The organism is Nocardioides sp. CCNWLW216 (assembly GCF_037120545.1).
Lineage (GTDB): Bacteria > Actinomycetota > Actinomycetes > Propionibacteriales > Nocardioidaceae > Nocardioides > Nocardioides lianchengensis.
This window is the reverse complement of record NZ_JBBBBJ010000001.1, coordinates 661,583-771,253: the sequence shown is the minus strand read 5'-3', so window position 1 is coordinate 771,253 and position 109,671 is coordinate 661,583. Positions and strand designations below refer to the sequence as shown.

The 109,671-nt window shown below is 72.9% G+C and carries 114 protein-coding genes, 1 tRNA gene and 1 other RNA gene (1 of these 116 running past the window's edge); 45 read left to right on the top strand and 71 right to left on the bottom strand.

What is annotated here, in order from left to right; genetic code table 11:
* Window positions 1–2,863, bottom strand: partial view of an Ig-like domain-containing protein gene (locus V7S47_RS03655; RefSeq protein WP_336560304.1) — the 5' portion only. 1,301 nt of this gene lie to the left of the window's left edge; the window shows 2,863 of its 4,164 coding nt (coding positions 1–2,863); the start codon lies at window positions 2,861–2,863; the stop codon falls past the left edge of the window.
* A 142-nt stretch (window positions 2,864–3,005) separates the two neighbouring features.
* Window positions 3,006–3,794 carry an HAD-IIA family hydrolase gene (locus tag V7S47_RS03650; RefSeq protein WP_336560303.1) on the bottom strand — a complete coding sequence of 263 codons (789 nt, stop codon included), beginning with the start codon at window positions 3,792–3,794 and terminating at the stop codon, window positions 3,006–3,008.
* Window positions 3,795–3,813: 19 nt separating this feature from the next.
* Between V7S47_RS03650 and V7S47_RS03645 the strand changes: the two genes are divergently transcribed.
* Window positions 3,814–4,599 (top strand): spermidine synthase, encoded by a 786-nt coding sequence (locus V7S47_RS03645; RefSeq protein WP_336560302.1) that lies wholly within the window; start codon window positions 3,814–3,816, stop codon window positions 4,597–4,599.
* Here V7S47_RS03645 and V7S47_RS03640 read toward each other — a convergent pair.
* Both V7S47_RS03640 and V7S47_RS03635 read right to left on the bottom strand, forming a co-directional pair.
* Entirely contained in the window at window positions 4,582–6,471 is a 1,890-nt protein-coding gene (locus V7S47_RS03640) for a glycoside hydrolase family 18 protein (RefSeq protein WP_336560301.1), read from the bottom strand. The two genes, V7S47_RS03645 and V7S47_RS03640, sit on opposite strands and share 18 nt — an antisense overlap.
* Before the next feature lie 149 nt (window positions 6,472–6,620).
* Complete coding sequence (locus V7S47_RS03635; protein ID WP_336560300.1) at window positions 6,621–7,496, bottom strand: oxygenase MpaB family protein; 876 nt, start codon at window positions 7,494–7,496, stop codon at window positions 6,621–6,623.
* Between the two features lie 47 nt (window positions 7,497–7,543).
* Here V7S47_RS03635 and V7S47_RS03630 point away from each other — a divergent pair, with 47 nt between their 5' ends.
* Complete coding sequence (locus V7S47_RS03630) at window positions 7,544–8,137, top strand: TetR family transcriptional regulator (RefSeq protein ID WP_336560299.1); 594 nt, start codon at window positions 7,544–7,546, stop codon at window positions 8,135–8,137.
* A gap of 13 nt (window positions 8,138–8,150) precedes the next feature.
* Here the strand turns inward: V7S47_RS03630 and V7S47_RS03625 are convergent, their stop codons facing one another.
* The 7 genes from V7S47_RS03625 to ligD (V7S47_RS03595) form a co-directional block, all read right to left on the bottom strand.
* Window positions 8,151–9,338: a HAMP domain-containing protein gene (locus V7S47_RS03625; RefSeq protein WP_336560298.1), complete on the bottom strand. Its 1,188-nt coding sequence runs from the start codon at window positions 9,336–9,338 to the stop codon at window positions 8,151–8,153.
* On the bottom strand, window positions 9,331–10,026 hold the full coding sequence (locus V7S47_RS03620; RefSeq protein ID WP_090850474.1) for a response regulator transcription factor: 696 nt from the start codon (window positions 10,024–10,026) through the stop codon (window positions 9,331–9,333). Before V7S47_RS03620 ends, V7S47_RS03625 begins: the two co-directional genes overlap by 8 nt.
* Window positions 10,027–10,055: 29 nt before the next feature.
* Window positions 10,056–10,628 (bottom strand): hypothetical protein, encoded by a 573-nt coding sequence (locus V7S47_RS03615; RefSeq protein WP_336560297.1) that lies wholly within the window; start codon window positions 10,626–10,628, stop codon window positions 10,056–10,058.
* A 135-nt stretch (window positions 10,629–10,763) separates the two neighbouring features.
* Window positions 10,764–11,255, bottom strand: a complete 492-nt coding sequence (locus tag V7S47_RS03610; RefSeq protein ID WP_336560296.1) for a hypothetical protein — start codon at window positions 11,253–11,255, stop codon at window positions 10,764–10,766.
* 103 nt (window positions 11,256–11,358) lie between these two features.
* A complete protein-coding gene (gene ligD, locus V7S47_RS03605) occupies window positions 11,359–12,255 on the bottom strand; it encodes a non-homologous end-joining DNA ligase (RefSeq protein WP_336560295.1) in 897 nt (298 codons plus the stop codon).
* A 5-nt stretch (window positions 12,256–12,260) separates the two neighbouring features.
* Entirely contained in the window at window positions 12,261–12,983 is a 723-nt protein-coding gene (locus tag V7S47_RS03600; RefSeq protein ID WP_336560294.1) for a L,D-transpeptidase family protein, read from the bottom strand.
* Window positions 12,980–13,900: a non-homologous end-joining DNA ligase gene (gene ligD, locus V7S47_RS03595; protein WP_336560293.1), complete on the bottom strand. Its 921-nt coding sequence runs from the start codon at window positions 13,898–13,900 to the stop codon at window positions 12,980–12,982. The genes V7S47_RS03600 and ligD (V7S47_RS03595) overlap by 4 nt, the downstream gene beginning before the upstream one ends.
* Before the next feature lie 292 nt (window positions 13,901–14,192).
* On the opposite strand from ligD (V7S47_RS03595), the gene V7S47_RS03590 reads away from it, so the two are divergent.
* Genes V7S47_RS03590 through ku form a run of 4 tightly spaced genes read left to right on the top strand, consistent with a single transcriptional unit; the run spans window position 14,193 to window position 18,284 of the window.
* Window positions 14,193–15,518 carry a flavin-containing monooxygenase gene (locus V7S47_RS03590; RefSeq protein WP_336560292.1) on the top strand — a complete coding sequence of 442 codons (1,326 nt, stop codon included), beginning with the start codon at window positions 14,193–14,195 and terminating at the stop codon, window positions 15,516–15,518.
* A complete protein-coding gene (locus tag V7S47_RS03585; RefSeq protein WP_336560291.1) occupies window positions 15,518–16,441 on the top strand; it encodes a bile acid:sodium symporter family protein in 924 nt (307 codons plus the stop codon). Before V7S47_RS03590 ends, V7S47_RS03585 begins: the two co-directional genes overlap by 1 nt.
* Window positions 16,438–17,355, top strand: a complete 918-nt coding sequence (locus V7S47_RS03580; RefSeq protein WP_336560290.1) for an SDR family oxidoreductase — start codon at window positions 16,438–16,440, stop codon at window positions 17,353–17,355. The genes V7S47_RS03585 and V7S47_RS03580 overlap by 4 nt, the downstream gene beginning before the upstream one ends.
* A 5-nt stretch (window positions 17,356–17,360) precedes the next feature.
* On the top strand, window positions 17,361–18,284 hold the full coding sequence (ku, locus tag V7S47_RS03575) for a non-homologous end joining protein Ku (RefSeq protein WP_336560289.1): 924 nt from the start codon (window positions 17,361–17,363) through the stop codon (window positions 18,282–18,284).
* Window positions 18,285–18,335: 51 nt separating this feature from the next.
* On the opposite strand, the gene V7S47_RS03570 is transcribed toward ku, so the two are convergent.
* Window positions 18,336–19,325 carry an epimerase gene (locus V7S47_RS03570; protein ID WP_336560288.1) on the bottom strand — a complete coding sequence of 330 codons (990 nt, stop codon included), beginning with the start codon at window positions 19,323–19,325 and terminating at the stop codon, window positions 18,336–18,338.
* A gap of 103 nt (window positions 19,326–19,428) precedes the next feature.
* Between V7S47_RS03570 and V7S47_RS03565 the strand changes: the two genes are divergently transcribed.
* A complete protein-coding gene (locus tag V7S47_RS03565) occupies window positions 19,429–19,590 on the top strand; it encodes a hypothetical protein (protein WP_336560287.1) in 162 nt (53 codons plus the stop codon).
* On the opposite strand, the gene V7S47_RS03560 is transcribed toward V7S47_RS03565, so the two are convergent.
* A complete protein-coding gene (locus tag V7S47_RS03560) occupies window positions 19,587–20,318 on the bottom strand; it encodes a MerR family transcriptional regulator (protein ID WP_336560286.1) in 732 nt (243 codons plus the stop codon). The genes V7S47_RS03565 and V7S47_RS03560 overlap by 4 nt on opposite strands.
* A gap of 52 nt (window positions 20,319–20,370) precedes the next feature.
* Here V7S47_RS03560 and V7S47_RS03555 point away from each other — a divergent pair, with 52 nt between their 5' ends.
* Together V7S47_RS03555 and V7S47_RS03550 are read left to right on the top strand one after the other, a co-directional pair.
* On the top strand, window positions 20,371–22,209 hold the full coding sequence (locus V7S47_RS03555) for a hypothetical protein (RefSeq protein ID WP_336560285.1): 1,839 nt from the start codon (window positions 20,371–20,373) through the stop codon (window positions 22,207–22,209).
* A gap of 1 nt (window position 22,210) precedes the next feature.
* On the top strand, window positions 22,211–22,348 hold the full coding sequence (locus V7S47_RS03550; RefSeq protein WP_336560284.1) for a hypothetical protein: 138 nt from the start codon (window positions 22,211–22,213) through the stop codon (window positions 22,346–22,348).
* A 36-nt stretch (window positions 22,349–22,384) separates the two neighbouring features.
* On the opposite strand, the gene V7S47_RS03545 is transcribed toward V7S47_RS03550, so the two are convergent.
* On the bottom strand, window positions 22,385–23,812 hold the full coding sequence (locus V7S47_RS03545) for a carboxyl transferase domain-containing protein (protein ID WP_336560283.1): 1,428 nt from the start codon (window positions 23,810–23,812) through the stop codon (window positions 22,385–22,387).
* Window positions 23,809–24,981, bottom strand: a complete 1,173-nt coding sequence (locus V7S47_RS03540) for a CaiB/BaiF CoA transferase family protein (RefSeq protein WP_336560282.1) — start codon at window positions 24,979–24,981, stop codon at window positions 23,809–23,811. The genes V7S47_RS03545 and V7S47_RS03540 overlap by 4 nt, the downstream gene beginning before the upstream one ends.
* Before the next feature lie 82 nt (window positions 24,982–25,063).
* Here V7S47_RS03540 and V7S47_RS03535 point away from each other — a divergent pair, with 82 nt between their 5' ends.
* Both V7S47_RS03535 and V7S47_RS03530 read left to right on the top strand, forming a co-directional pair.
* Window positions 25,064–25,759, top strand: coding sequence for a FadR/GntR family transcriptional regulator (locus tag V7S47_RS03535; protein WP_336560281.1), 696 nt, complete (start codon window positions 25,064–25,066; stop codon window positions 25,757–25,759).
* The gene (locus V7S47_RS03530) at window positions 25,756–26,514 is read left to right on the top strand and encodes a sulfite exporter TauE/SafE family protein (RefSeq protein ID WP_336560280.1); all 759 of its coding nucleotides are present in this window, start codon (window positions 25,756–25,758) and stop codon (window positions 26,512–26,514) included. Before V7S47_RS03535 ends, V7S47_RS03530 begins: the two co-directional genes overlap by 4 nt.
* A gap of 110 nt (window positions 26,515–26,624) precedes the next feature.
* On the opposite strand, the gene V7S47_RS03525 is transcribed toward V7S47_RS03530, so the two are convergent.
* From V7S47_RS03525 to V7S47_RS03510, 4 genes are read right to left on the bottom strand one after another with little or no spacing between them, the layout of a single operon-like run.
* The gene (locus V7S47_RS03525) at window positions 26,625–27,506 is read right to left on the bottom strand and encodes an SDR family NAD(P)-dependent oxidoreductase (protein WP_336560279.1); all 882 of its coding nucleotides are present in this window, start codon (window positions 27,504–27,506) and stop codon (window positions 26,625–26,627) included.
* Between the two features lie 2 nt (window positions 27,507–27,508).
* Window positions 27,509–28,573: an ABC transporter permease gene (locus V7S47_RS03520; protein ID WP_336560278.1), complete on the bottom strand. Its 1,065-nt coding sequence runs from the start codon at window positions 28,571–28,573 to the stop codon at window positions 27,509–27,511.
* 52 nt (window positions 28,574–28,625) lie between these two features.
* Window positions 28,626–29,459: an ABC transporter ATP-binding protein gene (locus tag V7S47_RS03515; RefSeq protein WP_336560277.1), complete on the bottom strand. Its 834-nt coding sequence runs from the start codon at window positions 29,457–29,459 to the stop codon at window positions 28,626–28,628.
* A gap of 10 nt (window positions 29,460–29,469) precedes the next feature.
* A complete protein-coding gene (locus V7S47_RS03510; RefSeq protein WP_336560276.1) occupies window positions 29,470–30,873 on the bottom strand; it encodes an amidase in 1,404 nt (467 codons plus the stop codon).
* Between the two features lie 221 nt (window positions 30,874–31,094).
* Here V7S47_RS03510 and V7S47_RS03505 point away from each other — a divergent pair, with 221 nt between their 5' ends.
* A complete protein-coding gene (locus tag V7S47_RS03505) occupies window positions 31,095–31,742 on the top strand; it encodes a hypothetical protein (RefSeq protein ID WP_336560275.1) in 648 nt (215 codons plus the stop codon).
* Between the two features lie 61 nt (window positions 31,743–31,803).
* Here the strand turns inward: V7S47_RS03505 and V7S47_RS03500 are convergent, their stop codons facing one another.
* Window positions 31,804–36,672: an NAD-glutamate dehydrogenase gene (locus V7S47_RS03500; protein WP_336560274.1), complete on the bottom strand. Its 4,869-nt coding sequence runs from the start codon at window positions 36,670–36,672 to the stop codon at window positions 31,804–31,806.
* Between the two features lie 72 nt (window positions 36,673–36,744).
* Here V7S47_RS03500 and V7S47_RS03495 point away from each other — a divergent pair.
* A tRNA-Leu gene (locus V7S47_RS03495) sits at window positions 36,745–36,818 on the top strand.
* Between the two features lies 1 nt (window position 36,819).
* On the opposite strand, the gene V7S47_RS03490 is transcribed toward V7S47_RS03495, so the two are convergent.
* Window positions 36,820–37,407 (bottom strand): lysophospholipid acyltransferase family protein, encoded by a 588-nt coding sequence (locus V7S47_RS03490; RefSeq protein ID WP_336560273.1) that lies wholly within the window; start codon window positions 37,405–37,407, stop codon window positions 36,820–36,822.
* A 66-nt stretch (window positions 37,408–37,473) separates the two neighbouring features.
* Between V7S47_RS03490 and V7S47_RS03485 the strand changes: the two genes are divergently transcribed.
* Window positions 37,474–38,355 (top strand): bile acid:sodium symporter family protein, encoded by an 882-nt coding sequence (locus V7S47_RS03485; protein ID WP_336560272.1) that lies wholly within the window; start codon window positions 37,474–37,476, stop codon window positions 38,353–38,355.
* On the opposite strand, the gene V7S47_RS03480 is transcribed toward V7S47_RS03485, so the two are convergent.
* The 5 genes from V7S47_RS03480 to V7S47_RS03460 all read right to left on the bottom strand — a co-directional run bounded on the left by V7S47_RS03480 (window position 38,306) and on the right by V7S47_RS03460 (window position 42,245).
* The gene (locus V7S47_RS03480) at window positions 38,306–38,869 is read right to left on the bottom strand and encodes a non-canonical purine NTP pyrophosphatase (RefSeq protein ID WP_336560431.1); all 564 of its coding nucleotides are present in this window, start codon (window positions 38,867–38,869) and stop codon (window positions 38,306–38,308) included. The genes V7S47_RS03485 and V7S47_RS03480 overlap by 50 nt on opposite strands.
* A gap of 82 nt (window positions 38,870–38,951) precedes the next feature.
* On the bottom strand, window positions 38,952–39,674 hold the full coding sequence (gene rph / locus V7S47_RS03475; RefSeq protein WP_336560271.1) for a ribonuclease PH: 723 nt from the start codon (window positions 39,672–39,674) through the stop codon (window positions 38,952–38,954).
* A 10-nt stretch (window positions 39,675–39,684) separates the two neighbouring features.
* Window positions 39,685–40,470 carry an SGNH/GDSL hydrolase family protein gene (locus V7S47_RS03470; RefSeq protein WP_336560270.1) on the bottom strand — a complete coding sequence of 262 codons (786 nt, stop codon included), beginning with the start codon at window positions 40,468–40,470 and terminating at the stop codon, window positions 39,685–39,687.
* A 75-nt stretch (window positions 40,471–40,545) separates the two neighbouring features.
* Complete coding sequence (locus V7S47_RS03465) at window positions 40,546–41,334, bottom strand: ABC transporter permease (RefSeq protein WP_336560269.1); 789 nt, start codon at window positions 41,332–41,334, stop codon at window positions 40,546–40,548.
* On the bottom strand, window positions 41,331–42,245 hold the full coding sequence (locus V7S47_RS03460; protein WP_336560268.1) for an ABC transporter ATP-binding protein: 915 nt from the start codon (window positions 42,243–42,245) through the stop codon (window positions 41,331–41,333). The genes V7S47_RS03465 and V7S47_RS03460 overlap by 4 nt, the downstream gene beginning before the upstream one ends.
* A gap of 132 nt (window positions 42,246–42,377) precedes the next feature.
* Here V7S47_RS03460 and V7S47_RS03455 point away from each other — a divergent pair, with 132 nt between their 5' ends.
* Both V7S47_RS03455 and V7S47_RS03450 read left to right on the top strand, forming a co-directional pair.
* A complete protein-coding gene (locus V7S47_RS03455; protein WP_336560267.1) occupies window positions 42,378–43,532 on the top strand; it encodes a sensor histidine kinase in 1,155 nt (384 codons plus the stop codon).
* The gene (locus V7S47_RS03450) at window positions 43,529–44,194 is read left to right on the top strand and encodes a response regulator transcription factor (RefSeq protein WP_336560266.1); all 666 of its coding nucleotides are present in this window, start codon (window positions 43,529–43,531) and stop codon (window positions 44,192–44,194) included. Before V7S47_RS03455 ends, V7S47_RS03450 begins: the two co-directional genes overlap by 4 nt.
* 201 nt (window positions 44,195–44,395) lie before the next feature.
* Here the strand turns inward: V7S47_RS03450 and V7S47_RS03445 are convergent, their stop codons facing one another.
* The 4 genes from V7S47_RS03445 to V7S47_RS03430 form a co-directional block, all read right to left on the bottom strand.
* A complete protein-coding gene (locus tag V7S47_RS03445) occupies window positions 44,396–46,153 on the bottom strand; it encodes an ABC transporter ATP-binding protein (RefSeq protein WP_336560265.1) in 1,758 nt (585 codons plus the stop codon).
* Window positions 46,150–47,808, bottom strand: coding sequence for an ABC transporter ATP-binding protein (locus tag V7S47_RS03440; protein ID WP_336560264.1), 1,659 nt, complete (start codon window positions 47,806–47,808; stop codon window positions 46,150–46,152). The genes V7S47_RS03445 and V7S47_RS03440 overlap by 4 nt, the downstream gene beginning before the upstream one ends.
* Window positions 47,809–47,840: 32 nt before the next feature.
* On the bottom strand, window positions 47,841–48,614 hold the full coding sequence (locus V7S47_RS03435) for an MBL fold metallo-hydrolase (protein WP_336560263.1): 774 nt from the start codon (window positions 48,612–48,614) through the stop codon (window positions 47,841–47,843).
* A gap of 67 nt (window positions 48,615–48,681) precedes the next feature.
* Window positions 48,682–49,032: a winged helix-turn-helix transcriptional regulator gene (locus tag V7S47_RS03430; protein WP_244509215.1), complete on the bottom strand. Its 351-nt coding sequence runs from the start codon at window positions 49,030–49,032 to the stop codon at window positions 48,682–48,684.
* A gap of 110 nt (window positions 49,033–49,142) precedes the next feature.
* On the opposite strand from V7S47_RS03430, the gene V7S47_RS03425 reads away from it, so the two are divergent.
* The 3 genes from V7S47_RS03425 (at window position 49,143) to V7S47_RS03415 (ending at window position 52,773) form a co-directional block, all read left to right on the top strand.
* Window positions 49,143–50,000: an SDR family oxidoreductase gene (locus tag V7S47_RS03425; RefSeq protein WP_336560262.1), complete on the top strand. Its 858-nt coding sequence runs from the start codon at window positions 49,143–49,145 to the stop codon at window positions 49,998–50,000.
* A 28-nt stretch (window positions 50,001–50,028) separates the two neighbouring features.
* Window positions 50,029–51,060: an alkaline phosphatase family protein gene (locus tag V7S47_RS03420; protein ID WP_336560261.1), complete on the top strand. Its 1,032-nt coding sequence runs from the start codon at window positions 50,029–50,031 to the stop codon at window positions 51,058–51,060.
* Window positions 51,061–51,135: 75 nt separating this feature from the next.
* Entirely contained in the window at window positions 51,136–52,773 is a 1,638-nt protein-coding gene (locus tag V7S47_RS03415) for a sensor histidine kinase (RefSeq protein ID WP_336560260.1), read from the top strand.
* Here V7S47_RS03415 and dtd read toward each other — a convergent pair.
* From dtd to clpS, 9 genes are all read right to left on the bottom strand, one after another.
* Window positions 52,742–53,176: a D-aminoacyl-tRNA deacylase gene (dtd, locus tag V7S47_RS03410; RefSeq protein ID WP_336560259.1), complete on the bottom strand. Its 435-nt coding sequence runs from the start codon at window positions 53,174–53,176 to the stop codon at window positions 52,742–52,744. The genes V7S47_RS03415 and dtd overlap by 32 nt on opposite strands.
* Before the next feature lie 4 nt (window positions 53,177–53,180).
* On the bottom strand, window positions 53,181–54,290 hold the full coding sequence (locus V7S47_RS03405) for a DUF3152 domain-containing protein (RefSeq protein ID WP_336560258.1): 1,110 nt from the start codon (window positions 54,288–54,290) through the stop codon (window positions 53,181–53,183).
* Window positions 54,281–55,228, bottom strand: a complete 948-nt coding sequence (locus V7S47_RS03400) for a PLP-dependent cysteine synthase family protein (RefSeq protein WP_336560257.1) — start codon at window positions 55,226–55,228, stop codon at window positions 54,281–54,283. Before V7S47_RS03400 ends, V7S47_RS03405 begins: the two co-directional genes overlap by 10 nt.
* Window positions 55,229–55,334: 106 nt before the next feature.
* A complete protein-coding gene (locus V7S47_RS03395) occupies window positions 55,335–55,895 on the bottom strand; it encodes an NYN domain-containing protein (protein ID WP_336560256.1) in 561 nt (186 codons plus the stop codon).
* 9 nt (window positions 55,896–55,904) lie between these two features.
* A complete protein-coding gene (locus tag V7S47_RS03390; protein ID WP_090850404.1) occupies window positions 55,905–56,183 on the bottom strand; it encodes a MoaD/ThiS family protein in 279 nt (92 codons plus the stop codon).
* Between the two features lie 25 nt (window positions 56,184–56,208).
* Window positions 56,209–56,643 (bottom strand): M67 family metallopeptidase, encoded by a 435-nt coding sequence (locus tag V7S47_RS03385; protein ID WP_336560255.1) that lies wholly within the window; start codon window positions 56,641–56,643, stop codon window positions 56,209–56,211.
* 43 nt (window positions 56,644–56,686) lie between these two features.
* Entirely contained in the window at window positions 56,687–57,154 is a 468-nt protein-coding gene (locus V7S47_RS03380; RefSeq protein ID WP_336560254.1) for an NUDIX hydrolase, read from the bottom strand.
* A 186-nt stretch (window positions 57,155–57,340) separates the two neighbouring features.
* A complete protein-coding gene (locus V7S47_RS03375; RefSeq protein WP_336560253.1) occupies window positions 57,341–57,928 on the bottom strand; it encodes a DUF2017 domain-containing protein in 588 nt (195 codons plus the stop codon).
* Between the two features lie 7 nt (window positions 57,929–57,935).
* Window positions 57,936–58,229 carry an ATP-dependent Clp protease adapter ClpS gene (gene clpS, locus V7S47_RS03370; RefSeq protein WP_090850396.1) on the bottom strand — a complete coding sequence of 98 codons (294 nt, stop codon included), beginning with the start codon at window positions 58,227–58,229 and terminating at the stop codon, window positions 57,936–57,938.
* A gap of 25 nt (window positions 58,230–58,254) precedes the next feature.
* Here clpS and V7S47_RS03365 point away from each other — a divergent pair, with 25 nt between their 5' ends.
* The 5 genes from V7S47_RS03365 (at window position 58,255) to V7S47_RS03345 (ending at window position 63,434) form a co-directional block, all read left to right on the top strand.
* Complete coding sequence (locus V7S47_RS03365) at window positions 58,255–59,541, top strand: nicotinate phosphoribosyltransferase (protein WP_336560252.1); 1,287 nt, start codon at window positions 58,255–58,257, stop codon at window positions 59,539–59,541.
* 38 nt (window positions 59,542–59,579) lie between these two features.
* Entirely contained in the window at window positions 59,580–60,725 is a 1,146-nt protein-coding gene (locus V7S47_RS03360) for an AI-2E family transporter (RefSeq protein ID WP_336560251.1), read from the top strand.
* Window positions 60,722–61,297 carry an isochorismatase family protein gene (locus V7S47_RS03355; RefSeq protein ID WP_336560250.1) on the top strand — a complete coding sequence of 192 codons (576 nt, stop codon included), beginning with the start codon at window positions 60,722–60,724 and terminating at the stop codon, window positions 61,295–61,297. Before V7S47_RS03360 ends, V7S47_RS03355 begins: the two co-directional genes overlap by 4 nt.
* Window positions 61,290–62,051 carry an enoyl-CoA hydratase-related protein gene (locus tag V7S47_RS03350; protein ID WP_336560249.1) on the top strand — a complete coding sequence of 254 codons (762 nt, stop codon included), beginning with the start codon at window positions 61,290–61,292 and terminating at the stop codon, window positions 62,049–62,051. Before V7S47_RS03355 ends, V7S47_RS03350 begins: the two co-directional genes overlap by 8 nt.
* Before the next feature lie 138 nt (window positions 62,052–62,189).
* The gene (locus V7S47_RS03345; RefSeq protein ID WP_336560248.1) at window positions 62,190–63,434 is read left to right on the top strand and encodes an MFS transporter; all 1,245 of its coding nucleotides are present in this window, start codon (window positions 62,190–62,192) and stop codon (window positions 63,432–63,434) included.
* Here the strand turns inward: V7S47_RS03345 and V7S47_RS03340 are convergent.
* From V7S47_RS03340 to V7S47_RS03330, 3 genes are read right to left on the bottom strand one after another with little or no spacing between them, the layout of a single operon-like run.
* A complete protein-coding gene (locus V7S47_RS03340; protein ID WP_336560247.1) occupies window positions 63,403–63,927 on the bottom strand; it encodes a DUF1697 domain-containing protein in 525 nt (174 codons plus the stop codon). The genes V7S47_RS03345 and V7S47_RS03340 overlap by 32 nt on opposite strands.
* A 21-nt stretch (window positions 63,928–63,948) precedes the next feature.
* On the bottom strand, window positions 63,949–64,776 hold the full coding sequence (locus V7S47_RS03335) for a cobalt transporter (protein ID WP_336560246.1): 828 nt from the start codon (window positions 64,774–64,776) through the stop codon (window positions 63,949–63,951).
* Window positions 64,776–65,423, bottom strand: coding sequence for a hypothetical protein (locus tag V7S47_RS03330; protein WP_336560245.1), 648 nt, complete (start codon window positions 65,421–65,423; stop codon window positions 64,776–64,778). The genes V7S47_RS03335 and V7S47_RS03330 overlap by 1 nt, the downstream gene beginning before the upstream one ends.
* Window positions 65,424–65,632: 209 nt before the next feature.
* On the opposite strand from V7S47_RS03330, the gene V7S47_RS03325 reads away from it, so the two are divergent.
* Window positions 65,633–67,384 (top strand): fibronectin type III domain-containing protein, encoded by a 1,752-nt coding sequence (locus V7S47_RS03325; protein WP_336560244.1) that lies wholly within the window; start codon window positions 65,633–65,635, stop codon window positions 67,382–67,384.
* Window positions 67,385–67,441: 57 nt separating this feature from the next.
* Here V7S47_RS03325 and V7S47_RS03320 read toward each other — a convergent pair whose 3' ends face one another.
* Window positions 67,442–68,323, bottom strand: a complete 882-nt coding sequence (locus tag V7S47_RS03320; RefSeq protein ID WP_090850374.1) for an AurF N-oxygenase family protein — start codon at window positions 68,321–68,323, stop codon at window positions 67,442–67,444.
* 72 nt (window positions 68,324–68,395) lie between these two features.
* On the opposite strand from V7S47_RS03320, the gene V7S47_RS03315 reads away from it, so the two are divergent.
* The 5 genes from V7S47_RS03315 (at window position 68,396) to V7S47_RS03295 (ending at window position 71,878) form a co-directional block, all read left to right on the top strand.
* Window positions 68,396–69,088, top strand: coding sequence for a TetR/AcrR family transcriptional regulator (locus V7S47_RS03315; protein ID WP_336560243.1), 693 nt, complete (start codon window positions 68,396–68,398; stop codon window positions 69,086–69,088).
* A complete protein-coding gene (locus V7S47_RS03310; RefSeq protein WP_336560242.1) occupies window positions 69,088–69,363 on the top strand; it encodes a DUF4873 domain-containing protein in 276 nt (91 codons plus the stop codon). The genes V7S47_RS03315 and V7S47_RS03310 overlap by 1 nt, the downstream gene beginning before the upstream one ends.
* A gap of 133 nt (window positions 69,364–69,496) precedes the next feature.
* Window positions 69,497–69,928 (top strand): MarR family winged helix-turn-helix transcriptional regulator, encoded by a 432-nt coding sequence (locus V7S47_RS03305; protein WP_336560241.1) that lies wholly within the window; start codon window positions 69,497–69,499, stop codon window positions 69,926–69,928.
* Complete coding sequence (locus tag V7S47_RS03300) at window positions 69,925–71,187, top strand: MFS transporter (protein ID WP_336560240.1); 1,263 nt, start codon at window positions 69,925–69,927, stop codon at window positions 71,185–71,187. Before V7S47_RS03305 ends, V7S47_RS03300 begins: the two co-directional genes overlap by 4 nt.
* 22 nt (window positions 71,188–71,209) lie before the next feature.
* On the top strand, window positions 71,210–71,878 hold the full coding sequence (locus tag V7S47_RS03295; protein ID WP_336560239.1) for an SIMPL domain-containing protein: 669 nt from the start codon (window positions 71,210–71,212) through the stop codon (window positions 71,876–71,878).
* A 10-nt stretch (window positions 71,879–71,888) separates the two neighbouring features.
* On the opposite strand, the gene hppD is transcribed toward V7S47_RS03295, so the two are convergent.
* Window positions 71,889–73,082 carry a 4-hydroxyphenylpyruvate dioxygenase gene (gene hppD / locus V7S47_RS03290; protein WP_336560238.1) on the bottom strand — a complete coding sequence of 398 codons (1,194 nt, stop codon included), beginning with the start codon at window positions 73,080–73,082 and terminating at the stop codon, window positions 71,889–71,891.
* A 94-nt stretch (window positions 73,083–73,176) separates the two neighbouring features.
* Between hppD and V7S47_RS03285 the strand changes: the two genes are divergently transcribed.
* Complete coding sequence (locus V7S47_RS03285; protein ID WP_336560237.1) at window positions 73,177–73,659, top strand: Lrp/AsnC family transcriptional regulator; 483 nt, start codon at window positions 73,177–73,179, stop codon at window positions 73,657–73,659.
* Here V7S47_RS03285 and V7S47_RS03280 read toward each other — a convergent pair.
* From V7S47_RS03280 to V7S47_RS03265, 4 genes are all read right to left on the bottom strand, one after another.
* On the bottom strand, window positions 73,631–74,296 hold the full coding sequence (locus V7S47_RS03280) for an IclR family transcriptional regulator (protein ID WP_336560236.1): 666 nt from the start codon (window positions 74,294–74,296) through the stop codon (window positions 73,631–73,633). The genes V7S47_RS03285 and V7S47_RS03280 overlap by 29 nt on opposite strands.
* A 76-nt stretch (window positions 74,297–74,372) precedes the next feature.
* Window positions 74,373–76,187 carry a DEAD/DEAH box helicase gene (locus V7S47_RS03275; protein ID WP_090850359.1) on the bottom strand — a complete coding sequence of 605 codons (1,815 nt, stop codon included), beginning with the start codon at window positions 76,185–76,187 and terminating at the stop codon, window positions 74,373–74,375.
* The gene (locus V7S47_RS03270) at window positions 76,184–76,462 is read right to left on the bottom strand and encodes a DUF3039 domain-containing protein (RefSeq protein ID WP_090850357.1); all 279 of its coding nucleotides are present in this window, start codon (window positions 76,460–76,462) and stop codon (window positions 76,184–76,186) included. The genes V7S47_RS03275 and V7S47_RS03270 overlap by 4 nt, the downstream gene beginning before the upstream one ends.
* A gap of 51 nt (window positions 76,463–76,513) precedes the next feature.
* Window positions 76,514–76,786 (bottom strand): helix-turn-helix domain-containing protein, encoded by a 273-nt coding sequence (locus V7S47_RS03265; protein WP_090850355.1) that lies wholly within the window; start codon window positions 76,784–76,786, stop codon window positions 76,514–76,516.
* 81 nt (window positions 76,787–76,867) lie between these two features.
* On the opposite strand from V7S47_RS03265, the gene map reads away from it, so the two are divergent.
* Window positions 76,868–77,659 (top strand): type I methionyl aminopeptidase, encoded by a 792-nt coding sequence (gene map, locus V7S47_RS03260; protein ID WP_336560235.1) that lies wholly within the window; start codon window positions 76,868–76,870, stop codon window positions 77,657–77,659.
* Here map and V7S47_RS03255 read toward each other — a convergent pair.
* The gene (locus V7S47_RS03255) at window positions 77,652–78,206 is read right to left on the bottom strand and encodes a YqgE/AlgH family protein (RefSeq protein WP_336560234.1); all 555 of its coding nucleotides are present in this window, start codon (window positions 78,204–78,206) and stop codon (window positions 77,652–77,654) included. The genes map and V7S47_RS03255 overlap by 8 nt on opposite strands.
* A gap of 40 nt (window positions 78,207–78,246) precedes the next feature.
* A complete protein-coding gene (locus V7S47_RS03250; protein WP_336560233.1) occupies window positions 78,247–78,777 on the bottom strand; it encodes a hypothetical protein in 531 nt (176 codons plus the stop codon).
* A gap of 132 nt (window positions 78,778–78,909) precedes the next feature.
* Between V7S47_RS03250 and V7S47_RS03245 the strand changes: the two genes are divergently transcribed.
* Window positions 78,910–79,608, top strand: a complete 699-nt coding sequence (locus tag V7S47_RS03245) for a TetR/AcrR family transcriptional regulator (protein WP_336560232.1) — start codon at window positions 78,910–78,912, stop codon at window positions 79,606–79,608.
* Window positions 79,609–79,802: 194 nt separating this feature from the next.
* Here V7S47_RS03245 and V7S47_RS03240 read toward each other — a convergent pair whose 3' ends face one another.
* From V7S47_RS03240 to V7S47_RS03220, 5 genes are all read right to left on the bottom strand, one after another.
* Window positions 79,803–80,822 carry a DUF3048 domain-containing protein gene (locus V7S47_RS03240; RefSeq protein ID WP_336560231.1) on the bottom strand — a complete coding sequence of 340 codons (1,020 nt, stop codon included), beginning with the start codon at window positions 80,820–80,822 and terminating at the stop codon, window positions 79,803–79,805.
* A gap of 138 nt (window positions 80,823–80,960) precedes the next feature.
* Window positions 80,961–81,716, bottom strand: a complete 756-nt coding sequence (locus tag V7S47_RS03235; RefSeq protein WP_336560230.1) for an SDR family NAD(P)-dependent oxidoreductase — start codon at window positions 81,714–81,716, stop codon at window positions 80,961–80,963.
* A 40-nt stretch (window positions 81,717–81,756) separates the two neighbouring features.
* Window positions 81,757–82,179: an HIT family protein gene (locus V7S47_RS03230; protein ID WP_336560229.1), complete on the bottom strand. Its 423-nt coding sequence runs from the start codon at window positions 82,177–82,179 to the stop codon at window positions 81,757–81,759.
* Window positions 82,180–82,189: 10 nt separating this feature from the next.
* Window positions 82,190–83,215, bottom strand: coding sequence for a carboxypeptidase-like regulatory domain-containing protein (locus V7S47_RS03225; RefSeq protein WP_336560228.1), 1,026 nt, complete (start codon window positions 83,213–83,215; stop codon window positions 82,190–82,192).
* An 18-nt stretch (window positions 83,216–83,233) separates the two neighbouring features.
* Complete coding sequence (locus tag V7S47_RS03220; protein WP_336560227.1) at window positions 83,234–84,649, bottom strand: M15 family metallopeptidase; 1,416 nt, start codon at window positions 84,647–84,649, stop codon at window positions 83,234–83,236.
* A 104-nt stretch (window positions 84,650–84,753) separates the two neighbouring features.
* Here V7S47_RS03220 and V7S47_RS03215 point away from each other — a divergent pair, with 104 nt between their 5' ends.
* Window positions 84,754–85,608 carry an alpha/beta fold hydrolase gene (locus V7S47_RS03215; RefSeq protein ID WP_336560226.1) on the top strand — a complete coding sequence of 285 codons (855 nt, stop codon included), beginning with the start codon at window positions 84,754–84,756 and terminating at the stop codon, window positions 85,606–85,608.
* Here the strand turns inward: V7S47_RS03215 and V7S47_RS03210 are convergent.
* A complete protein-coding gene (locus V7S47_RS03210; protein WP_336560225.1) occupies window positions 85,605–86,099 on the bottom strand; it encodes a MarR family winged helix-turn-helix transcriptional regulator in 495 nt (164 codons plus the stop codon). The two genes, V7S47_RS03215 and V7S47_RS03210, sit on opposite strands and share 4 nt — an antisense overlap.
* Before the next feature lie 91 nt (window positions 86,100–86,190).
* Here V7S47_RS03210 and V7S47_RS03205 point away from each other — a divergent pair, with 91 nt between their 5' ends.
* Window positions 86,191–86,832, top strand: a complete 642-nt coding sequence (locus tag V7S47_RS03205; protein ID WP_336560224.1) for an FMN-dependent NADH-azoreductase — start codon at window positions 86,191–86,193, stop codon at window positions 86,830–86,832.
* A gap of 258 nt (window positions 86,833–87,090) precedes the next feature.
* On the opposite strand, the gene V7S47_RS03200 is transcribed toward V7S47_RS03205, so the two are convergent.
* Window positions 87,091–87,447, bottom strand: coding sequence for a hypothetical protein (locus V7S47_RS03200; protein WP_336560223.1), 357 nt, complete (start codon window positions 87,445–87,447; stop codon window positions 87,091–87,093).
* Window positions 87,448–87,472: 25 nt separating this feature from the next.
* Between V7S47_RS03200 and V7S47_RS03195 the strand changes: the two genes are divergently transcribed.
* The 5 genes from V7S47_RS03195 (at window position 87,473) to V7S47_RS03175 (ending at window position 93,318) form a co-directional block, all read left to right on the top strand.
* Window positions 87,473–87,811 (top strand): hypothetical protein, encoded by a 339-nt coding sequence (locus V7S47_RS03195; protein WP_336560222.1) that lies wholly within the window; start codon window positions 87,473–87,475, stop codon window positions 87,809–87,811.
* Between the two features lie 156 nt (window positions 87,812–87,967).
* On the top strand, window positions 87,968–89,119 hold the full coding sequence (locus V7S47_RS03190) for a hypothetical protein (protein WP_336560221.1): 1,152 nt from the start codon (window positions 87,968–87,970) through the stop codon (window positions 89,117–89,119).
* Window positions 89,120–89,262: 143 nt separating this feature from the next.
* Window positions 89,263–91,374, top strand: a complete 2,112-nt coding sequence (locus V7S47_RS03185; protein WP_336560220.1) for a glycosyltransferase — start codon at window positions 89,263–89,265, stop codon at window positions 91,372–91,374.
* A 13-nt stretch (window positions 91,375–91,387) separates the two neighbouring features.
* Window positions 91,388–92,674 (top strand): glycosyltransferase, encoded by a 1,287-nt coding sequence (locus V7S47_RS03180; RefSeq protein ID WP_336560219.1) that lies wholly within the window; start codon window positions 91,388–91,390, stop codon window positions 92,672–92,674.
* Window positions 92,675–92,715: 41 nt separating this feature from the next.
* Entirely contained in the window at window positions 92,716–93,318 is a 603-nt protein-coding gene (locus V7S47_RS03175; RefSeq protein WP_336560218.1) for a hypothetical protein, read from the top strand.
* A 117-nt stretch (window positions 93,319–93,435) separates the two neighbouring features.
* On the opposite strand, the gene ssrA is transcribed toward V7S47_RS03175, so the two are convergent.
* The 8 genes from ssrA to V7S47_RS03135 all read right to left on the bottom strand — a co-directional run bounded on the left by ssrA (window position 93,436) and on the right by V7S47_RS03135 (window position 99,664).
* Window positions 93,436–93,806, bottom strand: a transfer-messenger RNA (tmRNA) gene (gene ssrA, locus V7S47_RS03170).
* 91 nt (window positions 93,807–93,897) lie between these two features.
* Complete coding sequence (locus V7S47_RS03165) at window positions 93,898–94,413, bottom strand: hypothetical protein (protein WP_336560217.1); 516 nt, start codon at window positions 94,411–94,413, stop codon at window positions 93,898–93,900.
* The gene (locus V7S47_RS03160) at window positions 94,410–95,288 is read right to left on the bottom strand and encodes a hypothetical protein (protein WP_336560216.1); all 879 of its coding nucleotides are present in this window, start codon (window positions 95,286–95,288) and stop codon (window positions 94,410–94,412) included. The genes V7S47_RS03165 and V7S47_RS03160 overlap by 4 nt, the downstream gene beginning before the upstream one ends.
* 25 nt (window positions 95,289–95,313) lie before the next feature.
* On the bottom strand, window positions 95,314–96,174 hold the full coding sequence (locus V7S47_RS03155) for an amidohydrolase family protein (RefSeq protein ID WP_336560215.1): 861 nt from the start codon (window positions 96,172–96,174) through the stop codon (window positions 95,314–95,316).
* On the bottom strand, window positions 96,167–96,646 hold the full coding sequence (gene smpB / locus V7S47_RS03150) for an SsrA-binding protein SmpB (RefSeq protein ID WP_090850313.1): 480 nt from the start codon (window positions 96,644–96,646) through the stop codon (window positions 96,167–96,169). Before smpB ends, V7S47_RS03155 begins: the two co-directional genes overlap by 8 nt.
* Window positions 96,647–96,971: 325 nt before the next feature.
* Entirely contained in the window at window positions 96,972–98,471 is a 1,500-nt protein-coding gene (locus V7S47_RS03145; protein WP_336560214.1) for an LCP family protein, read from the bottom strand.
* A gap of 96 nt (window positions 98,472–98,567) precedes the next feature.
* Complete coding sequence (locus V7S47_RS03140; protein ID WP_336560213.1) at window positions 98,568–99,149, bottom strand: GNAT family N-acetyltransferase; 582 nt, start codon at window positions 99,147–99,149, stop codon at window positions 98,568–98,570.
* A 5-nt stretch (window positions 99,150–99,154) separates the two neighbouring features.
* Window positions 99,155–99,664 (bottom strand): acyl-CoA thioesterase, encoded by a 510-nt coding sequence (locus V7S47_RS03135; protein WP_090850307.1) that lies wholly within the window; start codon window positions 99,662–99,664, stop codon window positions 99,155–99,157.
* Between the two features lie 23 nt (window positions 99,665–99,687).
* Here V7S47_RS03135 and V7S47_RS03130 point away from each other — a divergent pair, with 23 nt between their 5' ends.
* Both V7S47_RS03130 and V7S47_RS03125 read left to right on the top strand, forming a co-directional pair.
* The gene (locus tag V7S47_RS03130) at window positions 99,688–100,920 is read left to right on the top strand and encodes an LCP family protein (RefSeq protein ID WP_336560212.1); all 1,233 of its coding nucleotides are present in this window, start codon (window positions 99,688–99,690) and stop codon (window positions 100,918–100,920) included.
* Window positions 100,917–101,786 carry a crotonase/enoyl-CoA hydratase family protein gene (locus V7S47_RS03125; RefSeq protein WP_336560211.1) on the top strand — a complete coding sequence of 290 codons (870 nt, stop codon included), beginning with the start codon at window positions 100,917–100,919 and terminating at the stop codon, window positions 101,784–101,786. The genes V7S47_RS03130 and V7S47_RS03125 overlap by 4 nt, the downstream gene beginning before the upstream one ends.
* A 71-nt stretch (window positions 101,787–101,857) precedes the next feature.
* On the opposite strand, the gene V7S47_RS03120 is transcribed toward V7S47_RS03125, so the two are convergent.
* Both V7S47_RS03120 and V7S47_RS03115 read right to left on the bottom strand, forming a co-directional pair.
* Window positions 101,858–102,652 (bottom strand): sigma-70 family RNA polymerase sigma factor, encoded by a 795-nt coding sequence (locus V7S47_RS03120; RefSeq protein WP_336560210.1) that lies wholly within the window; start codon window positions 102,650–102,652, stop codon window positions 101,858–101,860.
* A 115-nt stretch (window positions 102,653–102,767) separates the two neighbouring features.
* Window positions 102,768–103,094: a plasmid stabilization protein gene (locus V7S47_RS03115; protein WP_336560209.1), complete on the bottom strand. Its 327-nt coding sequence runs from the start codon at window positions 103,092–103,094 to the stop codon at window positions 102,768–102,770.
* A gap of 49 nt (window positions 103,095–103,143) precedes the next feature.
* Between V7S47_RS03115 and V7S47_RS03110 the strand changes: the two genes are divergently transcribed.
* On the top strand, window positions 103,144–103,824 hold the full coding sequence (locus V7S47_RS03110; protein ID WP_336560208.1) for an HAD family hydrolase: 681 nt from the start codon (window positions 103,144–103,146) through the stop codon (window positions 103,822–103,824).
* 11 nt (window positions 103,825–103,835) lie between these two features.
* Here the strand turns inward: V7S47_RS03110 and V7S47_RS03105 are convergent, their stop codons facing one another.
* On the bottom strand, window positions 103,836–104,390 hold the full coding sequence (locus V7S47_RS03105; protein ID WP_336560207.1) for a Dps family protein: 555 nt from the start codon (window positions 104,388–104,390) through the stop codon (window positions 103,836–103,838).
* 50 nt (window positions 104,391–104,440) lie between these two features.
* Between V7S47_RS03105 and V7S47_RS03100 the strand changes: the two genes are divergently transcribed.
* Complete coding sequence (locus tag V7S47_RS03100) at window positions 104,441–105,397, top strand: TIGR03557 family F420-dependent LLM class oxidoreductase (RefSeq protein WP_336560206.1); 957 nt, start codon at window positions 104,441–104,443, stop codon at window positions 105,395–105,397.
* An 87-nt stretch (window positions 105,398–105,484) separates the two neighbouring features.
* On the opposite strand, the gene V7S47_RS03095 is transcribed toward V7S47_RS03100, so the two are convergent.
* Genes V7S47_RS03095 through V7S47_RS03085 form a run of 3 tightly spaced genes read right to left on the bottom strand, consistent with a single transcriptional unit; the run spans window position 105,485 to window position 108,531 of the window.
* Window positions 105,485–106,240 (bottom strand): dienelactone hydrolase family protein, encoded by a 756-nt coding sequence (locus tag V7S47_RS03095; RefSeq protein ID WP_336560205.1) that lies wholly within the window; start codon window positions 106,238–106,240, stop codon window positions 105,485–105,487.
* A gap of 28 nt (window positions 106,241–106,268) precedes the next feature.
* Window positions 106,269–107,861, bottom strand: a complete 1,593-nt coding sequence (locus tag V7S47_RS03090; protein WP_336560204.1) for a GAF domain-containing protein — start codon at window positions 107,859–107,861, stop codon at window positions 106,269–106,271.
* 22 nt (window positions 107,862–107,883) lie between these two features.
* The gene (locus tag V7S47_RS03085) at window positions 107,884–108,531 is read right to left on the bottom strand and encodes a response regulator transcription factor (RefSeq protein WP_336560203.1); all 648 of its coding nucleotides are present in this window, start codon (window positions 108,529–108,531) and stop codon (window positions 107,884–107,886) included.
* Window positions 108,532–108,638: 107 nt separating this feature from the next.
* Between V7S47_RS03085 and V7S47_RS03080 the strand changes: the two genes are divergently transcribed.
* The gene (locus tag V7S47_RS03080) at window positions 108,639–109,553 is read left to right on the top strand and encodes a hypothetical protein (RefSeq protein WP_336560202.1); all 915 of its coding nucleotides are present in this window, start codon (window positions 108,639–108,641) and stop codon (window positions 109,551–109,553) included.
* Window positions 109,554–109,671 lie beyond the last annotated feature (118 nt).

Sequence of the window (109,671 nt, the reverse complement as noted above, 5' to 3'; positions counted from 1 at the left end):
GGCCGACCACGCTCTGCGAGACCCGGCCGGCCGCACCGAAGAAGGCGATGCCCGCCTCGGCGAAGGTGTCACCGGCGGTGACCGTCACCCCTGAGATGTCCACGAACATCTCATTGGTGTCGGTCGAGCCGAGCGACTGCCGCGACACGGTGATGACGTTGCCGCCGCCGTCGCGCAGGTAGGGCTTGAGGCCCGCCAGCGTCTCCAGCGACTGGTCCGGCTTGATGGTGACCTTGTCGGCCCCCGCGCCCTTGATCTTCAGGGGCTTGGTGATCGTCAGGCCGTTGGTCGACGACGTCGAGACCGGGTTGCCCGGGCCCGAGATCGGCGTCGAGGACTCCTCGTAGACACCCTCGCAGACCACGATCGTGTCCCACGGGGACGCGAAGTCGACCGCCTGCTGGATCGAGGTGAAGTTCGCCGTCGGGCACTGCGCCTTGTCGTCGTCGACCACCCAGGAGGTGTTCGAGAACTCGTCGGCGACGTTGTCCTTCAGCTTCACGTTGCCGGCGGTGTTGTCGTACGCCGCCATCACGGCCGCCGGGTCGGGACCCGAGGCCGGGGCGCCGGAGCCGGCACCCTGGTCGATGGCCGTGCCGTCGGACAGGACGAGCGGCGCGTCGACGCCCTCCTGGAAGCGGACGTCCGCGACCTGGATCGAGCCCGAGGCCGGGGTGCCCTCGGCGCCGAAGCGCAGCTGCACCGAGTCCAGCTTGGTGAGGTCGACGCCCTGGGCGGCGAACTCGCTCAGCGGGACGCGGATCTGGTCGAGCACGATGTGCGTGTTCGGCGTGTTGGTGCCGGTCGACATGTGCAGGGCGTTGCCCCAGCGCTCGTCGCCCGCGTGGACGGTCGCCTCCTTGCCGGCGGTGTCCTTCAGGACGATAAGGAAGTCCTGCGTCGTCGACGTCGGGTCGTACGACGTGGGCTTCTCGTTCGTCCAGCACGGGAGGGCGGTGGTGCAGCCCTCGCCGGTCGTGACGCGCGTGTTGTCGCCGCGGTTGTCGGCGCCGGGGTTGCGGGTGTCGAAGAAGTTGACGTCCGCGCCCATGGTCAGCGCCTTCAGGCCGCTCAGGTCCTGCGAGGCCGCCGGAATGTCGGCGGTGAGCTCGGCGGTCGTGCCGGTCTCCCAGGCGAGCGCCAGCTGGCGACCGTAGGAGTGGTTGACCGGCGCGTTCTCGCGCATGCCGTTGCTCTGGCCGCCGAGAGCGTTGGCCGCCGGGAGCGGGCAGGCCTTGGCGGCGGTGGGCAGGGTGCCCTTGCCGAGCTGGGCCGGGGCGAAGTCGTCCGGCTCCGGGTTGCACCAGTCGTAGCCGCCCGTGGTCTTCTTCGGCAGCGGAGTCACGCCGCCGCCGGCGACGTACGGGTTGGCGAAGCCGGAGCCGCTGAGGGTGCCGCCGAGGGCGTTCAGCCCGAGCGGGTTCTGGACCTCCGGACGGATCAGGTCGACCCGCTGGTCCGCGGCCGGGAAGTAGCTGGTGGAGACGTACTCCTCGCAGCCGATCCGGGTGCCCGAGGTGCTGGTCGGGCAGGCCGAGGCCGGGATCTGCAGGTGCGAGTCGGTGTCGGAGAGCTCACCGGTCATGTAGGGCTCGAAGGCACCCTCGCCACCGACGTAGCGGCGGAAGAAGGCGGCCATCGTCGCGAGGCCGATCTTCTCCTGGTCGCCCATCCGCGCCGGGTCCCCGGAGATCTTGGTGTTGACCAGCGGGTTGTAGGTGTCGGAGTTGTCGATCGCGTAGTTCAGCGCCGGGTTCGTCGGGTCGGCCGCGCCGCTGAGGCGGATGTTGTTCGGGTGCACGTTGTTCGTGGCGAACGGCGCCGAGTTGCCGCAGGCCGCGTCGTTGTTGCCCTGACCGTCCGCGCCGCCGTCGGCGTACCAGACGGTGTTGTACCAGTTGTGGATCGCGCCCAGCTGCGAGGACTGGATGCGCGGGAACGGGTCGGTGCCGTCGATGTACTGGCTGCGCTCGTAGAAGCGCGCCCCCTGCAGGTTCGAGACGTCACCGTCGCAGAACGGCAGGATCGACATGTACGGCGTGCCGTACGGCGCCTTCCGCTCGTAGTCCACCGGCGCCAGCGAGATGACGCCGCGCAGGGGGTAGCGGGGTCCGTCGGTGCGGATCCGGTTGTAGTCCATGAAGCTGGTGACCGCGTCGCCGCCGCGGGAGTGGCCCATCAGGCCGATCCGGGTCATGTCGAGGTGGCCGCCCAGGGTGGCGCTGATCCCCGGGGTGACGCTGGGTCCGTCGGCCAGGGTGCCGGCGTTGGCCGCGCTGAGCGCGTCGAGGGCCGCCGCGATGAGCAGGCGGCGCTGGTGCATGCCCTTGCCCTTCGGGTTGTCCTGTCGCTGCATCAGCTGGTCCTGGGACACCGAGAAGACGGTGTAGCCCCACGTCGCGAGGTTCTCACCGAGGTAGGCGTAGCCGGCCTCGTTGCGCTTGAAGACGGTGCAGCCGGCGGTCGCCGGGATGGTGTTGCCGTCGCACGAGCCGTGGTTGCCGTGCACGAGCACGATCAACGGGGAGGGCGTGGTGCGCTGGGTGAAGTCGGGGTAGTAGAGCGCGCCGCGGATCTCGAGGTTCTCGGGCGCGGAGACGGTGCCGGTGACCGGCGCATCCCCGTTGGAGTTGGGCTCCTGCAGGGCGGCGGTGCCCAGCTTGACCTCCTGGATCGTCTTCGGCGTGAGGTCGCCGCGGTCCATCGGGTCGGGGAGGACGAGCTCGTCGGCCGCGGCCGGGGCCGCCGCCTGGATCGGTGCTGCAGCTGCTGCGTGGGTCGATGCTGTCCCGGGAAGCACCAGTGCCGCCAAGAGCGGAGCCAGTGCCAGCGTGCGCCAGCGCGTGGAGGTAGGAACCCTCACGACTTCTCCTGTTCTGTTCCGACGACCGGAATTCGGCCATCGGACAGACGCTAAGGAGGACTGATCAACCGGTTGGGTCAGTCGTGTTAACGGAGATGACGCGATCTTTCCGAAACGTTTCAGGAAAGGACACGCCGGCCGGTCAGGCGCCGTCCTGCACGAGCTCGACGAGGTCCGCGACGGAGTCGAAGACCCGGGTCGGCCGGTAGGGGAAGGTCTCGACCTGGCTCGGCAGGGTCGAGCCCGTCGTCACCAGGAAGGTGCGCAGCCCGGCCTCCAGGCCGCTGATGATGTCGGTGTCCATCCGGTCGCCGATCATCACCGTGGTCTCGGAGTGGGCGTTCAGCCGGTTCAGCGCGCTGCGCATCATCAGCGGGTTCGGCTTGCCGATGTAGTACGGCGTCCGCCCGGTCGCCGTGCTGATCAGCGCCGCCACCGAGCCGGTCGCCGGCAGCTTGCCCTGCTGGCTGGGCCCGCTGGGGTCCGGGTTGGTCGCGATGAACCGCGCCCCGGCGTCGATCAGCCGGATCGCGCGGGTGATCGCCTCGAACGAGTAGGTGCGGGTCTCCCCCAGCACGACGTAGTCGGGGTCGCGGTCGGTCATCACGTAGCCGATGTCGTGCAGGGCGGTCGTCAGCCCGGCCTCGCCGACGACGTACGCCGTGCCCTGTGGCCGCTGGTCGGCGAGGAACTGGGCCGTCGCGAGCGCCGAGGTCCAGATCGCGCTCTCCGGGACGTCGATGCCGCTGCCGAGCAGCCGGGCCCGCAGGTCGCGCGGGGTGAAGATGGAGTTGTTCGTGAGCACCATGAACTGCCGCCCGGAGGCCTTCAGCGCCTCCACGAACTCGGTCGCACCGGGGATCGGGTCCTCCTCGTGGACCAGGACCCCGTCCATGTCGGTCAGCCAGGTCTCCACGGCGCGATTCGTCATGGGCCCATTGTGTCGGAGGATGGGCCTCGTGCCCGCCGAGATCCGCCCCGACGGTCGCGGCTTCGTGCTGCGGATGGACGACCGGGACCAGTCGTACGTCGACCTCGACGACCCCGGCCTGCTCACCTTCGACTACGTACGACGCATCGGCGACGTGATCGACGCGTGGGGGCCACCCGGCGACCCGGTGCGGGTCCTGCACGTCGGCGGGGCGGCGCTCACCCTCGCTCGCTACGTCGCCCACACCCGCCCGCGGTCCCCGCAGGTCGTCCTCGAGCCGGCCGCCGACGTCACCGAGCTGGTCCGCCGCGAGCTGCCGCTCCCCCGGCAGAGCGGGATCAAGGTCCGGGCCGTCGACGGGCGGACCGGGCTCGACGCGGTCCGCGACGGCTCGGTCGACCTGGTCGTGGTCGACGCGTTCGCGGCCGGGCGGGTGCCCGGGACGCTGGTGACCGCGGAGTGCGCGTCGTCGTACGCCCGGGTGCTCGCGGGTGACGGGCTGCTGCTGCTCAACCTCGCCGACCGGGCGCCGTTCGCGTGGACCCGGCGGGTCGTCGCCGCGGTGCGCGGCGAGCTGCCCGCGCTGATGGCCAGCGCCGAGCCGGCGACCCTGCGCGGCCGCCGGCCCGGCAACCTGCTGCTGGTCGCCGCCCGCAGCGCCGTCCCCGTGGCGGCGCTGCGGGCCCGGGCGACCAGCGGCAGCGCGCCGTACCGGGTCCTCGACGGGGCGCAGGTCAGCGACACCGTCGGGGGCGGGCGGGCGTTCACCGACGCGGACAGCGCGGACTCACCGCTGCAGGAATGACTCCCTGACCTGGTCGAGGAGCGGGTTGTCGCCGTTCGGGCGGGCGCCGTAGTTGAGGACCCAGATGATGGTGCCACCGAGCCCGGTCTCGCGGGCGTACGCGCCCTTGGCGGCGATGGACCGCTCGTCCTCGTAGGAGAGGAAGCCCGCCGGGTTGCGGTTCGGGTCGCTCTCGGGGACGAACCCGGCCTCGCCGTACTCCTCGTAGGTGCGGTACGTCGAGGACGCCTCCTCGTCCCACTGCAGCTCGCCGTGGGAGAGATAGCCCATCTCCTCCAGCCGCGACCAGGCCAGGGCCGCGTCCTGGATCTCGTAGACGTCGTTGCCGCCGAGGTCCTGGCGCGGGCCGGTGACGGTCGGTCCGTAGTAGATGCCGTAGAAGCCGATGCCCAGGCCCATCCGCTCGCGCGGGACGCCGGTCGCGACGTAGGCGTCGACGCTGCTGTCGATGCTGTAGGGGTGGCCGGCGCGGTCCTCGCCGTCGAGCGCGCCGGAGAACCACGAGTCCCAGCCGGCACCGAACCAGGTGGTGCCGATGCCGTAGCTCATCAGGTTGTACTGGTCGACCAGCAGCGCCGTGTCGGCCCGCCACTGCTCGACCCGGTCGCCGGGCTCCAGCCACTTGCTGGCCTGCGCGTAGCCGGGGAAGGTGATCAGCCCGGGGTCGGTCGCGTAGCGCGGACGGGTGGCCATCTCGGCGCGGATCTCCAGGATCAGCGCGAACAGCCGGCGGTGCGACTCGGCCGCCGTGATGTCCTCGCCGCACTCGTCCGCCGACCCGCCGAAGCAGTTCTCCCAGTCGACGTCGACGCCGTCGTAGTCGTGGGCCACGAGGTAGTCCACGACGTTCTCCACGAACCGCGGGCGGACGGCGTCAGCCGTCGACAGCACGAACCCGCGACCGTCCAGCCCGTCGCCGCCGAGCATCAGCAGCGCCTCGGTGCCGGCCGCGTGGGCCTCGTCGACCAGGTAGTCCTCCACCGAGCGACCGTCGTACGGCGCCCAGGACAGCGGGCCCTCCTGGGCGCTGACCGCCCCGAGCTCGACGTCGCCGGGCTCGCCGCCCAGCCCGCCGCCGCCGGGCGCGACCCGGCCGAAGACCAGGTGGGTCATCGCGGTCAGGTCGACGTCCTCGGGGTCGTACCAGCTGTTCCAGAACCAGCCGGCGTAGTAGCCGGTCACCCACGGCTCCGTGCGCGGGGCCCGGACCGTGATCGCGCGGGTCACCGACGTCGCCGCGACGGCGCCGTACCACCCGGTCGTGACGGCGCGGTACGACGTGGTCGCGGTCGGCTCGACCACGAACACCGCACCGCCGCGCACGTCCTGCCGTGCGGTCGCGACGGTGCGCCAGGCGTCGGAACCGACCCGCGCCTGCAGCTGGACGGGTCGGCCCGGACGAGCGGGGGTGAACGCGACGGTCGCCGGCAGCCGGGTGCGCGCCTGCGTGGCCGCCGGCACCGTCACCGTGCCGCGCTGCGGGGTCACCCGGACGACCCGCGGCTCCGAGACCCAGCGCTTCTTGCGGACCTTCCTCGCCGCCACCACGCGGTAGGTCGTGGTCGCGGCCGGCGCAACGAAGCGGAAGACGTAGCGCCTGCCCCGGTCGGTGCGCCGCTGCGCGACCGGGACCCACCGCTTCCCGGCCTGCCGCTGCAGCACCACCGTCCCGCGGTGGCGTGCCTTCCCCCACACCGCCGTCGGCTCGCCCGTCACCAGGCCGGTCCCCGCCTTCGCGGCCGGAGCGGTCGTCGCCACGGTCGGCGCCGCAGCGGCTGCGGTCGCGGTCGGGCTCACCCCCGGCACGGTGGTCAGCAGACCGGCCCCGAGGGCGGCGGCGGCGAGCAGGGTAGGCAGGAAGGTCGATCTCACCCCGGGATGCTCGGCCGCCCGCCGACCCGGCCACCAGGGCCCCGTGTCCCGACCTCCCGGGCAGGTCCCCCCCCGTGCGAAGGCCGAGTCAGCACCAGTGGTGCTGACTCGGCCCGCAACTGGTGCTGACTCGGCGGGGACACGGGGGGTCAGTGGCGGACCGGGCAGCCGGCTGCGCCGGGGGTGGGGAAGGTACCGAGGTCCTCGACGCGGTGGCCGTCGGGGTAGCTGCGGATCCAGGAGATGTCCTCGATCAGCTTCGGCTCCTTCCTCGCGGGGAACGCACGCAGCAGGCGGCCGCGGGCGCGGAGGGCAGCGTGGCTGGCGCGCTGGACGAGGGCCGGCGGAGCGTCGTACCGGAAGGCCTCGCGGAGCGGGTCGTCCATGAGGGCGCGGGCGAAGAGGCCGGCGGGGCGCTGGACCGGCTTCGCGTAGAACGTCTGCATCAGCGCGAGGGTGGCGTCGGCGACCCGACGGCTGCCGGCGTCGTAGGCGAAGTGCTCGGCCTCGTAGGTGTCCATCAGCTCGGCGAAGTCGGCGTAGGTCTCCGGGATGTCCGGGATGTTCATGTGCTGGCCGAGCCGGCGGTAGTAGTTGACCGAGGCGCGCTCCTCGACCGGCGTGAGCGGCCGCTTGCCGTAGTCGTCGAGCCAGCGCTTCGGGACCACCACGAACGTCGACAGCACGTAGCGGAACTCGTGGTCGGGGATGTCGTAGGCGCGGTGCATCTGGTTGATCCGGCGGATCGCGGCCTTCGCCTCGGGGTGGTCGAAGCCGTAGCGGCTCGGCGGCTCGAGGAGCAGCGCGGTGTCGTCGTAGCGCCGCTGGACGTTGCCGGTGAACTCACCGGTCGCATCGAGGAGCCGGCCGATGCCCGGCACGGCGTAGGTGCGGAACAGCGCGAAGCTCAGCGCCTGGTTCATGTCCCACGGGAACTCGTGGGCGACGACGTTGCGGTAGATCTCGACGTACGACGTCTCGGGGTCCAGCGCATCGTTCACGCGCTTCCAGTGATCGCGCCTCATGCCGCCCCAAACTAGAGTAAGCGCTCCACTCTGGCTAGGGTCGAGGCGTGCGCACCCCCGTCCAGTCCCGCAGCGAGTCCTCGGCCGACCGGATGCTCGCGGCCACGCTCGACCTGCTCGCCGACGGCGGGCTCGCGGCCGTCACCGTCGCCGCGGTCGCGAAGGCGGCGGGGGCGTCCAACGGCTCGCTCTACCACCGCTTCGGCGACCGGACCGGGCTGCTGCTCGCCGCCCAGGACCTCGCGCTGGGCCGGATCGAGGCGGCCACGTCCGCCGCCTTCGCGCGCGCCGACGCCGAGCCGGACGACGACCGCGCCCTGCGGCTGCTGGCGACGGCCGCGCTCGACATCTTCGCGACCCACCGCGGCGCGATGCGCGCCTATCTGGTCGAGGCCCAGGGCCAGGCCGCCTTCGACGACCGCAACGTGCGCAGCAGCCACCTGCTCGCGGCGACGGTGACCGGCTGGCTGCGCGACCGCTTCGCCGCGACCGGGCCGGACGCCGAGGCCGCCTGGCGGATCCTCTTCGCCCTCGGCGCAGCGCAGGCCCTCTTCGACGACGCGCAGGTCTCGCCGACCGCGCTCCCCCGCGCGGCGTTCGCGGACGCGGTCGCGCGGGCCGTCGGCGCACTCGTGCGCTGAGCGGCCGACGGGCTCAACGCCGCGGCAGCAGGATCTCCAGACCGTCGCGCGGCTCGGAGCCCACCCAGCGCCCGCCGAGCGCGGCGCATCCCGAGCGGGCCGCCTCGAAGGGGTCGTCGGCGGCTCGGCCGGCCGACGACTGCTCGGTCGTGACCGAGATCCGCAGGTGGCCGTCGACGTCCCCCTCCAGGACCAGCCGCACGGCGCCGCTGCTCGTGCGCAGCAGCGGGACCAGGACCAGGTCGAGCAGGTGCTCCACCGGCCCGGGCGTGTAGCGCTGCTCCAGCTCGCCCTCGACCGCCGCGGTGATCTCGCGGTCGACCAGGCCCAGCTCGTCGGCCCAGCGCTGCGCCACCTGGGTGGCCAGGTCGCGCAGCGGCACCTGGGCGCCCTCGACCAGGCTCCCGCGCTGCAGGGCGACGAGCTCGCCGGCGACCTCGTCGACGTGGGTGATCCCCGCGAGGGCGTGCCCAACGGTCGCCCGGACGTCGTCGGGGAGGTCGTCGCGCAGCAGCACCTCCTCCAGCTCCAGGCGCAGCCCGGTCAGCGGGGAGCGCAGGACGTGCGAGGTGTGCGCGGCGAACTCCTGGTCCCGCCGCAGCCGCTCGCGCAGCTGGTCGGCACTGGTACTGAGCGAGCGCGCGATGGCGACGGCCTCAGGGATCCGGGTCTCCGGCAGGTCGAGGTCGAAGCGACCCCGGCCGAGCGCGCCGGCCGCCTCGGCAAGCCGTCGGAACGGCGCCGAGAGGCGGCGGGCGACCAGCAGCCCCGCGGCCGCGGCGCCGGCCAGGGTGAGCCCCAGCAGCACGACCAGGGCCCATGGGTCGCCGACCAGCAGGTCCCAGACCAGGCGGTCGTCCTGGGCGACGGTGACCCGACCGCCGGCCACCGGGACGGTGGCGTGCAGGTCCTCGCCGTCGTCGTACGACGGACCGCGGACCTCGACGGTCTCGCCCGCCGCCGGCTCCCAGCGCAGCCGGGTGTCGACGTCGGCGAGCGGCTGCAGGAAGGCCGCGTCGACGACGCCGCCGGACTCCAGCCGGGTCTCGACCAGCCGGCCGACGAGCACCGCCTCGTGCTGCAGGCGGATGCCTTCGTGCTCGCGGAGCTCGTGGCCGAGGGTGTAGCTGCGGATCAGCGCTGCGACGGCGAGCAGCGCGACGGCGAGGAGGATGAAGGAGGCGGTGAGCCGCTCACGCATCGGGCGCGCCCTCGAGGCGGAATCCCACGCCCCGAACGGCTACGACCTTCTCGGACACCCCGACGCTCTCGAGCTTCTGCCGGAGGCGACCGATGGTCACGTCCAGCGTCTTGGTCGAGCCGTACCAGTTCTCGTCCCAGACGTCCGCCATCAGCCGACCGCGGGAGACCACCTTGTCGCGGTTGGAGGCGAGGATGCTGAGGACGTCGAACTCCTTGCCCGTCAGCGGCACCTCGTCGTCACCGGCGTAGACCCGCCGGGCGGCGACGTCGATGCGCAGCCCGCCCTCGGGGACGTCGTCCTGGCCGAACCCGCCGCCCGACGAGGTACGGCGCAGCAGCGCCCGCACGCGAGCCTGCAGCTCGGCCAGACCGAACGGCTTGGAGAGGTAGTCGTCGGCGCCGTAGTCGAGCCCGACGACCCGGTCGAGCTCGCCGGCCCGTGCGGTCACGATCATGATCGCGCCGCCGAACCCGGCCTCGCGGGCGCGCTTGCAGACCTCGAGACCGTCCATGTCCGGCAGGCCCAGGTCGAGAATCACGACGTCGGCGGGCGCCTTCTCGAGGTCGTCGAGGGCCTTCTGCCCTGAGTCGACCCAGACGACGGTGTAGCCCTCCCGCTCCAGGGTGCGAACCAGGGGGAACGCGATGTCCTCCTCGTCCTCCACGACGAGCACTCTGGGAGCCATGCGTGCAGCATAGAGGTCTGGCTACGCGTTCAGGTGATGACTCGCGACACGCCCGGCGGGGACAGGGGTCCCGGCCGTCGACGAGCGAGCGCCGAGCGCCGGGCCCCGACCGCGAGGACCGCCCCGGCGCCGAGCCCGGCGAGGGTCCAGGTCGTGCGCGCGACGGGCCCGGTGAACGGGTAGCCGACCCACGGCACGGACAGCACGACCTTGGACTGCACGGGCTGGTCCAGCGGCACCGTCCACGGGTCCGGCACCGGGCGCGCGTCGCCCTGGGTGCGGGCCTCGGTCGCGTCCAGCGCGACCACCCGCCGGGTCACGCGCGCACCGGGCTCCGAGTGCGGCGGGGTGAAGGTGATGACGTCGCCGACGGCCAGGTCCCCGACCGGGACGGCGTGCGCGTAGACGAGCGCGCCGCGGCCCATCGAGCCGCCCATGGCGTCGCTGGTGACGACGTACCGGTCCAAGCCGAGCATCACCGGCAGCAGGGTGAGCAGGGTGAGCGGCGCCAGGAACGCGGCCACGACCACCAGCCGTCCGACCGCGGACAGCGGGCGAGGGCGCGGGACCGGCGAGATCTCCAACTCGGGTCCCTTGCGCATGTGGTGGTGGTCGATAGATGGAGCATCGGGAGACGTCGGCCCGCCCGGCAGTCCCCCCAGACCCGCCGGACGGACCGTCGTCCCCCGATCAGCCGTTCCGCGCTCCCCCCGGGGCGGACCGGCCAGCTTGTGTGGCTACTGGCTCTCGGTGAGCCAGGCGTACGACGCCTCCGCCGTCTGGGTGCCCGCGGGCACGAACGGGGCGTCGTCGGGCAGCGAGACGGTGAACGCGAAGGTCGCGCTCTGGCCGGCCTCGAGGAAGCCCATGTCCTGCGTGTAGTCGCCCATCGCACCGAAGACGCCGTCGTACAGCGCCTGGCCGTCGCGCTCGATGCGCACCTGCAGCTCGCCGTCCGCGAAGGTCGCCGGACCGCCCTGCTCGGTGAACGTCAGGCGTCCGGGGGCGCCCGTGGTGTTCTCGATGGTGACCGTCCGGGTGGCCGAGTCGCCGGGCTCGAGAGCCGTGACGACCAGGGCCGCGCCGCCGGACTGGTCGGCGGTGAGCCGGACCCCGTCGGAGACGGCGCTGGCGTCGCTGCTGAGCACGCCCGTCGCGACCGCCAGAGCGCCCGCACCCACCAGGGTGGCGAGAGGCAGGATCACCTTGCGCTGCAGCGGGATGTTCACGAGAAGAACGCTACGGACGTGCGCTTCACGGACCGTGCACGCTGCCCCCACGACGGCTCCACGGTTCGGTAACAGCACCGAGAGGCGAGGTCTCGGGCGAACCTCAGGCGAACAGGTCGCCGTGCTCCTCGACCCGTTCGAGGACCTCGGGGAAGGCCAGCTGCTCCAGCCCGAGCGGGTCCTCGGCCCCCTCCGCGACCTCGTCCCAGGAGACCGGGGCGGCGACGTACGGCCGCTCGCGACCGCGCAGCGAGTACGGCGAGATCGTGGTCTTGGAGCCGGCGTTCTGCGACCAGTCGAGGAAGACCTTCCCGCCCCGCTTGGCCTTCGTCATGGTGGCGGTGACCTGGCTCGGGTGCGCCTGCTGCAGCTCCTCGGCTACCTCCTTGGCCAGGGCCGTCGACTCGTCGGAGGGCCGCCGCTTCGGCAGGTCGGCGTACAGGTGGAGGCCCTTGCTGCCACTGAGGACCGGTCGGCAGTCGAGGTCGCGCTCGGCGAGCCGGTCGCGGACCAGCAGCGCGACCTGGCAGCACTCGTGCAGCCCGGCCGGCTCCCCCGGGTCGAGGTCGATCACCAGCCGGTCCGCGTGGCGGGGCCGACCGTTGCGACCGACCGTCCACTGGTGGACGTGCAGCTCCAGGGCGGCCAGGTTGACCAGCCAGGTCAGCGTGGCCAGGTCGTCGACGATCGGGAACACGAGCTCGGTGTCGCCCTTGCCCGAGCGGCTGCCGGTGCTCGGGACCTTCACGGTCCGCACCCACGACGGCGTGCCCGAGGGGGCGTTCTTCTCGAAGAAGCTGCCGTCCTGGACGCCGTGCGGCCAGCGGATCCGGGTCACGGCCCGGTCGGCGAGGTGCGGCAGCAGGGTGGGGGCGATCTGCGCGTAGTAGTGCAGCACCTCGCCCTTGGTGGTGCCGGTGCGCGGGTAGAGCACCTTGTCGAGGTTGCTGATCTTGAGCGTGCGCCCGTCGACGTCGACGTGCAGCTCGGTGCCGGCCACGGTCGTCAGCGGCCGATCGCGATGACGGGGTCCCGGTCGGGGTCGAGCCGGTTCATCAGCTTGCGCAGCATCGACCGCGGGGCGCTGACGCATCCGGCGGTCGCCCCCGCGCCGTTGACGTGCAGGAAGATCCCGGACCCGCGGCGTCGTACCTGGCTCCAGTTGTAGTCGAGGACGATCGAGTACTCGTACTGCCGGCCGTAGTCGGTCAGCCGCTCGGACGCGTCGTCGTGGCTGCTCGGCAGCCACCACCGGAAGCCGCCCTGACGCTGGTTGCGGTAGCGGTTGTAGAAGTCCGACGCGTTGTCCTGCACCCAGAAGTCGCCCTTCCGGATCCTCCGGTAGGGCAGGTCCCAGGCGCCCGTCCGCCGGTGGGTGCCGAAGGCCGAGCGGAGGTCGTAGGTGCCGGTCGGGGTGGTGCCGGTGCCCTGCTTGCGCTTCGTGCCGGCGACCAGGCCGCCGTACCCGATCCGGCCGTCGGTGGTCCGCAGGCCAGCCACCCACCGGCCCTTCCGCAGCGTCCACAGCACCACCCGCGCGTGGTGGCCGGAGGTGTGGTTGACGGTGACGACCTGGCGGGTGTTCCTCCGCAGCCGCACGCCGACGCCGTCGAGCGTCACCGTCCGGGCACGGTACGACGGCGCCGCCTCGGCAGACGCGGTCGCCGCCGCGGGGGCGGCCGGCAGCAGCGCGGCCAGCAGCAGGAGCACGATCGCGGCTCTTCTCATCCGAGCAGGTCCTCCGGGGTCAGGTCGCTGCGGACGCCCTGGAAGGACGGCTGCCGCAGCCGGGAGTACCCACGACCGTGGGTGTCGATGTCCACGACCAACTCGGGGGCCAGCCAGAAGGTGCCGCGCGCGTCGACCGCGGGCACCTCGTCGGCGAACGGGCTCGCGGAGCGGCCGAGGCCGGCGACCAGCTCCGCCAGCGCCCGGCCCTGCCTCGGCCCGATCCCGCTGCCCACCCGGCCACGGTAGAGCAGCCCGTCGGCGGTCGGCTCCCCCACGAGCAGCGCCGCCAGCCGGTCGGTGGTGCCCTCCTGCGGCCGCCACCCCCCGACGACGTACGACAGCCGGTGCCGGTGGGCCAGCTTCTGCCAGTGGGTGGTCCGCTCGCCGGGCCGGTAGCGCGACCCGCGGCGCTTGCTGACGATCCCCTCCAGGTCCTGGGCCAGCGTCGCGTCGAAGAGCATCGCGCCGTCGTCGTACGACGCGGGCACCTGCCAGCCGGTCATCCCGAGGCCGGCCAGCCGCTCGCGGCGCTCCTCCAGCGGAAGGCCGGTGAGGTCCGCGCCGTCGAGGCGCAGCAGGTCGAAGACCATGTACGTCGCCGGCACCGCCTCGGCCAGGCGTGCGGCGGTGGTCGCCTTCCGCACGTGCATCCGGTCCTGCAGGGTTCGGAAGTCCGGGAGTCCGCGCTCGTTGAGCGCGATGATCTCCCCGTCGACCACCAGGTCCCGCTCACCGAACGGGCTGGTCGCGAGATCGGGCCAGGCGATCGTGATGGCGTTCTCGTTGCGGCTGGTCATCCGCAGCACCCCGTCGCGCACCTCGGTGAGGGCCCGGACGCCGTCCCACTTCACCTCGTGCGTCCACTCCTCGCCCGTCGGCACGTGGCGGCCGGGGGTGGCCAGCATGGGGCGCATGCCGCCATCATGCCCGCCGCTCGGGTGGTCGGGGGCACGGTCGTCTGTCGGCTGCGGGGGTTTCGACACGGTTGCTGCGCAACCTGCTCAACCACCGGCGGTGCCGCCCGGTGGTTCCCCGGTGGTTGAGGAGGGACGAAGTCCCGTCTCGAAACCCCCGCAGCCAACCCGCCCACCCCGATCGAGGCCGACGTATGGCCCACCAGGTTTCGAGACGGTTGCTGCGCAACCCGCTCAACCACCGGGGCATAAGGGGTGGTCAGCGGGGCCGTGGGCCGACATCATGCGGACCGTGAACACCAGCGGGCCGGTCGACAATGAGCTGACGTACGCCGTCATCGGGGCCGGGCCGTCCGGCCTCGCCGCCGCACGCAACCTGCAACGGGCCGGGCTGCCCTGGGAGGGCTACGAGCTCGGCGCCGGCGTCGGCGGGCTGTGGGACGCCTCGGCGCCGCGCAGCACGGTCTACGATTCGGCCCACCTGATCTCGTCGCGGACCACCACGCAGTTCACCGAGTTCCCGATGCGCGACGACGTCGCCGACTACCCCTCGCACCGCGAGCTGCTCGGCTACTTCCGCGACTTCGCGACGACGTACGACCTCACGCCGGGCTTCGAGTTCGGCTCCGAGGTGACGGCGGTCGTGCCGCACCCGGCGGGCGGCTTCACGGTGACCGCGCGGTCCGCCGCCGGCACCCACGACACCCGGCACGCGGGCGTGCTGGTCGCCAACGGCACCCTCAGCGAGCCGAACGTCCCTACCTTCGCCGGCTCCTTCGACGGCGAGCTGCTGCACACCAGCGCCTACAAGTCCGCGACCCTCTTCGCCGGCAAGCGGGTGCTGATCGTCGGGGCCGGCAACTCCGGCTGTGACATCGCCGTCGACGCCGTGCACCACGCCGCCTCGGTCGACCTGTCGGTGCGCCGCGGTTACCACTTCGTGCCGAAGTACCTCTTCGGCAAGCCCGCCGACACCCTGAACCAGCGCAAGAAGCCGCTGCCACCGCGGGTCAAGCAAGCGATCGACTCACGGGTGCTGCGGATGTTCACCGGCGACCCGACCCGCTTCGGGTTCCCTGAGCCGGACCACCGGCTCTACGAGTCGCACCCGATCGTGAACTCGCTGGTGCTCCACCACCTCGGTCACGGCGACATCACCGTGCGGGCCGACGTCGAGCGGCTGGACGGCGACGGGGTCGCGTTCCGCGACGGCTCGCGGTCGCCGTACGACGTGGTGGTGCTGGCGACCGGCTACCACCTGCACTACCCGTTCGTGGACCCCGCGCTGCTGCGCTGGGCCGGCCGCGGGTCGGCGCCGGACCTCTACCTCAACATCTTCAGCCCCGCCCACCGCGACCTCTTCGTCCTCGGCATGATCGAGGCGTCGGGGATCGGCTGGCAGGGGCGGTACGAGCAGGCCGAGCTGGTCGCGTCGTACCTCCGCGCGCGCCGCGACGCCCCCGCCGCCGCGGCCGCCTTCGACGCCCGGGTAGCCGGGCCGCGGCCGGACCTGTCCGGCGGCTACCGCTACCTCGGGATCGAGCGGATGTCCTACTACGTCAACAAGGACGCCTACCGCTCCGCGGTCCGCGCCGAGATCGAGGAGCTGACCCGCTGATGGACGTCGACAACGTCAGGATCGCCTTCGAGGAGTCGTCCCTGACCACGCTGAAGATCGTGATCGGGCTGATCCTGTTCGGGATCGCGTTGGACACCAAGCTGGAGTCCTTCGCCGCCGCCCTGCGCCGCCCGGGGGCGATCGCGATCGGCGTGGTGGCCCAGTTCCTGCTGCTCCCGGCGATCACCTTCGTGCTCACCCTGGTCCTCGACCTGCGCGGGTCGGTGGCGCTCGGGCTGATCCTGGTCGCCTGCTGCCCGCCGGGGAACGTCTCCAACATCCTGACCCACCGCTCCGGCGGCGACGTGGCACTGTCGGTGTCGATGACCGCGGTCAGCAACGTGCTGGCGATCTTCCTGATGCCGCTGAACATGGCGTTCTGGGGCGGCCTGCACCCCAGCGGCAAGAAGCTGCTGGAGGACATCGACCTCAGCGCCGTCGACATGCTCCTCGAGATCGCCCTGGTCATCGGCGTCCCGTTCGCCGCCGGCATCACGATCGCCCGGCTTTGGCCGCGGGTGGCCTCGGTCGCCCACCGCGTCGTCGGGCCGATCTCGTACGTCGGCCTCGCCGCGATCATCGTTGTCGGCGTGGCCCGCAACTGGGACATCTTCGTCGACTACATCGGCATCGTGCTGCTGGCCGTCTTCCTCCACGACGCGCTGTCGCTGCTGCTCGGCTACGGGATCGGCCGGGCCACCCGACTGCCCGACGCGAGCGTCCGGGCGATGACGTTCGAGGTCGGGATCCGCAACGCCGGCCTCGGTCTGCTGCTGGTGTTCAGCTACTTCGACGGTCTCGGCGGCATGGCCCTGGTCGCGGCCTGGTGGGGCATCTGGGACATCATCGCCGGCCTGGCCGTGGCCATCACCTGGCGGCGGGTGCGCGGCTCCGCCGTGGCGGCCCCGGCGGTGACCGCATGAAGGTGCTGGTCACCGGGGGCAGCGGCTTCCTCGGCTCGTCGGTCGTCCGCGGGCTGACCGCCGCCGGGCACGAGGTCGTGAGCGCCGACCTGCGGCCGCCGGCCGTGGTCATGGACGTGACCTCGGCGTCGCAGGTGTCGGCGGTCGTCGGCAACGTGCGCCCGGAGGTCGTCGTCCACCTCGCCTCGATCGTCACGCCCGGTCCCGACTCGACCCGCGCCCGAGAGCACGCCGTCGACGTCGACGGCACCCGCCACGTGCTCGACGCCTGCGTCGAGCACGGCGTACGACGGGTGGTGGTGTCGTCCAGCGGCGCGGCGTACGGGTACCACCCGGACAACCCGGCCTGGATCACCGAGGACCAGCCGGTCCGCGGCAACGAGGAGTTCGCCTACAGCCACCACAAGCGGCTGGTGGAGGAGATGCTCGCAGCGTTCGCCGAGAGGCACGCCTCGCTGGAGCAGGTGGTCCTGCGCATCGGCACCATCCTCGGCGAGTCCGTCGACAACCAGATCACCGCGCTCTTCGAACGACCCCGGCTGCTGCAGATCCGCGGCTCGGACTCGCCGTTCGTCTTCGTCTGGGACACCGACGTGGTCGCGGTCATCCAGCAGGCGGTGACCGGCGCGGTGACCGGCGTCTTCAACGTCGCCGGCGACGGCGCGCTGACGGTGCCGGAGATCGCCGCGCTGCTCGGCAAGCCGACCCTGGTGCTGCCCGAGCGGCTGCTACGGGTCGCGCTCGCGGTCGGCAAGCGGCTGGGCCTGACGCCGTACGGGCCGGAGCAGACGATGTTCCTGCGCTACCGCCCGGTGCTCGCCAACGACCGCCTCAAGACGGTCTTCGGCTACACGCCGACGCGAACCTCTCGGCAGGCGTTCGATGAGTGGAGCCGCTCGCGCCGGTCATACTGACCACTATGCGTGCGATCTGGAAGGGCGCGGTCTCCTTCGGGCTGGTCAGCGTGCCCGTGAAGCTCTATGCGGCGACCGAGTCCCACGACGTGTCGTTCCGGCAGGTGCACGCGAAGGACGGCGGGCGGATCAAGTACCAGCGGATCTGCTCGATCGACGGCGAGGAGGTGCCGTACGCCGACATCGCCAAGGGCTACGAGACCGAGGACGGCGAGATGGTCATCCTCAGCGACGACGACCTGGCCGAGCTGCCGTCGGCCTCGTCGCGCGAGATCGCGGTCGAGAAGTTCGTCCCGAGCGACCAGATCGACCCGATGCTCTTCGAGAAGAGCTACTACCTCGAGCCCGAGAAGACCGGCGCCAAGCCGTACGCCCTGCTGCGCCAGGCGCTCCTCGACGCCGACCGGATGGCCGTGGTGACCGTCGCGATCCGCAACCGCACCTCGATCGCGGTGCTGCGGGTCAAGGACGACGTGATCGTGCTGCAGACGATGATGTGGCCCGACGAGATCCGCACGCCCGACTTCTCCGTCGAGACCGGCGAGGTCAAGCCCGCCGAGGTCAAGATGGCGACCATGCTCGTCGAGACGCTGGCCGGCGACTTCGACCCGGCCGAGTTCGAGGACGACTACGCCGGCGCCGTCGAGTCGCTGGTGAAGGCCAAGGTCGAGGGCGGCGAGGTCAAGCGCACCCCCACCTCCACCAAGTCCTCCGGCGAGGTCGTCGACCTGCTCGCCGCCCTGCAGCGCTCGGTCGACGCGGCCAAGACCGCGCGCGGGGAGTCGTCCTCGGACGACGAGAAGCCGGCGAGGAAGACCACCGCCAAGAAGGCGCCCGCCAAGAAGACCACCGCGAAGAAGGCGCCGGCCAAGAAGTCCGCGGCCAAGAAGAGCACGACGAAGAAGGCCGCGGCCAAGAAGGCGAGCTGAGGTCGTCGTACCCGGACGGACACAAGTCCGCTCCGGTCGGCCTCCGCACGCTCAGCGGGTCGCTCCGGGACCGACTTGTGTCCGTCGGTGTACGGCGCGCCGCTCCGCCACCAGGTCGGCGGCCGCCTCCGGCCACCTCGGGTGGTCGAAGGCGAACCCGGCGTCGAGCAGCCGGGTCGGCACCACCCGCCGACTCTTGAGCAGCAGCTCGGTGTCGGTGCGCAGGACCAGGGCGCCGAGCTCGGCCATCGCCCGGGTGGCCGGCAGCCCGGGCCGGCGGCCCCAGGCGCGGCGCAGGTCGCGCATCAGGTCGCGCTGCGGCAGCGGCTCGGGGGCGGCGAGGTTGACCGGTCCGTCGAGGTCGGTCCGCGCGATCAGCAGGTCGACCGCGCGGCAGAAGTCGTCAGCGTGGATCCACGACACGTACTGCCCACCGCCGGCCACCGGTCCGCCCAGCCCGAGCCGGGCCATCCAGAGCAGGTAGTCGAAGACCCCGCCGCGGTCCGGGCTCATCACCATCGCGGTGCGCAGCGCGACCCGGCGGGTGCCGGGCAGCGTCGCCTCCTGCTGGGCCTCCTCCCACCGCCGGGCGATCCGCACGCTCCGCTCCCAGTACGCCGGGACGCCCGGCTCCCGGCCGCCGATCACGCCGGTGCGCTCGTCGTTCGGGGCGTCGCGCCGGTCCGCATAGATGGTCGCCGTGCTCATCTGCAGCCAGACCGCCGGCGGCCGCGCGACCTGCTCCAGCGCCCGGCCGACCGCGCGGGTCGAGTCGACCCGGGAGCCCATCATCTGGCGCAGGTGCTTCTCGGTGTAGCGGCAGCTGACCGAGCGCCCGGCCAGGTTGACCACCGCGTCGGCGCCGTCGAGCTCCTCCGCCCAGTCGCCGGCCGTCCGGCCGTCCCAGACCCGGTGCCGGACGCCCGGCTCGAGCTCCTCGGGTCGCCGGCTGAGCACGACCACGTCGTGGCCGGCCGCGGCGTACCACCGCCTCAGGATGCCGCCGACCTGACCTGTGCCTCCGGGGATCACGATGCGCATGGCGATGATGCTAGCCCATTTTTGAACACGTTCAATCCGGGCGGTCACGGCTACCCGCGGGTTCGCCTGCGCGACACCCGTCGGTCGTCGTACCGTCACCCGCATGGGTGAGGACACGTCTTACTGCGAGCGGTGCTGGTCGCTCGTCCCCCATGCGTTCGACACCCATCACGAGGCGTGGCACGCATCCGGGGGCCCGTGGCACCAGCACTTCGACGAGCGCGAGCTCGAGCGCTGGTCCGCAGGGACCGAGGCCGCCTCCTAGGAGTCCTCGCCGAGCACCCGGCCCAGCGTCTCCTCGACGCGGTGGGCCATGGCCAGGTCGAAGGTCGCGTCGAGGGCACTGGTCGCCAGCTCGCGCAGCGCGTCGAGGGAGCGCTGAACGTCGGTCCACCGCTCGGGCGGGCGTCCGGACGCGACGAAGGGCTCCCAGATCCGCTCGACGAAGAGCTCGACGTAGATCCGGGCCACCCCGTCGGCGTGCCGGCGCAGCCGGGTCAGCAGGTCGAGGGCCTCGGTCGCGGTCAGTCCGAGCGACGCCATCGCCGCCTCCCCCGCCGCGAGCAGCCGCGGCGCCAGCTCCTCGATCTCGCCGTCCGACGTCTCCCGCAGCAGCCCGAGGCGTACGGCGGTCTCCAGCACCGTGAGCGCCTCGTCCTCCTGGATGCGGAACCGCTCGACGAGGGCCTCGATCGTGGTCACCGCGGGCGGTCCGCCCGCGAACATGCCGCGGGCCTGCTGGGTGAACGCGAGCAGCTGCTCGTCGGCCTGGACGTCGTCGTCGAGCATCCGGGCGATGCCGTCGAGCTTGAGCCCGGCGGCGCGCAGGTCCTGGATCAGCCGGACCCGGGCCACGTGCTCGGGGCCGTAGTAGCCGGTGCGGCCGCGCACCTCGGGCGGCGGCAGCAGCCGCCGGGACTGGTAGGAGCGCAGCGACCGGACGGAGACGCTCGTGCGGCGGGAGAGCTCCTCGACGACGAACTCCTCGGTCACACCCGCACCCTATCTCTGGACAATGTTACATCTTTCGATGTTACATAAAGAGATGCAAGCAACTCGGATCCTCCCCGCCGTCGTGGAGGACCGCCCCGCCGGGGCGGCCTCCCTCGACCAGGTCGCCATCGCCTCCGGGCTCGCGATGGTCCTCACCGTCGCCCTCCTCGCCATCGTGCTGGCCCACCGCACCGGCCGGCTGAAGGCGCTGGACCGGCTGCTGCGGCGGATGGACGGCGCTCCCCTGTTCGGCGGCGTCGCGAGCTGGGCCAGCCTGCCGCTGATGGTCGCGATGGTCTCGCTGATCACCGCGCTGTTCGGGATGTACTGGGACATCTCCCTGCACATCGGCGTCGGGCGCGACGAGGGGCCGCTGGCCAACCCGGCGCACTACCCGATCCTGTTCGGGCTGTTCGGGATCTCCGCCGCAGGCGTGCTCGCCTGCGCACTCCCCCGCGAGGACCAGGTCGGCCCTTCCGGCGTCCAGTTGGCCCCGGGCTGGCGGGCCCCCGCCGGCGGCGTGCTGCTGACCGGCGCCGGCAGCTACGCGCTCCTCGGCTTCCCGCTCGACGACGTCTGGCACCGGATCTTCGGCCAGGACGTCACCCTCTGGGGTCCGACCCACCTGATGCTCATCGGCGGCGCCGGACTGTCCCTGGTCGCGATGGCCGTGCTGTTGGAGGAGGGCCGCGCGGCCGGCCGGCGGACCGACCGGGTGTCCGTGCGGGCGTCGTACGTCCTGGGGTGCTGCCTGGCCGGCGGGCTGCTGATCGGCATGAGCGTCTTCCAGGCGGAGTACGACTTCGGCGTCGAGCAGTTCCGCCTGGTCATGCAGCCGCTGATGATCGCGACCGCCGCGACCTTCAGCCTGGTCGTGGCCCGGCTCTGGGTCGGCCGCGGGGCCGCGGTCGCGGCCGTCGTGTTCTACCTCGTGGTCCGGGGCGGCGTGAGCGTCGTCGTCGGGCCGGTGCTCGGGGAGCTGTGGGCATCGGTGCCGCTCTACCTGGTCGAGGCGCTGATCGTCGAGGCGGTCGCCGCCCGCTGGGCCGACCGGCCGCTGCGTGTCGGGGTGGTCTCCGGGACACTCATCGGGACGGTCGGCTTCGCCGCCGAGTACGCCTGGACCCAGGTCGCGTTCACCCTCGCCTGGACGCCCGACATCCTGGTGGAGGGCGTGCTGCTCGCGACCCTGGGCGGCGTCGCCGCCGGACTGCTCGCCGGACTGCTCGTGCTCGGACTGCGGCGCGAGCTGCCCGTCGTCGTACGGCGGCCGCGCCTGGTCTTCGGCGGCGCCCTCGTGGTGCTGGCGACGATCGTGACCAACGGCGTGCTCGCGATGGCGCCCAGCGGCCTCGAGGCCTCGACCACCGTCGTCGCGGACGAGCAGGGCCCGGACGGTCGCGAGATCCAGGCGGAGTTCCGGTTCAACGAGCCGCCGGTCGACGGCGCCGAAGCCTGGCTGACCGTCACCGCCTGGCAGGGCGGCCGCGACTCCGCCGGGCTGCACGTGCAGCCGCTGCAGGAGGTCTCGCCGACCCTGTGGCGGACCACGGAGCCGATCCCCGTCGACGGCACCTGGAAGACCATGGTCCGCGTCCACGACGGCCGCTCGCTGCGCGCGATGCCGATCTACCTGCCGGAGGACTCGGCCCTCGACGAGCCCGCCGTACCGGTCGCCGACGGGGAGGTCCGCGCCTTCGGCGAGGAGAAGCTGATCCTGCAGCGCGAGCTGAAGGACGACGTCCCGGGCTGGCTGTGGACGGTCGCCGGGCTGGTCGTACTGGCCTGCAGCCTGGTCCTCGTGCTCGGCCTCGGCTGGGGCGTGAGCCGCTACGCCCGGGCCCCCGAGCCCGGCGTCACCGCGGAGCGCCGTACGCCGGTGGGGGTCTGAGATGACCGTCCTGCATCTGGGTGCCCTCCACGGCGCGGAGGGGTTCGCCGTCCTCGTCCTGGCCCTGGGGCCGATGCTCGTGGCCGTGCTGACCGTGCTCTACCTGCGGTGGCGCGGCGAGCACCCCGATAGTCGCTGACCTTCTGCAGGCAGGCGGCCTGCAGAAGGTCAGCGACTATCGGGCGGCGCGGAGCTGGTGGCCGATCTCGGCGGCCACGGCCCGGGCCAGGTCGGCCGCGGGCTCGCCGTCGACCTCGGGTACGACGTGATGCACCGTGCCGGCCGCGAGCAGGTCGCGGGCCCGCACCTGCTGGGCGGCCGCCATCTCGGCCGCGTGCCCGGTGTCGCCGTGCACGATCACCGACGCACCCTCGGGCGGCAGCGGCGAGAGCCAGCCGTGCTCGGACGCGACCACGGTGGCCGCGGGCAGCAGCGCGAGCGCCCCTCCCCCGCAGCCCTGGCCCAGGATCACCGACACGCTCGGGACCCGCAGGGTGGTCATGGTCGCGATGCACCGGGCGATCTCGCCGGCGATCGCGCCCTCCTCGGCCCGCTGCGACAGCTCCGCACCCGGGGTGTCGATGACCGTCACCAGCGGCAGCCCGAGCTCGTCGGCCAGGCGCATCCCGCGCCGGGCCTCGCGCAGCGCGGCCGGGCCCATCTCGTGCCCGGGCGCCTGCCGGCTCCGGTCCTGGCCGACCAGGACGCAGGGCTGCCCGTCGATGCGGGTCAGCGCCACCACGACCGTGGAGTCGCGCTCGCCCTCGTCGGTGCCGCGCAGCCGCAGCGTGCCCTCGGCGCCGTACCTCAGCAGCTCGCGCACGCCGGCCCGGTCCTTCGACCGGGTGTGCGAGATCGAGTCCCAGGCGGGCAGGTCCCGCGGCTCCCGCGCGGCCCGTCGCTCCAGGGTGGGCGCGGACGGCGGATCGACCAGCACCGCCAGGGCGCCGTCGACCAGGGCCGGGATCTCCTCGGCCGTCACGACGCCGTCGATGACCCCCTTCGCGGCCAGGTTCTCCGCGGTCTGCACCCGCGGCGGGAACGGCCGCCCGTTCAGCGCCTCGAACACTTTCGGACCCAGGAAGCCCACCAGCGCCTCCGGCTCCGCCACGGTCACGTGACCGAGCGAGCCCCAGGAGGCGTAGACGCCACCGGTCGTGGGGTGGCGCAGGTGCACGAGGTAGGGCAGGCCGGCCGCACGGTGGTCCATCAGCGCCCGCGAGATCTCGACCATCTCCACGAAGGCGACCGTGCCCTCCTGCATCCGGGTCCCGCCCGACGCGGTCGTGGCCAGGACCGGCAGGCCCTCCGCCGTCGCCCGTCGTACGGCGGCCGCGATCCGCCGCGCCGACGCGACCCCGATCGACCCCGCGAGGAACCGGAACTCGTTGGCCACCACCGCCACCGGCCGGCCCCGCACCCGCCCGCGCCCGGTCAGCACCGACTCGTCCGTGCCGGCCTTCTCGGCCGCCGCGGCCAGCGCCTCGCGGTACGCCGGGGAGTGGTGGTCGGTCGACACCGGCTCGTCCCAGGACTCGAACGAGCCCTCGTCCAGGACCAGGTCCAGGAGGTCCTGCGCGCCCCAGCGCCGCTGGGGACTCACCCCTCCTGCTCCAGCCACGCGCGCACCGAGCCGCCGTGCTGGTCGAGCAACGGGGGCGCCCCGTGCTCGCGCCGGGTGACCTCGTCGCCGTCGGCGCCGAAGAACCGCAGCGGCGGGCCCGGCAGGGTGACGCTGCCCAGCGTCGGGTGGTCGACGTCGAGCAGCAGGCCCTGGCTGGCGACCTGGTCCCAGCCATAGACCTCGTCGAGGGCGCGGACCTTGCCGGCGGGGATGCCGATCTCGGCCAGCCGGGCCAGCAGCGGCTCGGCGTCCCAGTCGGCGAAGGCCGCCTCGACGACCTCGATCACCCGCTCGCGGACCGCCACCCGCTCGGGATTGGTCGCGAGCCCCTCCGCGGCCGGGTCCAGCCCGAAGCCCGCACAGAACCTGCGCCACAGCCCCTCGCTGCCGAGCGCGATCTGCACCGAGCCGTCACGGCAGCGGAACAGGCCGTACGGCGCGATCGACGGGTGGTGGTTGCCCTGCGCGCGACCGACCTCGCCGGCGACCGTCCAGCGCGTGCCCTGGAACGCATGCACGCCGACGACCGCGGCGAGCAGGCTGGTGCGGACGACGGTCCCGACGCCGCTGCGCTCGCGCTCGTGCAGGGCGGCGAGGACGCCGTACGCGCCGTACATGCCGGAGAGGAGGTCGGCGATCGGGGTGCCGACCCGCTGCGGGTCGTCCGGGCCGGAGCCGGTCAGGGACATCAGGCCGGCCTCGCCCTGGGCGATCTGGTCGTAGCCCGCGCGGCCGCCCTCGGGGCCGTCGTGGCCGAAGCCGGTGATGGAGAGCACGACCAGCCGGGGGTTGCGCGCCTGCAGGTCGGCGATGCCGAGGCCGAGCCGCTCCAGGACGCCGGTGCGGAAGTTCTCGACCAGGACGTCGGCCCGGTCGACCAGCCGGAGCAGCAGGTCGCGGTCGTGCTCGTCCTTCAGGTCGAGGGCCACCGACTCCTTGTTGCGGTTGGCCGAGAGGAAGTACGTCGACTGCCGGTCGTCATCGGGTCCCACGAACGGCGGCCCCCAGCTGCGGGTGTCGTCGCCCGACCCGGGTGCCTCGACCTTGATCACCCGAGCGCCGAGGTCGCCCAGCATCATCGTCGCGTGCGGTCCCGCGAGGGCGCGGGAGAGGTCGACGACGAGCACGTCGTCCAGCGGTCCGGTCACGTCGGCTCCTGTACGTCGGTGCGAAGTGGATCAGTGGCCTAGCCAATAGCCCAATGGACCAATCTGTCAATAACATGCCGCTATGTCCGACCTCCCCCGCGTGCCCCGTACCCGTCTCTACGAGCAGGTCGCCGGCCAGATCACCGCCTGGGTCGAGGCCAGCGGACTGCGGCCCGGCGACAAGCTGCCACCCGAGCGCGAGCTCGCGACCCGGCTCGGTGTCAGCCGGGCCACCCTCAGCCAGGCGTTGGTCGCGCTGGAGGTGATCGGTGTGGTCGTGGTCCGGCACGGCGACGGCACCGTGCTCACCGAGGCCTCGCCGGGCCAGCAGCGGATCGTCGAGGCGATCCGCGCACACGCCGACCGGCTGCCCGAGGTGATCGAGACCCGCGACGCCCTGGAGACGAAGATCGCGAGCCTGGCCGCGGTCCGTCGTACCGACGAGGACCTGGCGCGCATCGACGACGCCCTCGAGGCCATGGCGGCCGACATCGAGGCCGGCGGCCGAGGCGTGGAGGGCGACGAGCGCTTCCACGGCGCCGTCACGGCCGCCGCCCACTCGCTGCTGCTGGCCCGGTTGATGGGCGAGATCAGCGACCTGGTGAAGGAGACCAGGATCGAGTCGCTCTCCCAACCCGGCCGGCCGCAGAACTCGCTCGCGGGCCACCGCGCCATCGCCGACGCGATCCGCGCGCAGGACCCGTCGGCCGCCGCGGCCGCGATGCACGCGCACGTCGAGATGGTCAGCGACGTGGCCGTGCTGCGCGAGGCCCCGTGAGCGGCCTGGAGCAGCTCGCCGTCCTCGCCGCCGGCCTGTTGGGAGGCGCCCTGACCTCCTCGGTCGGGGTCGCGTCCCTGGCCAGCTTCCCGGTGCTGATCGCCCTCGGCGTACCGCCGGTGACGGCGAACGTGTCCAACACGATCGGCCTGACCCCCGCCGGGCTCAGCGGCTCGTTCGGCTTCCGCAGCGAGCTGCGCGAGCACCCCGGGGTGACCACGGTGATCCTCATGACGGGGCTGGTGGGGTCGGTGCTCGGGGCGGTCCTCCTGCTGGCCCTCCCCGCCGGGGTCTTCGAGTCGGTCGTCCCCTACCTCATCCTGTTCACCTGCCTGCTCGTCGGCGCCCAGCCCACGATCAGCAAGGTGCTCCGCCGCGGGCAGGAGGACGCCGAGCCACGCACGCGACTGTCCCCCGTCACGACCTTCTTCGCGACCCTGGTCGGGATCTACGGCGGCTACTTCGGCGCCGGTGCGGGCGTCATGATGGTCGCCGTCCTCGGGTTCGGCACCGACCTCGAGCTGCGCATCGTCAACGCCCTGAAGACGCTGGCGATCCTCGCGGGCAAGATCGTCGCGGCGCTCATCTTCGCCGTCGTCGCCGACGTCGACTGGGCGATCGTGGCCCTCCTCGCCGTCGGCTCCGTCATCGGCGGGTACGCCGGCGCCCGGATCAGCCGGCACCTGCCGCCGCTGCTGCTGCGGTCGCTCATCGTGGTCGCCGGGGTGGTCGCGGCGGTGGCGATGCTGGCCTGAGGCGGGGCGGCGTCCTAGTTACCCGGATCCCCGGGTAACTAGGACGTTCCTGGTCGAAGCATCCCCCTGGAACGTCCGGGAAAGGCCGAGAGGCCCCCCGCGGCGGCCCCTCAGCGGAGCGGCGTCGGCGAGCCCGGTGCGGCGTCGGGCCGGGTCGGCTGGCCGGCCGCCCTCGAGTCCGGGAACCGCCGGTCGAAGCGCGAGAACAGCGCGTCGCTGGCCCGCGGCGCGACCAGGTTGAGCACCTCGCCGACCCGCCCGGCCAGGGTGTCGACGGTGATCGGCCGGTCCTCGAGAGCCCGTACGACGCGGTCCGCGGCCTGCTCGGCGGTGGCCCCGCGGCCGGCGTACGCCTCGGTGGGCGCGGTCATCGCCGTCCGCACCAGCGCGAAGCGCAGGTTGGTGAAGGTGACGCCGTCGGCGTAGGTCTCGCGGCCGGCGATCCGGCTCCAGGTGTCGAGGGCGGTCTTGGAGGCGATGTAGGCGGAGAACTTCGGCGCCTTCAGCTGCACGCCCCAGGTGACGACGTTGACCACGTGTCCGAAGCCCTGCGCCCGCATCGCCGGCAGCAGGCCCAGGGTCAGCCGGACCGGGGCGAGGAAGTTGATCGCGGTCGTGCGCTCGACGTCGTGGAAGCGGTCGTAGGACAGGTGCAGCGAGCGGCGGATGGAGCGGCCGGCGTTGTTGACGAGGTAGTCGACCGGGCCGACCTGCGCGACCAGCGCGTCGACGGCGGCACCGTCGGTCAGGTCGCAGGCGTACGACGACGCCCGCCCGCCGGCCGCCTCGATCGCGGACCGCACCCGCTCCAGCTCGTCGGCCCGCCGTGCGACCAGCAGCACCCGGGCGCCGCGCCGGGCGACGGCCAGCGCGGTCGCCTCGCCGATGCCGGAGCTGGCGCCGGTGACCAGGACGGTCCGGCCGGCGAGCGGGCTCGGGCGACCGAGGAGCCGCCGTACCCGTGCCTGCGGGGTGACCCAGAGCAGTCCCATGGTCAGGTGGTCTCCCACCGGAACAGCCGCGCCGCGACGAGGGTCACGACCAGGGCGAAGCCGGCCAGCACGGCGATCGGCAGCAGGGCCGCGGACGGGCCCTCGCCGCGCACCATGACGTCGAGCATCCCCTCGTTGAGGTGCCGGAGCGGCAGCACCTGCGAGAAGGTCTGCAGCCACTGCGGGGCGGCGTCGAGGGGGAAGAACGAGCCGCTCAGGAAGGCCATGGGGAGCACCATGAAGTTGGCCGCGTTGACCGCGCCCTCCGTCGTGGTGGTGATCGCGCCGGCCAGCAGCCCGAGGGCCATGAAGCACAGGGTGCCGACGACGAGCAGCGGGACCGACATCCACCACGAGCCGGTCAGGGTGAGCCCGAACGCGGCCGCGCCGAGACCGATGAAGATCGCCGTCTGCACGAGCGCGATCAGCAGGGTGACGGTGACCCGGGCACCGACGACGGTGCGGGTCGAGACCGGGGCGAGCTGCAGCCGGCGCAGCAGCTTGGACTGCCGCCAGCCCTGCAGGGTGGCCGCGGCCCCGAAGGCCGCGCTCATCGCCACCGCCCAGCCGAGCAGGCCGGGGGTCACGAACTGGATGGTGGACAGCGAGTCGTCCTCGACCCGTTCCGTCTCGAGCGAGAATCGCGGCGGCTGACCGGACAGCGCGACGTTGGTGCCGTCGACGAACGCCTGCAGCGCGCCCTGGGTGACCGCGGCCTTCACCTGGTCGGTCTGCGTGTAGTGGGCGACGATCGTGTCGCCCCGCATCTCGATCGCCACGTCCGCATCGCCCTTGCGGACCTTCTCGAGCGCGGCCGCCAGGTCGTCGGAGTCCTCGACGTCGAAGGTCTCGTCGAACGCGCCGCGGGCGCCGTCGGACATCTCGTCGAGGAGGGCGACCTGACCGACCTGGACCAGCTCGACCTTCGACTGGGTCTGGTCCCCGAAGAGCCCGCCGAAGAGGACCAGGAACATCAGCGGGAAGATCAGCGCGAAGAAGACCGACGCCTTGTCGCGCACGAAGCCCTTCACGATCGCCAGGGACAGGGCGAGGAACGGGCCTCTCATGTCGGGGTCCCCGCGGAATCGGGAGCGGAGCGAGCGATCTCGTGGGGTGACTTCATGCGCGGTACTCCCGCCCGGTCAGGTCGAGGAAGACGTCCTCGAGCGTGCCGGTCTGCACCCGGATCCCGTCGAGGCGGTGCTCGTGGGCGAGCCGGGCGATCTCCTGGGCCGGGTCGCGGGTGGTGAGCACCTCGCCGTCGGCGAGCAGGATCCGGGTCGGGGCGTCCAGGCCGCGGATCAGCGCGTCCGGGGTGTCGAAGCGCAGGATCGCGCCGGCGTCCATGATCGCCACCCGGTCGCAGAGCACCTCGGCCTCGTCCATGTAGTGCGTCGTCAGCACCACGGTGCGGCCGGAGTCGTTGAGGCCGGACAGCAGGTCCCAGAGGTTGCGGCGGGCCTGCGGGTCGAGCGCGGCCGTCGGCTCGTCGAGGAACACCAGCTCCGGGTCGTGCACCAGCGCGCAGGCGATCGACAGCCGCTGCGCCTGCCCTCCGGAGAGGTCCTCGACCCGGGTGTCGGCCTTGTCCACCAGGCCCACCCGCTCGAGCCAGTCGTCCGCCTCGCGCACGGGTACGGCGTACAGGGCCGCGAAGGTGTGCAGCTGTTCGCGCGCGGTCAGCCGCTCGAAGAAGGCGGACGCCTGCAGCTGGACGCCGATCCGCGGCAGCAGGCCCGCGTTGCGCGGCCAGACCGGCTGTCCCAGCACCGTCGCCGTGCCCGAGTCGGGCTCGCGCAGCCCCTCGACCATCTCCAGCAGCGTGGTCTTGCCGGCGCCGTTGGGGCCGAGGATGCCGACGAACTCGCCCTCGGCGACCTCCAGGCTGACGGCGTCGACGGCCCGCAGGTCGCCGTACGTCATGGAGAGGTCGACGACCTCGATCGCTGCCACGCAGGCGACCCTACTCAGGAGCCACGAGCGGCCAGGGCCGCGCCGCCTCGACCTGGGCCGCCAGGCTCAGCAGCACCGGCTCGCCGTCGGTCGGGCCGACCAGCTGGACGGCCACCGGCAGCCCGTCGTCGGCCAGGCCGCACGGGAGGCTGGCGGCGGGGTTGCCGGCGACGTTCCAGAGTGCGGCGTAGGCGATCGCGGGCATCGAGGCCAGGCTGGACCGGACGGTGCCACGGCCGTCGAGGATCCCGACCGGCGGCGGCCGGTGGGCGATGGCGGGCGTGAGCAGCACGTCGACGTCCTGGAAGACCCGGTTGGCCTTCGCGGACACCTTCTCGGTCTGGCGCAGCGCCCAGTCGCGCACCCGCGGGGTGACCCATGAGCCGAGCCGGTACGACTGCCGGGTACGGCGCTCCAGCCGCGCGAAGTGCTCCATCCCGTCGGCCTCGGTGCGGATGCCGGCGAAGAACTGGGGGATGAACGCGGCGGTCGGGTCGGGGTAGCGCGGGTCCACCTCGCGAACGTCGTGGCCGAGGTCGGTGAGCAGCCGGGCGGTGTCCCGGACGGCCCGCACGTGGACGGGGTCGGGCCTGACGCCGAGCGAGACGGCCTTCGTCGACCAGCCGATCCGCAGCCGGCCGGGCTCGCGGCGGGCCGCCTCGACGAAGCTGTCGGTCTCCCCCGCGGTGTAGAGGTCGCCGGGCACGTTGCCGCGGATCGCGTCGTAGACGAGCGCGCTGTCGAGGACCGTGCGGGTCAGCGGCCCGGCGGTGCCGAGCGCCCACCACAGATGCGGGTGCGGGGCGGTCGTCACCCGGCCGCGCTGGGGCTTGAGGCCGAAGAGCCCGCAGCACGCGCTCGGGATCCGGATCGACCCGCCGCCGTCGCCGCCGATCCCGGCCGGGACCATCCCGGTGGCGACCGCGACCGCCGTACCGCCGCTGGAGCCGCCGGGGGTGCGGCTGCGGTCCCACGGATTGCGCGTGTAGCCGCGGCTGACCGACTCCGTGTAGGGGAAAGCCCCGAACTCCGGCATCGTCGTCTTGCCGACCACGACCGCGCCGGCGGCCCGCAGCCGTCGTACCAGCTCGGCGTCGGCGGCCGCCGGCGTCGTGTTGGCGTCGCCGCCGAAGGTCGTCACCGCCCCCTCGACGTCGACCTCCTCCTTGATGACGAGGGGTACGCCGTGCAGCGGCCCGGCCGGCTCCCCCGCCGTCCGCGCCGCGTCCAGCGCGTCCGCGTCGGCGCGCGCCCGCTCGGCCAGCACCACCGACATCGCGTTGAGGTCGGCGTCGAGGCGGGCGATCCGGTCCAGCGACTCGTCAACGGCAGCCCGGGCGGTGAGCGTCCCGGCGGTCGTGGCGGCCACGGTCTGGGCGACCGTCCTGACGAGGGGGCGCACGGGGTCGGTCATGGCCGCAATGTAGTGGCTGCGCCGTGCCGAGCGGCTGAGCGTCGGGAGCCGAGCGCCGGAAAGTCCCTGACGTTCTGCACCGCTCGCGCGTGCAGAACGTCAGGGACTGTCGCCGCCGGCGACCCCCACCCCCAGGAATGAGGGATCACCCCTCATGCCCGGGGGACGTCCTCCGGCCGAAGGTGGGACCACCGAAGCCCACCACCCCGGAGGAACCCACCATGTCCCGCAGCACCACCTCGAAGAAGACCCGCTCCCTCGGCCCGCTGGCCGTCCTGGCCGCCGCCGTGCTCCTGGTGGTCGCGATGGCCGGATCCGCGACCGCGGCCGCCCTGATCACCGGCAAGGACGTCAAGAACGGCAGCCTGACCGGCAAGGACGTCAAGGACCGCAGCCTCACGGGCAAGGACGTCAAGGACCGCAGCCTGACCGGCGCCGACGTGAAGGACCAGGGCCTCACCGGCGCGGACGTCCAGGACAGCAGCCTGAGCGGCAAGGACGTCCAGGACGGCACGGTCGCCGAGGGCGACCTCGGGGCCGGGGTGAAGGCCAAGCTGAACGCTCCGAACGTGGCCGGCTACGAGGTCGTCACCGAGACCGTCGAGCTGGAGTCCGACGGCGAGGGCGCCGTGTTCGTCGCCTGCTCCGCGGGCAAGGTCGCGGTCGGCGGCGGCGGCGCGTTCGCGGACGCCGCCACGACCACGACCAGCATCGAGGCCAGCCTCCCGCAGAAGGTGATCCGCGGCGACTCGCTCCTGTTCGCCGACCCGGAGCCGGGCTTCGCCGACGGTTGGCGGGTCGACGGCAAGCACAGCGGTCTCGACCCGCAGGACCTGACGGCGTACGTCGTCTGCGTCGACCCGAGCTGACCGCTCCCTCCCGAGCCCGTCGACCCCCGGACCGCACCCGCGGTCCGGGGGTCGACGCGTCTCAGGTCGAGAGCAGCCCGCGCACGACCCGGAGTCCGACCGACATCCGGGCCAGGTCGGCCTGGTCGTCGGCGCAGATCTCCTCGAGCGTGCCCGTCGCCCGGGCCACCGTGATCGCGTCCCCGTCCTCCCAGGTCGCGATCCGCGCGGGCGCGGGCTCGTCGCCGGGCGTCGCCCGGAGCACCTGGAGCGTGAGCTGGGAGTGCACGCCGTGCAGGTCGTCGCGGAGCGCCGCGCGGGCCATGGTCTGCCACCGGTCCTCGCGCGGCAGGGCCAGGATCCGCTGCACCAGTGCCGGCAGCCCGAGCCGCTCCCCCAGCGCGAAGTGCACCCGGGCGACGTCGCGCGGGTCGAGGTCCTCGCGCTGAGCGTTCTCGACCACCCCGAGCAGCATGTACGACGGGGGCAGCACGGCGACCCGGCTCGCCAGGTCCTCGGGCACCTGCTGCTCGACCAGCCGGTCGCGCCGGGCGAGGTAGGCGTCCAGCTCCCGCCCGGTCATCAGCTCGGGCAGCTCGGTCATCACCGTCTGCACGAGCCCGGCGAACTGGTCGACGGTGGCCTGGCTGTCCAGCGGCGGCCGTCGGTTGGTGACCAGCCAGCGCGAGGCCCGCTCGACCAGCGTGCGCATCTCGAGCCGCATCCGGGTCTGCACGGCCGCGTCGAGCCGGTTGTCGTACGACGCCACCTCCTGGCGCAGCGGCAGCGAGCCGAAGATCTCGCGGGCCACGAAATTGGCCCGGGTCAGCTCGGCCCCGTCGGCCCCGGTCTCGCCGGAGAGCCGCGGCCAGAAGGTCATGCCGGCCCCGTTCACCAGGTCGTTGACGACCTGGGTCACGATGATCTCGCGGCGCAGCGGGTGGGCCTCGACCTGCGCCGGGAAGCCGTCGCGGACCGGCCCCGGGAAGTAGCCCTTCAGGTCCAGGTCGAGGTACGGGTCGTCGGGCAGGTCGGAGGCCAGCAGCTGGTCGGCGAGCACGATCTTGGTCCAGGCCAGCAGCACGGCCAGCTCGGGCGCGGTCAGGCCCTCGCCGCGGTCGAGGCGGCGTCGTACCTCGCGGCTGGGGGGCAGGCCCTCGACCTCGCGGTCGAGGATCCCGTCGTGCTCGAGGCGCTTCATGAACTCCTCGTGCACGTGCAGCAGCGACGGTGCGTGGTCGAGGGCGTTGGCGAGCGCCAGGTTCTGCTCGTAGTTGTCGGCCAGCACCAGGCCGGCCACCTCGTCGGTCATCTCCGCCAGCAGCGCGTTGCGCTGCTTGGTGGTCAGGTCGCCGTCGCGGACCACCCGGTCGAGCAGGATCTTCAGGTTGACCTCGTGGTCGGAAGTGTCGACGCCGGCGGAGTTGTCGATGAAGTCGGTGTTGATCCGGCCACCCGCCCCGCCGCACCCCTGGCGGGCGTACTCGATCCGCCCGGCCTGGGTCAGACCGAGGTTGCCGCCCTCGCCGACGCAGGCCGCCCGCAACTCGCCGCCGTCGACGCGGATCGGGTCGTTGGCCTTGTCGCCGGCGTCGGCGTGGGTCTCGTCGGCGCCCTTGACGTAGGTGCCGATGCCGCCGTTCCAGAGCAGGTCGACCGGGGCCTTCAGGATCGCCCGCATCAGCTCGGCCGGGGTCAGCGACTCCACGTCGCCCTCGATCCCCAGCGCCTCGCGGACCTGCGGCGTCAGCGCGACCTTCTTCGCCGAGCGCGGGAAGACCCCGCCGCCCTCGGAGATCAGGCTCTGGTCGTAGTCCTGCCAGCTCGACCGGGGCAGCTCGAAGAGCCGCCGGCGCTCGGCGTACGACGTGGCCGCGTCGGGCGTCGGGTCGAGGAAGATGTCGCGATGATCGAAGGCCGCCACCAGCCGGGTGTGCTCGCTGCACAGCAGCCCGTTGCCGAAGACGTCACCTGACATGTCGCCGATGCCGACCGCGGTGAAGTCCTCGGCCTGACAGTCGATGCCGCGCTCGCGGAAGTGCCGCTGCACCGAGACCCAGGCGCCGCGGGCGGTGATGCCCATCGCCTTGTGGTCGTAGCCGACCGAGCCGCCACTGGCGAACGCGTCGCCGAGCCAGAAGCCGTAGTCCTGGGCCACCCCGTTGGCGATGTCGGAGAACGTCGCGGTGCCCTTGTCGGCGGCCACCACGAGGTAGGAGTCGTCCCCGTCGTGGCGTACGACGTCGGTCGGCGGCACCGTCTCGCCCTCGACCAGGTTGTCGGTGAGGTCGAGCAGGCCGGAGATGAACGTGCGGTAGCAGGCCACGCCCTCGGCCAGCCAGGCGTCGCGGTCGACCGAGGGGTCCGGGAGGTTCTTGGCGTAGAAGCCGCCCTTCGCGCCGACCGGCACGATCACGGTGTTCTTCACCATCTGGGCCTTGACCAGGCCGAGCACCTCGGTGCGGAAGTCGTCGCGCCGGTCCGACCAGCGCAGCCCGCCGCGGGCGACCGAGCCGAAGCGCAGGTGCACGCCCTCGACGCGGGGGCTGTAGACGAAGATCTCGAACTTCGGCCGCGGGTGCGGCAGGTCGGGGATCTGGGACGGCTCCAGCTTGAAGGAGATGTACGACTTCGGCCGGCTCGCCCCGTCCGTGGAGACCCGCTGGAAGTAGTTGGTCCGCAGCGTGGCCCGCACGTGCACGAGGTAGGAGCGCAGGATGCGGTCGTGGTCGAGGCTGGCCACGTCGTCGAGGGCGGCGCCGATCCGGCGGACCAGGTCCTCCTGCGCCGCGTCGCGATCGTCGCCCGCCGCCGGGTCGAAGCGGGCCTCGAAGAGCCGCACCAGCAGCCGGGTGATGTCGACGTTGGCCGCCAGCGCGTCCTGGATCGAGTCGAGGGCGAACGGCGAGCCGCCCTGGCGCATGTACTTGGCGTAGGCGCGCAGCACCGTCGCCTGGCGCCAGGTCAGCCCGGCGCCCAGCACCAGCGTGTTGAAGCCGTCGGTCTCGTTGAAGCCGTCCCACACCGCGTGCAGGGCGTCCTGGAACAGCCCGCGCGCCTCCTCGGGCAGCTGTCGGTCCGAGCGCAGGCCGAACTCGTAGACGAAGGAGCGGCGTCCACCCGGGTCGCCGGCCAGGTCGTACGGGCGCTCGTCGACGACCTCGACGCCCATCGACGACAGCATCGGGAGCACGGCCGAGAGCGACAGCGGCTCCCCGACCCGGTAGACCTTCAGCCGCGCCTCGCCGCGGCCCGCGTCCAGCGGCTGGTAGAGCGACAGGTCGATGCCCTCCTCGCCCCGGATGCCCTCAAGGCGGCCCAGGTCGACGGACGCCGTACGGGGAGCGAAGTCCTCCTTGTAGGCCTCCGGCCACGCGTCGACGTAGCGGCGACCGAGGGCCGAGCCGGCCTCCTCGCCGTACTCGGCGATGACGGCGCCGAGGAAGTCGTCGCGCCAGGAGCGGGACGCCTCGGTCAGCCGCCGCTCGAGGTCGGCGGTGTCGACCTCGGGCATCTGGGCGCCGTGCGGCAGGTGGGCGACGAAGTGCACCCGGGCGGTCGTGGACTCGTTGATGCGGACGGTGAACTCCACCGACTCGGCGCCGAGCCGGTCCTGGAGGATCTGCGAGAACTTCTCCCGGACCCCCGTGTTGTAGCGGTCGCGCGGGAGGTAGACCAGCACCGAGACGTAGCGGCCGTAGGTGTCGCGCCGGATGATCGCGCGCACGGCGCGGCGCTCGCGGGCGTGCATGGCCGCCTCGGCCATCGGGGCGAGCTCCTCGACGCTCGTGTGGAACAGCTCGTCGCGGGGGTAGGTCTCGAGGGTGTCCATCAGCGCCCGGCCGGCGTAGCTGCGCGGGTCGAAGCCGCTGCGCTTCAGCACGTCGGCCGCGCGCTCGCGCAGCAGCGGGATCCGGGTCAGCGACTCGGCGTACGCGGTGCTCGAGAGCAGGCCGAGGAAGCGCCGCTCGCCGATCACGTTCCCGTCGGCGTCGAAGGTCTTCACGCCGACGTAGTCGAGGTACGCCGGGCGGTGCACGGTCGCCCGCGAGTTGGCCTTGGCCAGCACGAGCAGGCTCGGCTCGCGGGCCTTGTCGCGCACCTTCTCGGGCAGCTGGGTGCTCTGGGAGAGGTCGGGGTCGTCGCGCAGGATGCCGAGCCCGGTGCCGGGCACGCCCTGCAGGTGGTCGTCGGCGGTGAGCTCGTACTCGCGGTAGCCCAGGAACGTGTAGTGCTCCTCGGTCAGCCAGGTCAGCAGCTCGCGCGCCTGCCGGACCTCCTCGGCTCCGACGCCGGCGGGCGCGGCGTCGCCGAGCTCCCCGACGATCTCCAGCATCCGGGCCCGGGTGCGCGGCCAGTCCTCGGTCGCCTCCCGGACGTCGCGCAGCACCTGGTGGACGTGCTCGACCATCGCGTCGAGGTCCTCGCCCTCGGGCACCCGGCCGATCTCGACGTGCATCCAGGACTCGCGGATCGTGCCCTCGTGCGGCTCGAGCGAGCCGTCGTCGATCACGTGCACCGCCTGCAGCTCGCCGGTGATGTCGCGCTCGACGTCGAAGTGCGGGTGCACGACCACGTGCACGTCGCGCAGCTGCCGGGAGAGCTCCATGGTCAGCGAGTCGACGAGGAAGGGCATGTCGTCGACGACGACCTCGACCACCGAGTGGCCGCCGGCCGACCAGCCCTGCTCCCCCAGGGTCGGGGTGAGCACCCGCACCTGCGCGGTGCCCTGCGGCCGCTGGGCCGCGAGCCGGTGGTGGGAGGCGAAGGCGCCGTACACGTCGACGTCGGTGCGGTCGACGAGGTCCTCGGGCGCGACGTGGCGGTAGTAGGCGCGCAGCAGCTCCCCCACCCGGTCGTGGGGTGGGCCTCCCGACCCCGTCCCGGACCGCGCCAGCGCGGTCGCCTTCTCGAGGAGCTCGGACTTGTCCACCTGCGTCGCCGTTGACACGCTCCGACCGTAGACCCCGGTGGGCGGCGCACCAAGAGCCGGGGCGTCGACCCTAGACTTCACGCGTCTCAGGCGCCCGTAGCCCAATGGGTAGAGGCACCAGGTTTAGGTCCTGGCCAGTGAGAGTTCGAGTCTCTCCGGGCGCACTCAGTCGCTCGCGCGGTCCTCCTCGCGGAGCCGCGGGAGCGTCGTACCCTCCGGCTTGATGCCGGTCTTGTCGGCGTAGAACGCGCGGATGGTGTCCATGTCGGCCCGCACGTCGCCGGTCAGGTCGAAGGTCGGGCCCCAGCCGACGGTCTTCGAGGGCGCGTCGAGGAAGGCCAGGGTGACCGGGATGCCGGTCTGCTGGGAGATCCGGTAGAAGCCGGACTTCCAGTACTCACCCTTGCTGCGCGTGCCCTCCGCGGCGATGCCGAGCAGGAAGGTCTCGTCGGTCTCGGAGTCGGCGAGCAGGGCGCGGATCGTCGCACCGGGATTCTTCCGATCCAGCTCGACGGCGCCGGTGGCCCGCATGAAGGGGCCGACCGGCCCCTTGAAGAAGGAGTCCTTGACCAGCAGCCGGATCTGCACGCTGTTGTCCCAGGCCAGGAGCATCGTGAGCACCCAGTCCCAGTTCGAGGTGTGCGGGGCGCCGACGAGGATGCCCTTGCTCGGGACGGTGCCGACCGTCTTCCAGCCCGTGAGGCGCAGCGCCACCCGCGCGAAGGTACGACGGACCAGGAAGTGTCGGTTCACCCCGTGAACGTAGCGGTCCGTGGGAAGTGGTGACGTCCGTCACGTCCGATCCACTACCGTCCCGCCATGGACTCCGCGCTCACCACGGTCGGGCTGCCCCTGGCGCTCGCGATCATCATGTTCGGACTCGGGCTCTCGCTCACCCCCGACGACTTCCGGCGCGTCGGGCGGCACCCGCGCGCCGTGGCCGTCGCGCTGGGCTGCCAGCTGCTGCTGCTGCCGGCGCTCTGCTTCGGGTTGGTCAAGCTGCTCGACCTGCCGCCGCTGCTGGCCATCGGCATGATGCTGCTCGCCGCCTCCCCGGGCGGGACCAGCGCCAACCTCTACAGCCACCTCTTCCGCGGCGACGTCGCGCTCAACGTCACGCTCACTGCGATCAACTCGGTGATCGCCATCGTGTCCCTGCCGATCATCACCAACCTGGCCATCGCCCACTACGACCAGGGCGAGACCGTCGACCTGCAGTTCGGCAAGGTGGTCGAGGTCTTCGCCGTGGTGCTGGTGCCGGTGGGCCTCGGCATGCTGGTCCGCGCCCGGAAGGCGGCCTTCGCCGAGCGGATGGACCGCCCGGTGCGCACCGGCTCCGCGGTCATCCTGGCCGTGCTGGTGCTCGGCATCCTGCTCGACCAGCGCGAGAACGTCGGCGACTACCTCGCCGACGTCGGCCTGGCCGCCGGCCTGTTCTGCGCCGCCAGCCTGGTGATCGGGTACGTCGTCCCGCGGGCGTTCGGCATCCGCGAGGAGCAGGCCATCGCCTCGTCGATGGAGATCGGCGTGCACAACGGCACGCTGGCGATCTACGTCGCGGTCGAGGTGCTGGACAACACCGAGATCTCGGTGCCGGCGGCGGTCTACTCGGTCTTCATGTTCGTGCTCGCCGCCGTCTGGGGGACGCTGATCAGCCGGCGGATCCGAGCTGCCGGGCCAGCAGAGGTGCCAGCTCCCTGAGCGCCTTGCCCCGGTGGGAGATGGCGTCCTTGTCCTCGCGGGACAGCTCCGCGGTCGTGAGGCCCGGGTGGTCGTCGGCCACGAACAGCACGTCGTAGCCGAACCCGCCGCTCCCCCGCACCTCGCGGACCACGGTGCCGTCCATCCGGCCGTGCACGACCAGCTCGCCGCCGGCGTGCACGAACGCGACCGCGCAGGTGAAGTACGCCGTACGGCGCTCGTCGGGCACGTCGGCGAGCTGGTCGAGCAGCAGCCGGTTGTTGCGCTCGTCGCTCTTGGGCGGGCCGGACCAGCGGGCGGAGAGCACGCCGGGCATGCCGTTGAGCGCGTCGACGCACAGCCCGCTGTCGTCGGCGACCGACGGCAGCCCGGTCGCCACGAACCCGGCGCGGGCCTTCAGCAGCGCGTTGCCCTCGAAGGTCGGCTCGTCCTCGACCGGCTCGTCGTACGCCGGGACGTCGTCGAGGCCGACGACGCTCGCGCCGGGGAGGTGCGTGGCGAGGATGCGCTCCATCTCGGCGAGCTTCTTGGCGTTGCGGGAGGCCAGGTGGATCCGGACCGGCTCATCGGGTGTCGAGGCTCGCTCCGCTCGCACCTCAACCACCGGTGAGGGCGTTCTGCTGGAGGCGGGTGAGGTCGGCGCAGCCCTTCTCGCCGAGCGCGAGCAGCGCGTCGAGCTCGGCCCGGTCGAAGGCGGCGCCCTCGGCGGTGCCCTGCACCTCGATGAACTTGCCGTCGCCGGTCATCACGATGTTCATGTCGGTCTCGGCGCGCACGTCCTCCTCGTAGGGCAGGTCGAGGCGCGGGACGCCGTCGATGATGCCGACGCTGACGGCGGCGACCGAGCCGGTCAGCGGCTCGCCCTTGAGCGCGCCGGTCGAGCGGAGGTGGGCGACGGCGTCGGCGAGGGCGACGTACGCGCCCGTGATCGCGGCGGTGCGGGTGCCGCCGTCGGCCTGGAGGACGTCGCAGTCGAGCTGGATGGTGTTCTCGCCGAGCGCCTGGTAGTCGACGACCGCGCGCAGCGAGCGGCCGATCAGCCGGCTGATCTCGTGGGTCCGGCCGCCGATCCGGCCCTTGACCGATTCCCGGTCGGAGCGCGTGTTGGTGGACGCGGGGAGCATGGCGTACTCCGCCGTCACCCAGCCCAGGCCGGATCCCTTGCGCCAGCGCGGCACGCCCTCCGAGGCGGACGCGGCGCACAGGACGCGGGTGCGGCCGAACTCGACGAGCACCGAGCCGGCGGCGTGGTCGAGCCAGTTGCGGGTGATCGTGATCTGGCGGAGCTCGTCGTCGCTGCGACCGTCGGCGCGTGTCATGACCAGCAGGCTAGTGGCCGGCGGGGACACGCCCGCGAACGCCCTCGGTCCAGGCCAGCCGGACCGCCCACGGACCGAGGTCGCGCGCCCGGCGCCCCATCCAGGGCACGCCCTCGGCGGCCATCCACGCCAGGTCCCGCCGCCAGCTCGGCTCGAAGCCGCCGGACGGCTCCGGCGAGGGCGGCGCGAAGTCCAGGCCCTCGCGCTGCAGGAGCGACGCGAAGGCGCCGGCCAGCGCCCGGTGGCCGCGCTCCGAGGGGTGCAGCCGGTCCACCGACCAGGACTCGCGCCGGAAGATCCCCGGCTGCGCGGCCAGGTCGACCCGGAGCCCGCCGTACGTCGCGTGCACCTCGTCGTAGACGGTGTTGACCGTCTCGATCCGGGCCAGCATCGGCCGGCGCAGCACGCCCGGCAGCCCGATCGCGGCACCGTGGTCGTGGAAGCGCGCGGTCAGCAGCAGCGCACCGGTCGACTGCAGCGCCTCGGCGCAGGTCATCAGGTCCTCGCGGACCCGCCGGGTGTCCCAGGTCGAGCGCATCGTGTCGTTGATGCCCACGACCAGGGACGCGACGTCGGGGCGGTGTGCGACCGCCTCCTCGAGCTGTCCGGCCCGCACGGTCGCCGCCGTGGCTCCCGAGACGGCCAGGTTGCAGAAGGAGACGTCGTACGACGTGCCGAGGGCGTCCGCGAGCAGCCGGGCCCACCCGCGCCAGCCGGTCGGGGACACGGCGTGGGGCACCGGGTCACCGATGCCGTAGGTCGAGCTGTCACCGAGGGAGGCCACCCGCAGGTACATGACGCCAGCGTGGCGGCAGGCACGGAGCGCGCCTGCCGCCACGGGGTGTCGTGTCGGACAACCCTGGGTGAAGGGTTACTTGAATTCGATCCGCAGCAGCCGGCGGATGCCGAGCACCAGCGGGACGACCAGCCAGATGAAGCCGCTGGTCGCGATCTGCGCCCACTCCTCGCCGGTCGGCGTGTAGTCGCCCTGGAACAGCGGCGTCTGCGCGGTGTTGAACTCGATCCACGGCGCCAGGTCGTTGAACCAGTCGCTGAGGGCGGAGAGGATCCCGACCGCGGTCGGGAGGATGAGCGTGTAGGCGAAGTAGCCGACGATCGCGGCCGGGGTGTTCATCAGCAGGGTGGCGATGGCGAACCCGATCAGCACCGACACCACGGCGGAGAGGATGAAGCCGTTGAAGACGAGGTTGCCGTCGACGCCCCACTCGTCGCCACGCCCGATCAGCATGCCGACGGCGGCCATCACGGCCGACAGCACCATCACGGCGACCGCGAGCACCAGGCCCGCGAGGAACTTGGCCAGCACCACCCGCGGGCGCCGCGGCTCCAGCGTGAAGGTCACCAGCCCGTTGCGCTGGCTGGCCTCGCTGGTGACCAGCATGATGATGAGGATCGGCAGGAAGTAGCCGAGCACGGCGCCCGCGATGCCGAGGTGGTTCTCGAAGGTGCGGTCCTGGTCGGAGGCGGCGAACGCGAAGATGACCTCGACCGCGAGCACCAGGGCGACGATCGAGACGGCGAACCAGAAGCCGGCCCGGGTGTCGAGCGCCTTGCGGACCTCGACCTTGACCAGACGGCTGAGCGGCACCTTCTCGGTGCCGGCGAGGTCGATGTGGCCGGGCGCGGTGGTGGTGCTCATGCCGGGGCTCCTTCCGGGAGCGTCTCGCGCTGGGTGTCGGAGGTGAGCTGGAGGAACAGGTCCTCCAGGCCGCCGTCGCCCGAGCGGAGGTCGGTGAGGACGATCTGCTGCTCGGCGGCGACCCGGCCGACCTCGACCGGCGCAACCTCGACCTTGAGCCCCTCGCCCGCCGGCGTCACCGCGAAGCCCTTGGCCTGCAGGGCCTGGGCCAGCTGGTCGTTGGTCAGCGAGGTGACCAGGGTGGAGGTGGTGGTGCTGCCGGCGAGCAGCTGCTGCTTGTTGCCCTGGGCCACGATCTTGCCGCGGCCGATCAGGATCATCTCGTCGGCGATGATCTCGACCTCGTGCAGCAGGTGGCTGGAGAGCAGCACCGTGCCGCCGCGGTCGGCGTACCCCTTCAGCAGGCCGCGCATCCAGCGGATGCCGGCCGGGTCGAGGCCGTTGGCGGGCTCGTCGAGGATCAGCACCGACGGGTCGCCGAGCAGGGCGTGGGCGATGCCGAGGCGCTGCTTCATACCGAGCGAGTAGTTGCGCAGCCGGCGCTTGGCCTCGTTGTCGGACAGCGAGACCAGGGCGAGCATCTCGTCGACGCGCGACGCCGGCAGGCCCATCGTCTGGGCGCCGAGGGTGAGGATCTCGCGGCCGGTGCGGCCGGCGTGCTGGGCCGAGGCGTCGAGCAGGACGCCGACGTGGCGTCCGGGGTTGGGGATGTCTGAGTAGAGGTGGCCACCGATGGTGACGCGACCTCGGGTCGGGGGCGTGAGCCCCACCATGACGCGCATGGTGGTCGTCTTGCCGGCACCGTTGGGACCGAGGAATCCGGTGACCCGTCCGGGCTGGCAGACGAAGCTCACGTCGTCGACGGCGGTGAACGCGCCGTACGTCCGGGTGAGTCCTTCGACGTTGATCATGACCCCACCCTGCCCGAGTCCGTCCGCCCCACGCATCGGACGCGCGGCCATCCCGACCCCCTACCTAGGGAGGGGGCGTACGACGACCGCGGGCGACTGCGCCCGCGAGAGCCCGGGGCCTAGCCTGAGCCGGTGGACCGGCCGACCCCTGAGGAGTACCAGCCGCCGCTGTCGCCGTGGGGGCACACCTGGCGGCTGGTCGCGATGCTGGCCATCAGCGCCCTCATCTGGGCCACGGTCCTGGACGACCAGTCCGAGGCGCTCTGGGCCGTCGACGTGGCCCTGGGGATCGCGTCGTACGTGCTGGTGTTCTTCCGGCGCCGCTGGCCCGTCGCCGTCGCCTTCGGGACCAACCTGCTCGGCACCTTCTCCGCCATCGCCGCCGGACCCGCCTCGCTCGCGCTGGTGTCGCTGTCGACCCGACGGGTCTGGCGCCACATCATCCCGCTCGCGGTCGCCTCGTTCGTGTCCGCGCAGGTGTTCGCGGTCATCAACCCTCCGGAGGGCAGCGAGCCGTGGTGGCTCACGGCGTCGACGAACCTGGTCTTCATCGCCGCCGTCACCGCCTGGGGCATGTACCTCGGCTCGCGCCGTGAGCTGATCTGGACCCTGCGCAACCGCGCCGAGCGCGCGGAGGCCGAGCAGGAGCTGCGCTCCACGCACGCCCGGGACAGCGAGCGGGCCCGGATCGCCCGCGAGATGCACGACGTGCTGGCCCACCGGATCTCCCAGATCTCGATGCACGCCGGTGCCCTGGCCTTCCGCGAGGACCTCGGCCCGGCGGAGATGCGCGCCAGCGCCGGCGTCATCCAGCAGACGGCCAACGAGGCGCTGACCGACCTGCGTGGCGTGCTCGGGGTGCTCCGCGACCGCGAGACCGGTGAGCTCCTGCACACCCCGCAGCCGACGTACGCCGACCTCGCGGAGCTCATCGAGGCGGCCAGGGCGACCGGCGCCCGGATCGAGTACGACGACCTGATCGCCTGCACCGAGGAGGTCCCCGACTCGGTCGGGCGGACCCTCTACCGGATCGTCCAGGAGGGCATCACCAACGCCGGCAAGCACGCTCCCGGAGCGCTGCTCACCATCCAGGTGAGCGGCTCGCCCGACGACGGCGTCGACATCATGCTTCGCAACCCGGTCGGCTTCGGCCCGACCCGTACGCCGGGGTCCGGGCTGGGGCTGGTCGGGCTGGCCGAGCGGGCCGAGCTGCGCGGCGGCCACCTCTCGCACGGACGCGACGGGTCGACGTTCGTCCTGCACGCGTGGATACCGTGGGCCTCGTGAGCATCCGTGTCCTGGTCGTCGACGACGACCCGCTCGTCCGGTCCGCGCTCGGCCTGATGCTCGGTGGTCAGCCCGACGTCGAGGTGGTCGGCGAGGCGGCCAACGGCCGTGAGGGCCTGGCCCTGGCGGGGTCGCTGCGCCCCGACGTGGTGCTGATGGACATCCGGATGCCCGTCCTCGACGGACTGACGGCGACCCGGGAGCTGCACCGGATCCCCCAGCTCCAATCCCAGCCCCCGCACGTGATCGTGCTGACGACCTTCGACGCCGACGACCACGTGGTCGAGGCGCTGGGTGCCGGCGCGGACGGCTTCCTCCTCAAGGACACCCCGCCCGGCCAGATCCTCGACGCGATCCGCGCGGTCGCCGCGGGCGACCCGATGCTCTCCCCGTCGGTCACCCGCACCCTCATCGAGCGGCTGCGCAGCGGTCCCGACAGCGGCCGGGTCGCCGCGGCCGAGGGTCGGCTCGCGCTGCTCACCGACCGCGAGCGCGACGTCGCCCTCGCGGTCGGCCGGGGGCTCAGCAACGCCGAGATCGCCGGCGAGCTGCACCTGTCGGTGCCGACGGTGAAGGCGCACGTGTCCCGGCTCTTCGACAAGCTGATGGTCACCAATCGGGTCCAGATCGCGATCTGCGTGCACGACGCCGGGCTGGTCTGAGAGGGCCTGTCCCCGACGCCGCAGTCGGCTCGGCGCGGCGGTGAGCTGTCCACCCTCAGTGGTGGCCGACCGGTGGCCGACCCACCGCCCGCACGGCGTGTCGCCGAGATTCGCCGGGGCGGTGATGAGCTGACCACCGAACCACGCCGCGGAACGGTGGACAGCTCACCGCTCCCCGGGGCCCCGCGGCCCGGGTGCCGCCTAGCCCGTCGGGCTCTCCCACGCCGCCCACAGCTCGGCGTACCGTCCACCGGCGGCGACCAGTTCCTCGTGCGAGCCGGACTCGACGACGCGGCCGTGGTCCAGGACCAGGACCAGGTCCGAGCGCTGGGCCTGGCTGAGCCGGTGGGCGACGACGAGGGCGGCGCGACCGCGAGTGACGGCATCGGCGGCGGTGTCGAGCTCGCGGGCGCCGAGCGAGCCGGCCTCGGCGGTGGCCTCGTCGAGGACGACGACCGCCGGATCGACCAGGAGGACCCGGGCCAGGGCCAGCTGCTGCGCCTGGGCGGGAGTCAGGGTGCGACCGTCCTCGCCGACCAGGGTGTCGAGGCCCTCGGGCAGCGCCGCGACCCAGCCCGCAGCGGCCACGGCGACCAGGGCCTCGTGCAGCTCCTCGTCGGAGGGGTCGTCGACGGCGGCCAGGCGCAGGTTGTCGCGCAGGGTGCCGGCGAAGACGTGCACCTCCTGGCTGACCAGGCCGACCTGCCGCCGCAGCAGCGCCGGGTCGAGGGTGCCCAGGTCGACCGACCCGAGGCGCACCGACCCCCTCGTCGGCGGCAGCACCCCGGCGGCGACCGCGGCCAGGGTGGTCTTGCCGGCGCCGCTGGCGCCCACCAGGGCCACCCGCCGGCCGGGCTCGACCAGCAGGTCGACCCCGTCGAGCACCGGGCGGTCGGGCAGGTAGTGGTGACCGATCCCCCGCAGCACCAGCGTGCCGCCGGCCGGCTCCGCCGGCACGTCGTACGACGGCGCGGGGAGCGCGGCGACCCCCACCAACCGGGTCAGGGACGCCGCGGTGACCTGCAGGTCGTCGAAGAGGAAGAGGAGCACGCCGATCGGGTTGAACAGCCGGTGGAAGAAGAGCGCGGCGGTGGTCACCTCGCCGACGCTGACCGCACCGCTGTCCACGCCGAGGAAGCCGACCCCGAGGATCGCGATCAGCCCGACACACTCCGTGCGGTTGGTGCGACCGCCGAAGCGACCGTAGAGGTGGAAGACGTCGAGCGAGATCCGCACGGTGTCCGCGGACCGGGCGTCGACCTCGGCCGCGGCCGGCTCCTCGATCCGGAACGAGCGCAGCGTCGGCAGCCCCCGCAGCGCGCTCACCAGGGCTTGGGCGCGCTCGCCGGTGGCGACCCGCTCGCGGGCGTAGTAGGGCGCGGAGCGCGGGAGGTACCAACGCAGGGCGTGCACGTAGAACGGCAGGGTGACCAGCCCGGCCAGCCCGAGCCGCCAGTCCAGGGTGAAGAGGCCGCCGACGGTCAGCAGGATGGTGGTCAGCGAGGCCAGGACCATCGGCACGAACTGGCTCACGGCGCGCGCGACGACCCGGGCGTCGTCACCGACGCGGGAGAGCAGGTCGCCCGAGCCGGAGGCCTCGACCCGCGCCGCGTCGAGGGTCAGCGCTCGGGCGAGCACCTGCTGGCGCAGCGTGGCCAGCGCCGGCTCGACGGCGCGGGCCAGCAGGTCGGCCGAGCCCGCGGCGAGCAGGCCGCCGAGCACGGCGGCGCCGGCGATCAGCCAGAACGCCGTGGTCAGCGCGTCGTCGACGCCCGGGCCGCCCTCCAGGAGGCGGTCGACCAGCCGGCCGAGGACGTACGGCGCGAGCAGGCCGGTCGCCGAGGCGGCCAGGAACGCGGCGACGGCCGCCCCGAGCACGACCGGCCGGCGCAGCATCAGCCGCAGCAGGTGGCCCGCGGACTCGCGGGCGGTGGCGACGGGAAGCAGGTCGCGGCTCACCGCAGCACCGCCGTCCGGTACGACGCGTCCTCGGCCAGCAGGCCGGCGTGCGTGCCGGTCACCGTCGTCCCGTCAGCGGCGACGTGCACGACCCGGTCGGCGGCGGCGAGCAGCGCGGGGCTGCTGGTCAGCACCACGGCGATGCCCTCGCCCGGCAGCGCGGCGCGCAGACCGTGGGCGATGTCGTGCTCGGTCACCGCGTCGACCGCGGTGGTCGGGTCCTGCAGGACGAGCACCGGCGGCCGGGCGGCGAGCGCGCGGGCCAGGGCCAGCCGCTGCCGCTGGCCACCGGACAGCGAGGTCCCGCCGGCGGCCACGGCGCGGTCCAGGCCGTCGGGGTCGAGGTCGACGACGTCGTCCAGCGCGGACGCGGTCAGGACCGTGGGCCAGTCCGGCTCGCCGTGGGTCAGGACGTTGGAGCGCAGGGTGCCCTCGAAGACGTCGACGTGGTGGCGGACCACCAGCACGTGGGCCCGCCGGGCGTTGAGGCCGACCGCGTCGAGCTCGACCTCGCCGACCCGCACCCCCGGCGCCGGCAGCACCCCGGCCAGCTCGTCGAGCAGCCGGTCCCCGACCGCGGGGTCCTCCAGCAGGACGCCGACCAGCTCGCCGGGCGAGGCCCGCAACAGCCCGGGCACCTCCAGCGGGCCGGCGGGCACGCAGGAGGCTCCGGAGTCGGCGACGGCGTACGGCTCGGCGAGCACCTCGACCACCCGGCGCCCGGAGGCCCAGCAGGTGGCGGTGTGGGCCGCGACCTCGCCGAGGGTGCTGAGCGGCTCGGCCAGGAACTGCGCGAGGCCGACCACGGCGATGAACTGGCCGATGGTGATGTCGCCGTCGAGCGCGCGGTGCCCGGCGAGCAGCGCCACCGCGGCCAGGAAGACGCCGCTGAGCGCGGTCGTCGTCCCGGACATCAGCCCGGTCGAGCGGGCGGCCAGGATGCCTGCACCGACCGCGCGGTCGCTGGCCTCGTCGTAGGTCCGGGCGGCCGCGGCCTCGCCGCCGACGCCCTTCAGGACCCGCAGGCCCGCGACCAGGTCGGCGGCCAGGCCGCTGGCCCGGGCGATCCTGCTCTGCTGCTCCCCCGCGTGCCGCGACAGCCGGGGGGCCAGCAGCTGCACGGCCCCCAGCACCAGCGGCACGCCCAGCAGCACGACGAGCCCGAGCAGCAGGTCGACGCGGAGCAGGTAGACCGCCGCGACGGCGATCGAGCCGACGGCCGCGCACGCGAAGCCGGCCATCCGGACCACCTCGGCGGCCAGCTCGGCGTCGGAGGTCGCCACCGAGAGGGTCTCCCCGGGCAGCCGCTTGCGGGTCGTGCCGCGCGGGTCGAGGACGCGTCGTACGACCTCGCCACGCAGCAGATGGCTCTCGTGCTGCACCGTCGCGAACCCGGCCCGCGACCCGTAGCGGTAGCCCGAGGACAGCACCAGGAACAGCCCGGCCAGCCCGGCGAACCACCACAGCAGGTGGCTCCCGTCGCCGGTCGCGACGGCGTCGTCGACGACCAGGCCGATGATCACCGGGACCAGCGCCTCGCAGATCTGCCAGGTGCACAGCAGCAGGATGCTGCGGCTCACCAACCCGCGGTGGCGGCGCACCGTCCGGCGGTAGAGCGCGGCCGTGGAGCGGGGTACGACGGTCTCACCAGGCACGACGGGTGAGGCTAACCTCACTACGGCCGCCCTCAGGTCTGCGGGGCGGCGTGCAGCTCGTACGACGCGCCCGCGCGGGCCAGCTCGGCCGGGCCGTCGTAGCGCCGCCGCGCCTCGTCCAGCGCGACCTGCGGGTCGTGCCACGGCGGGACGTGGGTCAGCACCAGCCGACGCACGCCCTCGCGGGCGGCGAGGTCGCCCGCGTCGACACCGGTGAGGTGCAGGTTCGGCGGGTTGTCGTCGCCCTCGCGGAAGGACGCCTCGGCGAGCATCAGGTCGGCGCCGGACGCGACCAGGTCGAGACCCGCGCACGGGCCGGTGTCGCCGCTGTAGCCGACGACGACGCCGTCGACCGCGACCCGCAGCGCGTACGCCGGCACCGGGTGGTCGACCGCGACCGGCTGCACCGAGAACGGGCCGATCTCGATCGGGCCGTCCCACTCGCGGAAGTCGAACTCCTCGTGCATGCCGGGCTCGGGCGGCAGGTCGTAGGCGCGGGCCATCCGGTCCGCCGTGCCGACCGGGCCCCAGACCGGGATCCGCGGCTGCGGGCCGGACGGGTGGTACTTGCGCAGCACGTAGTAGCCCGCCAGGTCGAGGCAGTGGTCGGCGTGCAGGTGGCTCAGCAGCACCGCGTCGATCGAGAGCGGGTCGGCGTACCGGTGCAGCGCGCCGAGGGCGCCGCTGCCGAGGTCGAGCAGGATCCGCCAGGTGCGCCCGTCATGCTCGGCCTCCAGCAGGTAGCAACTCGCGGGCGAGTCCGGTCCGGGATAGGAGCCGGAGCAGCCGACGACGGTGAGGCGCACGGAGCAACGTTAGGCGAACGCCGGTGTGCGCGCACGACGTCGCGATCTAGGTCACGCGTGCCGGTCGTCACTCGAGGATCTGGTCGGCGTGCTCGGCGATCCAGGTCATCAGCGGGACGAGCCGCTCGACCAGCCCCTGGCCGAGCGGCGTGAGGGAGTACTCCACGTGCGGGGGTACGACGGGCCGCGCGTGCCGCAGCACCAGCCCGTCCTGCTCGAGCATCCGCAGGGTCTGGGCGAGCATCTTCTCGCTGACCCCCTCGGCCCGGCGCCGCAGCTCGCTCCACCGCAGGGGCTCGCCGTCCGAGAGCGCGGCCAGCACCAGCGGCGACCACTTGCTCATCACGTGGTCGAGGACGACCCGGGTCGGGCAGCCCTGGGTGAAGGCCTGGTCGGGGAACGCGGACGCGATGCTCACCCGAGGGATAGTACCGCACTTCAAAGTGGGTACTAACTTTTCGGAAGTATCCGGCGGCGCCGTCCGTTGGGCCGGGTGTTCGCACCTGATCCCACCGAAAGGCACGCACCATGACCGTCCTCGTCACCGGCACCTCCGGCCACCTCGGCCGCCTCACCGTCCTCGCGCTCCTCGAGCGCGGCGTCCCCGCCGGCGAGATCGTGGCCACCGCCCGCGACCTCGACAAGATCGCCGACCTGGCCGACCTCGGGGTGCAGACCCGCCGGGCCGACTACACCGACCCCGACTCGCTCGACGCGGCCTTCGCCGGCGTGGACCGGGCCGTCCTGGTCTCCTCCAACGCCGTCGGCTCCCGGGTCGACGACCACCGCAACGTGGTGGACGCGGCGGCGCGCGCCGACGTGGGCCTGCTCGGCTACACCAGCATCCTGCGGGCCGACACCAGCGACCTGCTGCTGGCCGCCGACCACCGCGAGACCGAGGACCTGATCAAGGCCAGCGGCGTGCCGTTCACCTTCCTGCGCAACGGCTGGTACCTGGAGAACTACACCGAGAACACCGCCCCTGCGCTGGCCACCGGACAGGTCATCGGGTCGGCCGGCGAGGGTCGGGTCAGCGCCGCCGCGCGCGCCGACTTCGCGGCCGCGGCGGCCGCCGTCCTGGCCGGCGGGGAGCACGCGGGCGCGGTCTACGAGCTCGCCGGCGACGAGGCCTTCACGATGGCCGAGTACGCCGCCGCGCTGGGCTCCGCCACCGGCCAGGAGATCGGCTACACCGACCTGCCGGTCGAGGAGTACGCCGGCATCCTCACCTCCGCCGGCGTGCCCGCGGGCTTCGCCCAGGTGCTCGCCGACTCCGACCGTGGCATCGCGGCCGGGGCGCTCGAGGACCGCAGCGGCGACCTGTCCCGGCTGATCGGCCGGCCCACCACGCCGCTGGCCGACGCGCTGCGCGGCATCGCGTCCTGACCCGGAGGACCGCGCGTACGGTGGGTCGATGCGATCGCCCGCCGCACTCGTCCTGACCGCCACCCTCGCCCTCGCGGGCGGGGCGGCGGTCCCCGGCCCCGCCACCGCCGCCCCGGACCGCGCCCACACCGGCCCGGCCCCGGCCGCCGCACCGCTGGCGTCCGGCGCTCGGGTCCTGGCCGTCTCCGTCGACGGTCTGAACCCCGCGGCGCTGCGGCGGCTCGGTCCCGAGCGCACCCCGGCGCTGCACCGGCTGCTGGCCGAGGGGGCGGGGACCCTCAACGCGCGCTCGTCGCGGGAGCTGACGATCACCCTGCCGAACCACACCTCGATGGTCACGGGGCGGCGCATCGACCGGCGTACGGGTGGCCACGGCGTGACCTGGAACGACGACCTGCGCCGCCGCACCGTCCACGGCGCGGCCGGCGAGCGGGTCTCCTCGGTGTTCACCGTCGTCGCCCGAGCCGGCGGCGAGTCGGCCGTGCTGGCCGGCAAGACCAAGTTCAGCCTCTTCGACCGGTCCTGGCCGGCGGCCGTCGACCGGACCACGATCGACGCGGACCCGGTGAAGCTGCTCCGGGCTGCGCGGGCCGAGCTGGTCCGCGGCGACCGCGAGCTGGTCTTCCTGCACCTGGCCCTGCCCGACGTCGCCGGCCACGCCTCCGGGTTCATGGGCCGGCGCTACCTCGACGCGGTCGCCCGCACCGACCGGATCCTCGGCCGACTGCTGCGCACGGTCGACGCCCGGCCCGAGCTCGCCGAGGCCCTCAGCCTCGTGCTTACCGCCGACCACGGCGGCCGCGGGGCGAACCACGCGGACCGCACGCGGCCGGCCAACTACCGGGTCCCGTTCGTGGTCTGGGGCCGCGGGGTGGAGCCCGGCGACCTCTACGCGATGAACCCGCAGCGCCAGGACCCGGGAACCGGACGACCGTCGTACGGCGCGGCGCGGCAACCGGTCCGCAACGGCGACCTGGCCAACGTGGTGACCGGCCTGCTCGGCCTGCCGGCCGTGCCCGGCAGCGAGTTCGACGACGGCCACGACCTCGTGGTGCGGTGATCCGCACCCGTTGATCCCCAGAGCCTGCACATCCTAGGGTCAGGACCGGAAGTCCTCCTCGGGAAGGCCAGCTCGATGGCGCTCACGCAGCAGCAACCGGAGTCCGTGCGGATCGGCCTGTCCGCCCAGCGCTTCTTCGCCGTCAGCTCCGTCGTCGTCGCCATCTGCGTCGTCGTGGGGGTGCCCGCCGCGCGGACCGCGCCGACCTTCTGGGCGGGCTGGGCGCTCGTCGTCCTGGCCACGGTGCTCCTGGAGGGCCTGCACCGGCTCCGCGCTCCCGAGGCCTGGTCGGCGCTGGTGCCCGTCCTCGACATGCTGGCGGTCGCGCTGCTGCGTGCCGAGCTGATGCCGACGATGGCCGGCCTCGCCGTCCTGGTCGTCGTCCCCGCCCTGTGGCTCGGGGTCGCTCACGGTCGCGCCGGGATCGTCGTGGCCGGCCTGGGCGGCCTCGTCGTCTTCACCCTGCCGGTGCTGGGCTCGACCGAGGCCTTGAGCACCGCCGCGAACGTCGGCCGGTTCCTCCTCCAGCAGCTGCAGACCGCGGGGCTGGCGTTCTTCGGGCACCGGGCCGCCACCGAGCTCCGCCACCGCCGACACCGGCTGGACGACGAGCTGCGCGCCGCGCGCCGGCGCGAGCTGATCGGCCGGGCGGTCCTGCAGGGCGTCGGCTCCGGCGTGATCGTGTACGACGCCGCCGGCCGGCTGCTGGCGGCCAACGAGCTGGCCCGCGCGATCAGTGAGAACGGGGGCTACGACCTGGCCCGCCCCGATCTCCCGGGCCGTCGGGTCTGGCAGCAGGACGGCGTCGACCCCGTGCCTCCCGACCGGCAGGTCCTCGGTCGCGCGACGGGTGAGGAGCACGTGCCCGACACCCTGGAGTGGCTCGGACCGGCGCACGACCTCACCCCCGTCGGGTGGAACGCCCGGCGGATGCACGACCAGGACGGCTCCGTCCTCGGCACCGTCGTCGTCTGCCACGACCTGACGACCTCGTTCCGGGCCCGCCGCAGCCAGGAGCAGTTCCTCGGCACCGTCACCCACGAGCTGCGCACCCCGCTCACCTCGATCATCGGGTACGTCGACGTCGCCGAGTCCCTGGCCCCGCCCGAGAACGCCCTGCTGCGTCGCTCGATGGCGGCGATCCGGCGCAACTCCGAGGAGCTGAGCGAGCGGGTCGCCCACCTCCTGAGCACCGCCGACTCCCGACCCGAGCTCCGTGAGGAGGAGGTCGACCTCGGCGACCTCGTCGCCTCGCTGGCCGGTCGCTGGCAGCGACGCTGCGCCGACCTCGGCGTCCGCCTCCACTGCTCCTTCGACGACGACGTGCCGGCCGCGGTCGATCCCCACCAGGTGGCCCGCGTGGTCGACGCACTGTTGTCCAACGCCGCCAAGTTCACCCCGCCCGGCGGCGACGTCCGGCTGCGGGTCGTCCAGGACGGACGGACCGCCGCCCTGGTCGTCTCCGACACCGGCATCGGCATGGCGCCGGCCGACCTGGACCGCGCGTTCGACCGGTTCCAGCGCGGCGACGCCGCCCGGGTCGGTGCCGTCCAGGGCCTCGGCCTCGGGCTCGGGCTGGTGAAGCGGATCGTCGAGGCGCACCGCGGCACCGTGACGATGCACAGCGAGGCCCGGGTCGGCACCACGGTGACGGCGCGCTTCCCGCTGGCGGTCGGGTCCCTCAGGCCGGAGGCGACTCCAGCACCAGCGTGACCGGACCGTCGTTGACCGACTCCACCTGCATGTCGGCGCCGAAGACCCCTTGCTCGACCCGGGCGCCGAGGCGCGTCAGCTCGGCGCAGAAGGCGTCGTACAGAGGCTCGCTCACGGGGCGCGGGGCGGCTTGCTGCCAGGTGGGCCGTCGGCCCTTGCGGGCGTCGGCGTAGAGCGTGAACTGGCTGACCGCCAGCACCGGGGCGCCCTCGTCGGAGGCGGACCGCTCGTCGCGGAGGATCCGCAGCTCCCAGGTCTTGCGGGCCAGCCAGGCCACCTGGGCGGGCCCGTCGTCGTGGGTCACGCCGACGTAGACCAGCAGCCCGGGCTCCTCGATCGCCCCGACCACCTCGCCGGCCACGAGCACGCGGGCGCTGCGCACCCGCTGGACCACCGCACGCACGACGTCAGCGGGCCCGGGCCAGCTCGGAGCCGGTCGGGAACGGGTTGAAGCGGCAGCCGTCGAGCCCCTTGGACTGCTGCATCATCACCGGGGCCGGCCGGCCGCGACCGGGACAGCCCGCGTGGCCAAAGCCGAGCCAGTGCCCGGTCTCGTGGTTGACGACCATGTGGCGGTAGTCGCGCAGCGACCCGCGGGCGTCGTTCCAGGCCGGCGAGGCGTGCTGCCACCGGGTCTGGTTGATGACGACGTAGCGGCCGACCCGACAGCTCCACTGGACGCTGCAGACCGACGAGAAGCCGGGCACGCGGCTCGCCTCGGCGAGCACCACGGTGAAGCGGCCGCCGTCCTTGACGCGCCGGAACCGGACGCCGGCGCCCCGCCAGCCGCGGGGGTCGTCGTACGTCTGCTGGACCAGGCGGCGGAACGTCCGCAGGCTCGCGGTGATCCGGCCCCGGGTCTCGACGTGGTAGGTCACCGTCCGGCGTAGGTCGACCCGGTGCGCGACCCGGCCGCGCGCGCGGGAGGTCGCCGTCGCCCAGTCGTGCCCGGGCGCCCGGACGGTGACGCGGACCCGCAGCCGGTGGCCGACGTCGCGCGGGGAGACGGCGTGCCGCCGCCGGGTCTCGCCCCTGATCGGGCGACCGTCGCGCAGCCACTGGTAGCGCACCCGGGTCGGACGGACCGACCAGCGGCCGATGTCGGCCCGGACGGTGCGCCCGAAGCGGAGGGTGCCGACGACGGCGGGCCGCGTGCGATGGCGGATCGTCGCCCGGGCCACGGGCGTCGTCGCGGCCGAGGTGGCGGCCGCGCTGCCCGAGCCGTCGGTCGCGGTGACCGTGACGGCGACCCGCGTGCCGAGGTCGTCCAGGCCGAGCCGGTAGCGGCGCTCGGTCGCGCCGGCGATCGGCGCCCCGTCGCGCCGCCACTGGTAGGCGTACACCGTCGGCGCCGGCGTCCACGAACCGACCCCGGCGACCAGGACCTCGTCGTACGTCGGGTCGCCGGTGACCACGGGCGGCGCGGTGGCGACCGGGACGGCCGCCGCAGGGGCTGCGGGGAGGACCGCCCCCGCCACGGCGAGGACGACGGCGACCAGCAGGACCCTCAGGCCCACAGCTGCCCTTCGAGCCGGTCCTCGGCCTCGTCGACGGTGCCCTCGTAGGCGCCGGTGGAGAGGTACTTCCAGCCGCCGTCGCAGACCACGAAGGCGATGTCGGCGCTCTCGCCCGCCTTCACGGCCTTGGCGGCCTGACCCAGGGCGGCGTGCAGGATCGCGCCGGTCGACACCCCGGCGAAGATGCCCTCGAGCTCGAGCAGTTCGCGCACCCGTCGTACGGCGTCGCGGGGTCCGACCGAGAAGCGGGCGTCGATCAGGTCGGCGTCGTACAGCTCGGGGACGAAGCCCTCGTCGAGGTTGCGCAGTCCGTAGACCAGCTCGCCGTACCGCGGCTCGGCGGCGACGATGCGCACCTCCGGCTTGGCCGCGCGGAAGAACCGGGAGACGCCCATCAGGGTGCCGGTGGTGCCGAGGCCGGCGACGAAGTGGGTGATCGACGGGAGGTCGGCGAGCAGCTCGGGGCCGGTGCCCTGCTCGTGGGCGAGGGCGTTGGCGGCGTTGCCGTACTGGTAGAGCATCACCCAGTCGGGGTGCTCCTCGGCGACCCGCTTGGCGACCCGGACGGCCTCGTTGGACCCGCCCGCGGCGGGCGAGGAGATGATCTCGGCGCCCCACATCCGCAGCAGCTGGCGACGCTCCTCGGAGGTGTTCTCCGGCATCACGCAGACGATCCGGTAGCCCTTCAGCTTGGCCGCCATGGCCAGCGAGATGCCGGTGTTGCCCGACGTCGGCTCCAGGATCGTGCACCCGGGCCGCAGGGTGCCGTCCTTCTCGGCCTCCTCGATCATCTTCAGGGCCGGGCGGTCCTTGATCGAGCCGGTCGGGTTGCGGTCCTCCAGCTTCGCCCACAGGCGTACGTCGGGGCTCGGGCTGAGCCGCGGCAGCCCCACCAGCGGCGTGCCGCCGACGGAGGCGAGCAGGTTGTCGAAGCGCATGGGTATCAGGATGCCATTCGTCGGTGGGCGGGCTACCGGTGGTCGAGCAGCGAAGGCGCGCAGCGCCTGAGCGCCCGTCGAGACCCCCGCACCCGAGAGGCAACCGTCACCGCAGGAACCGCTCGGGGTCGAACTCGGCGAGCGGGATGATCCGGACCCGCGGGAGCGGCTGGGTGAAGGCGTTGACGTCGTCCTCGAGGTCGTACATCGGGATGCCGAGGGCGGTGAGCTGGGTGCTCATGTACTCGCGCAGGCCGATCAGGCCGACCCGGCGGTGGCCGTCGATCAGCCCGGCGACCTGCTTGACGAAGTCGGCGTCGTGGCTGGCCAGCAGCACGTCGGCGTCGTCGTGGTCGACCAGCGCCTCCAGGGTGCGCTGGATGCCGACGTCGACGACCTTCTCGTCGGCCGAGCCGGCCAGCGGGATCGGCCGGTAGTCCATCGCCAGCAGGGCCTGCACGAACGAGTGCGGGAGGTTGCCGTGGGAGGCGTTGAGGAAGAAGAGCCCGGTGACGGGCTGCTGCAGCGCCTGGACGGCGAACTGCGTCACCCGCTCCCAGCGGGGCCGCTCGTCCGGCGTCGGCCGCCGACCGAGCAGGGAGTTGCCGAGCGTCGCGTCGATGTTCTCGCCGTCGACGAGGACGAAGGTACGACGCTCGGCGCTCACGCGATCAGCTCAGACCGCGCCGCCGGCGACGGCCGGCAGGACGACGACCTGGTCGCCGTCCTTCAGCGTCGCCTCGAGGCCACCGATGAAGCGCACGTCCTCGTCGTTGATGTAGACGTTGACGAACCGACGCAGGTCACCGTTGTCGATGAGGCGGTCCTTGATGCCGGGGTGACCGGCCTCGAGGTCGTCGATCAGGGCGCTGAGGCTGGCCCCGTCCGCGGTGACCGCCTTCTCGCCGCCGGTGTAGGTGCGCAGGATGGTGGGGATCCGGACCTCGATGGCCATGTCTGGTGCTCCTTGGTAGCTCTGCTCAGCGGGCGCTGAGCTCGGGGACGACGGTGACCTCTTCCTCGGTCACCTCGCCGTCGACGATTCTGTAGGACCTGAACTCCACGGGACCCTCGTTATTCCCGTGCTCACGCGTGCTGACCAGCACGTAGTGGGCGTTCGGCTCGCTCGCCAGGCCGATGTCCGTGCGGCTCGGGTACGCCTCGGTCGCGGTGTGGGAGTGGTAGACGACCACCGGCTCCTCGTCGTTCGCGTCCATCTCCTTGTAGAGCTGGAACAGGTCCGTGGAGTCGAACTCGTAGAACGTCGGGCTGCCGGCCGCGTTGACCATCTCGACGTACCGCTCGGGACGGTCGCTGCCCTCGGGGCCGGCGACGATGCCGCACGCCTCGTCGGGGTGGTCCCGCTTGGCGTGCGCGACGATGGCGTCGTAGGTCGCCTGGTCGAGGGTCAGCACCGCTCCAGACTAGGCGCAGCGCACGACCCGACGGGCACCGGTCTCAGACGGCGAAGCGGGGCGTGACCTCGCCCGAGAGCGCCGCCTCGATCCGAGAGCTCAGGAACTCGCTCATCGGCGGCAGGTCGTCGACCGGCCACCAGCGCACGTCGGTGTTCTCGTCGTCCGCGGCGTGCGGCTCGCCGGAGAGCCACGAGCAGGCGAAGGTGACGTCGAGGTAGACGCCGAGGTCGCCGTTCGCGTGGGTGATCTGCGGACTGGCGCTCACCGAGGCGAGCCGGTCGACGGAGATCTCGACGCCGGTCTCCTCCAGCGCCTCGCGCCGGGCGGCGACGCCGGGCTCCTCCCCCGGGTCGACGATGCCGGTGATCGGCGCCCACTGGCCGTTGTCGGCGCGCAGCGTCAGCAGCACCCGGTCCTCGTGCACGACGACGGCGGTCACCGCGGGGAGCCAGAGCTCGTGGGTGCCGACCAGCTTGCGGAGCTCGACGACGAACGGCGGGATCGGCATGCGCCCACCCTAGGGACCCCCACCACCCGCCGCACCACCCCGCCGACCCGTCACTTAATGCCCGCGATCCACGGTGTGTCGGGCCCGGATCGACGGTTCGCTGAGCGGACGGCGTCGTACCGCTGATCGAGCCGTCAGCCGCTGCCGGACACGCCGGAGAATCAGCACATTGAGTGACGGGTCGGCTCAGTCGCCCATCAGGGCCTGGACCAGGGTCTCCTGCAGCAACCCGACCCACTCGTAGATGTCGTGGATCTGGGCGCGCGGGTCGTCGTCGGGCAGCGAGTACCAGAACTCCTCGTCGCCCTCCTCGATCTCCAGGCGGGTGGCCAGCGCGAGCCGCAGGTCGGTGAAGGAGCGCATCCAGGCCTCGGCCTCCGCCTCCTCCAGCTCGACGTCGATCACCAGCCCGTCCTCGCTGAGCTCCGGCGGCAGGCCGGCCTCCTCGAGCCCGTCGATGATCGACACCGCCGCGGCCGCCTTGCCGTCGCGCAGCCCGCCCTCGGTGAAGCGCCGGAACTCCGAGGCCGCCTCCTCGTCGTGGGGGTACGCCGTCGGGAACAGCCGCGCGAGCACCGGGTCCTCCGGCTCGGTGGTCGGGCCGGAGAAGTCCATCAGCGCCTCGAACGGGTCGCGGTCGTCGTTCGGCACCGCCGCCTCGTTGCGCAGCAGCTCGACGAGCTGGGAGGCCAGCGTGCGCAGCAGGTCGGCCTCGAGTCCCGAGAACGTCGCGATGATCCGCTGGCTGCGCAGGTGGCGGTGGAATCCGCTCACGGACGCGTCACTCCTGCTTCTCCATCGTGGCCCAGAGGCCGTACTCGTGCATGGCCTGCACGTCGCGCTCCATCTCCTCGCGCGATCCCGTGCTGACGACGGACTTGCCGTCCTCGTGGACCTCCATCATCAGCTTCTCGGCCTTCTTCTTGTCATAGCCGAAGTACTTCTGGAAGACGTAGCTGACGTAGGACATCAGGTTGACCGGGTCGTTCCACACGATCGTCACCCACGGGTTGGCACGGAGGGTGATCTCGTCCGGGGTGAGGGTCGGCTCGACCTCGACGGGGGCGGAGGACACGCCACCATGTTGGCACACTGGGCACGTGTCGACCGCCAGCACCGCCCTCCTCACCGACCACTACGAGCTGACGATGCTCCAGGCCGCGCTCGGCTCGGGGACCGCCCGCCGCCGCTCGGTCTTCGAGCTCTTCCCGCGCCGGCTCCCCGAGGGCCGGCGGTACGGCGTGGTCGCGGGTGTCGGGCGTGCGCTCGATGCGATCGAGGCGTTCCGCTTCGACGCGGACGTGCTGGAGGTGCTGACCGACGTCGTCGACGCGCCCACCCGCGACTGGCTCGCGTCGTACCGGTTCTCGGGCGACGTGTGGGGCTACCCGGAGGGCGAGGTCTACCTGCCGCACTCCCCGCTGCTGGTCGTCGAGGCGAGCTTCGCCGAGGCGGTGCTGCTGGAGACCCTGCTGCTGTCGATCTACAACCACGACAGCGCGATCGCCTCGGCCGCCTCGCGGATGACCACCGCCGCCGGGGAGCGGCCCTGCATCGAGATGGGCTCGCGTCGTACCCACGAGGAGGCCGCGGTCGCGGCGGCGCGGGCGGCGTACGTCGCCGGCTTCGCGACGTCGTCCAACCTCGCCGCCCGGCAGCGGTACGGCGTCCCCACCGCCGGCACCAGCGCGCACAGCTTCACCCTGCTCCACGACACCGAGGCCGACGCGTTCCGCGCGCAGGTCTCGTCGCTGGGCCGCGGCACCACGCTGCTCGTCGACACCTACGACATCCGCGAGGCGGTCCGCCTCGGCGTCGAGGTCGCGGGCCCGGAGCTGGGCGCGGTCCGGCTGGACTCCGGCGACCTGGCCGTGCTCGCCCACGAGGTGCGCGCCGAGCTCGACGCCCTGGGCGCGACCGACACCCGGATCGTGGTGACCAGCGACCTCGACGAGCACGCCATCGCCGCGCTCGCCGCCGCACCGGTCGACGGGTACGGCGTCGGCACCCAGCTGGTCACCGGCAGCGGCCACCCGACCTGCGGGTTCGTCTACAAGCTGGTCGGCCGCGAGGGGGCCGACGGCTCGCTGGTGCCGGTCGCCAAGAAGAGCGTCGACAAGACCTCGGTCGGCGGGCGCAAGTGGGCGCTGCGGCGTCGTACGCCCGAGGGCGTGGCGGAGGCCGAGGTCGTCGGCATCGGCGCACCGCCCGAGGACGACGGCGACGACCGCGCGCTGCTGGTGCCGCTGGTCCGCGGCGGCGAGGTGGTCGGTCGCGAGTCGCTCGAGAAGGCCCGCGAGCGCCATCTCCTCGCCCGCGCCGAGCTGCCCGTCGCGGCCCAGCAGATGTCCAAGGGAGACCCGGTCATCCCGACTCTCTTCGCCTGAGGTCGCTCATCCAGACAGGTGACTGACAGGCTGGCCCGATGGACAGTCCCCAGCACCGGCCGGTCGACCTCGCGACCCCGACCCGCGGGGAGGTCCTCTCCCGCAGTCTCGTCACGGTCAGCACGTGGAGCGGCCGGTGGATCCTGCTCTTCGTCGGTGCCGTCCTCGTCGGCCTGGTGGTCCGCGAGGTCTGGTCGATCCTGCTGCCGGTGCTGTTCGCGCTGATCGTCACCACCGTGCTCGAGCCGCCGGCCCGCGCGCTGGAGTCGCGCCTGCGCCTGCCCCCCGCACTCGCCGCGGCCACGGTGCTGGTCGGGTCGCTCGCCGCGCTGATCGCGCTCGGGTTCGCGCTCGCCCCGCTGGTGGCCGGGCAGGCCGGCGACATCGTGGACGACGCCACCGCCGGGCTCCAGAAGCTGCAGGACTGGGTGCAGTCGAGCGACTTCGTCACCCGCGACCAGATCGACGCGGGCATCCAGGCGCTCCAGGACCGGATCTCCAGCAGCGGCGACCAGATCGCGGGCGGGGTGCTCACCGGCGTCGGGGCGGCCACGAACGCCGTGGTCACCACCGTGGTCACCCTGGTGCTGACCTTCCTCTTCCTCAAGGACGGCCGGAAGTTCCTGCCCTGGACCTCCCGGCTCGCCGGTGAGCGGGCCGGCGGCCACCTCGAGGCGGTGCTGGGCCGGTCGTGGGGCACCCTCGGCGGCTACATCCGGACCCAGGCGCTGGTCAGCCTCATCGACGCGGTGCTCATCGGCGCCGGCCTGCTGATCGTGGGCGTGCCGCTCGCCGTACCGCTCGCGATCCTGACGTTCATCGGCGGCTTCATCCCGATCGTCGGTGCCTTCGTCGCCGGCGGCGTCGCGGTCCTGGTCGCCCTGGTCTCCGAGGGGCCGACCGGAGCGCTGATCGTGCTCGGCATCGTGCTGGCCGTCCAGCAGATCGAGGGCAACGTGCTCTCCCCGTGGCTGCAGTCCAAGAGCATGCAGCTGCACCCCGTGGTGGTGCTGCTCTCGGTGACCCTCGGGGGCACGCTGTTCGGCATCATCGGCGCGTTCCTGGCCGTCCCGGCCGCGGCCGTCGCCGCGGTGGTGCTGCGCTACCTCGACGAGCAGGTCACGGCGGCCAGCACGCCGAGCGTCGAACCCTCGATCGTGCAACCCCCTAGTCTCGAGCCATGACGCGTGCGCTGATCGTCGTCGACGTCCAGAACGACTTCTGCGAGGGCGGGTCGCTGCCCGTCGCGGGCGGGGCCCAGGTCGCCCACGACGTGAACCGACTGGTCCACGAGTGGAAGGCGGGACGGCCGGGCGCTCCCGACTACGCGCACGTCGTCGCGACCAAGGACCACCACGTCGACCCGGGCGACCACTGGTCGACGGAGCCCGACTTCGTCGACTCCTGGCCGGTGCACTGCCGGGTCGGCACCGACGGCGAGGCGTTCCACCCCAACCTCGACCCCCAGCCGTTCGACGCCGTCTTCCTCAAGGGCGAGCACGCGGCGGCGTACTCCGGCTTCGAGGGCCGTACGACGGACGGCGTACCCCTGGCCGACTGGCTGCGGACCCACGGCATCAGCGACGTGGACGTGTGCGGCATCGCGACCGACCACTGCGTGCGGGCGACCGTCCTGGACGCGGTGCGCGAAGGTTTCGCGGTCCGGCTGCTGCCGGGTCTGTGCGCCGGCGTCGCGCCCGCGACCAGCGAGGCCGCCATGACCGAGATGATCGACGCGGGGGCCGGCGTTGCCTGACCTCGAGGTCGAGCTCGCCGACGGGGTGCTGCGGTTGCGCCTCAACCGGCCGGAGGTGTTCAACGCCTTCTCGACCGAGATGGCCCTGGGCTTCGCCTCGGAGCTGGAGGCGGCCCACCACCGCGACGACGTGCGCGTGGTCGTGCTGAGCGGCGCCGGACCGGCGTTCTCGGCGGGGGCCGACATCTCCGGCGGCGGGGGCTTCGACGCCGACACCATGCCGACCGCCAACCGGATGGTCCGGGCCGTCGTGGCCTGCGACAAGCCGGTGCTGGCGGCGGTCGACGGCGTGGCCGCGGGCATCGGCTGCTCGCTCGCCCTGGCTGCCGACCTCCAGGTCGCCGGGCCGTCCGCGTCGTTCCTGCTGGCCTTCACCCGGGTCGGCCTGATGCCCGACGGCGGGTCGTCGGCGACCGTGGCCGCCGCGGTGGGCCGGGCCCGCGCGATGCGGATGGCCCTGCTGGCCGAGCCGCTCAGCGCCGCCGAGGCGTACGACGCCGGGCTGGTCTCCCACCTCGCCCCCGACGACGGCTTCGACGCCCTGGTCGAGAAGGTCGCCGGGCGGCTCGCCGCCGGTCCCCCGCTGTCCTACGCCGCCACCAAGCGCGCCGTGAACGCCGCCACCCTGGCCGGCCTGGAGGCCGCCCTCGACCGCGAGCAGACCGGGCAGGAGCTGCTGTTCCGCACCGCCGACGTCGCCGAGGGCGTCGCCGCGTTCGTGGAGCGCCGTCGGCCGACCTTCCGGGGACGCTAGCCGAGGGGCACTCCCCGGGGGCGAACGGGACATCGATCCCCCCGGAGGGCCGCTCCCGCAACCTGTTCGCCCCCGGGGAGCGCCCTCTGCTCGGGAGCTCGCCCCCTAGACTCCCCGGGACTTCGGGGAGGCGACGGCGTGGGACGCGACATCCGGGCGCTCGCGCCGCTGCGCGAGCACAACTTCCGGTGGTACTTCCTCTCCCGCCTGGTGAACCTGTGCGGGACGACGATGGCGCCGGTCGCGCTCGCCTTCGCGGTGCTCGAGATCAGCGACTCCCCCGGCGACCTGGGCCTGGTGCTGGCGGCGCACAGCATCCCGATGGTGGTCTTCGTGCTGGCCGGGGGCGTGATCGCCGACCGGCTCGGCCGCACGCTGGTCATCCAGGGCTCCAACGTGCTGTCGGCGCTGAGTCAGGGCGCGCTCGCCGTACTCCTGCTGAGCGGGCAGGCGGAGCTGTGGCACTTCGTCGTCCTGTCGGCCTTCAACGGCACCGTCTCGGCGGCCAGCCTGCCCGCCCTCGCCGGCCTGCTGCCCCAGCTGGTGCCGCGCGAGCAGCTGCAGCCGGCCAACGTGCTGGCGTCGATGTCACGCAACGCGCTGGCCATCCTCGGACCGAGCGTCGCGGCCACCCTGGTCGTGACCGTCGGTCCCGGGTGGGCGCTCGCGGTCGACGCCGCCACCTGGGCCGCCTCGGCGGCCCTGCTCCTGCCGATCCGGATCCCGCCCCGGGCGGTCGCGGCCGAACCCACGTCCGTGCTGGTCGAGCTGCGCGAGGGCTGGACCTACTTCCGCAGCACCACCTGGCTGTGGGTCGTGGTGCTGTCCTTCGGCCTCCTCAACGCCATCCACGCGGGCGGGCTGAACACGCTGGGGCCGGTGCTGGCCAAGGACTCGGAGATCGGCGAGCACGGCTGGGGCCTGATCATGTCGGCCGAGGCGGTCGGCCTGTTCCTGATGACCCTGCTGATGATGCGGTTCACCCTGCAGCGCCCGCTGCTGTGGGGGATGCTCGGCGTCGCCGTCTTCGGGCTGCCGATCGCCGTTCTCGGCGCCTACCCGCACACCGTCCCGGTGATGCTGGTGGCGGTGCTGGCCGGAATGGGCATCGAGCTGTTCGGGCTCGGCTGGAACCTCGCGATGCAGGAGCACGTGCCGATCGACATGCTCTCGCGCGTCTACTCCTACGACATGCTCGGCTCGTTCGTGGCGATCCCGATCGGCCAGCTGGCCTTCGGCCCGCTCGCCGAGGCGCTCGGCATCCGCCGGGTGCTGCTCGTGGCCGGGATCGCCTACCTGGTGATCGCGCTGGCGACGCTGCTCTCGCGGTCGCTGCGCACCCTGCCGCGGGTCAGCACCACTTCTGTGCCAGCGTCCGGATGACGTTCAGGTTGCGGTTGGTGGCGACCCCGAGCTGCTTCTCCACGACCGCGTTGGTCAGCTTCGCCTCGTGGTAGTTCTCCCCGAGCAGCAGGTGCACGGCCCGGCCACCGACCTTCGCGACCTCCTCGGCAGAGCTCGCCTCCTCCAGCGCTCGTACGGCGGCCGCGGACGGCGGCTCCTTCAGCAGTGACACGTAGTGCCTGCCGTCGTGCCCGAAGGACTCCGCCTGCGCCGCGACCTCGCGCAGCTCGGCCTGGGTGAAGCAGATCGTCGGCACCTCGAAGCCGGCGCGTTCCCGGAACGCCTGCTCCAGCGCTGCCTCGATCCGCGCACGCGAGCGCATCGTGGTGGCGAACCGGACGTTGCCGGTGTTGATGTAGGTCTCGACGTCGGTGAAGCCGGCGCCCTCGACCGCGGCCGCGATGTCGCCCTTCGCGAACTTGCGCTTCGCCCCCAGGTTGATCGCCCGCAGGAACCCGATCCACGTCGCCATGACCGGATCATGGCAGCGGGATCAGCGCAGGGCCAGGACCGCGAGGACGACGTACACGCCCCCCAGCGCGAGGACCGTCCACGCCGCCACCACCGGCAGCACGGCGTGGGCACGCTCCAGGGCGACCGAGGTCCGGGACACCCGACCCGCCAGCTGTACGCCGCGGATGGTCACCGCCCCGACCAGGGTCAGGGTGACGGCCATCCCGATCCCGAACAGCAGCACCAGGACGACGGCGAACGCCGTCCGGCCGGTCAGCAGGCCGGTGACCAGGATCAGGAAGACCGTCGGCGACGGCACCAGGCCTCCGGAGAGGCCCAGCGCGAGCATCCCCCGGCGGCTCCACGGCGACGGGCTTCCCTCCTGCTCGACGGCCTCGAGGACGCCCACCTGCCCCCACTCGTGGCCGTGGCCGTGCCCGTGGCCATGGCCGTGGCCGTGGCCATGGCCGTGCCCGTGGCCGTGGCCGTGCCCGTGGCCGTGGCCGCTGCGCCGACGGCGGACCAGGCCGACGCCGACGCCGACGACCACCAGGCCGGCCACCAGCTGCAGCACGCCGGTGACGTTCTCGGTGCCCAGCCCGGCGAAGCCGTCGACGGCCACCCAGGCCGAGGCCAGGATCACCGCGGAGAAGCTGTGCATCGCGGCCACCACGAGGCCCAGCCCCGCGGCGTCGCGATAGGTGCCGCGCGCGCCCACCAGGTAGGCCGCGGTGATGCTCTTCCCGTGCCCGGGAGCCACGGCGTGCAGCGCGCCCACGCCGAGGGCCAGCAGCGCGGCGAGCAGTTGGTAGCCGCCCGAGTCGAACATCCGGACCAGGGTGCCCTCGACCCCGCTGGCGCCGTCCATCAGGACCTCCTCCGGCGCAGCAGGAACCACCCGGCGCCGGCCGCGACCACGAGCGTCCCGCCCCCGAGCGCGACCGCCGCCGTCGCGACACCGCCCCGCGCGACCGAGACGGCCTGCGTCGGCTCGTCGCTCGTGAACAGGGTCTTGGTGTCCGAGCCCTCGATGGTCAGGACCGTGCGGTACGCCGGGTTCAGGTCGATCATCGGCTCCAGGGTGAGCTCGACCTGCTCGTCCTCCGACGGCGGCAGCGGACAGTCGAAGGTGATGGTCATGCCGTTCTCGACGACGTCGGCGCCCGGATCCGCGATGCTCCGGCAGTCCGCGTCGCCCTGGCGCAGCCGCACGCTCTCGGCCAGGTAGCCCCGCACGTCCGAGGAGTCGGTGAGCAGCTCGGCACCGGTCCGCTCGGCGTCCGGCGCAGCGAAGACGCCGAGCGCCTCGCCGAGGGCGACCCAGTCGTCCTCGGCACCGTGCCAGAGCAGCGTGGGACGACGGTCGTCGGGCACCAGGTGCGCGGTCAACGGCGGACCGAACGGGTGGGCCGCGGCCGGGGGCGTCGCCAGCAGCGAGCCTCCCGCCGCGAGGGCCAGGAACAGGGCGGAGAGCAGGACGGCGCCGAGTGGGCGACGGGTTCGAGAGTCGAGCACCCCCGCATGACACGGGCCCGAGGGCCGTGTCATGCGAGCCATGGGCGACGGTCGGGCGACGTCGAGGTGAACACCTGGGGCGGCTCGACCCAGCGCCCGAAATTCGGAATCTCTTTACCTGCTGGTGGCCGGACGGCCCCGACCATTCAGCCCGTCTCGACAGGTTGAAACGGATCAACCCCCTCTCGATCGGGAAGGAACCCCCCTTCATGAAGCTCCCTCGACCGCAGCCCGGCAAGCGGCTCGCGGCCCAGGTCACCGCCGCCATCGTGGGCGTCGGCGCCCTCAGCATCGGCCTCGCCACCCAGGCGACCAGCGACGGCCCCGTGCTCTACCCCGACGCTGAGCGGCACGCTCCGTCGGCTCTGCCCGACCGCGTCATCCTGACGCCCACGGCGACCCCCGCCACGTCGCAGTCCGTCACCTGGCGCACCAGCAGCGAGGTCTCGACGGCCCAGGCCCAGATCGCCCCGATGGCCCCCGGCCCCGACTTCGAGAGCGCGGCGCTGACCGTCAACGCGCCCGCCGTCGAGGCCATCCAGGCCGACCTCGGCTTCCCGGTGAAGTTCCACAGCGTCACCTTCGAGGCTCTCGCGCCCGACACCGAGTATCTCTACCGCGTCGGCGACGGCGTGAACTGGAGTGCCTGGTACGAGTTCGAGACGGCCTCCGACAAGGCCGACCCGTTCTCGTTCATCTACTACGGCGACGCGCAGAACTACGTCCACGAGCACGTCTCGCGCGTCTTCCGACGCGCCTTCTCCGACCGTCCGCAGGCCGACCTGATCGTGCACGCCGGTGACCTGGTCGACGTCGCGAACCGCGACAACGAGTGGGGCGAGTGGTTCGACGCCGCCGGCTGGATCAACGGTGGCGTGAACAGCATCGCGGTGCCCGGCAACCACGAGTACCAGAGCGGCGCGCTGGCGAAGTACTGGGACAAGCAGTTCGAGTTCCCGAAGAACGGTCCCACGGCCCTCGACGCGGCCCACCCGGAGACGGCGTACTACACCGACTACCAGGGCGTGCGCTTCGTGGCCCTGAACTCCAACCCCAGCGGCGACACCGCGGCCATGCAGGCGCAGGCCGCGTTCCTCGACGCCGCGCTGGAGGAGAACCCGGGCAAGTGGAGCGTCGTGACGTTCCACCACCCGGTCTTCGCCATGACGAGCACCCGCGACAACCAGGTGGTCCGCAACCTCTGGAACCCGATCTTCGAGAAGCACGGGGTCGACCTGGTCCTCCAGGGCCACGACCACACCTACGGTCGCGGCAACATGACGAACGCCTCGTCCGGCGTCTCGGGCGTGCACCACGGCACCGTGTACGTCGTCTCGGTCTCCGGCCAGAAGATGTACGAGCTCAACGCCGGCGAGAACTGGACCGGCAACGGCGCCCAGCTCGAGAAGGCCTCCGAGTTCAACCAGCTCTACCAGCTGATCGACGTCGACGGCGACAAGATCCGCTACGAGGCCCGCACCGCCGACGGCAAGTTCCACGACGGCGTCGTGATCACCAAGAAGGCCGACGGCACCAAGACGGTCCGCACCACCGACGCCAGCGGTGCGCCGATCGTCCCGGAGCCGACCGACCCGACCACGGAGCCCACGCCGAACCCGACCCCCAACCCGACCCCGAACCCGACCCCGACGGTCCCCGCGATCAAGGCACCGGGCCGGGTCGGCACGATCAAGGTCTCCGGGAGCCGCGCCGCGGCCCGCCGTACCATCCGCTGGTCGGCCCCCCGGGTCACCGGCGGTGCGCCGGTCCGGGCCTACCGGATCGTGGTCAAGCGCGGCAACAAGGTGCTGGTCAACCGCACGGTCCGCGCCAACCAGCGCTCGCTCGCCGTGGCGCGCGCGAAGCTGCGCAACGGCCGCCACGTGGTGTCCGTGACCGCGCAGAACTCCGCCGGCTGGTCGCCGGCCACGCGGCTGGCCTTCCAGGTCCGACTGCGCTGACCGACTCCCCTCACGACGGGCCGGCACCTCGGGGTGCCGGCCCGTCGTGCGTCCCGATCAGCGCACCAGCAGGGACCGGCGCCACAGGCCGCGCTGGTGCCCCGGGACCAGACCCAGGTCGTCGAGGTAGCCGGTCACCTTCTCGCCCATCCAGGCCATCGTGTCCTGGTAGTGCGGGTTGGCCAGGGCGGTACGACGCGCGGCGCGCGGGTCCAGCCCGACGGCGTCGTACACCTGCGGGTTGACCAGGGCGCGGGCCACCATGAACGCCGTCTGGGCGAGCATCGCCTGGTGCCAGGCCAGCTGGACCCGGTTGAGTCGGGGCAGCATCTGCTCGACCTCGTCGCGGGCGAAGGTCATGTGCCGCGCCTCCTCCAGCACGTGGATGCGCGAGACCATCCGCACCAGCGGCTGCACCCGCTCGTCCCTCATCAGCTCGCGCTGCCAGCGGTCCAGGATCTCCTCGGCCACCAGGATCGAGGCGTACGCCGACACGCCCACCCCGACGGTCTTCATCAGCCGACCGAGCCGGTGGATCCGCGGCGCCGGCCCGTAGGCCGGCACGCCCACCTTGTCGATCGCCTTGCCGAACATCGTCGAGTGCCGGCACTCGTCGGCCACCTCGGTCAGCGCGTAGTGCATCCGGCTGCTGGTCGGGTCGGCGTCGTACAGATCGCGGACCATCATCTGCATCAGGATCAGCTCGAACCACAGCCCGACGCTGGAGATGCTGCCGACCTCGTGGCGGGAGAGCTCGATGCGCTGCTCCTCGCTCATCGCGTCCCACATCGGGGTGCCGTAGAGCGAGACCCGCTCGGGCTGCATGAACCACAGCCCGTCGACCAGCGGCGCGTCCCAGTCCAGGTCGACCTCGGGGTCGTAGGACTGGCGGGCGCTGGACTTGAGCAGCCGGTCGGGGACGGCGTCGACGGTGGCCATGGGACTCCCTGGGGTCGGTGTTACCACTCTTAACTGTTACTGGCGGTAACGGCTATGACTAGACTGACCCACATGGCACGTGAAGGCAAGGCCCCCGACGGCCGCTCGTCGCGCTGGGACGCCCACCGGGAGGTACGGCGAGCCGAGCTGGTCGACGCCGCCGTCCGCGCGATCGACGCCCACGGACCCGGCGTCGGCGTCGCGTCTATCGCGGCCGAGGCCGGGGTCAGCAAGCCGGTCCTCTACCGCTACTTCGCCGACAAGGACGAGCTCTACGCGGCCGTCGGCCAGTGGGGCGCCGACGAGGTGATGGATCGACTGCTGGCCGCGATCCTCACCGAGGCGTCGGTCCGCGACCGGGTCCAGCGCGGCGTCGACGCCTACCTCGGCGCGATCGAGGAGCACCCCAACGTGTTCCTGCTGCTGGTCCGCCACCGCGCCGGACACGGCGACCCGCTCGCCGACGGCAAGGCCCGGATCGCCGCCACCTTCGCCCGAGTCCTGGGCGACACCCTGCGCGAGCTCGGCGTCGATGCCGCCGGCGCGGAGCCCTGGGCCGAGGGCCTGGTCGGCCTCGGCCTGGCCACCGGCGAGTGGTGGCTGTCGCGCCAGACGATGACCCGCACCGCCGTCGGCCGCTACCTCACCGCCTTCGTCTTCCACGCCCTCGAGGGCACCGCCGCCGAGCTGGGCGTCCCGCTGTCCGCCCTCGACGCACCGGGCCTGGTCCCGGACTCCGTCTCCCCGATCACCCGGAGGTCGTGATGCCCGACTCGCCCCAGCACGAGCACGACGAGTACGACGGCGCCGTCACCGTGGTCGCCGGCGACCGCACGGTCGAGACCACCGCCGTCCTGCGCGGTCACTTCGAGCCCATCGACGGGCGGTTCCATTGGTACGGCCGCCTCGCACCGGTGGACCTCTCCTCCGGCGCCGTCGTCACCGTCACCACGCCCCATGGCAGCGCCGACGGGCGGCTCTCCGACGTCGATCCGTGGGGGCGGCTGCGGGTCGCCGGGGTGGGGCGGCCGCCGTTCTGAGCGTGGTGTCCTACTTTCCCGGATCACCGGGGAAGTAGGACGTTCCCGGGCAACGCGTCCCCCGGGAACGTCCGGGAAAGGCCGGGAACCCCCGCCTGGATTTACATAGTCTTCCTATGTATCGTCGGAAGGCGTGAGCACCGACATCGACCTGGCCAGCGACCTGGTGACCTACGCGGCCCGCCTGGTCCGCGCCGTACGGCGGAGCGCGGAGCTGCCGGCCGGCCTGCGACTGCTGTCGATCCTCGACGAGCTGGGTCCGAGCACGGTGACCGCGCTCGCCGCGGCCGACCGGACCTCGCAGCCGACCACGACCGCCGCGGTGCGCGACCTGCTGGCGCGCGACCTCGTCGACAAGCAGCCGCACCCCGACGACGCGCGCAGCAGCCTGATCGGGCTCACCGACGCCGGTCGCACCGAGCTGGCCCGGGTCCGCCGCCGCAACGGCGAGGCAGTGGCCGCCCGGCTCGACGCGCTCGACCGGCACTCCCCCGAGGACCTCGCCACGGCGGTCGCCGTGCTGCGCAGCGTCCTCGACCCCACCCCCGAGAGAGGACACCTGTGAGCACCACCCCCGCGAGCACAGCCGAGAGCACAGCCGAGAGCACCCCGCTCCTGAAGCAGCCCCGCGCCGTCTGGGCGGTCGCCTTCGCCTGCGTCATCGCCTTCATGGGCATCGGGCTGGTCGACCCCATCCTGAAGGAGATCGCCGCCCAGCTGGAGGCGACGCCGAGCCAGGTGTCGCTGCTGTTCACCAGCTACATGGCCGTGATGGGCATCGCGATGCTCGTCACCGGCGTCGTGTCGAGCCGGATCGGCCCGAAGCGGACGCTGCTCGCGGGCCTGGTCCTGATCATCGTCTTCGCCGGCCTGGCCGGCGCCTCGGGCAGCGTCGGCGCCGTGATCGGCTTCCGCGCCGGCTGGGGTCTGGGCAACGCGCTCTTCGTCGCGACCGCGCTGGCCACCATCGTCAGCGCGTCGAGCGGGTCGGTCGCCCAGGCGATCATCCTGTTCGAGGCCGCCCTCGGCCTCGGCATCGCGTCCGGCCCGCTGCTCGGCGGCCTGCTCGGCGAGCACTCCTGGCGGGCCCCGTTCTTCGGCGTGTCCGTGCTGATGACGCTGGCCCTGCTCGCGACCGCGTTCTTCCTGCCGAGCACCCCGCCGAGCGGACGCCGTACGTCGTTGGCCGACCCGTTCCGGGCGCTGAAGCACCGGGCCCTGCTGCTCCTGGCGCTGGTCGCCATCTTCTACAACCTGGGCTTCTTCACACTGATGGCCGCCGGGCCGTTCGCGCTGCCCGACTTCGACATCATGCAGATCGGCTGGACGTTCTTCGGATGGGGCATCCTGCTGGCCGTCTTCTCCGTCGCGGTGGCCCCCGTGCTGCAGCGCCGCTTCGGGACCCTGCCGTCGCTGACCGCCGTCCTGGCGCTCTTCGCGCTGGACCTCGCGGCGATGGCGGTGCTCGCCGATCACCAGGCGGCCGTCGCGGTCGGCATCGTCGTGGCCGGGGCCTTCCTCGGCGTGACCAACACCCTGGTCACCGAGGCCGTCATGGGCGCCGCCCCGGTCGAGCGTCCGGTCGCGTCCGCGGCGTACTCCTTCGTGCGGTTCACCGGCGGCGCCCTCGGCCCGTTCGTGGCGCTGAAGCTCGCCGAGCACGTCGACGTGCACGCGCCGTTCTGGTTCGGCGCGGCCGCGGTCGCCGTCGGCGTCGTGATCGTCGCGACCGGCTCGCGCACCATCGACCGGGCCCTGCACGGCGCGCCGGCGCCGCACTCCCCCGCCGAGGCCGACGCCGAGCTGGTCGGCGACCTGGCCTGACCGGGGCTGACAGACTGGGCGCATGTCGGAGACCGTGATCACCGTCCAGGGCAGCCACGACGCGTTCCACCCGGCCGAGCGGGCGACGGTGACCGTCTCGGTCGGGTTCGAGGGCCCCGAGCGGGCCGCGGTCGTCGCCCGCACGACCGACGGCACCAACAAGCTCGTCGCCGGCATCCGGCTGCGGCATCACCCCGAGGCCGGTCCGGTCACCTGGCTCGCGACCGACCGGCTGCGGGTCTGGTCGCGCCGGCCGTTCAACGACAAGGGCGAGCAGAAGCCGCTCGTCCACCACGCGCAGACCACCACCCGGGCCAAGTTCCGCGACTTCGAGGAGCTCGCGCGCTGGGTCGAGGCGGCGGCGACGTACCCCGGGGTGGGCATCGACGGCCTGGAGTGGGCGCTGACCGAGCAGACCAAGCGGGGCGCCGTTCAGTCCGTGCGGGCCCGGGCCGTCGAGGACGCCCGCCGCAAGGCCCAGGAGTACGCCGACGCCCTCGACCTCGGACCGGTCCGCTGCGTGGCCCTCGCCGACCCCGGGATGCTCGGCGACCACAGCAGCGCCCAGAGCGGCGCGACCGGGATCGCCTACTCGCGCGCTGCGAAGGCGGCCGAGCCCGACGGCCTGTCGTTCACGCCCGAGGACATCGCGGTCTCGGCCAGCGTCGACGCCCGGTTCGTCACGGGCTGAGCACCCCGGCTCAGAGGTTCCCCCGCTTGTCCTGCTCCCGCTCGATGGCCTCGAAGAGCGCCTTGAAGTTGCCCTTGCCGAAGCCGAGCGACCCGTGCCGCTCGATCAGCTCGAAGAACACCGTGGGCCGGTCGCCCAGCGGCTTCGTGAAGATCTGCAGCAGGTAGCCGTCCTCGTCGCGGTCGACCAGGATCCCCCGCTTCTGCAGCTCCTCGATCGGAGCCCGGACCTCCCCGATCCGGGCGCGGAGCTCGGGGTCCTCGTAGTAGGAGTCCGGGGTGTTGAGGAACTCCACGCCGTTGGCGCGCAGCGCGTCGACCGAGGCCAGGATGTCGCCGGTGGCGACGGCGAGGTGCTGGGCGCCGGCACCGCGGTAGAACTCGAGGTACTCGTCGATCTGCGAGCGCTTCTTGGCGACCGCCGGCTCGTTGAGCGGGAACTTCACCCGGTGGTTGCCGTTCGCGACCACCTTGCTCATCAAGGCCGAGTAGTCGGTGGCGATGTCGTCGCCGACGAACTCGGCCATGTTCACGAAGCCCATCACCCGGTGGTAGAAGTCGACCCACTCGTCCATGTGGCCGAGCTCGACGTTGCCGACGACGTGGTCGAGCGCCTGGAAGATCCGGAGCGGCTGGCCATCGCGCGCGACCCAGCCCCCGCTGCGGGGCTCGTAACCGGGCAGGTAGGGACCGTCGTACCGGCTCCGGTCGACGAGGGTGTGCACGGTCTCGCCGTACGTCGCGATCGCGGCCACGCGGACGGTGCCGTACTCGTCGGTCACGTCCTCGGGCTCGCGGACCACGCGAGCGCCGACCGAGCGGGCGTGCGCGATGCAGCGGTCGACGTCGGGCACCTCGAGGGCGATGTCCACGACGCCGTCGCCGTGCCGGCGATGGTGATCGGCCAGCGCGCTGTCGGGGTCGACCGCACCGTTGAGGACGAAGGTGATGGAGCCCGACTTGAGCACGAACGACTTGTGGTCGCGCTGACCGGTCTCGGGGCCGGCGTACGCGACCAGCTCCATGCCCCAGGCCGACTGGTAGTAGTGCGCGGCCTGGGTGGCGTTGCCGACCACGAAGACGATCGCGTCCCAGCCGGTGACCGGGAAGACGTCGCCCGCGGCGTCGTACTCCACGAGGCCGACCAGCTGGCGCAGCTGGTCGTGGGTGAGGTCGGCCCTGATCTCGTCCGGTGTCAGCGTCATGGGCGCAGCGTGACCGCCGTCACGCATCCTGTGCAACAGTACGACGACCGGCTGGACAACCTGTCCAGTCTGCGACGACCCAGGAGGCCGACCGGTGGACGATCTGGATGCTCGGCTGGTCGAGCTGTTCGCCGCCGAGCCGCGGGTCGGCGTGCTTGAGGCGTCCCGGCGGCTCGGCGTGGCTCGTGGGACCGTCCAGGCCCGCCTCGACCGGCTCGCGGCGACCGGCGTGGTCACGGGCTGGGGGCCGGACCTCTCCCCCGCGGCCCTGGGCTACCCGGTGACGGCGTTCCTGACCCTGGAGATCCGCCAGGACACTGCCGGCGGGGGCGGCCACGACGCCGTCGGCGCCCACCTGGCGCGGATCCCCGAGGTGCTGGAGGCGCACACCATCACCGGGGCCGGCGACCTGTGGGTGCGCGTCGTCGCCCGCAGCAACACCGACCTGCAGCGGGTGATCGACCTGGTCCTCTCGGACGCGGCGATCACGCGCTCCTCGACGGTGATCGCGCTGGCCACCCAGGTGGGCTACCGCACGCTGCCGCTGGTCAGGCCGACGACGCCAGCTGGTCGCTGAGCGCGGCCGCGGCGGTGAGCACGTGAGCCCCCACCGTCGCGGCGTCGAGATCGCCCAGGGTCACCACCCCGACGCTGGCCTCGAAGCCGTCCATGCCGCGGACCGGCGCCGCGATCCCGCGGGCGCCGGGCTGCAGCTCGCCGGTCGTCACGACGAAGCCCGCCTCGCGCTCCTCCGCGCTGACGACGCTCCCCTCGCGACCGGCCAGGATCGCCTTGCCCGCCGCGCCCTGCGCGAGCGGGTGCCGCGCACCGACGCGGTAGCTGACGTGGAAGTCGGTCCACGAGGGCTCGACGACCGCGAGCGCGAGCGCCTCCTCCCCGTCGGCGACGGTGAGGTGGGCCGTGCAACCGACCTCCTCGGCCAGCCGGCGCAGCACGGGTACGGCGACGTCGCGCAGGGCCGGCTGGACCGCCGAGGCGAGGTGCAGGACGCCGAGCCCGACGTGCAGCCGACCCCGGGCGTCCTTGCGGACGAGGGCGTGCTGCTCGAGCGTGCTGACCAGTCGGTAGACGACCGTGCGGTTGACCTCGAGCCGCGCCGCCAGCTCGGTGACGGTCAAGCCGCCGGGCGACCCGGCCAGCACCGAGAGGACGCGCAGACCGCGGTCGAGGGTCTGAGAGGTCTCGGCGGGCATGCGCACGAGTCTGACATACCGTCGGTATCCGCGACCGCGACACCCCCAGGGGCATCTCGACTGGTGAGAGCCGGGCCTAGGAGGTCTTCTTGATCGCCCACTCGCGGACCCGGTCGATCCGGGTGGCGAGCTGCTGGGCGTTGGCGACCGCCGCCGCGGGGCCGCCGCACTCCTTGCGCAGCCGAGCGTGGGTCATCCCGTGCGGCGTGCCGGTGCGGTGGTACCAGGCGGCGACCAGCCCGTTCAGCTCGCGGCGCAGCACCGCCAACTGCTCGTGGGTGGCCACCTCGGCGACCTCGTCCACCGCCTCCCGGGCGGCGTCCGCCCGGGCCGACATCGCGGTCTTCTGCTTCTTGGCCCGGTCGGTCTGCCGCTGCTGGAGGACCTGGCGCATCTGGTCGGGCTCGAGCAGGCCGGGGATGCCGAGGAAGTCCATCTCCTCCTCGGAGCCGACGTGCACCTCGCCCGCGTGGCCGAACTCGCCGCCGTCGAAGAGGACCCGGTCGAAGCGCGCCTCGGACCCGAGCGCCTCGAAGGACTGGTTCAGCTCGTCGGAGGCCGACTCCCCCTGGTTGGCCTGCTCCAGGAGCCGGTCCTCGGCCGCGAAGATGTCGTCCTCGTCGCGCACCTTCTTGCCGAGCACGTGGTCGCGCTGGACCTCCATCTCGGAGGCGAACCCGAGCAGACCCGGCACGCTCGGCAGGAAGACCGACGCGGTCTCACCGCGCGAGCGCGAGCGCACGAAGCGACCGACGGCCTGGGCGAAGAACAGCGGCGTCGAGGTCGTCGTCGCATAGACCCCCACCGCCAGGCGGGGTACGTCGACGCCCTCCGACACCATCCGGACCGCGACCATCCACCGCTTGTCGTTGCCGCTGAACTCGGCGATCCGCTTCGAGGCCAGCTTCTCGTCGGACAGCACGATCGTGGCCGACTCGCCGGTGATCTGCTTCAGCGTGCCGGCGTACGCCCGGGCCGACTCCTGGTCGGTGGCGATGACCAGCCCGCCCGCGTCCGGGACGTGGCGGCGCACCTCGGTGAGCCGGCTGTCCGCGGCGGCCAGGACCGACGGGATCCAGGAGCCCTTGGGATCCAGCGCGGTGCGCAGGGCCTGGTTGGTGAGGTCCTTGGTCAGGGGCTCGCCGAGCCGGGCGACGATCTCGTCTCCGGCGCGGGTGCGCCAGCTCATGTCGCCCGAGTAGGCCATGAACAGCACCGGACGGACCACGTGGTCGGCCAGCGCGTCGGCGTACCCGTAGGAGTAGTCGGCGTCCGAGCGCGGGATCCCGTCGGGACCCGGCACGTAGGTGACGAACGGGATCGGGTTGATGTCGGAGCGGAACGGGGTGCCGGTCAGGCACAGCCGGCGGGTGGCGGGCTCGAAGGCCTCGCGGACGCCCTCGCCCCACGAGAGCGCGTCGCCGGCGTGGTGGACCTCGTCGAGGATGACCAGGGTCTTGAACCGCTCGGCGCGGATCCGCATCGCGAGCGGGTTCACCGCGACGCCGGCGTAGGTCACGGCGACGCCGACGTAGTCGGCCGAGGTCTTGCCCTTACCCGCGGAGTACGTCGGGTCGATCGGGATGCCGGCGCGGGCGGCCGCCTCGGCCCACTGGGTCTTCAGGTGCTCGGTGGGCGCGACGATGATCAGCCGGTCGACGATCCGGCGCCCGAGCAGCTCGGCCGCGACCGACAGCGCGAACGTCGTCTTGCCGGCGCCCGGCGTCGCGACCGCGAGGAAGTCGCGCGGCTGCTCGTCGAAGTACTTCTTCATCGCCGCCGCCTGCCAGGCGCGCAGCGAACCGGCCGTGCCCCACGCCGCACGCTCCGGCCAGGCCGGGGTCAGCGCGGTGGGCAGGGGGGCGTCGGCGTCCTCGTGACGCCCGGTCACTCGGCGGGACCCGAGCCGTCGTCGCCGTTCATCGACTCCCAGACTTCCTTGCAGTCCGGGCAGACGGGGTACTTCTCCGGCGCGCGGCTAGGGACCCAGACCTTGCCGCACAGCGCGACCACGGGCGTGCCCATGACCATCGCCTCGGTGAGCTTGTCCTTGTCGACGTAGTGCGAGAACCGCTCGTGGTCGCCGTCGTCCGTGGGGACGGTACGGCGATCCTCGCGGACCCGCTCGTCGACGGCGGTGCCGGTCCCGAATCCGATGGTGCTCACGGCCCCAGGGTACGGCAGTCGGGGCCGTGGAACCGACCCCGCGTCCCAGCGCTACCCCGTCGCGGCAGCGTCCTGCGCGTCGTTCCGGTCGACCTCGGCCCACAGCGTGTCGAGCGACACGTCGAGCACCGCGGCGACGGCCGCGACGGTCGTGAAGGCCGGGGTGGCGACCCGACCCGACTCGATCTTGCGCAGGGTCTCCGGGGAGATCCGCGCAGCGAGCGCGGTCTGCAGCATCGACCGGTCCCCTCGGGCGCGGCGCAGGAGGGCGCCGAGGCGGCGGCCGCGCTCGACCTCGGCAGGAGTGAGGGGTAGGCGGACCATGGATCCGATAGTAGTACCGGGATATCTGTACTGGGATAACATGGCCGGGATAGTTATTGGATGCCAGCGAGAGGCGACCCCATGATCGAGATCCTGAGCCCCGCGAAGGTGCAGCGCGCCCGCACGACCGGCGCCCTCGTCGCCGATGTCCTGCAGGCCCTCCGGGCCCGCGCGACGGTCGGCACGAACCTGCTCGACCTCGACCGGTGGGCCGCGCGGCTGATCGACGAGGCGGGCGCGCAGTCCTGCTACGTCGACTACGCCCCCTCCTTCGGGCGCGGACCCTTCGGCCACCACGTCTGCACCGCCGTGAACGACGCCGTCCTGCACGGACGACCCCACAACCGCACCCTCGCCGACGGCGACCTGCTCACCCTCGACCTCGCGGTCGTCCTCGACGGGGTCGCCGCCGACGCCGCGATCAGCTTCGTGGTCGGCACCGCCCGGACCGACGAGAGCCTGCGGCTCATCCAGACGACCGAGCGCGCCCTGGCCGCCGGCGTCGCCGCCGCCGGTCCCGGGGCCCGCGTCGGCGACCTCTCCCACGCCATCGGCACGGTCCTCGCCCAGGCCGGCTACGCCGTCAACACCGAGTACGGCGGGCACGGCATCGGCTCGACCATGCACCAGGACCCGCACGTCGCCAACACCGGCCGCCCCGGACGCGGATTCCGACTGCGCCCGGGCCTGCTGCTGGCCCTGGAGCCTTGGGTGATGACCGACACCGACCAGCTGGTCACCGACCCGGACGGCTGGACGCTGCGCAGCGCGACCGGCTGCCGGACCGCACACAGCGAGCACACCATCGCCATCACCGAGGACGGCGCCGAGATCCTGACCCTGCCGACCCGGGGACCCTCGACCCTCAGTTGAGGTCGGGGTCGCTCGGCCGGGTGGAGTGCATGGCCAGGTCGCCGGGCTGGCGGCGGAGCACGTCGCGCCAGAGGTCGACGGGGTCGTACCGGAACACGTCGGGGGCCTCGGCGGCGACGACGTACCAGCTGCCCTCCTCGATCTCGCCCTCGAGCTGGCCGGCACCCCAACCGGCGTACCCGGCGAAGATCCGGAGCTGCTCGACACCGGCACCGAGCAGCTCGACCGGCGTGTCCAGGTCGAGCAGGCCGAGGCGACCCACGATGCTCCGGAAGCCGACCGGCGACTCGTCCGCACGGAGCAGGGCGAGGGCGAGGGCGCCGTCGGTGCCGACCGGGCCACCGAGGAAGAGCACCTCGGGCTCGCTCGCCACCTCGTCCCAGGGCATCAGCACCTCGGAGACCGGCACCGGCGACGGCCGGTTGAGGACGACGCCGAGCGCGCCCTCCTCGTCGGCGTCGAGGATCAGCACCACGGTGGCGGCGAAGTTGGGGTCCACCAGCGCGGGTGTCGCCACGAGCAGCATCCCCGCGCCCAGCTCGGTCATGGACCCATCCTCGCACCGCCCCGGAAGAGCGGCACCGGGATCAGGCGGCGAGGACCGAGCGCAGGCGGTCGAGGAAGGTCGCGCGTCGCCGGGGCGCACGCACCCGCTGCGGCACGACGTACGTCGCCCGCGCGTCGGACTCGAGGCGGGCACCGATCCGCGCGGCGGCCGCGTCCTGCGGGCCGGCCAGGCCGGCGGCGACCGCCAGCATGGTGTGCTCCTTGGCCGTCGCCTTGGCGACGGCGGCGGCCATCGCCTCGTCGGTCGGGTGGTCGCGGTGCCGGTCGATGATCGCGCGGGTGCCGGGCAGGTCGGCCGCGGCCGCTCGCCACGCAGCGACCACCGCCGCCTCCAGGTCCATCGGCTGGTGGAGCAGCAGCTCGCGCTCGATCCGGCCGGAGAGGCGCGCGTGCCAGCGCAGCTGGAGCGCGCCGAGCAGGGCCAGGTCGTCGGGGAAGGTGTCGGACACCCCCTCGACGTCGGTGGGCAGGATGCCGTCGAGGCGGCGGTCGGCCTCGGCGGTCACGGCGCGCAGGGTCTCGCCGCGGTTCGGAAGGGACTTCCAGGTCATGGTCGGCTCCTCGGGAGATGGCTCACATACCGTGAGTACGTACCCAGAGTACGGAGGCATACCGACGGTATGCAAACCTCGTTCGCGTGACGCCGGACACGCCGTACCGACGGTCGGTTCTATGCTGTCGGAATGCCGAAGTCGACCGTCTCCAAGCTGGTGCCGAAGGTCCCGGGCGTCTCGGTGCCCGGCGCGAGCCGCCGGCAGCAGTACTCCGCCTCCACCAAGCGGGCGCTGGTCGACGTGGCCGAGAGCCTCTTCACCGAGCACGGCTACGCCGCCACCTCGCTGGACGCGATCGTCGCCGGCGCCCGGGTGACCAAGGGTGCGCTCTACCACCACTTCAGCGGCAAGCAGGCCCTCTTCGAAGCGGTCTTCGAGCGGGTCGAGACCGACGCGTCGAAGGCCATCCAGAAGGCGCTGCGCGGCAAGAAGGACCCGTGGGAGAAGGCCCTGGCCGGCCTGCGGTCGTTCCTGACCGTCGTCCAGGAGCCGCGTTACCGCCGGGTGGTGATCCAGGAGGGCCCGTCGGTCCTCGGCTACGAGCGCTACCGGGAGCAGGAGGAGCGCTCGACGTTCGCCAACGTCCTCGAGATCGTCCGCTCCGTCATCTCCGCCGGCACCTGGGAGCTCGACGAGGACATGCTGCAGACGTTCTCGCGGATCTTCTTCGGCGCGATGTCCTCGGCCGGCGAGACGGTCTCCAGTGCGGAGGACCCGATCGCCGCCGCCGAGCGCGTCGAGACCGCGATCACCTTCATCCTGCAGGGCTTCCAGGCCCTCGCCGACGCCGGCGTCGAGCTCCCCTCGGGCCGCTCCGAGTCCGGCTAGTCGGGGTCTCGATACGCTCGCTGGCGCTCGCGAGAGAGACCAACGAGCCCGGCGCGGGCCTTCGGTGGTCGAGCAGCCCGCGAGGAACGCAGACGGCGCGGGCCTTCGGTGGTCGAGCAGCCCGCGAGGAACGCAGACGGCGCGGGCCTTCGGTGGTCGAGTAGCCCGCGAGGAACGAGCGGGCGTATCGAGACCTACTGGCCGACGGTCACGTCGCCGTTGGCGGCGTCGACCGGGACCAGCTCGATCCAGGTCTTGCCGGCGGGGACGGTGAGCTCGCCGGCCTTGGTGGCCAGGGAGACGGTGTCGCCCACGCCCTTCTTGGTCCAGGTGCCGCGCACCAGGCGGCCGCCGTGGAAGAGCAGCGCCTGGCCCCGGCCCTCGAACTTGGTCTCGGGCACCGGGTTGCCGGCCGGGTCGGTGTAGCCGGCGTCGCCGACCTTGACCCGGAGCACCAGGACCGTGTCGGCCGGGAACTCGTCACCGCCGGCGGCGAAGGTGTTCTCGTTGACGTACTTCTTGCCGTCGTAGGTCCAGTTGGTCGTGTGGCTGCCGAACGACGCGGCCAGGGTCTTCGCCGGCTGGCCCTGCGGCAGGTCGGCCGCCTCGCCCCAGGGGAGGTAGTCGTCGGGGCGGGCCGCCTTGTCGACCTCGGTCGCCTTGACGGTCTGCTTCAGGTTCGCGAAGAGGTTGTACGGCGCGCTGCGCGAGCTGTTGCGCGAGAAGCCCGGGCCGCCCTCCTGGATGAACTTGATGCCGGCCTTGTTGATCCGACCGATGGTCACGCCGGCGGCGCCGCTGGTGACGACGGTGGCGCCGGTGGGCTTCACGATGCCGATGTCGCTGGCCCGCATCGAGCGGACCGGACCGACCTCGCCGGGGATCTTCGAGTAGAACATCACCGCGAGCCGGGTGACCCCGCCCTCGACCAGCTCCTCGACGACCAGGTCGGCGCTGCCCAGGCCCTGCTGTGGCGAGCTCGACGCGGTGTTGTCGATCTTGGCCACGATGACCGGGTGCTCCTGCGCGGCGCTCTGCTCGCCCTTCACCGGGAGGCCGGTCAGCGGCCAGGTCGCGTCGAGCACGGAGCCGCCCGCGATCTCCTGGGCGCCGGGGCCCTTCTCGTCGTCGGACTTCTTGTCGTCGCCCCCGCATGCGGAGAGGACGAGGCTGGCGGCGACGACGGTCGAGGCGAGCAGGCGGGCACGGCGCACGAGGGAGCTCCGTTTCGTTCGAGGGGGAAGGTGTACAGACGCGGTCGACTTCGAGTGTGCGGCGCGACCGGGCCGCGAGCGGGGAGGCGCGCCAGGGACGGACGCCCGGAGAGCGTCGACACGCGCGTCCCGTCCTCGCTAGCCCAGCGTGGCGCCGCCGTCGACGTACAGCGTCTGGCCGGTGATGTACGACGCCTCGTCGCTGGCCAGGAAGGTGACCGCGGCGGCGATGTCGGCGGGCTCGCCGACCCGCTTGACCGGGTTGTTCTCGGCGTTGAGCCGACGGAACTCGTCGACGTCCATCTTCAGCCGGGCGGCCGTGGCGTCGGTCATCTCGGTGGCGATGAAGCCCGGCGCGACGGCGTTGACGTTGATGCCGAACGGGCCGAGCTCGATGCCGAGGGTGCGGGTGAAGCCCTGCAGGCCCATCTTGGCCGCGGAGTAGTTGGCCTGGCCGCGATTGCCGAGGGCGGAGGTGCTGGAGGTGTTGACGACCTTGCCGTAGCGCTGCTCGACGAAGTGCTTCTGCGCGGCCTGGGTCATCAGGAACGCGCCCTTGAGGTGCACGCCCATGACGAGGTCCCAGTCGACCTCGGTCATCTTGAACAGCAGGTTGTCGCGGGTGACGCCGGCGTTGTTGACCAGCACGTGGATCCCGCCGAGTTCCTCGACGACCCGCGCGATCGCGGCGTCGACGGAGGCCTTGTCGCTCACGTCGGCGCCGATGCCGACGGCCGTGCCGGGCAGCGACGCTGCGGCCTCGGCGGCCGCGGACTCGTCGAGGTCGACGACCGCCACCGCCGCGCCCTCCTCGGAGAACCGCTGGGCGGTCCCGAAGCCGATGCCGCGCGCGGCTCCGGTGATGACTGCGACGCGTCCGTCGAAACGACCCATGGTGTGAGCTCCTCTGGCGGTGACTGGCCGGTAACGACCGTCACTCTAGGACGGCTCGCAGGCGCGCGGCGTACTCCCCCCGCTCGGCGAGATCGACGTACGACGTCCGCGGCCAGAAGAAGCCGCGGAGCCCGTCGCCCTTGGTGCGCGGGACGACGTGCAGGTGCAGGTGCGGGACCGACTGGCTGACGGTGTTGTTCATCGCCACGAAGCTGCCCTGCGCGCCGAGCCCGTCCACGACGGCGGTCGCGAGGCGCTGAGCGGCGGCCAGGAAGCCGTCGCGCAGACGCGCCGGGAGGTCGGGCAGCGTCACGACGTGCTCGCGCGGGACGAGCAGGACGTGGCCCTTGAAGACCGGCCGCTGGTCGAGGAAGGCGACCAGGTCCTCGGTCTCGAGGACCCGGTCGGCCTCGGTCTCCCCCGCCACGATCGCGCAGAAGACGCAGGATCTCGTCTCGCTCACGACGGCGACGCTAGCGCCGTCGTACCTTGATCGTCTTCGCGCTGGTCCGCGACGCGCTCGTGTACCCCGCCTTGCGGCCGGTGACCCGGACGCTGATCCGCTTGCCGACGTCCTTGCGGGTCACGCGGTAGGTGGCCTTGGTGGCGCCCGGGATCCGCTTCGCGCCGCGGAACCAGGCGTAGGTCAGCCGGACCGGCGCCGGGCGCCAGGTCCCGGGACGTGCGCGGAGCGTGCGACCCACGCGGGCCTTGCCCCGGACGACGGGCCGCGCGGGCGTCAGCTTCGCGGGCGCCGGCGGCGTGGTGACCGGCGCCGGGCCGAGCTGCATCGTGAGGTCGCGGCGCGGGGCGACGCCGGCGGGGAAGGTCAGCGAGCGGGCGGTCGCGAACGAGTAGGCGTCCTCCCACCACTCCGGGACTGCGGGACCGGTGTAGCCCTCGGGCAGGCCGATCTGGAAGCGGACCTCGTCGAAGCCGGCGGTGAACCGGTAGCGCCCGGTCGCGTCGGTGGTGTGCGGCCCCGACTGGATCGGCCCCCACTGCCCGCCGTTGAAGTCGACGTCGCGCACCTGGATGGTCAGCGGCGCGTCGACCACCGGGCGACCCGCCGCGTCGCGGACCGTGAACACCGCGCTCGGCCGGACCGCGAGCGACGCGTCACGCTGGACCGCCTGCCCGGCGACCACGGTCACCTGGACCTGCTGCGACCAGTAGACCGGGTCGTCGAGGGTGTCGCCCCACTTGTCGAAGTCGATCAGGACGGGGCCGGGCTGCAGGTCGAGGAACTCGTTGTCCCGCGAGTCGTAGCGGCCGTCGGCGTCGGTCTGCACGGACCGACCCGGCTCGGTGCGGAAGTAGACGCTCACGCCCTCGATCGGCTTCCCGGCCGCGTCGGTGACCCGGCCGGTCACCGCCTCGGCGTCCGCGCGCGCCGCCGCCGGCGCTCCGTCGTACGACGCGGCCGCGGTCGGGACGACGCCGAGGACCGGGACGGTCAGGGCGAGTGAGGTGGTCAGGACGAGGAGGGTGCGACGCATAGGCCCCACGATCCCCCTCTACTCGCAGACGAAACCGCCGCACTGCGGGTGCAGGGCCCGGGGGCTGAGGTTCGCGCGCGCGGCCACCCGGGACGAGCCGACGACGTCGAAGTGCTGGCTGTCGCTGGTGCCGTAGGTCCAGCGCAGGCCGTGCTTCGCCATGATCTTGACGACGATGTGGTTGCGCGAGCGCCACGCGACGCGTGGGTGCGACCGCCCGGCCCACCACCCGTTGGGGACCACGCCCTGGGCGGAGCGGAAGGGGTTCTCCCAGGTGTTGACGTCCAGCGCGCGGCCGTAGGTGTGCGGCGAGCGCACGCCCGACCGACCCACCACCCAGCGGCAGTTGAAGGCCGAGGTGTTGCCGGCGGCCATGGACTTGTAGTCGTCGGCGCCCTGCAGCTTGCCCGACCAGCCGAACCGGTCGACGCGGTACATCGAGCGGATCTGCAGCCCGCGGCGGTACATCTCCGCGAGCGCGCCGGCCATGTTGTCGGCCGCGCTGGTCGCGGCGACCAGCTCACCGCGGTAGCGGTAGCCGTCGAAGCCCCAGTAGTTGACCTTGACCAGGCGCAGCCCGCCGCGACCGACCGGGCAGCCGGCGTGCCAGGAGCGACCGGTCATGCTCGTCCAGACGCGGTCGGAGATCGGGGTGATGGAGACGTTGGCGCCGCGGCCGACGGCCCGAGCCTGGCGGGGCAGCTTCACGCGCGGACGCGGGGCACCCTTCGGCAGCCGGACCCGCTGACCGGGCGGACGGTTGTCGACCCGGAGCTTGGCGCTCGTGTCGCCCTTCACCCAGTCGTTGGTCGCGGCCCTGGCCAGCCAGGCGGTGTCGACGCGCGGGCGCGAGCGGTAGGTCGCCCGGCCCTGGGCGTCGGTGGTCAGCGTGGTGACCCGGCGCCACCTCTTCGTGCCCGGCGCCCGGCGGAGCAGGGTGACCCGGCCGGCGGCGACCGGGGTGCCGTCCGTGGCCAGCCAGCGGGTACGCACCGCCACGGTGCGACCGTCCTTCACCCGCTTCGGGCCGGCGAGGGTCACCCGGCTCGCTCGCCGCACGATCGCCGCAGCACCGACGCCGGTGGCGGCGTCGTACGTCGGGTCGCCCGCGTACGACGCCCGGAAGACGTTGTCGGCCGCCGTCCGGCTGACCCGGGCCGCGACCTGGGCGTGCCCGGCCCCGTCGGTGGTGAGCGTGCCGAGCTGCTGCCAGGCCCCCTTCACCTGACGCTCCAGGACGACCGGCGCCCCGACGACCGGCTGGCCGGCGGAGGTGCGCAGGTCCACCCCGACGACCGTGCTCGCGTCGGCCGCGGCGGCCGGCGCCGCAACGGTCAGCGTGGTCGGCGTGGCCGCGGACGCAGGGGCCGCCAGGACGCCGAGCGCGACCGCGAGGGAGAGGAGGACCAGGAACAGGTGACGCCCGAGATGCATGGCAGCCATAGTGCCCCGAGCGTCCTCGGCCCACGCCGCTCCCCCGCCGAGGCGAGACGCCTGCGCACCGATGACTCCGGCCTGCTGACGAGGTCGACCAGACCATGACGACCACCCACCACCTCGAGACACCCACGGGCACCCTCGCCTACGACGTCCACGGGCCGCTGCCCACGACCGACGGCCGCCCGCCGTTGTTCTGCGTCGGCGCCCCCATGGACGCGAGCGGCTACGACAGCCTCGTCGCGCTGCTGACCGACCGGACGGTGGTGACCTACGACCCCCGCGGTCTCGGTCGCAGCGTCCGTACCGACGGCAGCCTGGTCAACACCGCCGAGCAGAACGCCGAGGACCAGCACGCGGTCATCGCGGCCCTCGGCGCCGGCCCGGTCGAGATGCTGGCCAGCAGCGGCGGCGCGATCAGCGCGCTCGCGCTCGTCGCGACCCACCCCGGCGACGTGACCGTGCTGGTCGCGCACGAGCCGCCGCTGCTCGCCCTCCTCCCGGACGCGGAGCGGGCGTTCGCCGCGGAGGCCGCGTCCCACGCGGTCTACCACCAGCGCGGCTGGGGTCACGGGCTGGCCGCGTTCATCGGGCTCACCTCGTGGAGCGGCCCGTTCACCGACGAGTACGACGCCCGGCCGGTCCCCGACCCGGCCGCCTTCGGGCTGCCGGACGGCGACGACGGCACCCGCACCGATCCGCTGATGTCGGGCGTCTCGGACGCGATCACGGCGTACCGACCCGACGTCGCGGCGCTCCTCGCCGCGTCCACCCGCCTCGTGGTGGCCGTGGGCGAGGAGTCCGCGGGCTACATCACGGGCCGGACCAGCGAGGCGCTGGCCGAGCTGCTGGGCCGGGAGGCGGTGGTCTTCCCGGGCGGACACGACGGCTTCTCCGACCGCGAGCCGCACGTCGAGGCGTTCGCCGACCGACTCCGCGAGGTGCTCGCGGGCTAGAGGTGCTCGGTACAGCGCGGCTCGGTCGCGCCGACGATCACCCGGGCCGCCTCACCGAGGGCGGCGAGCTGCTCGGGCGTGAGTCGTCCGACGACGAGGCGCTGCACCTCGCGGACGTGTCCGGGTGCGGCGTCCTCCAGCTTGGCCAACCCCGCCTCGGTCAGGTGGGCCTCGACCCGGCGGCCGGCGCCCGGGCAGGCGCGTCGCGTCACCCAGCCGGCCTGCTCCAGGCGACCGACGGCGTGCGAGAGCCGCGAGAGCGACCCCTGGGCGACCACCGCGAGGTCGCTCATCGGCAGCCACCGCTCCGGCGCCGCCGCGAGGGCGACCAGCACGTGGTACTCGAAGGTGTTGAGCCCGGAGTCCCGCTTCAGCTGGGCGTCGATCGCCGGCGGCAGGGTCATCAGCATGGCCATCAGGGACTTCCACTCCACGAGCTGGGCGTCGCTCAGCCAGGCGACGTCCTCGGCGGCCTCGGTGGGTGATGTCACAGGGCGATCCTACCGGGCGACTTGAACATTCAACTCGAAGTGGTCTACCTTCGCATTGAACATTCAAGTCACAGCCTCCAGGAGACCCGCCATGACCCTGCTCCGTGTCGACGCCAGCATCCAGGGAGACCGTTCCGCGAGCAGCGCGCTCGCCGACCAGGTCCTCGAGCACTTCGTCGCCGCCCGCCCCGACGTCCCCGTCGTCACCCGCCACCTCGGCTCCGAGCCGCTTCCGTCCGACGCCTGGGCCACCGCGATCGGCGGGAACTTCACCCCCGAGGCCGACCGCACCGACGCCCAGCGCGCGGCCGTCGCGCTGGCCCAGGAGGTCGCGAACGAGCTCGGGTCGGCGGAGGCCGCCGTACTCGCGCTGCCGCTCTACAACTGGGGCGTCTCCCAGCACGTGAAGACCTGGATCGACCTGGCCATCGCCGGCGCCCCGCACGGCACCGAGCTGCTCGCCGGCAAGCCGGTCACGCTCATCGTCACCCGCGGCGGCGCCTACGGTCCCGGCACCCCGAAGGAGGGCTGGGACCACAGCGTCGACTACCTGCGCCGCGTGATCGAGGAGGTCTGGGGCGCCGACCTCACCCTCATCGAGCGCGAGCTGACCCTGGTCGGCGTCAACCCCGCCCTCGACGCGTTCGCCGACCTGGCCGCCGAGATGCGCTCGGCCGCCGAGGAGCAGGCGATCAAGTCGGGAGCGGACCTGGCCGCGCGGCACTCCGCCTGACGCAGGCGTTTCAGGGAGTGAGCAGTCGGGCACCGGGGTCCACAGCGGACATCCGGGCGACTCCCGTCGCACCATCCGGACGCGTCCGAGTCATCGACTGCAAGGAGTCACCCCCATGCTGTGGACCATCCTGATCATCCTCGCGATCGTTGCGCTCGTCCTGTTCATCCTCGGACGGGTCCGTGGCGGTCGCAAGATCTGAGCCGACCACCTGACGACGGCCGCCCCCTCGGGGGCGGCCGTCGTCGCGCTCAAGCCTCAGACGTCCCAGTCGTACGACGTGGGCCGCCGCCCGTGGCGGCGCTCGAACTCCGCGACCAGCCCCCGCTCGACGCCTCGCGCCCGCCAGCCGCGCGTCGTCGTCAACCGTTCGAGCCAGGGGTCCAGCCAGTCCGCCCCGGCCCGGGTGCGGTGCTCCGCCCACGACGGCGACAGCGCCTCGGCGAGACCCAGCACCGCCGCGTGGTTCTCCTTCGGGGCGGCCTGCGACACCGCGACGCGACTGTCCCGACCCGCGAAGGCGACGTCGACCCGGTAGGTCCACCGCCAGCCGGCCGCCTCCTCCTCGGCGCTCGGCACGCCCCAGTCGCTGTCGGCGAGCACGACGAACTGCATGCCGACGAGCCTAGGATCCGAGGCGATGACCACCACGTCCCCCTGTCCCTGTTGCGAGAGCGTCGCGGTCGGCGCGCCGGACGGCCACCTCGACCTCGCCGCGACGCAGGCGAACCTGGAGGGCCGCGTCGCGGACGGGCGGATGCGGGTCCTGGCGGCCGACGTACCGCTCGACGAGATGGTCGACCTGCTCGTCGCGGACACCAAGTACACGATCGTCACGTTCTTGGGCTGCCTGGTCTGCGGGCGCACGGTCTTCTGGGGGCTGTGCATCCGCGGCCGGCCGGTCTACCGGCACGACTCCCCCGACGCGCCGTCGACGTACCACTGGGAGCCGGGGTACCCGACGGTCGAGCCGGCCTGAGCGCACCCGGTCCGCGATACCCAAGACGGAGGTCGTTCGGCGACTTCCGGGCCCCGGTCCGCCCGCACGCGCGACACTCCGGTCATCCGCCGGCGCCAGGGACGACTGGCACCGCTCGGACCGACTCCCGGATGGCCGGGCGAGGAGAGTGCCGCGATGCCCCCGACCGACACGAGCGACGCCGCACCGGCCGCCGACGACCTGCCGGACCGTCCGGTCCCCGCCGTCGCCCTCCGGACCTACCGCTTCCTGCGCCTGTCGGTGGTCGGCGTCATCGTGATGCTGCTGCTCTCGCTCCTGCTGGAGTCGCAGCGCACGGACTGGTGCCTCAAGGGTTCGATCAGCGCCTACTACTACTCCCCGGCGCGGACGGTCTTCGTCGGCTCGTTGTGTGCCATCGGACTGGTGCTTGTCGCGCTGTGGGGCAAGACGGCCATCGAGGACACGCTGTTCAACCTGGCGGGTCTCCTGGCACCCGTCGTCGCGTTCATCCCCGCCAAGAACGACCTGATGTGCGTCACCGACCCGCCCGCGCAGCACCCCCTGAGCGACCAGCAGGCGGCCGAGGCGAGCGCCGCCGCGCGGGCGGCCACCAATGCCGCGATCACCAACAACATGCGGACCTACCTGGCCGTGGTCGGGCTGTTCCTCCTGGTCCTCGCGATCGCGGGTCTCCTGTCCCGCCGGCGTGGCCGACGGTCCGGCTGCGAGCAGGCGGGGTCACTCGTCGCCGCGAGCCCGCTCACCTTCTGGCTGCCCCTCGGCCTGGCCTCCGTCCTCTGGCTGCTGGGGACCTGGCAGTTCTACGTGCGCGATCGCACCCCCGGAGGCGCGAGCTGGTTCTACGAGCACGTCCACTTCACGTCCGCCGTCGTCATGTTCGTGCTCATCACGCTCGGCATCCTGTGGGTCGGGATCACGCGGCACTGCGGCCGCACCCGGCGGGGCCCCGACGGTCGCGGACCGTTCCACCGGGTCCGCCTCCGGATCCTCAACGCGTGCCTGGGCGATCCGGCGCTGTCGCCGACCGCCAGCCGGCCGTGGGCCAGGACGTACGTCGGACAGGCCGCCGCGATGCTGCTCGTCGCCGGGCTGCTGTTCCTCGCCAAGGCCGGCGGCGCCGGCCCCTCGTGGTACCTCGATCACGCTGTCTTCTGGATCGAGCTCTGGATGATCGCCCACGTCGCGGCGTTCTGGGCGCTGCAGACGAAGGAGCGCTGGCACGAGGGAGCGCCGCCTCGGACCGAGGCCGAGCGGACGGCCGAGGTCGCGCGGCACGAGGCGCTGACCGGCGGGGTCGGCCCGTAGGACCGAAGCCCCCGCCCCTCGATCTCGTCGGACGGGTCTGGACCGGAGGTGTCCCGGTCCGCGTGAGCCCGACGGACCGAACCGACTGGTCCAGACCAGTCGGTCCCCGGCATCCGATCGGGCACCGTCCTCGAATGCGAGATGTGGCCCTTTCCCTTCGGCGCGCCCTCGACGAGGTCCAGCAGGCACCGTTCGTGGTCGACGTGCTGCGCAGCGGTGACCGTCTCGCGACCGCCGCCGGCGGCGAGGGCGGACCGGAGTCCGTGCGGCTGCTCGCCGCGGTGATCCACGAGCGGGACGAGCTGACCGCGGTGGCGGCCGTCCACGCCCTGGCCCGGGTCTTCGACGACGGGGCCGACGCCGTCCTGACGGAGCTGCTCTCCCACCCGCGGCCGTTCCTGCGCGAGCACGCGAGCTGGGCGCTCAAGGCCCGACTGCCTCGCCTCGACGCGATCGGCCGCCTGGTCGGCGTGGTGGTGGGCGGTGGCTTCTCCGCCGTCCTCGCCCAGCGCACGCTCGCCCGGTGGGCCTCGTCCGCGCCGGAGCAGGTGGCGCTCGCCGTCGAGGGCGCCCTGGCCGGGCCGGCCGGCCCGGCCGTCCGGAGCAGGTTGGTCGAGACCCTCGGCCTGGTGCCCGGCCCGATCGCCGGACGCGCACTGCACGAGATGGCCGTCGACCCCGGCGAGCACCTGAGCGTGCGGCTGACCGCCGTCGCCGCCCTCGGCGACCGCCCGGCGGACGCCGCCACGGTGGCCGCGGTCCGTGAGCTCAGCACGGCCGCCGGCGACCTGGGAGCCGTCGCCCGTCTCGCCGCGACCGATCTGGGCATCGACGCCGTCGCGCGCGCAGGCGCTGCCCACGGCCTGACCGTCGCCCAGCTCTTCCTGCACGCCGACATCGACCGCGACCTCAGCCGTGCGGGCGCCGGGGACAACGGGGGCGTCGCCACCCTGCTGTTGCGGCTGGGTGACGCACTCGCGACCGAGCCCGGCATCGGCCGGGTCCTGACCCTCTCCCGCGGCACCGCCCAGGCCGCCCTGGACGCGCTGACCCCCGGCGAGGGGCACCTGCTCACCCCGGTGCCCCTGCTCACCGAGGCCGCCTCCGCCGCTCAGGCCTGGCCGTCGCGGGTCGCGGCCGAGCGCGGGATCCGCCGCCTGCTGCGGACGCACCGCGTCGATGTGCTGCACCTGCGGATGGCCGAGGTGGGCAGCCTGGCCGCGGCCGAGGTGGCCCGGGAGCTGGGCATCCCGGTGGTGTTCACGCTCGCGCCCGACCCGCACGCCGTCATCCAGGCCCTGGACATGACCGGAGACCTGCACCGGGGCAACTTCGGGACCGAGGACGCCCGGGAGCACTACTGGTTCCGCGCGCGCCTCGTGCAGCGACTTACGGAGGACGCGGCCCACCTCGTGCTCTTCCCCCGCCCCCAGCTGCAGCACGACATGCGCGAGCTGCTCGGTCTCGACGTGGCGGACGAGCCCCACCGGTTCACCGTGGTTCCGGAGGGCGTCGACCTGAGGGTCAGCGCTGCGGCCGCGGCCGAGCTGGAGCGGCCCGGCGTACCCGGTGGAGCGCTGGCCGAGTTCGACGCGCTCGTCGCCACGCTGCCCGCGCACCGCAGGGAGCTGCCGCTGGTGGTCAGCGTGGGGCGCCTGCACCGGGTCAAGGGGATGGCGACCCTGGTCGAGGCGTGGGCCGGAGATGCCGAGCTGGTCGAGCGGAGCAACCTGCTGATCGTCGGCGGGGACCTCGACGATCCCTCCCCGGACGAACGCGAGCAGCTCGACCTGATCGCCGAGGTGCTGGGGCGTTCCCCGGGGGCCGCGACAGGTCTGCTGATGCCGGGGCATCGACCCAACGACGTGGTCGCGGTCTGGTTGGCGGCCGCCCGGGCCGGCCGGGCGGGCGGGAACGGCGCCGCCGGGGTGTACGTGTGCAGCAGCCTCAAGGAGGAGTTCGGGCTCGCGCTGGTCGAGGCCCTGGCCTCGGGGCTGGTGGTGGTCGGCCCGGCCGCCGGCGGACCCGCCACCTACCTCGAGGACGGGGTGACCGGCGTCCTCGTCGACACCCGCCGTCCGGACGAGGTCGCCCGTGCGATCCGGACCGCCTTCGAGCTCGCGGCCGCGCCGGGCCAGGAGGACCGGATCGACCGGGCCACGGAACGGGTCCGCGCCGACTTCACGGTGCAGACCATGGCCACCCGGTTGAGCACGATCTACGCCGGCGCCGCTCGGACGGCCGGTCGCTCGTGACACGGTTGCCTGCATGAGCGTGCTGGTGATCAGTCCCGACTACGCCTCGCATCTGCTGCCCCTGGCGACCCTCGCGACGGCCTGGCAGGACGCGGGAGAGTCCGTCGTGGTGGCCACCGGCCCGGCGACCGCGGGCATCGTGGCCGAGTTCGGCTTCGAGCGCGCCGACCTGGCGCTGGGGCGAGGATCCAATCCCGGGGTCATCCGGGCCGAGGAGCAGCCGCCCGGCGAGGACGACGCGCTGCGGGGCTTCTTCGCCGCCACCCGGCACGGCATGGTGCCGACGTTGCGCTACCAGGCCGAGGCCCGGCGTACCGACCTGCTGTGGGAGCCGGTGGACCGCGCGCGGGCCGTCCTGGACGTCGTCGATCGCGTCCGGCCCGATCAGGTCATCGTCGACCACCTGGCGTTCAGCGCCCGGCTCGCTCTCGACGTCGCGGGCATCCGGTACGCCGATGTCGTGCTCGGCCACCCGACGGCCCTGCCGGTCGGGGGCGAGGTGTACGGCTACCCGCCCGCCTGGCCGTCCGCCTTCACCCCGCCGGAGTCCGAGCTGGCCGCCCTGCATCGGCTCTGCCGCGACATCCGGGACAGCTTCACCGCCGAGTGGAACGCCGCCCTGCGCGTCCTGGATCCCGACGCCACGCCCTCGGCGGACGCGTTCGCCGAGCACGGTGACCTGCTGCTGCTGAACTACCCGGCAGCCCTGCACGACCCGGCTCGGACCGCGTTGCTGCCACCACACGCGTTCCTCGGCTCCGCCGTACGGGCCGAGCCGGCGGACGACGACGTCCGGGACTGGCTCGAGGCCGACGCCCGCCCGGTGGTCTACGTCAGCTTCGGCAGCTTCCTCTCGGCGCGCGGCGACGTGCTGGCGACGGTGCTGGACGCGCTGCGCCCGCTCGGGCTCCGGGTCGCGGTGGCGACCGGCTCGGCCACCGGCCTGCCGGACGTCCCCGCGGACTGGCTGCTGCGCCCCTACCTGCCTCAGGTCGCCCTGCTGCGGCGGGCGGCGGTGCTGGTCACCCACGGCGGCAACAACAGCGTGACCGAGGCACTCACCGCGGGGGTCCCGATGGTCGTGCTGCCGTTCTCCACCGACCAGTTCGCGGGAGCGGCGGCGATCGAGGCGGCCGGGCTGGGGGCGGCGCTCGACCCCAACACGGTCACGGCCACGGACCTCGGGGTCGCCGTACGAGCCGTCCTCGACGGCCCTCCCGCAGACGTGGCGCGGGCGATCGGCGAGGACCTGCGCCGGGCTCCGGGCCGTGACGTGGCCCGCGCGGCGCTGGTCGGCTGAACGCGCCGGCGGCGGACCCTCCCGGAGGCGAGCACGACTCGATGTGGCAGAACACGACCCATGACTGGGCGGCGACGGTGGACCGCGCCCACCTCGCCCGGATCCGCGACCAGGCCGCGCTGTACGCCCCGACCGGGGTCCTCCACCTCATCCTCGAGGTGATCTCGTACCCCGCCGACGAGGCACTCGACACCGGCTCCGGCCACTGTCTCGTCACCCTGCACGCCGACGGATCCGTGTCGGTGGTCGATGACGGCCGCGGCACCGACACCCGTCACGACGAGGACGGAGCGCCGGTGCGGAAGCCCGTCATGGCCACCCCGGACCTCCGCTTCTTCGACGTCCCCGACGCCCCCACGCTCGCGGACGGACATCCCCGACGCGGCATGTCGGTGGTGGCCGCCCTCAGCTCCTGGCTGGTCCACACCAACCGCCGTCACGACGGATCCTGGACGCAGCGGTACGAGCACGGGCTCCCGACGACGGGCCTGGTCCCGATCGAGGCCGACGCGACGACCGGCACCGCCGTCCGCTTCCTGCCGGACCCGGACCTGGTGACGGCGTCCTCGGTGTCCGCTCGGGCACTCAGAGCAGGGACGCCTCCGCCGTTGACCCTTGCGGTCCGCGACGAGCGCTCGGGCTGACGCAGGACCCGACCGTGAGGGCGCAGAGCGACCGAGAGCCGCTCCGACCGAGGTCGGAACGGCTCTCGTCCAAGAGGGCTGGCTCTCGATGGGGCGACCCATCGGGACCGATCATGGTGGTGGAGCTGCGGGGAATCGAACCCCGGTCCTCGAGCGTCGATCCAGGTCTTCTCCGGGTGCAGTCGGTGGTGTCGCTTTTCTCGGCCCCGGCGCTCGCACAGACACGTCGCCGACAGGCTCAGTCAGGAAAAAGTCCCGGTCACCCCTCCTGACAGAGAGTGACCAGCAAGTCTCCTAGATGACGCCAGGGTCCGGGACGGAGACGGATGCCCGGTCTGACGCTTCGATCACCGCTCAGGCGGCGAGAGCGAAGGAACTGCGCTTAGCGTTGGCAGTTATAGGTTTCCAGCGAACGTTTACGAGATGACGCTGGCTTCTCGACCCGCTTCCCCTGGAACTAACGTCCCAAGTCGAAACCGATCAGCCCCTCTTGAGTTGTCCTGCACACGGCGCGAGCCGCATCGTGCAGTCTACGGGGTCAACGACGCCGGGGCACGCCGGATTCCCGCGAGGGCGCGCTCAGACGGGCCGGGCCCCGTGGGCGTGCAGCGCCGCGACCAGCTGATCGGCGTACCCGCTCTGACGGAAGTCCTTCAGCGAGTTCGTCGAGAAGCGGTTGATGTGCTCCTGACTGACGTTGAGCGGGACCTCCCCCATCGGTCCGAAGAGGCGTACGGCGGCCACCGTGAACGGTCCGATCCCCTGGCGGCGTACCCCGAGCTCGCGGCAGTCGACGACCCAGTCCGGCTCGGCCTGTCCCGTCCGGGTGAACGACAGGCGGCCGCCGTCGAGCACCAGCACGCCGTACGTCGAGGCGAGCGGGCTGCCCACGCTCCCCAGGACGCCGTCGCCCACGAGCTCGGCCTGCCAGGTGCTGGGAGCCAGCACGGGGGCGCCGCCCGGACCGGGGGCCACGAGGGGCGGCGCGGGTCGCGGACGGGAGCGGGTGGCGACCAGCACGACGACGAGGACGACCACCGCGGCCGTCACGAGCGGCACCAGCACCGCCACGAGCAGGAAGACGGTCCTCATCATGACGACCCGCTCCCGCCGACTCGTTCCTCGAAGACCACGTCGACGGCCTGGTAGAGGTCGTCCGGGACCAGCGTCGCGATCCGCGCGTCGAACCGGGTCGCCCGCGCGTAGTCGCGGGTGAAGGCACGATCGACGCGGCCCAGCGTCTTCATCGCGCCCGCCAGGTCGGTGTCGCCGTCACGCAGTCGCTCGATGGCGGCGTTGCGGTCGGAGACCAGGCGGCGGTAGAGCCGCGGCAGCCGGGCCACGTCGGTGTTGGTCGAGGACCGCAGCTTCGCGCTCAACCGCAGGCAGGGGGCGGCCGCCTCCTCGTGCGCCTCCAGCCAGGCCGCGCCCGTCTCGGAGTACGACGCCCCCGCGGGCGGCTGCACGCCGACCAGGCTCTGGCAGGCGTCGCCGGCGGCGAGGAACACGGGGTAGGAGCCGTTGAAGCCGTCCTGGTAGGCCGAGACGGCGGCGTACCCCTCGACGAACGCGCGATACGCCGTACCGAGCTCCTCGTCGCCGACGACCGCCGGCTGCTCGGCCAGCGCGGCGAGCGCGGCGTCGCGCCGGGCGGCGACCGCGGCCTGCTGCTTGACTGCTCGGACGACCTTCGGCCGCTTCCGGAACCCGTCGGGGTCGTTCTCCCAGGCGGTGCGGACCCGCGCCTGGTAGGCCACGGCCCTCGTGTTGGTCTCGTCGAGCACGCCGGCGAGGTCGTGGAAGAGGGTCTGCGCCTCGTCGTACTGGGCCGTGGTCGGGCCGGTCGGCGCCGTGTCGGGGCGCTCCCCCGGGTCGCCGTCCCCGTCGTCCCCGGTGCACGCGGTCAGCAGCAGGACCAGGGCGACCAGCGCGCCCAGCGCACGGGACAGGGGTCGGCGGGTCGCGGGCACGGGAGAACCGTTCCACCCGTCCCTCTCAGGCAAACAGCCGGGTGCCGTTCTCCCAGCAGACGGCGCGCAGCCAGTCGTCGCCGAGGTCGAGGCGGGCCAGACCCTCCAACTGGTGCGCGTAGGGGTAGGGGATGGTCGGGAAGTCGCTGCCGAGCAGCACCCGCTCCTGGAGGTCGAGCAGCCGCGGCACCAGCTCGGCGGGGTACGGCGGGAAGAAGTCGGTGAACACCATCGTGGTGTCGAGGTGGACCCGCTCGTGGGTCTCGGCGAGGGCCAGGAACTCCGCGCACTCGGGGGCACCCATGTGGGCCATCACCAGGGTCAGCCGCGGGAACCGGCCGAGCAGCCGGGCGGTCGACGCCGGTCCGGTGAAGTCGTTGGCGACCGGGCCGGACCCCGCGTGCACGACGACCGGCGTCCCGCTGTCCTCGAGCGTGCCCCAGACCTCGTCCAGCAGCGGGTCGTCGAGGTGGAACTCCCCCACCTGCAGGTGCACCTTGAAGACGTCGACGCCGTCCGCGACCAGGTCGCCGACGTACGACGCCGCCTCGGGCTCGGGGTAGAAGGTCGCCGACCACAGCGACTCCGGCACGTCGCGGGAGAAGTCGCGCGCCCACCCGTTGAGGTACGACGCGACGCCCGGCTTGTGCGCGTAGGGCAGCGTCGGGAACCGTCGTACGCCGAACTCGCGCAGCAGCTCGACCCGCTCCGCGTGCGACTGGCGGTAGCGGATCGGCCAGTCGCGGCCGATCTTGGGCCCGGCCGCGTCGAAGACGGCGTACACGGCCCTCTGGATGTTCGGCGGCAGGAAGTGGACGTGCACGTCGAACAGGCCCGGGAGCCCGAGGCCCTCCCAGAACGAGCGGACCGCGGGGACGTCAGTCACGCATGCCCTTCAGGTGCCGGCCCAGGGCCTGCTCCTTCTCGCGGTTGGCCGTGCGCTCGGCGATCGACTGACGCTTGTCCCACGACTTCTTGCCCTTGGCGAGCGCGATCTCGACCTTGGCCCGGCCGTCCTTGAAGTAGAGCGACAGCGGGACGACGGTGAGCCCCTTCTCGTTGACCCGGCGCTCGATCTTGTCGATCTCGACCCGGTTGAGCAGCAGCTTGCGCTTGCGGCGGGCGGCGTGGTTGGTCCAGGTGCCCTGGGAGTACTCCGGGATGTGCACGGCGTGCAACCACGCCTCGCCGTGGTCGATGTCGACGAACCCGTCGACGAGGGACGCCCGGCCCATCCGCAGCGACTTCACCTCGGTGCCCTGGAGCACCAGCCCGGCCTCGAAGGTGTCCTCGATGGCGTACTCGTGTCGCGCCTTCTTGTTCTGCGCGACCATCTTCTGCCCCTGCTCCTTCGCCATGCCCCCATTCTCCCAGAGAGCGCAACGGCATTGCCACGACGCCGACCCACGCTGGTTGAGGTGCGACACCCCCGACCTCGATCGAGGCCGCCTGTCAGCAAGACGGGTTTCGAGGCTCGCTTCGCTCGCACCTCAACCACCGGCGGGGCGTCGCCAGCAAACGGAAACGCCATTGCTCCGACTCCGCCCCACGCTGGTTGAGGTGCGACGAGCGCTAGCGAGGAGCCTCGAAACCCGGTGACCCGACCCCCGACCTCGATCGAGGCCGCCTCTCGGCAAAACGGGTTTCGAGGCTCGCTTCGCTCGCACCTCAACCACCGGCGGGTCAGCAGGCGGAGGCGAGGTCCTCGGCCTGGTTGGCGGCGTAGCCCTGCTTCAGGGACCCGACCGAGCCGCCGGTGACGGTGGTCGGGGCGTCGGCGCTCTTCGCCGGGGCGTCAGCCTTCGCGGTCTCGGTCGGCTTCTTCTTCGGGGCGTCGCCCTCGGAGCGGTCGATCGCCTGGCGCACCTTGGCCCGGATCTTCTTGATCTCCGGGTGGGCGGTGTTGACCAGGGGCGGGACCAGCGACAGCGTGGCCATCTTCTGACTCTTGGCCTTCAGCGCCAGCGAGGCGAAGGTGTCGATCTCGGAGGCCGGCAGGTCGGTCGAGATCATCGCCGAGGAGGCCTTCGCGATCTTCTCGAAGTTGCGTACGGCGACCTGCGGGCTGACCTGCCCGAGCATCGCGTTCATCACGCACTTCTGGCGCGCCATCCGCGAGTAGTCGTCGGAGCCCTCGCGGGCCCGGGCGTACCAGAGCGTCTCGTGGCCGTTCAGCTTGCGGTTGCCGGGCTCGATGTAGCCGGTGACGTCGCTGCCGAGGCCGCCGACCGGGATCGGCGAGCGGACGTTGAGCTTCACGCCGCCGACGGCGTCGACCAGGTCCTTGAAGCCACGCAGGTTGACCATCGCCCAGTAGCTGATGTCCAGCCCGGTGATGCCCTCGATGGCCATGATCGTCGCGTCGACGCCCGGGTTGTCGGAGTCCGGGAAGAGCTCGGTGTTGTCGCCGGCCCAGGTGGAGACGCCGTTGAGGTAGCAGCCGTCGCAGTCGAAGCCGTCGGGGAACTGCTCGTGCATGACGCTCCCCTTCTTGAACGGGAAGTTCGCCATGTTGCGCGGCAGGCCGATCAGCACGGTCTTGCCGGTCTCGGCGTCGATCGAGGCGACGGTCATCGAGTCGGGGCGCAGGCCCCAGCGGTCGTCGCCGGAGTCGCCGCCGAGCAGCAGCACGTTGTAGCGGCCGTGGCTGGCGTCGCTCGCGGCGCCGTCGCTGAAGGTGGCCAGGATGAAGTCGCGCTGGACCGCGACCACGTGGGCGCCGAAGAGCATCACGCCGGCGACGGTGAAGCACAGCAGGCCGTTGACGCCGACCACGGCGCGGCGGTGGCCGAGGCCGAGGGTCAGCGGCTGGCCGATCCGCCAGGCGTCGACGAAGAGGTAGGCCCACCCCACGGCGCCGACCATCAGGCCGAGGCGCAGCAGGAGCAGCAGGCTCGGCTTGGTCGCCAGCGAGACCGCGCTGGTGGGGTGGATCAGCAGCGCCACCGCGGTGATCAGCCCGGTCACCAGGAGGGCCAGCCAGATGCCGATGGCGATCCGACCGACCTTCCGGTTGCCCGCCGCGAGCTGGGCCGAGCCGGGAGCGACGAGGGTCATCGCCATCAGGGACAGGGCGCGGCGGAACCGCACGCGGGCGGCGCGCTCGGCGACCGAGACACGCGCCGGACCGCGCGCGGGCCCGTCGTGGTCCGACCCGGGGGAAGAAGCGGGTGGGGTAGGCATCGAGATGCCTCTCTGTGCTGCGTACTGCTGGTGAGTACTGAAGGGGAAGGTCAGTGCTGCCCCGTCAGTATCACCAGCCACACCGGTCACATCGCGTCACGACGCGCCGGGCGGCTCGCAATGACGCGAGATCGCGTCCATCAGGTCGGTGTCGGGCTCGCGGTCGACGTACACCAGGCGGATCGCGTCGCGGTCCGGGTTGCCGACGTCGTGACCGCGCCAGACCAGCCTCAGCCCGAGGCGCTCCGCCGTACGACGGGAGGCCACGTTGTGCTCGAGGAGGTAGGCCAGCACCGCCCGCTCCGGGCCGATGTCGTGGGCGGCCTCGATCGCCGCCTGCGCCATCTCGGTGGCGTAGCCGCGCCGGTGCACCGACGCGCCGAAGCGGTAGTAGAGGTTCCACCACGGCGACCCGTCGGGTACGGCGCAGCCGCCCCGGCCCACCACATGGCCGCCGTCGGCGTCGCGCACCGACCAGTAGCCCAGGCCGTTCGTCGCCCACTGCCGGTCGCCGTTGACGACCATCTGCTCCGACATCAGCCGGTCCGCGTGCCGCCCCGCCGGGAAGTGCTCCCAGGACTGGGGGTCCGCGTGGATCTCGTGCAGGTCGGGGACGTCCGCCACCGTCGCCACGTCGAGCCAGAGCCGTTCGGTCCGCACGTGCCGCCAGTTCGTCACGCGGCTCAGGTACCCGCTCGCCCGGACTCGATCTCCTGGCGCTTGGCCAGCCGGTGGGCGCGACGGATCTCGGCCTCGCGCATCCGTCGTACCTCGTCGGGGGTCTCGGGGAGCAGCGGCGGGACGTCGCGCGCCCGCCCGTCGGCGTCGATGGCCACGAACACGAAGTACGCCGACGCGACGTGCAGCAGCGCCGTCGACGGGTCGTTCCACGGCTGGGCCTCGACCCGGACGCCCACCTCCATCGACGAGCGACCGGCCCAGTTGACCTGGGCGAAGGTGTGCACGATGTCGCCGACGTGGACCGGGGCCAGGAAGGCCATCTCGTCGAGCGCCGCGGTGACCGCCGGTCCCCCGCTGTGCCGCTGCGCGACGGCGCCCGCGGTGGAGTCGGCCAGCTTCACGATCTCGCCGCCGTGGATGTTGCCGAGGAGGTTCGCCTCGCGCCCGGAGGTGATCACCGCGAGCGACACGCGGGCGAAGGAGGGTGGCCTGCCGTACGGCTCCGAGCTCATGACCGCACGGTAGCGTCAGCGCCATGGCAGACCGTCCCCGGAACGACGGCTCCGGGGACGAGACCCCGGAGTTCGGCTGGCTCTACGGCCAGGGCTCGTCCGGCAGCACCCCCGACCCGACTCGTCCCGTCCCGCGCCAGTCGCGCGACGCCCGGCCCGACGAGACCCGTGTGATGCGGGTCCAGCCGGGGGGACCGGCGGGCTCCGAGCCGCCCCCGCCGACGACGCCGCGCCCGACCCCCGGTCCGACCCCGCCCCCGCGCGAGGGTGGCGGCGGCCGTGGCCTGCGCCGGCCGCGGTTCCGGCTCCGCTACGTCTTCCTGCTCTTCCTCGCCTGGGTGGTCTTCCTGGTCGCCGTGCCGATCTACGCCTGGACCAGCGTCGACAAGATCGAGTGGGAGCCGCGCGGCGGCAGCCGACCCGACGACCAGCCGGGGACGACGTACCTGCTCGTCGGCAGCGACTCGCGCGGCGACCTCACCGAGGAGGAGCGCAAGGAGCTCGGCACCGGCGGCGCCGAGGGCCAGCGCACCGACACGATCATGCTGCTGCACACCGGCTCCGGCCCCAACCTGCTGATGTCGATCCCCCGCGACTCCATCGTCGACATCCCCGGCCGCGGCACCTCCAAGATCAACGCCGCCTACGCGTACGGCGGGCCGCGGCTGCTGACCCGCACCATCGAGGCGACCACCGGCATCCGCGTCGACCACTACGTCGAGATCGGCATGGGCGGCCTCGCCGGTGTCGTCGACGCCGTCGGCGGCATCGAGATCTGTCCCGAGCGGCGGATGAAGGACAAGCTGGCCAACCTGGACATCAAGAAGGGCTGCCAGGAGGCCGACGGCGTCACCGCGCTGGGCTACGCCCGCTCGCGCCACAGCGACCCGCAGTACGGCGACATCACCCGGGTCAAGCACCAGCGCGAGGTGGTCTCGGCGGTCGGCAAGAAGGTGCTCTCGCCGTGGACCTTCGTCAACCCCGTCCGCTACTGGCAGCTCAACAACGCCGTCCCCGGCTTCTTCGGCTTCGGCGAGGGCACCGGTCCGGTCCGCGCCGGCATGTGGGCCCTGGCCATGACCCGGGTCAACGGCGACAAGGGGCTGACCTGCACGGTCCCGATCGCCGACCTCGCCGTGCACTGGGACGAGGAGCGCTCGGAGCAGATGTTCGCGGCCATGCGCGAGGACGAGGTGGGCGACATGGACAAGGGTCTGTGCACCCCGACCGGCCTGCCCAAGTCGGTGACCGGATGACGTCGTACGAGACCCTGTCCTTCGCGGTCGACGACGACGGCGTCGCCACCCTCACGCTCGACCGGCCCGACAGCCTCAATGCCTTCGACCTGACGATGGCCCGCGAGCTGGAGCAGGTGTTCCTGACCGACGCCCGCTCCGACGACGTGCGCGCGGTCGTGGTCACCGGCGCCGGCCGGGCCTTCTGCGCGGGGATGGACCTGTCGGCCGAGGGCAACGTCTTCGGGCTCGACGAGTCGCTGCGACCCACCCCCGAGGAGTTCCGGGCGTCCTACGACGCGGCGCCGTACGATGAGGGCGTGCGCGACACCGGCGGCAAGGTGACGCTGGCGATCCACGCGCTACCGAAGCCGGTGATCGCCGCGATCAACGGTCCGGCGGTCGGGATCGGCGCCACCATGACCCTGGCCATGGACCTCCGGCTGGCCTCGACCAAGGCCCGGATCGGGTTCGTGTTCGGGCGGCTCGGCATCGTGCCCGAGGCCTGCTCGTCGTGGTTCCTGCCGCGCATCGTCGGCATCCAGCAGGCCCTGGAGTGGGTCTACTCCGCCGAGATCCTCACCGCCGAGCAGGCGCACGCCGGCCGGCTGGTCCGCTCCCTCCACGAGCCCGACGACCTGCTCCCCGCAGCCCTCGACCTGGCCCGCTCGTTCGTCGTCGGCCGCTCCCCCGTCGCCCTCGGCCTGGCCAAGCAGCTGCTCTACCGCAACGGCGCCGCCGGCCACCCGCTCGAGGCGCACCTGTCCGACTCGCTGGCGATGTACTACACCTCGATCGGCGACGGGAAGGAGGGCGTGGCCGCGTTCCTGGAGAAGCGGCCCGCGTCCTTCACCGGCCGCGCCGCCGACCTCCCCCGGATCCACTGACCCACCCCCGCTGACCCGTCACTCGCTGACCGACACACCGCAAGAAGCGGTCATTGAGTGACGGGTCGGCGTCAGGCGACGGCGAGGCGCTCGCGGAGGCGGGAGAGGATGCCGGCGATCAGGCGGGAGACCTGCTCCTGGCTGATCCCGACCTCGGCGCCGATCTCGGCCTGGGTGCGGTTGTCGAAGTAGCGCATCTCGATGATGGTGCGCTCGCGCTCGGAGAGGTCGCGGATCAGCGGCTGCAGCGCGAGCCGGGCCTCGGCGGAGGCGAAGGCGGGGTCGAGCTCGCCGAGCAGGTCGGCGGGGCCGCGGCCCTCGTCGTCGTACGGGTGCGGGGCGTCTAGCGAGACCGGGGCGAAGCAGCCGGTGGCGTGGAGCGAGTCGAGGACCAGCACCAGCGGTACGTCGAGGTGCACGGCGATCTCGGACGGGCGGGGCGTGCGACCCAGGCGCTGGGAGAGCACGGCCTCGGCCCCGGCGATCCGCTCCTGGGTCTCCTGCACCGGGCGGGGCGGCCGGACCGTCCAGCCGGCGTCGCGGAAGTAGCGGCGGATCTCGCCACGCAGCGTGGGGACCGCGAAGCTCAGGAAGTCGTCGCCGCGGGTCGGGTCGAAGGCGCGCACGGCCTTGACCATCCCGAGGCAGGCGACCTGGTCGATGTCGTCGGCGGCGATGCCACGCCCGTGGTAGCGCCGCGCGACGTCGGCGGCGACCCCGAGGTTGAGGCGGACGACGTCGTTCTCGTAGCGGGCGCGGTCCTCGCCGCTCGTGGCGTGGGCCCGGGACAGGAGCCGGGCGGTCTCGGCCCGACGACGGGCGTCGGAGAGCCCCACCGCCTCCCGGGCGTACCGGTCCGAGCCCACGACGACACACCTTCCCCCGTTGATGCGCCCCGTGATCGGTCCTGAGAACGGACCTCGCGCGAGAATCGTCCCACGGTCCGCGACCGGTCGACAACCAGGTGGGCCCGCCCCGGGATCAGCGCCCGACGGCCCGCTCCAGCTCGGCCTTGGTCATCGAGGAGCGGCCCTTGACGTTCTTCTTGCGGGCCTCGGCGTACAGCTGCTCCTTGGTGCGTCCGCCCGCGCCGCGGTGCGACCGGAGCCCGCCCCGACGCGAGGACGAGAGGTCCTCGGTGGAGGTGCGGCTGCTCTCCTTCGCCTCCCCGGCGCGCGCCCGTTCCTTGTTCACCGTGCGGGCGGCGATCTCCTCCGCCTGCTCCTCGCTGCGCCCCTGGTCCTCGAGGCCCTCCTTGATGTGGTCGTACTGACGCTCGCGCTTCTTGCTCCAGCCCTGCTGCGGCATGGGTCCGCTCCTCTCTCGTACGACGGCCGGTACCCGGGTAACGGACGGCATGAGCACCCCCTTCGAGACCGCGGTCGTCGACATCGACGGCACCCTCCTGGACTCCAACTACCACCACACGCTGGCCTGGTCGCGGGCCTTCGCCCACGTCGGGCGCAGCGTCGCGCTGTGGCGGATCCACCGACACCTCGGGATGGGCGGCGACAAGCTCGTGGGCGCGGTGGCCGGCGACGAGGCCGAGGCCCAGGTCGGCGACCAGGTGCGCGACCGCTGGGAGGAGGAGTACGACGCGATCATCGAGGAGACGCGGCTGTTCGGCGGGGCGCGGGGCCTGCTCGACGCGCTGCGCGGCGCCGGCCTGAAGGTGGTGCTGGCCAGCTCGAGCATCCCCCGGCACGCGGACCACGCGCTGGAGCTGCTGGACGCCCGGTCCCGCACCGACGCCTGGACGACGGCCGACGACGCGTCGGAGACGAAGCCGCACCCGGAGCTGCTCGACGTCGCGCTCGAACGGGTCGGCGGCGGCCGGGCGGTGATGATCGGCGACTCGGTCTGGGACGTGGCCGCGGCGAACGAGCGGGCCGTCCCGACCCTGGCGCTGCGCAGCGGCGGCTTCGGGGCGGCCGAGCTGCTGGAGGCCGGTGCCGCCGCGACGTACGACGACCCGCGCGACCTGGCCGAGCACCTGCACGAGGCGCTCGACCAGGCCGCGCGGGCCGATCGGGACTGAGAGGCGGGAGGTCAGCCGGCGGCGCGGGCCGCCTCGGCCTCGGTGGTGGCACCCGTGGTCGAGAGGTTGCCGCCCTTGTCCTCCAGGTGCGCCCGGATGAACCAGTGGAAGAGCTCCAGCTGCTCGGTCTGGGCGATGAACATGTCCTGGGTGACCAGGTCGAGCTCGTCGAGCTCCTTGATGCCGTCGCGGTAGTCGGAGATCACGCCCTGGTAGACCAGGTCGAGGGCACCGAGGTGCTCCTGGGTGGTGGCGCGCCCGAGGCTGTACTCCTCCCAGGTGCGCGCCTCGACCAGCTTGCCCGGCGTCCCGACCGGCGAGCCGCCGAGGGTGGCGATCCGCTCGGCGAGGTCGTCGGCGAACCCGCGTACGGCGTCGACCTGCGGGTCGAGCATCTCGTGGACGGAGATGAAGTGGGGGCCGACGACGTTCCAGTGCACGTGCTTGAGCGTGAGGTGGAGGTCGTTGGAGGCGTTGAGCCGGCTCTGGAGCAGGGTCACGACGCGCTCGGCGTCGGTGTCGCTCATGCCGGGAACCGTGTACTTCAGCTTGCTCGGAGTCGTCATGTCGATCCGGTAACCGGCACTCCTTGGGGAGAAACGGGTACCCGGGCGCCATGCGCATCGGCTACTTCCTGTCCTGCGAGGAGTACTCGCCCGCCCAGCTCGTCGAGCAGGCCGTCGCGGCCGAGCGGGCCAATTTCGAGGCCCTCTGGATCAGCGACCACTACCACCCGTGGAACGACGAACAGGGACAAAGTCCGTTCGTGTGGACGGTGATCGGGGCGCTCGCCCAGGCCACCGACCTGCCGGTCACCACGGCCGTCACCTGTCCCACCGTCCGGATCCACCCGGCGGTCGTCGCCCAAGCGGCGGCGACCGCGGCGGTCATGCTCGACGGCCGATTCATCCTCGGCGTCGGGACCGGCGAGGCGCTCAACGAGCACGTCCTCGGCGGACCGTGGCCCTCCGCCGACGTACGGCTGGAGATGCTGGAGGAAGCGGTCGGGCTGATGCGGCGGCTGTGGACCGGGGAGGTGGTCACGAGCCAGGGCAAGCACTACGCGGTGGACACGGCACGGATCTACACCCGGCCGGCCGAGCCGCCTCCGATCTACGTCTCCGCCTTCGGTCCGAAGGCGTTGGAGGTCGCGGCCCGGATCGGCGACGGCTTCATCACCACCCAGCCCGACGCGGACGCCGTCGCCGCGTTCAAGGAGCGCTCGGGCGGCAAGCCCGCGCAAGGCGGGGTGAAGGTCGCCTGGGGCGCGACCAGGGAGGCGGGCGTCGACCACGCCCACCGCCTGTGGGCCAACGCCGGCCTGCCCGGCGAGCTCGCTCAGGTCCTGCCGTCGCCGCAGCACTTCGAGCAGGCCTCGCAGCTCGTCACCCGCGAAGCCACCGCGGAGAGCGTCGTGGCGGGCCCTGAGATCGACGCCCACGTGTCCGCGCTGCGGGAGTATGCCGACGCCGGGTTCGACGAGGTCTACGTCGCCAACATGGGTCCGGAGTACATCGCCATGATCGAGGCCTACGGCCGGCACGTCCTGCCCGCGCTCCGCGGACAGGACTGATCCCGAGACGATGAGGGGCCGGGACCGCCGAAGTGGGGGGTATTGGGCGGTCCCGACCCGAGTCGTTCGTACCCCGGCCCGTATCGGCTATGCGCCGGTCTGGACCACCTGTCCGAGGGTGCGGTCCAGCAGGTCGCGGAGCTCGGTGAAGTGCCGCTCCGCACCGGCCTCGTCGTACGACGAGGTGTCGGCCATCGTGAAGCCGTGCGGAGCGCCGGGGTAGATCGCCTCGGCGTGCACGAGCCCGGCCTCGTCGAGCGCGGCCGCCAGGGCGGTGACCTGCTCCGGCGGCATCGAGGCGTCCTGGTCGGCATGGCCGAAGACGAGCTCGGCCCGGGCGCCGACCGCCGAGAGATGAGGGCTGTCCGGGGCGTCGGTCACGAGGCGGCCGCCGTGGAAGCCGCCGACCGCGCGGACGACGTCGGGGCGCAGGCCGGCGGCACGCAGGGCCAGGCGGGCGCCCATGCAGTAGCCGCTCACGCCGATCGGCGCGGTCGCGTGCCGGAGCAGGGCGTCGACGTACGCCTCGGTGTCGGGGTTCGAGAGGTCCGGGGTCAGCCGGCCGACCCGGTCCATCACGCCGCCGGCGAAGAAGGCCTCCCGCGCCCCGGCGTCTCGCAGGTCGCCGGCCGGGGCCAGCTCGGCCGCCGACCCCTCGCGGTAGAAGACGTGCGGGGCGAGGACGACGTACCCCCACGACGCGATGCGGTCGGCCATCGCCTCGATCTGCGGGCGCAGCCCGATCGCGTCGACGAAGAGCAGTACGCCGGGCCCGGCACTCGGCTCGGTGAGGTAGGCCTCGGCCGTGCCGTCGGTGGTGGTGATCTCGATGCGCTGACCCATGCCGCCGACAGTAGTCAGCCGGTCGTCGTCAGCCCGTCGGGACCGCCCAGACCACGGCGGTGCCGGAGCCGAGGGCGGACTCGATCCGGCAGGTGCCGCCGAGCCGCTCGGCCCGGTCGCGCATGTTCCGCAGCCCGCTCTCGGCGACCTCGCCGGCCATCCCGACGCCGTCGTCGCGGACGACCAGCTCGATCTCGTCGCCGACCGTGAGGCTGACGCTGACCGTGGCGGGACCGGCGTGCCGGACGGCGTTCGAGAGCGCCTCCCCCAGCACGGCCAGCAGGTGCGGGGCGACGCGCGGGGTGATCCGGGTGCGGACCGGCCCGCGGAAGGTCAGCGTCGGGCGCTGCTCGAGGTTGGCGGCGGCCCGGTCGACGATCCGGGTCATCTCGGACTGCAGGTCGGTCGACTCGTCGGCGGAGCTGAGCGCGAAGATCGAGCGGCGGATGTCGCGGATCGTGGCGTCCAGGTCGTCGACGGCGGTGTCGAGCTTGGCGGCCACCTCCGGCTGGTCCACCCGGCGCCCGGCGCCCTGCAGGCCCAGCCCGATCGCGAAGAGTCGCTGGATGACCAGGTCGTGCAGGTCGCGGCCGATCCGGTCGCGGTCCTCCAGGACGGCCAGCTTCTGCTGGTCCTCCCGGTGCCGGGCGACCTGCAGCGCCAGCGCGGCCTGCTCGGCGAAGGCCGCCGGGAGCGCCGCGTCGACCGCGTGGAAGGCGTCGACGTTCGTCGGCTCCCAGGCGATGGCCAGCACGCCCTCGATCCCCGCCGCGTTGCGCAGGGGTACGACGACCGCCGGGCCGAGCCGGTCCGCCTCGAGGGCGGGCAGGGAGGTGGGGACGCCCGTCCGGGCGACCTCCGCGGCGAGGGCGTCCTGGCGCGCCAGCACCTCCAGCAGCGCCGCGTCGACACGGTGGCCGGACACCGCCTCGAGCGCCATCTCCGTGTCCGCGTCGCCGGCGAGGATCCAGGCGACGTCGGCCGCCGCGACCTCGCGGGCCCGGTCGGCGACCGCCTGCAGCGCGTCGGACCCGAGGGTGGTCCCGGACAGCAGCCGGGTGATCTCGGCCGTGGCCGAGAGCCAGCGCTCGCGCCGGGCCGCCTCCTCGTAGAGGCGGGCGTTCTCGATCGCCACGCCCGCGGCGGCCGCGAGCGCGACCACGATGTCCTCGTCGGCCTGGGTGAAGTCGCCGCCGCCGGCCTTCTCGGTGAGGTAGAGGTTGCCGAAGACCTGGTCGCGGATCCGCACCGGCACCCCCAGGAACGAGCTCATCGGCGGATGTCCCGGCGGGAAGCCGTAGGACGCCGGGTGCTCGGCGATGTCGTGCAGCCGCAGCGGCTCGGGGCGGTCGATGATCAGCCCGAGCAGGCCGTGGCCGGTCGGCAGGTCGCCGATCCGCAGGACCGCGTCGTCGCCCATGCCGTGGTGGACAAAGGTGCGCAGCCGCTTCCCGGGCCCGGCACCGAGGACCCCCAGCGCGGCGTACCGGGCGCCGACGAGCTCGCTGCCGACGCGGACGATCCGGGCCAGCACCCCGTCGAGCGACAGGTCGGCCCCGATGCCGACGACGGCTTCGAGCAGGAGCTTCCACCGGGCGGTGTCGGGCACCGGCTCGGTCACCGTTCCCCGCTCGTCGGTCGGGTCACTGGTCGAGGTGCTTGGTCGCGAAGATCGCGGCCTGGGTGCGACTCTCCAGGCCGAGCTTGGCCAGCAGCGAGGAGACGTAGTTCTTGATGGTCTTCTCGGCGAGGAACATCGCCTCGGCGATCTGGCGGTTGGTCCGCCCCTGACCGATCTGCTCCAGGATCTTCAGCTCCTGGGCGGTCAGCTGGTCGAGCGCCGGGTCGGTCTTCGGCCCCTCGCGGAGCCGGTCGAGGACCTGCTGGGTGACGGCCGGGTCGAGCATTGACTGGCCGGCGGCGACCCGTCGTACGGTGTCGACGAAGTCGGTGCCGCGCACCTGCTTGAGCACGTAGCCCGCGGCGCCGGCCATGATCGCGGAGAACAACGCGTCGTCGTCGTCGTACGACGTGAGGATCAGCGCCTTGATCTCGGGGTCGCGCGAGCGGATCTCGCGGCAGACGTCGATGCCGGACCCGTCGGGCAGCCGCCCGTCGAGGATCGCCACGTGCGGCCGCAGCGCGGGGATCCGCCGGGCGGCCTCCTCGGCCAGCCCGGACTCGCCCACGACGACGATGTCGCCCTCGCCCTCGAGGAGCTCGCGGATGCCGCGGCGGACCAGCTCGTGGTCGTCGAGGAGGAAGACCTTGATGGGCTCGCTCGTCGTCATGCCCCGAACCTACCGAGCCGGACCCGGGAGGTCGACGGCCCCCTGACCCGGTCACGGGGGACCTTGGTCCCTGGTCCGGCGGTCCCCGCTGCCGCACCGTTGAGCCCATGCCGTCCTCCCGCCCCTCCGCTGCGCGTGTGGTGGAGCTCGCCTGCCGGGCTCCCAGCGTGCACAACACCCAACCCTGGGCCTGGCGGATCGAGGAGCGGACTGACGCCGACCGGGTCGAGCTGTGGGCCGACCGCTCACGACAGCTGGAGGTGGCCGACCCGAGCGGACGGAACCTGGTGCTGAGCTGCGGGGCCGCGCTGCACCACGCACGGGTGGCCGCCACGTCGCTGGGCTACGACCCGATCGTCACCCGCCACCCCGACCCCGACCGGCCCGACCTGCTGGCGACGCTCGACCTGGTCCGCTCCGACCGCGAGCCGACCGTCAGCGGCGAGCTGCACGTCCTGCTCGCCCGTCGTACCGACCGGCGACGCTTCACGTCCTGGCCGGTCGAGGAGGAGCACCTGCAGGCCCTCACCCGCGGCGTCGGCGGCCACGGCGTCCAGGCCGTCCCGCTCACCGGCGTCGCCGAACGGGTGCGCAGCGGCGTGCTCGTCGACCGGGCCACCGCGCTGCAGGAGACCGACGAGCGGTACGCCGCCGAGGAGCGCCGCTGGAGCGAGCGCCCGCGGTCCCACGCGCTGGCCGCCTCCGACGCCGTGGTCGCGGTCTGCACCGTCGACGACGGTCCGGCGGCCTGGCTCGCCGCCGGCGAGGCGCTGAGCGAGCTGTGGCTGCGCGCCGCCCACGACGGACTCTCGGTCGTGCCGCTCAGCCGGGTGGTCGAGGTCGAGGAGACCCGGCGGGTCCTGCACCACGACGTCCTCGGCGGGCTGGTCGTCCCTCAGCTGCTGCTGCGGCTGGGCTGGCAGGAGATCAGCCGCAGCGACCTCCCCGCGACCCCGCGCCGGCCGCTCGCCGAGGTGCTGCTCGGCGGGACTCCGGCCGAGACGACTCCCCTGCCGGGCTGAGGCCGACTCCCGGCGCACCGGGTCTCGATACGCCGCCTCGTTCCTCGGCGGCTACTCGACCAGCGAGACCCACCGCCCACCCGACCACCCGTCGCCGGTCGAGTAGCGAGCGCCACCG

Excerpts from the sequence above, each read along its gene's own strand:
- V7S47_RS03145 (WP_336560214.1), bottom strand. The coding sequence starts at position 98,471 with ATGCCTACCCCACCCGCTTCTTCCCCCGGGTCGGACCACGACGGGCCC.
- V7S47_RS03100 (WP_336560206.1), top strand. The coding sequence starts at position 104,441 with ATGCGCATCGGCTACTTCCTGTCCTGCGAGGAGTACTCGCCCGCCCAG.
- V7S47_RS03615 (WP_336560297.1), bottom strand. The coding sequence starts at position 10,628 with ATGCGCAAGGGACCCGAGTTGGAGATCTCGCCGGTCCCGCGCCCTCGC.
- V7S47_RS03235 (WP_336560230.1), bottom strand. The coding sequence starts at position 81,716 with ATGGGTCGTTTCGACGGACGCGTCGCAGTCATCACCGGAGCCGCGCGC.
- V7S47_RS03325 (WP_336560244.1), top strand. The coding sequence starts at position 65,633 with ATGAAGCTCCCTCGACCGCAGCCCGGCAAGCGGCTCGCGGCCCAGGTC.
- V7S47_RS03220 (WP_336560227.1), bottom strand. The coding sequence starts at position 84,649 with ATGCATCTCGGGCGTCACCTGTTCCTGGTCCTCCTCTCCCTCGCGGTC.
- rph (WP_336560271.1), bottom strand. The coding sequence starts at position 39,674 with ATGACACGCGCCGACGGTCGCAGCGACGACGAGCTCCGCCAGATCACG.
- V7S47_RS03525 (WP_336560279.1), bottom strand. The coding sequence starts at position 27,506 with ATGGGACTGCTCTGGGTCACCCCGCAGGCACGGGTACGGCGGCTCCTC.
- V7S47_RS03570 (WP_336560288.1), bottom strand. The coding sequence starts at position 19,325 with ATGCGCATCGTGATCCCCGGAGGCACAGGTCAGGTCGGCGGCATCCTG.
- V7S47_RS03130 (WP_336560212.1), top strand. The coding sequence starts at position 99,688 with ATGGCAGACCGTCCCCGGAACGACGGCTCCGGGGACGAGACCCCGGAG.
- V7S47_RS03310 (WP_336560242.1), top strand. The coding sequence starts at position 69,088 with ATGCCCGACTCGCCCCAGCACGAGCACGACGAGTACGACGGCGCCGTC.
- V7S47_RS03425 (WP_336560262.1), top strand. The coding sequence starts at position 49,143 with ATGACCGTCCTCGTCACCGGCACCTCCGGCCACCTCGGCCGCCTCACC.
- V7S47_RS03535 (WP_336560281.1), top strand. The coding sequence starts at position 25,064 with ATGTCCGACCTCCCCCGCGTGCCCCGTACCCGTCTCTACGAGCAGGTC.
- V7S47_RS03470 (WP_336560270.1), bottom strand. The coding sequence starts at position 40,470 with ATGTACCTGCGGGTGGCCTCCCTCGGTGACAGCTCGACCTACGGCATC.
- V7S47_RS03585 (WP_336560291.1), top strand. The coding sequence starts at position 15,518 with ATGGACGTCGACAACGTCAGGATCGCCTTCGAGGAGTCGTCCCTGACC.
- V7S47_RS03255 (WP_336560234.1), bottom strand. The coding sequence starts at position 78,206 with ATGACCGAGCTGGGCGCGGGGATGCTGCTCGTGGCGACACCCGCGCTG.
- V7S47_RS03485 (WP_336560272.1), top strand. The coding sequence starts at position 37,474 with ATGGACTCCGCGCTCACCACGGTCGGGCTGCCCCTGGCGCTCGCGATC.
- hppD (WP_336560238.1), bottom strand. The coding sequence starts at position 73,082 with ATGACGCTGACACCGGACGAGATCAGGGCCGACCTCACCCACGACCAG.
- V7S47_RS03320 (WP_090850374.1), bottom strand. The coding sequence starts at position 68,323 with ATGGCCACCGTCGACGCCGTCCCCGACCGGCTGCTCAAGTCCAGCGCC.
- V7S47_RS03250 (WP_336560233.1), bottom strand. The coding sequence starts at position 78,777 with ATGACCTGGAAGTCCCTTCCGAACCGCGGCGAGACCCTGCGCGCCGTG.
- V7S47_RS03110 (WP_336560208.1), top strand. The coding sequence starts at position 103,144 with ATGAGCACCCCCTTCGAGACCGCGGTCGTCGACATCGACGGCACCCTC.
- V7S47_RS03555 (WP_336560285.1), top strand. The coding sequence starts at position 20,371 with ATGCAAGCAACTCGGATCCTCCCCGCCGTCGTGGAGGACCGCCCCGCC.
- V7S47_RS03565 (WP_336560287.1), top strand. The coding sequence starts at position 19,429 with ATGGGTGAGGACACGTCTTACTGCGAGCGGTGCTGGTCGCTCGTCCCC.
- V7S47_RS03195 (WP_336560222.1), top strand. The coding sequence starts at position 87,473 with ATGACCACCACGTCCCCCTGTCCCTGTTGCGAGAGCGTCGCGGTCGGC.
- V7S47_RS03295 (WP_336560239.1), top strand. The coding sequence starts at position 71,210 with ATGTCGGAGACCGTGATCACCGTCCAGGGCAGCCACGACGCGTTCCAC.
- V7S47_RS03245 (WP_336560232.1), top strand. The coding sequence starts at position 78,910 with ATGCCGAAGTCGACCGTCTCCAAGCTGGTGCCGAAGGTCCCGGGCGTC.
- V7S47_RS03215 (WP_336560226.1), top strand. The coding sequence starts at position 84,754 with ATGACGACCACCCACCACCTCGAGACACCCACGGGCACCCTCGCCTAC.
- V7S47_RS03625 (WP_336560298.1), bottom strand. The coding sequence starts at position 9,338 with ATGCGTGAGCGGCTCACCGCCTCCTTCATCCTCCTCGCCGTCGCGCTG.
- V7S47_RS03080 (WP_336560202.1), top strand. The coding sequence starts at position 108,639 with ATGCCGTCCTCCCGCCCCTCCGCTGCGCGTGTGGTGGAGCTCGCCTGC.
- map (WP_336560235.1), top strand. The coding sequence starts at position 76,868 with ATGATCGAGATCCTGAGCCCCGCGAAGGTGCAGCGCGCCCGCACGACC.
- ku (WP_336560289.1), top strand. The coding sequence starts at position 17,361 with ATGCGTGCGATCTGGAAGGGCGCGGTCTCCTTCGGGCTGGTCAGCGTG.
- V7S47_RS03650 (WP_336560303.1), bottom strand. The coding sequence starts at position 3,794 with ATGACGAATCGCGCCGTGGAGACCTGGCTGACCGACATGGACGGGGTC.
- V7S47_RS03620 (WP_090850474.1), bottom strand. The coding sequence starts at position 10,026 with ATGGCTCCCAGAGTGCTCGTCGTGGAGGACGAGGAGGACATCGCGTTC.
- V7S47_RS03205 (WP_336560224.1), top strand. The coding sequence starts at position 86,191 with ATGACCCTGCTCCGTGTCGACGCCAGCATCCAGGGAGACCGTTCCGCG.
- V7S47_RS03380 (WP_336560254.1), bottom strand. The coding sequence starts at position 57,154 with ATGCCGATCCCGCCGTTCGTCGTCGAGCTCCGCAAGCTGGTCGGCACC.
- V7S47_RS03400 (WP_336560257.1), bottom strand. The coding sequence starts at position 55,228 with ATGCGCTTCGACAACCTGCTCGCCTCCGTCGGCGGCACGCCGCTGGTG.
- V7S47_RS03460 (WP_336560268.1), bottom strand. The coding sequence starts at position 42,245 with ATGATCAACGTCGAAGGACTCACCCGGACGTACGGCGCGTTCACCGCC.
- smpB (WP_090850313.1), bottom strand. The coding sequence starts at position 96,646 with ATGGCGAAGGAGCAGGGGCAGAAGATGGTCGCGCAGAACAAGAAGGCG.
- V7S47_RS03095 (WP_336560205.1), bottom strand. The coding sequence starts at position 106,240 with ATGGGTCAGCGCATCGAGATCACCACCACCGACGGCACGGCCGAGGCC.
- V7S47_RS03335 (WP_336560246.1), bottom strand. The coding sequence starts at position 64,776 with ATGGACGGCGCCAGCGGGGTCGAGGGCACCCTGGTCCGGATGTTCGAC.
- V7S47_RS03505 (WP_336560275.1), top strand. The coding sequence starts at position 31,095 with ATGTCCCGCAGCACCACCTCGAAGAAGACCCGCTCCCTCGGCCCGCTG.
- V7S47_RS03520 (WP_336560278.1), bottom strand. The coding sequence starts at position 28,573 with ATGAGAGGCCCGTTCCTCGCCCTGTCCCTGGCGATCGTGAAGGGCTTC.
- V7S47_RS03340 (WP_336560247.1), bottom strand. The coding sequence starts at position 63,927 with ATGGCGACGTGGATCGGGTTCCTGCGGGCGATCAACCTGGGGGCGAAG.
- V7S47_RS03265 (WP_090850355.1), bottom strand. The coding sequence starts at position 76,786 with ATGGTCCGCCTACCCCTCACTCCTGCCGAGGTCGAGCGCGGCCGCCGC.
- V7S47_RS03180 (WP_336560219.1), top strand. The coding sequence starts at position 91,388 with ATGAGCGTGCTGGTGATCAGTCCCGACTACGCCTCGCATCTGCTGCCC.
- V7S47_RS03360 (WP_336560251.1), top strand. The coding sequence starts at position 59,580 with ATGGACAGTCCCCAGCACCGGCCGGTCGACCTCGCGACCCCGACCCGC.
- V7S47_RS03200 (WP_336560223.1), bottom strand. The coding sequence starts at position 87,447 with ATGCAGTTCGTCGTGCTCGCCGACAGCGACTGGGGCGTGCCGAGCGCC.
- V7S47_RS03550 (WP_336560284.1), top strand. The coding sequence starts at position 22,211 with ATGACCGTCCTGCATCTGGGTGCCCTCCACGGCGCGGAGGGGTTCGCC.
- V7S47_RS03280 (WP_336560236.1), bottom strand. The coding sequence starts at position 74,296 with ATGCCCGCCGAGACCTCTCAGACCCTCGACCGCGGTCTGCGCGTCCTC.
- V7S47_RS03420 (WP_336560261.1), top strand. The coding sequence starts at position 50,029 with ATGCGATCGCCCGCCGCACTCGTCCTGACCGCCACCCTCGCCCTCGCG.
- V7S47_RS03085 (WP_336560203.1), bottom strand. The coding sequence starts at position 108,531 with ATGACGACGAGCGAGCCCATCAAGGTCTTCCTCCTCGACGACCACGAG.
- V7S47_RS03175 (WP_336560218.1), top strand. The coding sequence starts at position 92,716 with ATGTGGCAGAACACGACCCATGACTGGGCGGCGACGGTGGACCGCGCC.
- V7S47_RS03510 (WP_336560276.1), bottom strand. The coding sequence starts at position 30,873 with ATGACCGACCCCGTGCGCCCCCTCGTCAGGACGGTCGCCCAGACCGTG.
- V7S47_RS03645 (WP_336560302.1), top strand. The coding sequence starts at position 3,814 with ATGGGCCTCGTGCCCGCCGAGATCCGCCCCGACGGTCGCGGCTTCGTG.
- V7S47_RS03315 (WP_336560243.1), top strand. The coding sequence starts at position 68,396 with ATGGCACGTGAAGGCAAGGCCCCCGACGGCCGCTCGTCGCGCTGGGAC.
- V7S47_RS03415 (WP_336560260.1), top strand. The coding sequence starts at position 51,136 with ATGGCGCTCACGCAGCAGCAACCGGAGTCCGTGCGGATCGGCCTGTCC.
- V7S47_RS03465 (WP_336560269.1), bottom strand. The coding sequence starts at position 41,334 with ATGAGCACCACCACCGCGCCCGGCCACATCGACCTCGCCGGCACCGAG.
- V7S47_RS03125 (WP_336560211.1), top strand. The coding sequence starts at position 100,917 with ATGACGTCGTACGAGACCCTGTCCTTCGCGGTCGACGACGACGGCGTC.
- V7S47_RS03635 (WP_336560300.1), bottom strand. The coding sequence starts at position 7,496 with ATGAGGCGCGATCACTGGAAGCGCGTGAACGATGCGCTGGACCCCGAG.
- V7S47_RS03600 (WP_336560294.1), bottom strand. The coding sequence starts at position 12,983 with ATGAGAAGAGCCGCGATCGTGCTCCTGCTGCTGGCCGCGCTGCTGCCG.
- V7S47_RS03135 (WP_090850307.1), bottom strand. The coding sequence starts at position 99,664 with ATGAGCTCGGAGCCGTACGGCAGGCCACCCTCCTTCGCCCGCGTGTCG.
- V7S47_RS03580 (WP_336560290.1), top strand. The coding sequence starts at position 16,438 with ATGAAGGTGCTGGTCACCGGGGGCAGCGGCTTCCTCGGCTCGTCGGTC.
- V7S47_RS03165 (WP_336560217.1), bottom strand. The coding sequence starts at position 94,413 with ATGATGAGGACCGTCTTCCTGCTCGTGGCGGTGCTGGTGCCGCTCGTG.
- V7S47_RS03105 (WP_336560207.1), bottom strand. The coding sequence starts at position 104,390 with ATGACGACTCCGAGCAAGCTGAAGTACACGGTTCCCGGCATGAGCGAC.
- V7S47_RS03390 (WP_090850404.1), bottom strand. The coding sequence starts at position 56,183 with ATGGCCATCGAGGTCCGGATCCCCACCATCCTGCGCACCTACACCGGC.
- V7S47_RS03225 (WP_336560228.1), bottom strand. The coding sequence starts at position 83,215 with ATGCGTCGCACCCTCCTCGTCCTGACCACCTCACTCGCCCTGACCGTC.
- V7S47_RS03190 (WP_336560221.1), top strand. The coding sequence starts at position 87,968 with ATGCCCCCGACCGACACGAGCGACGCCGCACCGGCCGCCGACGACCTG.
- V7S47_RS03355 (WP_336560250.1), top strand. The coding sequence starts at position 60,722 with ATGACGCGTGCGCTGATCGTCGTCGACGTCCAGAACGACTTCTGCGAG.
- V7S47_RS03480 (WP_336560431.1), bottom strand. The coding sequence starts at position 38,869 with ATGGAGCGCATCCTCGCCACGCACCTCCCCGGCGCGAGCGTCGTCGGC.
- ligD (WP_336560293.1), bottom strand. The coding sequence starts at position 13,900 with ATGCGCCCCATGCTGGCCACCCCCGGCCGCCACGTGCCGACGGGCGAG.
- V7S47_RS03115 (WP_336560209.1), bottom strand. The coding sequence starts at position 103,094 with ATGCCGCAGCAGGGCTGGAGCAAGAAGCGCGAGCGTCAGTACGACCAC.